General features: G+C 67.4%; 104 protein-coding genes, 1 other RNA gene and 1 pseudogene (1 of these 106 only partly in view). 65 read left to right on the top strand and 41 right to left on the bottom strand.

Translation table 11 applies throughout. The features are described 5' to 3' along the window. Nucleotides 1–952, top strand: the 3' portion of a protein-coding gene (locus H165_RS0106620) for a GGDEF domain-containing protein (RefSeq protein ID WP_017938129.1). The gene continues 20 nt to the left of window position 1, outside the view; the window shows 952 of its 972 coding nt (coding positions 21–972); its start codon lies beyond the left edge, outside the window; the stop codon is at nt 950–952. Between the two features lie 30 nt (nt 953–982). On the opposite strand, the gene aguA is transcribed toward H165_RS0106620, so the two are convergent. From aguA to H165_RS0106595, 5 genes are all read right to left on the bottom strand, one after another. Beyond that, nucleotides 983–2,089, bottom strand: coding sequence for an agmatine deiminase (gene aguA, locus H165_RS0106615; RefSeq protein ID WP_017938128.1), 1,107 nt, complete (start codon nt 2,087–2,089; stop codon nt 983–985). Between the two features lie 53 nt (nt 2,090–2,142). Next, nucleotides 2,143–3,024 (bottom strand): N-carbamoylputrescine amidase, encoded by an 882-nt coding sequence (aguB, locus tag H165_RS0106610; RefSeq protein WP_017938127.1) that lies wholly within the window; start codon nt 3,022–3,024, stop codon nt 2,143–2,145. Nucleotides 3,025–3,198: 174 nt separating this feature from the next. Further along, on the bottom strand, nt 3,199–3,864 hold the full coding sequence (locus H165_RS0106605; protein WP_017938126.1) for a TetR/AcrR family transcriptional regulator: 666 nt from the start codon (nt 3,862–3,864) through the stop codon (nt 3,199–3,201). A gap of 99 nt (nt 3,865–3,963) precedes the next feature. Next, a complete protein-coding gene (locus tag H165_RS0106600) occupies nt 3,964–5,022 on the bottom strand; it encodes an extracellular solute-binding protein (protein ID WP_017938125.1) in 1,059 nt (352 codons plus the stop codon). Nucleotides 5,023–5,307: 285 nt separating this feature from the next. After that, the gene (locus H165_RS0106595) at nt 5,308–6,684 is read right to left on the bottom strand and encodes a glutamine synthetase family protein (RefSeq protein ID WP_026146412.1); all 1,377 of its coding nucleotides are present in this window, start codon (nt 6,682–6,684) and stop codon (nt 5,308–5,310) included. 275 nt (nt 6,685–6,959) lie between these two features. On the opposite strand from H165_RS0106595, the gene H165_RS0106590 reads away from it, so the two are divergent. From H165_RS0106590 to H165_RS0106555, 8 genes are all read left to right on the top strand, one after another. Beyond that, the gene (locus H165_RS0106590) at nt 6,960–7,712 is read left to right on the top strand and encodes a gamma-glutamyl-gamma-aminobutyrate hydrolase family protein (protein WP_026146411.1); all 753 of its coding nucleotides are present in this window, start codon (nt 6,960–6,962) and stop codon (nt 7,710–7,712) included. A 41-nt stretch (nt 7,713–7,753) separates the two neighbouring features. After that, the gene (locus H165_RS0106585) at nt 7,754–9,112 is read left to right on the top strand and encodes a glutamine synthetase family protein (protein WP_017938122.1); all 1,359 of its coding nucleotides are present in this window, start codon (nt 7,754–7,756) and stop codon (nt 9,110–9,112) included. A 50-nt stretch (nt 9,113–9,162) separates the two neighbouring features. Continuing rightward, nucleotides 9,163–10,536, top strand: a complete 1,374-nt coding sequence (locus H165_RS0106580) for an aspartate aminotransferase family protein (RefSeq protein ID WP_017938121.1) — start codon at nt 9,163–9,165, stop codon at nt 10,534–10,536. A 150-nt stretch (nt 10,537–10,686) separates the two neighbouring features. After that, on the top strand, nt 10,687–11,793 hold the full coding sequence (locus H165_RS0106575; protein ID WP_017938120.1) for a polyamine ABC transporter substrate-binding protein: 1,107 nt from the start codon (nt 10,687–10,689) through the stop codon (nt 11,791–11,793). Between the two features lie 161 nt (nt 11,794–11,954). Further along, nucleotides 11,955–13,049, top strand: coding sequence for a polyamine ABC transporter substrate-binding protein (locus tag H165_RS0106570; protein ID WP_017938119.1), 1,095 nt, complete (start codon nt 11,955–11,957; stop codon nt 13,047–13,049). Nucleotides 13,050–13,193: 144 nt separating this feature from the next. Continuing rightward, the gene (locus H165_RS0106565; RefSeq protein ID WP_017938118.1) at nt 13,194–14,336 is read left to right on the top strand and encodes an ABC transporter ATP-binding protein; all 1,143 of its coding nucleotides are present in this window, start codon (nt 13,194–13,196) and stop codon (nt 14,334–14,336) included. Continuing rightward, nucleotides 14,333–15,244, top strand: a complete 912-nt coding sequence (locus tag H165_RS0106560; RefSeq protein ID WP_017938117.1) for an ABC transporter permease subunit — start codon at nt 14,333–14,335, stop codon at nt 15,242–15,244. The genes H165_RS0106565 and H165_RS0106560 overlap by 4 nt, the downstream gene beginning before the upstream one ends. Beyond that, the gene (locus tag H165_RS0106555) at nt 15,241–16,119 is read left to right on the top strand and encodes an ABC transporter permease subunit (protein WP_017938116.1); all 879 of its coding nucleotides are present in this window, start codon (nt 15,241–15,243) and stop codon (nt 16,117–16,119) included. The genes H165_RS0106560 and H165_RS0106555 overlap by 4 nt, the downstream gene beginning before the upstream one ends. Before the next feature lie 60 nt (nt 16,120–16,179). On the opposite strand, the gene H165_RS0106550 is transcribed toward H165_RS0106555, so the two are convergent. Beyond that, entirely contained in the window at nt 16,180–18,579 is a 2,400-nt protein-coding gene (locus tag H165_RS0106550; RefSeq protein WP_017938115.1) for a penicillin acylase family protein, read from the bottom strand. Between the two features lie 117 nt (nt 18,580–18,696). Between H165_RS0106550 and H165_RS0106545 the strand changes: the two genes are divergently transcribed. Beyond that, nucleotides 18,697–19,734, top strand: coding sequence for an AraC family transcriptional regulator (locus H165_RS0106545; RefSeq protein WP_017938114.1), 1,038 nt, complete (start codon nt 18,697–18,699; stop codon nt 19,732–19,734). Here H165_RS0106545 and H165_RS0106540 read toward each other — a convergent pair. Further along, the gene (locus tag H165_RS0106540; protein WP_026146410.1) at nt 19,731–20,294 is read right to left on the bottom strand and encodes a DUF6436 domain-containing protein; all 564 of its coding nucleotides are present in this window, start codon (nt 20,292–20,294) and stop codon (nt 19,731–19,733) included. The two genes, H165_RS0106545 and H165_RS0106540, sit on opposite strands and share 4 nt — an antisense overlap. A 117-nt stretch (nt 20,295–20,411) precedes the next feature. Between H165_RS0106540 and bipL the strand changes: the two genes are divergently transcribed. Then, on the top strand, nt 20,412–21,338 hold the full coding sequence (gene bipL, locus H165_RS0106535; protein WP_017938112.1) for a phospholipase BipL: 927 nt from the start codon (nt 20,412–20,414) through the stop codon (nt 21,336–21,338). A gap of 5 nt (nt 21,339–21,343) precedes the next feature. Here bipL and H165_RS0106530 read toward each other — a convergent pair whose 3' ends face one another. Next, entirely contained in the window at nt 21,344–22,114 is a 771-nt protein-coding gene (locus tag H165_RS0106530; protein ID WP_017938111.1) for a DUF2059 domain-containing protein, read from the bottom strand. An 85-nt stretch (nt 22,115–22,199) separates the two neighbouring features. On the opposite strand from H165_RS0106530, the gene H165_RS0106525 reads away from it, so the two are divergent. Further along, nucleotides 22,200–22,826, top strand: a complete 627-nt coding sequence (locus tag H165_RS0106525; protein WP_017938110.1) for a 2OG-Fe(II) oxygenase — start codon at nt 22,200–22,202, stop codon at nt 22,824–22,826. 16 nt (nt 22,827–22,842) lie between these two features. Here the strand turns inward: H165_RS0106525 and H165_RS0106520 are convergent, their stop codons facing one another. Both H165_RS0106520 and elbB read right to left on the bottom strand, forming a co-directional pair. Further along, entirely contained in the window at nt 22,843–23,313 is a 471-nt protein-coding gene (locus H165_RS0106520) for a thioesterase family protein (protein WP_017938109.1), read from the bottom strand. Nucleotides 23,314–23,441: 128 nt separating this feature from the next. After that, nucleotides 23,442–24,104 carry an isoprenoid biosynthesis glyoxalase ElbB gene (gene elbB, locus H165_RS0106515; RefSeq protein WP_017938108.1) on the bottom strand — a complete coding sequence of 221 codons (663 nt, stop codon included), beginning with the start codon at nt 24,102–24,104 and terminating at the stop codon, nt 23,442–23,444. 248 nt (nt 24,105–24,352) lie between these two features. Between elbB and H165_RS0106510 the strand changes: the two genes are divergently transcribed. After that, nucleotides 24,353–25,603, top strand: coding sequence for a sterol desaturase family protein (locus tag H165_RS0106510; protein WP_017938107.1), 1,251 nt, complete (start codon nt 24,353–24,355; stop codon nt 25,601–25,603). Between the two features lie 6 nt (nt 25,604–25,609). On the opposite strand, the gene H165_RS0106505 is transcribed toward H165_RS0106510, so the two are convergent. Together H165_RS0106505 and H165_RS0106500 are read right to left on the bottom strand one after the other, a co-directional pair. Then, on the bottom strand, nt 25,610–26,176 hold the full coding sequence (locus tag H165_RS0106505; protein ID WP_026146408.1) for a DedA family protein: 567 nt from the start codon (nt 26,174–26,176) through the stop codon (nt 25,610–25,612). A gap of 194 nt (nt 26,177–26,370) precedes the next feature. Beyond that, nucleotides 26,371–27,438, bottom strand: coding sequence for a glycosyltransferase family 4 protein (locus tag H165_RS0106500; RefSeq protein ID WP_026146407.1), 1,068 nt, complete (start codon nt 27,436–27,438; stop codon nt 26,371–26,373). A 197-nt stretch (nt 27,439–27,635) separates the two neighbouring features. On the opposite strand from H165_RS0106500, the gene hemB reads away from it, so the two are divergent. Beyond that, nucleotides 27,636–28,649, top strand: coding sequence for a porphobilinogen synthase (gene hemB / locus H165_RS0106495; RefSeq protein WP_017938104.1), 1,014 nt, complete (start codon nt 27,636–27,638; stop codon nt 28,647–28,649). A 22-nt stretch (nt 28,650–28,671) separates the two neighbouring features. Continuing rightward, nucleotides 28,672–30,903, top strand: a complete 2,232-nt coding sequence (ppk1, locus tag H165_RS0106490; protein ID WP_026146406.1) for a polyphosphate kinase 1 — start codon at nt 28,672–28,674, stop codon at nt 30,901–30,903. A 43-nt stretch (nt 30,904–30,946) separates the two neighbouring features. Here ppk1 and ppx read toward each other — a convergent pair whose 3' ends face one another. Beyond that, nucleotides 30,947–32,443, bottom strand: coding sequence for an exopolyphosphatase (gene ppx / locus H165_RS0106485; RefSeq protein ID WP_017938102.1), 1,497 nt, complete (start codon nt 32,441–32,443; stop codon nt 30,947–30,949). 250 nt (nt 32,444–32,693) lie between these two features. On the opposite strand from ppx, the gene trxA reads away from it, so the two are divergent. From trxA to H165_RS0106465, 4 genes are all read left to right on the top strand, one after another. Further along, a complete protein-coding gene (gene trxA / locus H165_RS0106480) occupies nt 32,694–33,020 on the top strand; it encodes a thioredoxin TrxA (protein ID WP_017938101.1) in 327 nt (108 codons plus the stop codon). A gap of 234 nt (nt 33,021–33,254) precedes the next feature. Beyond that, nucleotides 33,255–34,514, top strand: a complete 1,260-nt coding sequence (gene rho, locus H165_RS0106475; protein WP_017938100.1) for a transcription termination factor Rho — start codon at nt 33,255–33,257, stop codon at nt 34,512–34,514. Nucleotides 34,515–34,565: 51 nt separating this feature from the next. Continuing rightward, nucleotides 34,566–36,032 (top strand): 4-hydroxy-3-polyprenylbenzoate decarboxylase, encoded by a 1,467-nt coding sequence (ubiD, locus tag H165_RS0106470; protein ID WP_026146405.1) that lies wholly within the window; start codon nt 34,566–34,568, stop codon nt 36,030–36,032. Between the two features lie 25 nt (nt 36,033–36,057). Beyond that, a complete protein-coding gene (locus H165_RS0106465) occupies nt 36,058–37,026 on the top strand; it encodes a CDP-6-deoxy-delta-3,4-glucoseen reductase (RefSeq protein ID WP_017938098.1) in 969 nt (322 codons plus the stop codon). 47 nt (nt 37,027–37,073) lie between these two features. On the opposite strand, the gene H165_RS0106460 is transcribed toward H165_RS0106465, so the two are convergent. Further along, nucleotides 37,074–38,051: an NADPH:quinone oxidoreductase family protein gene (locus H165_RS0106460; RefSeq protein WP_017938097.1), complete on the bottom strand. Its 978-nt coding sequence runs from the start codon at nt 38,049–38,051 to the stop codon at nt 37,074–37,076. A gap of 160 nt (nt 38,052–38,211) precedes the next feature. On the opposite strand from H165_RS0106460, the gene H165_RS0106455 reads away from it, so the two are divergent. Further along, nucleotides 38,212–38,616: a flagellar basal body-associated protein FliL gene (locus H165_RS0106455; RefSeq protein ID WP_017938096.1), complete on the top strand. Its 405-nt coding sequence runs from the start codon at nt 38,212–38,214 to the stop codon at nt 38,614–38,616. An 18-nt stretch (nt 38,617–38,634) separates the two neighbouring features. Here H165_RS0106455 and H165_RS0106450 read toward each other — a convergent pair whose 3' ends face one another. Continuing rightward, the gene (locus H165_RS0106450; protein ID WP_026146404.1) at nt 38,635–39,084 is read right to left on the bottom strand and encodes an EVE domain-containing protein; all 450 of its coding nucleotides are present in this window, start codon (nt 39,082–39,084) and stop codon (nt 38,635–38,637) included. A 187-nt stretch (nt 39,085–39,271) separates the two neighbouring features. On the opposite strand from H165_RS0106450, the gene H165_RS20095 reads away from it, so the two are divergent. After that, on the top strand, nt 39,272–39,403 hold the full coding sequence (locus H165_RS20095) for a hypothetical protein (RefSeq protein WP_017938094.1): 132 nt from the start codon (nt 39,272–39,274) through the stop codon (nt 39,401–39,403). A gap of 33 nt (nt 39,404–39,436) precedes the next feature. On the opposite strand, the gene H165_RS0106440 is transcribed toward H165_RS20095, so the two are convergent. The 4 genes from H165_RS0106440 to H165_RS0106430 all read right to left on the bottom strand — a co-directional run bounded on the left by H165_RS0106440 (nt 39,437) and on the right by H165_RS0106430 (nt 40,880). Continuing rightward, a complete protein-coding gene (locus tag H165_RS0106440) occupies nt 39,437–40,042 on the bottom strand; it encodes a 5-formyltetrahydrofolate cyclo-ligase (RefSeq protein ID WP_017938093.1) in 606 nt (201 codons plus the stop codon). 63 nt (nt 40,043–40,105) lie between these two features. Further along, nucleotides 40,106–40,285: non-coding RNA, 6S RNA (ssrS, locus tag H165_RS19100), on the bottom strand. Nucleotides 40,286–40,356: 71 nt separating this feature from the next. Further along, nucleotides 40,357–40,674 (bottom strand): cell division protein ZapA, encoded by a 318-nt coding sequence (locus tag H165_RS0106435; RefSeq protein WP_017938092.1) that lies wholly within the window; start codon nt 40,672–40,674, stop codon nt 40,357–40,359. Next, complete coding sequence (locus tag H165_RS0106430; protein ID WP_017938091.1) at nt 40,671–40,880, bottom strand: TIGR02449 family protein; 210 nt, start codon at nt 40,878–40,880, stop codon at nt 40,671–40,673. Before H165_RS0106430 ends, H165_RS0106435 begins: the two co-directional genes overlap by 4 nt. Nucleotides 40,881–41,058: 178 nt before the next feature. Here H165_RS0106430 and H165_RS0106425 point away from each other — a divergent pair, with 178 nt between their 5' ends. From H165_RS0106425 to gcvP, 10 genes are all read left to right on the top strand, one after another. Beyond that, nucleotides 41,059–41,610: a YecA/YgfB family protein gene (locus H165_RS0106425; protein ID WP_017938090.1), complete on the top strand. Its 552-nt coding sequence runs from the start codon at nt 41,059–41,061 to the stop codon at nt 41,608–41,610. A gap of 7 nt (nt 41,611–41,617) precedes the next feature. Next, entirely contained in the window at nt 41,618–42,952 is a 1,335-nt protein-coding gene (gene pepP, locus H165_RS0106420) for a Xaa-Pro aminopeptidase (RefSeq protein WP_017938089.1), read from the top strand. After that, nucleotides 42,952–44,139, top strand: coding sequence for a 2-octaprenyl-6-methoxyphenyl hydroxylase (ubiH, locus tag H165_RS0106415; protein ID WP_017938088.1), 1,188 nt, complete (start codon nt 42,952–42,954; stop codon nt 44,137–44,139). Before pepP ends, ubiH begins: the two co-directional genes overlap by 1 nt. Before the next feature lie 10 nt (nt 44,140–44,149). Next, entirely contained in the window at nt 44,150–44,632 is a 483-nt protein-coding gene (locus H165_RS0106410; RefSeq protein ID WP_017938087.1) for a DUF4442 domain-containing protein, read from the top strand. A 2-nt stretch (nt 44,633–44,634) separates the two neighbouring features. After that, the gene (locus tag H165_RS0106405; protein WP_017938086.1) at nt 44,635–45,858 is read left to right on the top strand and encodes a 2-octaprenyl-3-methyl-6-methoxy-1,4-benzoquinol hydroxylase; all 1,224 of its coding nucleotides are present in this window, start codon (nt 44,635–44,637) and stop codon (nt 45,856–45,858) included. A 132-nt stretch (nt 45,859–45,990) separates the two neighbouring features. Beyond that, entirely contained in the window at nt 45,991–46,992 is a 1,002-nt protein-coding gene (locus tag H165_RS0106400) for an extracellular solute-binding protein (protein WP_017938085.1), read from the top strand. A 102-nt stretch (nt 46,993–47,094) separates the two neighbouring features. Further along, entirely contained in the window at nt 47,095–48,714 is a 1,620-nt protein-coding gene (locus tag H165_RS0106395) for an ABC transporter permease (protein WP_017938084.1), read from the top strand. 239 nt (nt 48,715–48,953) lie between these two features. After that, nucleotides 48,954–50,036, top strand: coding sequence for a glycine cleavage system aminomethyltransferase GcvT (gcvT, locus tag H165_RS0106390; RefSeq protein WP_017938083.1), 1,083 nt, complete (start codon nt 48,954–48,956; stop codon nt 50,034–50,036). Between the two features lie 106 nt (nt 50,037–50,142). After that, nucleotides 50,143–50,532, top strand: coding sequence for a glycine cleavage system protein GcvH (gene gcvH, locus H165_RS0106385; RefSeq protein WP_017938082.1), 390 nt, complete (start codon nt 50,143–50,145; stop codon nt 50,530–50,532). Nucleotides 50,533–50,601: 69 nt separating this feature from the next. After that, the gene (gene gcvP, locus H165_RS0106380) at nt 50,602–53,478 is read left to right on the top strand and encodes an aminomethyl-transferring glycine dehydrogenase (protein WP_017938081.1); all 2,877 of its coding nucleotides are present in this window, start codon (nt 50,602–50,604) and stop codon (nt 53,476–53,478) included. Between the two features lie 12 nt (nt 53,479–53,490). Here gcvP and H165_RS0106375 read toward each other — a convergent pair whose 3' ends face one another. The 7 genes from H165_RS0106375 to H165_RS0106345 all read right to left on the bottom strand — a co-directional run bounded on the left by H165_RS0106375 (nt 53,491) and on the right by H165_RS0106345 (nt 59,334). After that, entirely contained in the window at nt 53,491–54,264 is a 774-nt protein-coding gene (locus tag H165_RS0106375; RefSeq protein ID WP_017938080.1) for an N-acetylmuramoyl-L-alanine amidase, read from the bottom strand. After that, nucleotides 54,261–54,854, bottom strand: a complete 594-nt coding sequence (locus H165_RS0106370) for a MarC family protein (RefSeq protein ID WP_017938079.1) — start codon at nt 54,852–54,854, stop codon at nt 54,261–54,263. The genes H165_RS0106375 and H165_RS0106370 overlap by 4 nt, the downstream gene beginning before the upstream one ends. Nucleotides 54,855–54,925: 71 nt before the next feature. Beyond that, nucleotides 54,926–56,725 (bottom strand): GGDEF domain-containing protein, encoded by a 1,800-nt coding sequence (locus H165_RS0106365; protein ID WP_017938078.1) that lies wholly within the window; start codon nt 56,723–56,725, stop codon nt 54,926–54,928. Nucleotides 56,726–56,734: 9 nt separating this feature from the next. Then, complete coding sequence (locus tag H165_RS0106360; protein ID WP_017938077.1) at nt 56,735–57,601, bottom strand: endonuclease/exonuclease/phosphatase family protein; 867 nt, start codon at nt 57,599–57,601, stop codon at nt 56,735–56,737. An 11-nt stretch (nt 57,602–57,612) separates the two neighbouring features. Beyond that, entirely contained in the window at nt 57,613–58,245 is a 633-nt protein-coding gene (locus H165_RS0106355) for a thiol:disulfide interchange protein DsbA/DsbL (protein WP_017938076.1), read from the bottom strand. 150 nt (nt 58,246–58,395) lie between these two features. After that, a complete protein-coding gene (locus tag H165_RS0106350) occupies nt 58,396–59,001 on the bottom strand; it encodes a c-type cytochrome (protein ID WP_017938075.1) in 606 nt (201 codons plus the stop codon). A gap of 42 nt (nt 59,002–59,043) precedes the next feature. Then, complete coding sequence (locus tag H165_RS0106345) at nt 59,044–59,334, bottom strand: c-type cytochrome (RefSeq protein ID WP_017938074.1); 291 nt, start codon at nt 59,332–59,334, stop codon at nt 59,044–59,046. Nucleotides 59,335–59,521: 187 nt separating this feature from the next. On the opposite strand from H165_RS0106345, the gene yihA reads away from it, so the two are divergent. Beyond that, complete coding sequence (gene yihA / locus H165_RS0106340) at nt 59,522–60,166, top strand: ribosome biogenesis GTP-binding protein YihA/YsxC (protein WP_017938073.1); 645 nt, start codon at nt 59,522–59,524, stop codon at nt 60,164–60,166. A gap of 390 nt (nt 60,167–60,556) precedes the next feature. Here the strand turns inward: yihA and polA are convergent, their stop codons facing one another. Next, entirely contained in the window at nt 60,557–63,298 is a 2,742-nt protein-coding gene (gene polA, locus H165_RS0106335; protein ID WP_017938072.1) for a DNA polymerase I, read from the bottom strand. Nucleotides 63,299–63,428: 130 nt separating this feature from the next. On the opposite strand from polA, the gene H165_RS0106330 reads away from it, so the two are divergent. Then, nucleotides 63,429–63,716: a DUF2782 domain-containing protein gene (locus tag H165_RS0106330; protein ID WP_017938071.1), complete on the top strand. Its 288-nt coding sequence runs from the start codon at nt 63,429–63,431 to the stop codon at nt 63,714–63,716. Between the two features lie 3 nt (nt 63,717–63,719). Next, nucleotides 63,720–64,670 (top strand): homoserine kinase, encoded by a 951-nt coding sequence (locus tag H165_RS0106325; protein ID WP_017938070.1) that lies wholly within the window; start codon nt 63,720–63,722, stop codon nt 64,668–64,670. Nucleotides 64,671–64,686: 16 nt separating this feature from the next. Here H165_RS0106325 and H165_RS0106320 read toward each other — a convergent pair whose 3' ends face one another. Next, on the bottom strand, nt 64,687–65,592 hold the full coding sequence (locus H165_RS0106320; RefSeq protein WP_017938069.1) for an AEC family transporter: 906 nt from the start codon (nt 65,590–65,592) through the stop codon (nt 64,687–64,689). A 107-nt stretch (nt 65,593–65,699) separates the two neighbouring features. Here H165_RS0106320 and H165_RS0106315 point away from each other — a divergent pair, with 107 nt between their 5' ends. Beyond that, nucleotides 65,700–65,966 carry a dihydrofolate reductase family protein gene (locus H165_RS0106315; protein WP_017938068.1) on the top strand — a complete coding sequence of 89 codons (267 nt, stop codon included), beginning with the start codon at nt 65,700–65,702 and terminating at the stop codon, nt 65,964–65,966. Here H165_RS0106315 and H165_RS0106310 read toward each other — a convergent pair. The 7 genes from H165_RS0106310 to H165_RS0106280 form a co-directional block, all read right to left on the bottom strand. Next, on the bottom strand, nt 65,963–67,912 hold the full coding sequence (locus tag H165_RS0106310) for a DUF7844 domain-containing protein (protein WP_017938067.1): 1,950 nt from the start codon (nt 67,910–67,912) through the stop codon (nt 65,963–65,965). The genes H165_RS0106315 and H165_RS0106310 overlap by 4 nt on opposite strands. Next, the gene (locus H165_RS0106305; RefSeq protein WP_017938066.1) at nt 67,909–68,223 is read right to left on the bottom strand and encodes a DUF2388 domain-containing protein; all 315 of its coding nucleotides are present in this window, start codon (nt 68,221–68,223) and stop codon (nt 67,909–67,911) included. The genes H165_RS0106310 and H165_RS0106305 overlap by 4 nt, the downstream gene beginning before the upstream one ends. 48 nt (nt 68,224–68,271) lie before the next feature. Next, a complete protein-coding gene (locus tag H165_RS0106300; RefSeq protein WP_017938065.1) occupies nt 68,272–68,925 on the bottom strand; it encodes a thiopurine S-methyltransferase in 654 nt (217 codons plus the stop codon). A gap of 184 nt (nt 68,926–69,109) precedes the next feature. After that, nucleotides 69,110–69,925, bottom strand: coding sequence for an alpha/beta fold hydrolase (locus H165_RS0106295; RefSeq protein ID WP_017938064.1), 816 nt, complete (start codon nt 69,923–69,925; stop codon nt 69,110–69,112). A gap of 58 nt (nt 69,926–69,983) precedes the next feature. Beyond that, the gene (locus tag H165_RS18430) at nt 69,984–71,888 is read right to left on the bottom strand and encodes an autotransporter outer membrane beta-barrel domain-containing protein (RefSeq protein WP_017938063.1); all 1,905 of its coding nucleotides are present in this window, start codon (nt 71,886–71,888) and stop codon (nt 69,984–69,986) included. A gap of 341 nt (nt 71,889–72,229) precedes the next feature. Next, nucleotides 72,230–72,544, bottom strand: coding sequence for a DUF2388 domain-containing protein (locus H165_RS0106285; protein ID WP_017938062.1), 315 nt, complete (start codon nt 72,542–72,544; stop codon nt 72,230–72,232). A gap of 203 nt (nt 72,545–72,747) precedes the next feature. Then, nucleotides 72,748–73,065 (bottom strand): DUF2388 domain-containing protein, encoded by a 318-nt coding sequence (locus H165_RS0106280; RefSeq protein ID WP_017938061.1) that lies wholly within the window; start codon nt 73,063–73,065, stop codon nt 72,748–72,750. A 354-nt stretch (nt 73,066–73,419) separates the two neighbouring features. On the opposite strand from H165_RS0106280, the gene H165_RS0106275 reads away from it, so the two are divergent. The 14 genes from H165_RS0106275 (at nt 73,420) to H165_RS0106210 (ending at nt 89,325) form a co-directional block, all read left to right on the top strand. Further along, nucleotides 73,420–74,877 carry a glycosyltransferase family protein gene (locus H165_RS0106275; protein WP_017938060.1) on the top strand — a complete coding sequence of 486 codons (1,458 nt, stop codon included), beginning with the start codon at nt 73,420–73,422 and terminating at the stop codon, nt 74,875–74,877. Next, nucleotides 74,874–76,424, top strand: coding sequence for a glycosyltransferase (locus H165_RS0106270; protein WP_017938059.1), 1,551 nt, complete (start codon nt 74,874–74,876; stop codon nt 76,422–76,424). Before H165_RS0106275 ends, H165_RS0106270 begins: the two co-directional genes overlap by 4 nt. Beyond that, nucleotides 76,421–77,278, top strand: a complete 858-nt coding sequence (locus tag H165_RS0106265; RefSeq protein WP_017938058.1) for a class I SAM-dependent methyltransferase — start codon at nt 76,421–76,423, stop codon at nt 77,276–77,278. The genes H165_RS0106270 and H165_RS0106265 overlap by 4 nt, the downstream gene beginning before the upstream one ends. Nucleotides 77,279–77,316: 38 nt before the next feature. Beyond that, nucleotides 77,317–78,162 carry a class I SAM-dependent methyltransferase gene (locus tag H165_RS0106260; protein WP_017938057.1) on the top strand — a complete coding sequence of 282 codons (846 nt, stop codon included), beginning with the start codon at nt 77,317–77,319 and terminating at the stop codon, nt 78,160–78,162. A gap of 9 nt (nt 78,163–78,171) precedes the next feature. Beyond that, nucleotides 78,172–79,338: an acyltransferase family protein gene (locus H165_RS0106255; RefSeq protein ID WP_017938056.1), complete on the top strand. Its 1,167-nt coding sequence runs from the start codon at nt 78,172–78,174 to the stop codon at nt 79,336–79,338. Nucleotides 79,339–79,380: 42 nt separating this feature from the next. Continuing rightward, nucleotides 79,381–80,238, top strand: a complete 858-nt coding sequence (locus H165_RS0106250; protein ID WP_026146401.1) for an FkbM family methyltransferase — start codon at nt 79,381–79,383, stop codon at nt 80,236–80,238. Nucleotides 80,239–80,303: 65 nt separating this feature from the next. Further along, a complete protein-coding gene (locus tag H165_RS18425; RefSeq protein ID WP_051059489.1) occupies nt 80,304–81,278 on the top strand; it encodes a GDP-mannose 4,6-dehydratase in 975 nt (324 codons plus the stop codon). After that, entirely contained in the window at nt 81,220–82,191 is a 972-nt protein-coding gene (gene gmd, locus H165_RS0106240; protein ID WP_017938053.1) for a GDP-mannose 4,6-dehydratase, read from the top strand. The genes H165_RS18425 and gmd overlap by 59 nt, the downstream gene beginning before the upstream one ends. Nucleotides 82,192–82,197: 6 nt before the next feature. Next, nucleotides 82,198–83,640, top strand: coding sequence for a mannose-1-phosphate guanylyltransferase/mannose-6-phosphate isomerase (locus H165_RS0106235; RefSeq protein ID WP_017938052.1), 1,443 nt, complete (start codon nt 82,198–82,200; stop codon nt 83,638–83,640). After that, nucleotides 83,640–84,437 (top strand): ABC transporter permease, encoded by a 798-nt coding sequence (locus H165_RS0106230; protein WP_026146400.1) that lies wholly within the window; start codon nt 83,640–83,642, stop codon nt 84,435–84,437. The genes H165_RS0106235 and H165_RS0106230 overlap by 1 nt, the downstream gene beginning before the upstream one ends. Beyond that, a complete protein-coding gene (locus H165_RS0106225; RefSeq protein ID WP_017938050.1) occupies nt 84,437–85,687 on the top strand; it encodes an ABC transporter ATP-binding protein in 1,251 nt (416 codons plus the stop codon). Before H165_RS0106230 ends, H165_RS0106225 begins: the two co-directional genes overlap by 1 nt. A gap of 11 nt (nt 85,688–85,698) precedes the next feature. Continuing rightward, nucleotides 85,699–87,084 (top strand): glycosyltransferase family 4 protein, encoded by a 1,386-nt coding sequence (locus tag H165_RS0106220; protein ID WP_017938049.1) that lies wholly within the window; start codon nt 85,699–85,701, stop codon nt 87,082–87,084. Beyond that, on the top strand, nt 87,068–88,201 hold the full coding sequence (locus H165_RS0106215) for a glycosyltransferase family 4 protein (protein WP_017938048.1): 1,134 nt from the start codon (nt 87,068–87,070) through the stop codon (nt 88,199–88,201). Before H165_RS0106220 ends, H165_RS0106215 begins: the two co-directional genes overlap by 17 nt. Beyond that, on the top strand, nt 88,201–89,325 hold the full coding sequence (locus H165_RS0106210; protein ID WP_017938047.1) for a glycosyltransferase family 4 protein: 1,125 nt from the start codon (nt 88,201–88,203) through the stop codon (nt 89,323–89,325). The genes H165_RS0106215 and H165_RS0106210 overlap by 1 nt, the downstream gene beginning before the upstream one ends. A 6-nt stretch (nt 89,326–89,331) precedes the next feature. Here the strand turns inward: H165_RS0106210 and H165_RS0106205 are convergent, their stop codons facing one another. The 4 genes from H165_RS0106205 to H165_RS0106190 form a co-directional block, all read right to left on the bottom strand. Next, nucleotides 89,332–89,547 (bottom strand): DUF1127 domain-containing protein, encoded by a 216-nt coding sequence (locus H165_RS0106205; RefSeq protein ID WP_017938046.1) that lies wholly within the window; start codon nt 89,545–89,547, stop codon nt 89,332–89,334. 253 nt (nt 89,548–89,800) lie between these two features. After that, the gene (locus tag H165_RS0106200; RefSeq protein WP_017938045.1) at nt 89,801–90,013 is read right to left on the bottom strand and encodes a DUF1127 domain-containing protein; all 213 of its coding nucleotides are present in this window, start codon (nt 90,011–90,013) and stop codon (nt 89,801–89,803) included. Nucleotides 90,014–90,352: 339 nt separating this feature from the next. Next, on the bottom strand, nt 90,353–91,846 hold the full coding sequence (locus H165_RS0106195; RefSeq protein WP_017938044.1) for an acetyl-CoA hydrolase/transferase family protein: 1,494 nt from the start codon (nt 91,844–91,846) through the stop codon (nt 90,353–90,355). Nucleotides 91,847–92,015: 169 nt separating this feature from the next. Next, nucleotides 92,016–92,414 carry an acyl-CoA thioesterase gene (locus H165_RS0106190; RefSeq protein WP_017938043.1) on the bottom strand — a complete coding sequence of 133 codons (399 nt, stop codon included), beginning with the start codon at nt 92,412–92,414 and terminating at the stop codon, nt 92,016–92,018. A gap of 264 nt (nt 92,415–92,678) precedes the next feature. On the opposite strand from H165_RS0106190, the gene H165_RS0106185 reads away from it, so the two are divergent. The 15 genes from H165_RS0106185 to H165_RS0106115 all read left to right on the top strand — a co-directional run bounded on the left by H165_RS0106185 (nt 92,679) and on the right by H165_RS0106115 (nt 109,605). Continuing rightward, a complete protein-coding gene (locus tag H165_RS0106185; RefSeq protein WP_017938042.1) occupies nt 92,679–93,968 on the top strand; it encodes an MFS transporter in 1,290 nt (429 codons plus the stop codon). Between the two features lie 127 nt (nt 93,969–94,095). Then, nucleotides 94,096–95,064: a phosphate ABC transporter substrate-binding protein PstS family protein gene (locus H165_RS0106180; protein WP_017938041.1), complete on the top strand. Its 969-nt coding sequence runs from the start codon at nt 94,096–94,098 to the stop codon at nt 95,062–95,064. Between the two features lie 127 nt (nt 95,065–95,191). Further along, nucleotides 95,192–97,474 (top strand): ABC transporter permease subunit, encoded by a 2,283-nt coding sequence (locus H165_RS0106175; RefSeq protein WP_017938040.1) that lies wholly within the window; start codon nt 95,192–95,194, stop codon nt 97,472–97,474. Between the two features lie 69 nt (nt 97,475–97,543). Next, nucleotides 97,544–99,214 (top strand): phosphate ABC transporter permease PstA, encoded by a 1,671-nt coding sequence (gene pstA, locus H165_RS0106170; RefSeq protein WP_017938039.1) that lies wholly within the window; start codon nt 97,544–97,546, stop codon nt 99,212–99,214. 36 nt (nt 99,215–99,250) lie between these two features. Continuing rightward, nucleotides 99,251–100,084 (top strand): phosphate ABC transporter ATP-binding protein PstB, encoded by an 834-nt coding sequence (gene pstB, locus H165_RS0106165; protein ID WP_017938038.1) that lies wholly within the window; start codon nt 99,251–99,253, stop codon nt 100,082–100,084. 135 nt (nt 100,085–100,219) lie between these two features. Further along, nucleotides 100,220–100,960 carry a phosphate signaling complex protein PhoU gene (gene phoU / locus H165_RS0106160; protein WP_017938037.1) on the top strand — a complete coding sequence of 247 codons (741 nt, stop codon included), beginning with the start codon at nt 100,220–100,222 and terminating at the stop codon, nt 100,958–100,960. A 105-nt stretch (nt 100,961–101,065) separates the two neighbouring features. Then, the gene (locus H165_RS0106155; protein WP_017938036.1) at nt 101,066–101,959 is read left to right on the top strand and encodes a response regulator; all 894 of its coding nucleotides are present in this window, start codon (nt 101,066–101,068) and stop codon (nt 101,957–101,959) included. A 163-nt stretch (nt 101,960–102,122) separates the two neighbouring features. Beyond that, on the top strand, nt 102,123–103,019 hold the full coding sequence (locus H165_RS0106150) for a peptidoglycan DD-metalloendopeptidase family protein (RefSeq protein ID WP_017938035.1): 897 nt from the start codon (nt 102,123–102,125) through the stop codon (nt 103,017–103,019). Nucleotides 103,020–103,190: 171 nt separating this feature from the next. Continuing rightward, entirely contained in the window at nt 103,191–103,442 is a 252-nt protein-coding gene (locus tag H165_RS0106145) for a hypothetical protein (protein WP_017938034.1), read from the top strand. A gap of 208 nt (nt 103,443–103,650) precedes the next feature. Continuing rightward, nucleotides 103,651–105,009, top strand: coding sequence for a flavin-containing monooxygenase (locus H165_RS18420; RefSeq protein WP_051059488.1), 1,359 nt, complete (start codon nt 103,651–103,653; stop codon nt 105,007–105,009). Beyond that, a complete protein-coding gene (locus H165_RS0106135) occupies nt 105,009–105,431 on the top strand; it encodes a RidA family protein (RefSeq protein WP_017938032.1) in 423 nt (140 codons plus the stop codon). The genes H165_RS18420 and H165_RS0106135 overlap by 1 nt, the downstream gene beginning before the upstream one ends. A gap of 10 nt (nt 105,432–105,441) precedes the next feature. Continuing rightward, nucleotides 105,442–106,116 (top strand): DUF1028 domain-containing protein, encoded by a 675-nt coding sequence (locus tag H165_RS0106130; RefSeq protein ID WP_017938031.1) that lies wholly within the window; start codon nt 105,442–105,444, stop codon nt 106,114–106,116. 100 nt (nt 106,117–106,216) lie between these two features. Beyond that, nucleotides 106,217–107,368: an acetylornithine deacetylase gene (gene argE, locus H165_RS0106125; RefSeq protein ID WP_017938030.1), complete on the top strand. Its 1,152-nt coding sequence runs from the start codon at nt 106,217–106,219 to the stop codon at nt 107,366–107,368. A gap of 81 nt (nt 107,369–107,449) precedes the next feature. Continuing rightward, nucleotides 107,450–107,947 (top strand): M48 metallopeptidase family protein, encoded by a 498-nt coding sequence (locus H165_RS0106120; protein WP_017938029.1) that lies wholly within the window; start codon nt 107,450–107,452, stop codon nt 107,945–107,947. 269 nt (nt 107,948–108,216) lie between these two features. Continuing rightward, nucleotides 108,217–109,605: an amino acid permease gene (locus tag H165_RS0106115; RefSeq protein ID WP_017938028.1), complete on the top strand. Its 1,389-nt coding sequence runs from the start codon at nt 108,217–108,219 to the stop codon at nt 109,603–109,605. Between the two features lie 58 nt (nt 109,606–109,663). On the opposite strand, the gene yccS is transcribed toward H165_RS0106115, so the two are convergent. Continuing rightward, on the bottom strand, nt 109,664–111,835 hold the full coding sequence (gene yccS, locus H165_RS0106110; protein WP_017938027.1) for a YccS family putative transporter: 2,172 nt from the start codon (nt 111,833–111,835) through the stop codon (nt 109,664–109,666). A 156-nt stretch (nt 111,836–111,991) separates the two neighbouring features. Between yccS and H165_RS0106105 the strand changes: the two are divergent. Further along, nucleotides 111,992–112,537, top strand: a pseudogene (locus H165_RS0106105) (Clp protease/crotonase-like domain-containing protein); the annotation flags it as partial. On the opposite strand, the gene H165_RS0106100 reads toward H165_RS0106105, so the two are convergent. After that, nucleotides 112,532–112,806: integrase core domain-containing protein (locus H165_RS0106100; RefSeq protein WP_017938025.1), on the bottom strand; the 275-nt coding region annotated here is incomplete at its 5' end. The pseudogene H165_RS0106105 and the gene H165_RS0106100 overlap by 6 nt on opposite strands.

The raw sequence follows: 112,806 nt of genomic DNA, 5'->3' as shown, positions 1-112,806 counted from the left end.
ACCCAGTGAGCTGGAAGAACTCACCCTGGCGCTCATACACAGCCGGGCCGAGGTGGAGCGCCTGCGCGAGCGCGAGCAGCTGATCAGCGGCCTGCTGGGCAGCATCAACGCGGTGCTCTGGGTGCTCGACTGGCCGAATCGCAAGATGATCTACGTGAGTCCCGCCTACGAGCGCATCTTCGGGCGTTCCGCCGCGCTGCTGCTGGCGGACTTCAACGAGTGGGTCAACAGCATCTACCCGGACGACCTGGAGTACGCCGTGGGCAGTCTCGCGGAGGCGCTGGAGAAGGGCGCCCTGGAGGAGCGCGAGTACCGCATCCTGCGCGGCGAGGGCGAGCTGCGTTGGATCAGCGACAAGTGTTTCGTCAGCCACCACACCTACAACGGCACCGGCCCCATCCTGGTGGGCATCGCCGAGGACATCACCGACAAGAAGCAGCTGGAGGGCGAGCTGCAGAACCTGGCCATCACCGACGCGCTGACCCAGAGCTACAACCGCCGCTACTTCTTCGAGTGCGCCCGGCGCGAGTTCGATGCCGCGCGCCAGGCCGGCATGCCGCTGGCCTTCCTGCTCTTCGACGTGGACGACTTCAAGCGGATCAACGACAGCCACGGCCATCAGGTCGGCGATCAGGTGCTGCAGGGCATCGCCAGGTGCAGCAGCGCCGCGCTGCGCCGCGGCGACCTGTTCGGACGGATTGGCGGCGAGGAATTCGCCGTGCTGCTGCCGCACTGTGACTCGGCCCTCGCCGGGCAGATCGCCCGGCGCCTGCAGCGGGAGATCCAGCGCCTGGCCCTGCAGGTCGACGGCCAGCGGCTGAGGATCACCGTGAGCATGGGCCTGGCCGACCTGACGCCCCAGGACGAGTCCCTGGACGCCCTCTACAGCCGGGCCGACGCGGCCATGTACCAGGCCAAGCGGCAGGGCAAGAACCGCGTGGTGAGCGGCTGAGGCGGAGCGCCGTCCTGCGGCCGGCCGCTCTCAGCGACGCTGCGGGGCCGGCTGCTGCTGGGTGATGCAGTGGATGTTGCCGCCGCCCAGGAGGATCTCCCGGCCCGGCACCATCACCACCTCATGCTCGGGGAACACTCGGCGGAGGATGGCCTCGGCCTCGGCGTCCTTGGGATCGTCGAAGCGCGGCGCGATGATCCCGCCGTTGACGATCAGGAAGTTCACGTAGGAGCCGGCCAGGCGCACCGAGGGATCGCGCGGCTGGCTGCCGGCCACCCGGTCGACTCCGGCGCACTCCTCCGCGGTGGCGTACAGCGGGCCGGGGATCGGCAGCTTGTGCACCTGCAGCGAGCGGCCGCGGGCGTCGCGCGCCTGCTCCAGCACGCGCAGCGCCGCCTGGCAACGCGGGTAGTTGGGGTCGGCCGGGTCGTCGGTCCAGGCCAGCAAGACCTCGCCGGGGCGCACGAAGCAGCAGAAGTTGTCGACGTGGCCATCGGTCTCGTCGTTGTACAGGCCTTCCGGTAGCCAGATGATGGTGTCCACCGCCAGGTGTTCGCGCAGCACCGTTTCGATCTGCTCACGGGACAGCTGCGGGTTGCGGTTGCGGTTGAGCAGGCATTCCTCGGTGGTGATCAGGGTGCCTTCGCCGTCCACGTGGATGGAGCCGCCCTCCAGAACGAAGCCTTCGGTGCGGTAGCGGTCGCAGCGCTCGACCTCGAGGATCTTGCTGGCCACCTGGTCGTCGCGCACCCAGCTGGCGTAGAGGCCGCCGTCCAGGCCGCCCCAGGCATTGAAGGTCCAGTCCACGCCGCGCACGCTACCTTGGTCGTCAATCACGAAGGTCGGCCCGGTGTCGCGCACCCAGGCGTCGTCGCTGCTGATCTCCACCACGCGGATGCGCGGATCGTCCAGGCGCGCGCGGGCGTTCTCGTATTGGCCGGCGGACACGCACACGGTCACCGGCTCGAAACGGGCGATGGCCTTGGCCACCGCGGTGAAGGCGGCCTGGGCCGGCTTGCCGCCGAGCCGCCAGTTGTCCGGGCGCTCCGGCCAGATCATCCAGGTCTGGCTGTGCGGTTCCCACTCGGCGGGCATGCGGAAGCCGTCGGCGCGCGGGGTAGAGCTTAGGGTGGTCATGGGCACTCCTTGTTCGGCGGCGCCCCGGACGCTCCGGGGCGCGGCTGGGCCGGTTATTCCGAGGGGTTCTCGCCGTCCAGGGTTGCGATCGGCCAGTACAGGTTTGGCCGGCGGTCGCGGAACACGCCCCAGGCGGTGCGGATCTTCTCCAGCTCGTCGAGATCGAAGCTGTGCACCAGCACGCCTTCCTCGCTCTCGTTCAGCTCCTTGACCTTGGCGCCGAACTGGTCGGCGATGAACGAGGAGCCGTAGAAGGTGATGTCGTAGCCGTCCTGTTCTTCCTTGCCGATGCGGTTGCTGGCCACCAGCGGCATCAGGTTGGCGCCGGCGTGGCCTTGCTGGACGCGCTGCCAGTGGTCGCGGGAGTTGATGCTCGGGTCATGCGGCTCGCTGCCGATGGCGGTCGGGTAGAGGAGAATCTCCGCGCCCATCAGCGCCATGCTGCGCGCGCACTCGGGGAACCACTGGTCCCAGCAGATGCCGACGCCGATCTTCGCGTAGCGGGTCTGCCAGACCTGGAACCCGGTGTCACCCGGATTGAAGTAGTACTTCTCGTGGTAGCCGGGGCCGTCCGGGATGTGGCTCTTGCGGTAGATGCCCAGGTTGCTGCCGTCGGCGTCGATGATCGCGATGCTGTTGAAGCGCGCGCGGCCGGCCCGTTCGAAGAAGCTGATCGGCAGTACCACCTGCAGCTCGGCGGCGACCTTCTGGAAGTGCGCGATGGCCGGGTTCTCATCCACCGGGGTGGCCAGCTGGGTGTAGTCGGCGTTGGGCTTCTGGCAGAAGTAGGGGGTTTCGAAGAGCTCCTGGATCAGAATGATCTGCGCGCCCTGGGCGGCCGCCTGGCGCACCAGTTTCTCGGCATTGGCGATGTTAGCGGCGCGATCCCAGGAGCAGGCCATCTGGGTGGCGGCGACGGTGACGATGCGGGACATGGGGCGAACCTCGTGAGTGCGGTTGCGAGAAGGTCTACTGAACCTAGCAGAGACCGGTAACGCCACGGTGAAAGTCGGCGAGTGACGATTTTATAGTCGATAAAAATCGAATTTAGTAGCGAAATTTATCTATCGGATTACGTATCACGATAAGAAAACGGATAAATATCGAACTTATCTCGAGGCTATCTGAAGCTGCTCCAGTGGCCGCTCGCGCTTCGGCAGGTGCGGCGGCAGGTACAGGCCCAGGTAGGCCTCGAACACCCGCATGCCTTCCTCGGCGAGGCGCGGGCTGACCACCCCGTGCAGCTGCACCGAGCGCGCGTAGATCCGGTCGCTGAGCTCCAGGGCCAGGGCGAAGACGTCGACGTCCGCCGGCAGCGGCGGCAGGGCGAAGTGGCGTTCGAACAGCTGCTGCAGCAGCTGGCCGAGCTCGAGGTCGTGCTGCTGGTCGGCGCGGGTGATTTCGGCCAGGCCGTGCTGGGTGAGGATCAGCTGGCGGGCGGCGGCGTCGGCGGCGTAGATCGCCAGCATGCGTTGCTCCACCAGGCGCGCCAGATCGCGCCAGTCGCGCAGCGCGGCGTGCTCCACCGGCTGGTGCAGGGCGGCGCGGAAGGCGGCATGCACGTCGGCGGTGAGCGCCTCGAGCAGGGCCGGTACGCTGGCGAAGAAGTGGTAGACCGAGGAAGGTGGGATCTGCGCGCGTTCCGCCACGCCGTAGATGGACAGCCCGGCCACGCCCTGTTCGGTGAGCAGGGCGCGCGCGGCATCGAGGATCACGGCGATGCGTGCCTGGCTGCTGGCGCGCGGCTTGCGGGTGCTGGCGGGACGTGGCGGCATGGTGGTGGTTCCGGGCCCGGGGGCAGCTATTGGACGTCAGGCGCGGCGCTGCCGGCAAGCCCGTGCGCCCCGCCTGTCGGCTGGGGCGCCGGTCGGCGCTCAGAGGTTGTTGCGGAATTGCGACCAAGTGGCTTCGCGGGTGGCGGCCAGCTTGTCCGGAAGCGGCTCGATGAGGAACAGGCGGCGCTTGGTCTCGCGGTCCGGGTTCAGCTCGGGATGCTTTTCCAGAGTCTCGCTGAGGTACTCGCGGGCGCCGGCGTTGGCGGTGGGGAACAGGGTTTCGGCGCTGATCCGCGCGGCCACCTCGGGGCGCATCAGGTAGTCCATGAAGCGGTGGGCGAGGTCGGGTCGGCGTGCGGTGCTGGGGATCACCAGGTTGTCGATGAACAGGCTGGTGCCTTCCTCGGGGATGACGAAGCGGATCGGCTGGCCGGCATCGGCGGCGACCAGGGCGTCGCCCATCCAGGCCACCGCCAGGCACAGCTGGCCGTTCTTCAGGTCTTCGATGTAGCGCTCGCTATCCACGTAGCGCAGGTGCGGGCGCAGCTTGGCGAGGGTCTGTCCGGCGCGCTGGATCTGTCGCGGTGCGGTGCGCGTCGGGCTGTGCCCCTGGTAGTTGAGCAGGATGGTCATCACTTCGGCTTGGGCGTCGAGGACGCTGATCCCGCAGCCGGCCAGACGGGCGCTCTGCTCGGGGTCGAAGACTAGGCTCCAGCTGTGCGGCAGCGGGCCGCCCCAGGCCTGTTGGGCCTGGGGCTCGTTGATCGCCAGACCCACCGCGCCCCACAGGTAGGGCAGGGCATAGCGGTTGCCGGAGTCGCTGGCGGTCAGCTTGCTGAGCAGTTGGCGGTCGAGGTGACGGCGGTTGGGCAGGCGGTTGAAGTCCAGCGGCTGCAGTTTGCCTGCGGCGATCAGCCCGGGCAGGTAGTCGTTGGAGGGCACCGCCACGTCGATGGCTTCGCCGCGGTCGAGGGTCTCCAGCAGCTCCTGGATGGTGCTGTAGGTGTGGTACTCGACCCGGATGCCGGTTTCCTGCTCGAACTCAGCGAGCACCCCGGGGGCGATGTAGTCGTTCCAGTTGTAGACGCGGATGAGATCCTCGGCGAGGGCAAGGACGGGCGTCAGGGCCAACAGCAATGCAGCCAGCAAGCGCGACATATCGACCTCTATGCAAGCGGTCCGGTCCTCGGGCCGCGACAGTTTGGGATAGACGACGCCTTCGCTGCGCGGAGGGACGAGCCCTGTCCGGCAGCATGGGGCGCTGAACCTCAGGATACTAACTCCGGGGGTGCAATCGATACTGTGCAAATGTCACACCGGCAGGGCGCATCCCTGAGCGCTCACCGGCGAGCTGGAGGGCTTTTTGGGGGGCGCGCCAGCCCGGTACGGTGGGTGCACGCAGAAAAACGCCGGCCAGATGGCCGGCGTTCTGCGGACGTGGCGCTACACCGTGTGCAGGTACCAGTTGTACTCCAGGTCGGAGATCGAGTGCTCGAACTCGGCCAGCTCGCTTTCCTTGCAGGCGACGAAGATGTCGATGTACTTCGGATCGATGTAGCGTGCCAGGATCTCGTTGTCGTCCAGCACGCGCAGGGCGTCGCGCAGGTTGTTGGGCAGACTCTGCTCGAGCTGTTCGTAGGCGTTGCCCTCGATGGGGTCGCCCGGCTCGATCTTGTTGGTCAGGCCGTGGTGAATGCCGGCGAGGATTGCCGCCATCATCAGGTAGGGGTTGGCGTCGGCACCGGCCACGCGGTGCTCGATGCGTACCGCATCGGGGCTGTCGGTCGGCACCCGCAGCGCCACGGTGCGGTTGTCCAGGCCCCAGCTCGGCGCGTTGGGCACGTAAAACTGGCCGCCGAAGCGCCGGTAGGAGTTGACGTTCGGGCAGAGGAAGGCCATCGAGGCCGGCATGGTCTCGAGGACGCCACCCAGGGCGTGGCGCAGTGCCTCGTTCTTCTCCGGATCCTCGCTGGCGAAGATGTTGCGGCCCTCTTTGTCGACCAGCGAGATGTGCACGTGCAGACCGTTGCCGGCCTGGCCTGGGTAGGGCTTGGCCATGAAGGTCGAGTCCATCTCGTGGTCGTAGGCGATGTTCTTCACCAGACGCTTGAGCAGCACCGCGTAGTCGCAGGCTTTAAGGGGATCCGGCACGTAGTGCAGGTTGACCTCGAACTGCGCCGGGGCGCTTTCCTTGACGATGGCGTCGGCCGGAATGCCCTGTTCCTTGGCGCCTTCCAGGATGTCCTGCAGGCAGTCGGCGTATTCGTCCAGGTCGTCGATCAGGTACACCTGGGTGGAGTGCGGGCGCTTGCCGGAGATCGGCGAGCGCGGCGGCTGCGGGCGGCCGTTCACGTTCTCCTGGTCGATCAGGTAGAACTCCAGTTCGAAGGCCGCGCAGATGGTCAGGCCCAGTTCGTCGAACTTCTGCACCACCCGGCGCAGCACTTCGCGGGGGTCGGCGAAGAATGGCTCGCCCTCCCGTTCGTGCATGGTCATCAGCAACTGCGCGGTGGGGCGCTTCTGCCAGGGTTCCCGGCTCAGGGTGCCGGGGATGGGGAAGCAGATGCGGTCGGCGTCGCCGATATCCAGGCCCAGGCCGGTGCTTTCCACGGTGGAACCGTTGATGTCGAGGGCGAAGATGGAAGCGGGCAGGTTGATGCCCTTCTCGTACACCTTGTGGAGGCTGGTGCGTTCGATGCGTTTGCCACGCACGACGCCATTCATATCTGCAATCAGAAGGTCGACGAACAGGACCTCAGGATGTTCCTTAAGGAACGCGTTCGCTTCGTTGAGCTGAACGGCACGCGGGGGTACCGACATGATGAAACACCTTTATTGTTAAAAATATCAATCATTCGACTGACACAGCCTGAGTCAATCGTAAAGCTTGGCGACTGTCAAGCGGGGCATAAATTGCCCTAAATCAGTGCCTTAGCAAGGTTTTTGGGTCATTTTGGGGCGCCGGAGAAGGCTTCCGAGCCATGCGCGGCGCGGGGTTCAACGGGGTGTGTGTGATTTTTTACGGACGTATTGTGTAAAAAAATGAACAAGGCTAAGCTCGAGAAAAACCGATAACAGCAATAAAACGGTGTGCCATGGCTCGTCTGCCATTGATCGGCGTCAGTGCCTGTACCAAGCAGATCGGTCCGCACCCCTATCACATCGTCGGTGACAAGTACGTCCGGGCGGTGGTTGAAGGGGCGGAAGGACTGCCGCTGGTGATTCCGGCGCTGGGCGACCTGCTTGACCAGAAAGTCCTCCTCGATAGCCTGGACGGCTTGCTGTTCACCGGATCTCCGTCCAATATCGAACCCCGTCTGTACGGTGGCGCACCCAGTGCGCCCGGTACCCCTCATGATTCTGCCCGTGACCAGACCACCCTGCCGCTGCTGCGCGCCGCGGTGGAGGCTGGCGTGCCGGTGCTCGGCATCTGCCGTGGTTTCCAGGAGATGAACGTGACCTTCGGCGGCACCCTGCACCAGCGCGTCCACGAGGTCGGTCCCTTCATGGATCACCGCGAACCGGAGAACGAACCGGTCGAGGTGCAATACGCTCCGCGCCATCCGCTGCGCGTGCAGCCGGGTGGCCTGCTGGCCGGGCTCGGCCTGCCCGAGGAAATCCACGTCAACTCCATTCATGGCCAGGGCATCGATCGTCTGGCGCCCGGCCTGCGTGTCGAGGCGGTGGCCCCCGACGGCCTCATCGAGGCGGTTTCCGTCGAGGGCGCCAGCAGCTTCGCGCTCGGGGTGCAGTGGCATCCGGAGTGGCAGGTGCGCACCAACCCTGTCTATCTCGTCATCTTCCGGGCCTTTGGCGAGGCCTGCAGAAGGAGGGCGGGGCAACGCTGAGCTCAGCTATAACAGTTGTGGCTCTTAACCCTGAGGTCTCTATGAGTACCAACCTTGACCAGCTCTCCAGCTGGCTGAAAGAACGCAAGATTACCGAAGTGGAATGCCTGATTAGCGACCTGACCGGCATTGCCCGCGGCAAGATTTCGCCAACCAACAAGTTCATCGCCGAGGGTGGCATGCGCCTGCCCGAGAGCGTGCTCCTGCAGACCGTCACCGGCGACTACGTCGAGGACGACATCTATTACGAGCTGCTCGACGAGGCGGACATCGACATGTTCTGCCGCCCCGACCCGAATGCCGTGTTCATGGTGCCCTGGGCCGTCGAGCCCACCGCCATGGTGATCCATGACACCTTCGACAAGCAGGGCAGTCCCATCGAGCTGTCGCCGCGCAACGTCCTCAAGCGGGTGCTGAAGCTGTACGCCGACCGGGGCTGGCTGCCGATCGTGGCGCCGGAGATGGAGTTCTACCTGACCAAGCGGGTCTCCGACCCGGACTTCCCCCTGGAAGCGCCGATCGGCCGCTCCGGGCGTCCGGAGACCGGCAGGCAGAGCTTCTCCATCGACGCCGCCAACGAGTTCGACCCGCTGTTCGAGGACATGTACGACTGGTGCGAGCTGCAGGGTCTGGACCTGGACACCCTTATCCACGAGGAAGGTCCGGCGCAAATGGAGATCAACTTCCGTCACGGCGAGCCGCTGCACCTGGCCGACCAGATTCTGGTGTTCAAGCGCACCATGCGCGAGGCGGCGCTCAAGCACGACGTGGCGGCCACCTTCATGGCCAAGCCGATCACCGACGAGCCGGGCAGCGCCATGCACATCCACCAGAGCGTGGTGGACATCAAGACCGGCAAGAACATCTTCTCCAACCCCGACGGCACCATGAGCGAGCTGTTCCTGCACCACATCGGCGGGCTGCAGAAGTACATCCCCGAGTTGCTGCCGCTGTTCGCGCCGAACGTCAACTCGTTCCGCCGTTTCCTGCCGGACACCTCGGCGCCGGTTAACGTCGAGTGGGGCGAGGAAAACCGCACCGTCGGCCTGCGCGTGCCGGAAGCCAGCCCGCAGAACCGCCGCGTGGAGAACCGCCTGGCCGGTGCCGACGCCAACCCCTACCTGGCCCTGGCAGCCTCCCTGCTTTGCGGCTACATGGGCATGGTCGAGCAAATCAAGCCCAGCGCGCCGGTCAAGGGGCGCGCCTACGAGCGCCGCAACCTGCGCCTGCCGGTGACCATCGAGAGTGCCCTGGAGCGCATGGAGGCCTGCAAGGACGCCGAAAAGTATCTGGGCGAGAAATTCATGCGCGGCTACGTCGCGGTAAAGCGCGCCGAGCACGAGAACTTCAAGCGCGTGATCAGCTCCTGGGAGCGTGAGTTCCTGCTGCTCTCCGTATGAATGGGGGTCGGGACTGCACCGGTCCCGGCCGACAACTCCGAGGTGAAGTAATGACCAATCAGATCAACAACCCGCAAACCCGCCAGTGGCAGGAAATGAGCCAGCGTCACCACCTGGCGCCATTTTCCGACTACAAGCAGCTGCACGAGAAGGGCCCGAGGATCATCACCAAGGCCAAGGGCGTGCACCTGTGGGACAGCGAGGGCAACAAGATCCTCGATGGCATGGCCGGTTTGTGGTGCATCGCGGTGGGCTACGGCCGCGAGGAGCTGGTCGAGGCGGCCAGCCGGCAGATGCGCGAGCTGCCGTTCTACAACACCTTCTTCCAGACCGCACACCCGCCGGTACTGGAGCTGGCCAAGACCATCGCCGAGATCACCCCGCCGGGCCTGAACCATGTGTTCTTCACCGGCTCTGGTTCGGAAGGCAACGACACTATGCTGCGCCTGGTCCGCCACTACTGGGCATGCAAGGGGCAGCCGGAGAAGAAGGTGGTGATCGCCCGCGTCAACGGCTACCACGGCTCCACCGTGGCCGGTGCCAGCCTGGGCGGCATGAAGTACATGCACGAACAGGGCGACCTGCCGATTCCCGGCATCGTGCACATCCCGCAGCCGTACTGGTTCGGCGAGGGCGGCGACATGAGCCCCGAGGAGTTCGGCATCTGGGCCGCCGACCAGCTGGAGAAGAAGATCCTGGAAGTCGGCGAGGACAAAGTCGCCGCCTTCATCGCCGAGCCGATCCAGGGCGCCGGTGGGGTGATCATTCCGCCGGACAGCTACTGGCCGCGCATCCGCGAGATCCTCGCCAAGTACGACATCCTGTTCGTCGCCGACGAGGTGATCTGCGGTTTCGGGCGTACCGGCGAGTGGTTCGGCAGTGACTACTACGGCAACCGGCCGGACCTGATGACTATCGCCAAGGGCCTGACCAGCGGCTACGTGCCCATGGGCGGCCTGGTGGTCAGCGACAAGGTCTTCGAGGTGATCAACGAGGGCGGCGACTTCAATCACGGCTTCACCTACTCCGGCCATCCGGTGGCCGCTGCAGTGGCCCTAGAGAACATCCGCATCCTCCGCGAGGAGAAGATCGTCGAACGGGTCAGGACGGAAACGGCACCGTATTTGCAAGCTCGTCTGCGTGAGCTGACCGACCACCCGCTGGTGGGAGAGGTCCGCGGCGTCGGCATGCTCGGCGCGATCGAGCTGGTGAAGGACAAGGCCACCCGCAAGCGTTATCCGGAGGAGCTGGCCGTCGGCATGATCTGCCGCGGGCACTGCTTCGACAACGGCCTGGTGATGCGCGCGGTGGGCGACACCATGATCATCGCGCCGCCGCTGGTGATCACCCGCGAGGAGATCGACGAGCTGGTCACCAAGGCACGTCTGTGCCTCGACCTGACGCTGCGGGAGATCCAGGGCTAAAGGGTGCGGGGCGTGAGGGCAACCGGAAAAGTTGTAATCACGCCTCCGACCTTGCCAGACTTCGCCAGTGCGTTGGCCAGGCTCACCGGCAGGTGTCGAGGAACGGGTCCCAACGCCTTCCGGAACTTCAAAACAACAGGAGCTGTGTGCATGAAAAAATTCGGCAAGTCTCTGCTCGCCTTGTCGCTCATGGGGGTGATGGCAGGTGCGGCCCAGGCGCAGGACAAGAAGGAGCTGCACGTCTACAACTGGTCCGACTATATCGCGGCGGACACCATCTCCAAGTTCGAGAAGGAAACCGGCATCAAGGTCGTCTACGACGTCTTCGACGCCAACGAGACCTTGGAAGCCAAGCTGCTGGCCGGCAAGTCCGGCTATGACATCGTGGTGCCGTCCAACAATTTCCTGGCCAAGCAGATCAAGGCCAAGGTCTACCAGCCCCTGGACAAGTCCAAGCTGCCGAACTGGAAGAACCTCGACACCAACCTGCTGAAGACCGTCGAGGTCAGTGACCCGGGCAACCAGTATGCCTTCCCCTACATGTGGGGTTCCATCGGCATCGGCTACAACCCCGACAAGGTCAAGGCGGTGCTCGGCGACGACGCCCCGGTGGATTCCTGGGACCTGCTGTTCAAGCCCGAGAACATCGAGAAGCTGAAGTCCTGCGGCGTCACCGTCCTCGACTCGCCGACCGAGGTCCTGCCGATCGCCATGTACTACCAGGGCCTCAAGCCGGACAATGCCGACCCGAGCGCCTCCGACATCAAGGCTGCGGAAAAGCTGTTCCTGAAGATCCGCCCGTATATCACCTACTTCCACTCCTCCAAGTACATCTCCGACCTGGCCAACGGCAACATCTGCGTGGCGGTGGGCTACTCGGGTGACGTCTACCAGGCCAAGTCGCGCGCCGAGGAGGCCGGCGGCAAGGTGAAGGTCGCCTACAACATTCCGAAGGAAGGCGCCGGTACCTTCTTCGACATGATCGCCGTGCCGGCCGACGCCGAGAACGTCGAGTCCGCCTACGCCTTCATGAACTTCCTGATGAAGCCGGAAATCATGGCCGAGATCACCAACGAGGTGCAGTTCCCGAACGGCAACGCCGCCGCCACTCCTCTGGTGGACGAGTCGCTGCGCAACGACCCGGGCATCTATCCGACCGAGGAGATCATGGCCAAGCTGTACGCCTTCCCGGATCTGACTCCGAAGGCCCAGCGCGCCATGACCCGCAGCTGGACCAAGATCAAGTCCGGCAAGTAAGCGGCAACGGCCTCCGGCGGAAGAAGCTTCCGCCGGAGCACCGCCAGGGTGGAACAGGCCGTCCCGCCCTGGCCCGACGGGCAACCGCGACTGCCGGTTGCGACCAGTTACCACCGACCCACGGGAGCGGGTCACGAACACTAACAAGAACGAGGGCTGACATGCGTATCTCTTTCCGTAGAACCCTGATCGGTGTACTGGCGTCCGTCGGCCTGAGCGCTGGCGCACAGGCTGAGTCGACCGTGCATGTCTACAACTGGACGGACTACATCGGCGAGACCACCCTGGCCGATTTCCAGAAGGCTACCGGCATCAAGCCCATCTACGACGTCTTCGACTCCAACGAGACCCTCGAAGGCAAGCTGTTGGCCGGCCGTTCCGGCTACGACGTGGTGGTGCCGTCCAACCATTTCCTCGGCCGGCAGATCAAGACCGGCGCCTTCCAGAAGCTCGACAAGAGCCTGCTGCCGAACTGGCAGAATCTGGACCCGCGACTGCTCAAGCAGCTCGAAGCCAACGACCCGGGCAACCAGTACGGCGTGCCCTACCTGTGGGGCACCAACGGCATCGGCTACAACGCCGAGAAGGTCAAGGAGGTGCTCGGCACCGACGAGATCGACTCCTGGGCGGTGCTGTTCGAGCCAGAATACATGCAGAAACTCAGCAAGTGCGGCGTCGCCATGCTCGACTCCGGCGACGAGATGATTCCCGCCGTGCTGCAGTACCTGGGCCTGGATCCGAACAGCACCAACCCCGAGGACTACGAGAAGGCGGAGGCGAAGCTGCAGGCGGTCCGCCCCTACGTCACCTACTTCCACTCCTCGAAGTACATCTCCGACCTGGCCAACGGCAACATCTGCGTGGCCGCCGGCTTCTCCGGCGACATCATGCAGGCCGCCGACCGTGCCGAGGAGGCCGGCAAGGGCGTCGAGATCCGCTACGTGATTCCCAAGGAGGGCGGCAACCTGTGGTTCGACGTCCTCGCCATTCCGAAGGACGCGGCCAATCCCAAGGAGGCCCACGCCTTCATCAACTATCTGCTTGAGCCCGAGGTGATCGCCAAGATCAGCGACTACGTCGGTTACGCCAACCCGAACCTCAAGGCTGGCGAGTTCATGGATGAAGAGGTGCTCAACGATCCAGGCGTCTATCCGCCGCAGGAGGTCCTCGACAAGCTGTATGTCTCCAGCGAGCTGCCGCCTAAGGTCCTGCGTCTGATCACCCGGTCCTGGACCAAGATCAAATCCGGCAGGTAACCGCGGTAGCCGCTCCATGCCAGCCGCAGGCGTAGGGAAGGGGAGCCCGGCCGAGCGCCTGTGGCTGCACCCGCGGCAGGCCGGATCTACTAATTAGAAGAATGGCTCCGCTCGGCCGGAGCCCCAAGTTGGGAGTTGTGGTAAATGGCGATAGCCTCTGGTGCGTACAAGAAGGCCCTCGAGGGAAGCCAGCAGCCGAAAGAGGTGCTGGTGAAGATCGACCGGGTCAGCAAACAGTTCGACGAGACCTTGGCCGTCGATAACGTATCGCTGAGCATCAACAAGGGCGAGATCTTCGCCCTGCTTGGCGGCTCGGGGTCGGGTAAGTCGACCCTGCTGCGCATGCTCGCCGGTTTCGAGCGGCCGACCGAGGGTCGCATCTTCCTGGATGGTGTGGACATCACCGACCTGCCGCCCTACGAGCGGCCGATCAACATGATGTTCCAGTCCTACGCGCTGTTCCCGCACATGAGCGTGGCGGACAACATCGCCTTCGGCCTCAAGCAGGATCGCCTGCCCAAGGCGGAGATCGACGAGCGGGTCAACGAGATGCTCAAGCTGGTGCACATGACCCAGTACGCCAAGCGCAAGCCGCACCAGCTCTCCGGCGGTCAGCGTCAGCGCGTCGCCCTGGCCCGCTCGCTGGCCAAGCGGCCCAAGCTGCTGCTCCTCGACGAGCCCATGGGCGCTCTGGACAAGAAGCTGCGCTCGCAGATGCAGCTGGAGCTGGTGGAGATCATCGAGCGGGTCGGGGTGACCTGCGTGATGGTGACCCACGACCAGGAAGAGGCCATGACCATGGCCCAGCGCATCGCCATCATGCACCTCGGCTGTATCGAGCAGATCGGCAGTCCGGTGGACATCTACGAGTCGCCGATCAACCGCCTGGTCTGCGAGTTCATCGGCAGCGTCAACCTGTTCGAAGGGCAGATCATCGAGGACGCCGAGGACCACGCGCTGATCGAGAGTCCGATTCTCGAACGCAAGATCTACGTCGGCCACGGGGTGACCACCTCGGCGGAGGACAAGAGCATCACCTACGCGATCCGTCCGGAGAAGATGCTGATCGCCACCGAGCAGCCGAGCGGCGAGTACAACTGGTCGCGCGGCAAGGTGCATGACATCGCCTACCTGGGCGGCCACTCGGTGTTCTACGTGGAGCTGCCCAGCGGGGCCATCGTCCAGTCCTTCGTCGCCAATGCCGAGCGCCGTGGCGCGCGGCCGAGCTGGAACGACGAGGTCTACGTCTGGTGGGAAGACGATAGCGGGGTCGCGTTGCGCTCATGAAGATCCTCAACCGTCTCAAGTCGCTGCTGCCGCAGGGCCGCCAGCTGGTGATCGGGGTGCCGTTCGCCTGGCTGTTCCTGTTCTTCCTGCTGCCGTTCCTGATCGTGCTGAAGATCAGCCTGGCCGAGGCCGACGTGGCGATTCCACCCTACACGGAGATCTTCGCCTGGGCCGACAACCAGCTGTCGATCATCCTCAACCTCAACAACTACCAGATCCTCACCGAAGACGAGCTGTACCTGGCAGCCTACCTGGGCTCGCTGAAGACCGCGTTCTTCTGCACCCTGCTGTGCCTGCTGATCGGCTACCCGATGGCCTATGCCATCGCCCGCGCCGAGCGGGAGACCCAGACCGTGCTGCTGCTGCTGATCATGATGCCGACCTGGACCGCGATCCTGATCCGCGTCTACGCCTGGATGGGCATCCTCAGCAACAACGGCCTGCTCAACAGCTTCCTGATGGGCATCGGGCTGATCGACAACCCGCTGCAGATCCTCAACACCAACCTGGCTGTGTACATCGGCATCGTCTACTCGTACCTGCCGTTCATGGTGCTGCCGCTCTACGCCAACCTGGTCAAGCACGACCCCAGCCTGCTGGAGGCTGCCGCCGACCTGGGCTCGAGCAACTTCAACAGCTTCTGGAAGATCACCGTGCCGCTGTCGAAGAACGGCATCATCGCCGGCTGCATGCTGGTGTTCATCCCGGTGGTCGGCGAGTTCGTGATCCCCGAGCTGCTCGGCGGCCCGGAGACCCTGATGATCGGCAAGGTGCTCTGGCAGGAGTTCTTCAACAACCGCGACTGGCCGGTGGCCTCCGCCCTGGCGGTGGTGATGCTGGCGATCCTGATCGTGCCCATCATTCTCTTCAACCGTAACCAGGCCAAGGAACTGGAGGGCAAGGTATGAAGCGCTTCGGTTTCTCCAACGTGATGCTCTGGCTCGGCATGCTGTTCATCTACGTGCCGATGGTCATCCTGGTGATCTACTCGTTCAACGCCTCGCGGCTGGTGACCGTGTGGGGCGGCTGGTCGGTGAAGTGGTATGTCGGCCTGCTCGACAACAGCCAGCTGATGGGGGCGGTGATGCGCTCCCTGGAAATCGCCCTGTACACCGCGATCGCCGCGGTGGTGCTGGGCACCCTGGCGGCCTTCGTGCTGACCCGCATCCCGCGTTTCCGCGGCCGCACCCTGTTCGGCGGCATGGTCACCGCGCCGCTGGTGATGCCCGAGGTGATCACCGGTCTGTCGCTGCTGCTGCTGTTCGTGGCCATGGCCCAGCTGATCGGCTGGCCGGCCGAGCGCGGCATGACCACCATCTGGATCGCCCACACCACCTTCTGCACGGCCTACGTGGCTGTGGTGGTGTCCTCGCGCCTGCGCGAGCTGGACCTGTCCATCGAGGAGGCGGCCATGGATCTGGGGGCGCGGCCGTGGAAGGTGTTCTTCCTGATCACCATCCCGATGATCGCGCCCTCCCTGGCGGCCGGTGCGATGATGTCCTTCGCCCTGTCGCTGGACGACCTGGTGCTGGCCAGCTTCGTCTCCGGCCCAGGTGCCACCACCCTGCCGATGGAGGTGTTCTCCGCCGTGCGTCTGGGCGTGAAGCCGGACATCAACGCCATCGCCAGCCTGATCCTGCTGGTGGTGTCGTTCTTCACCTTCCTTGCCTGGTACTTCACCCGCCGCGCCGAGGAGCGCCGCCGCCGGGCGATCCAGCAGGCCATGGAGACCATGGCCGAGGAGGCCGCAGCCAGCCAGACGACCTGGAAGCCGGCCGCCTGAGCCTTCTGCTGGCAGGCAAGCACAACGGGCCCCGCGGGGCCCGTTGTCGTTTCCGGCGGATCAGTCGCGCGCCGGCAGCAGACGCAGCTCGCCGCGGCTGTGCGCAGCGACGTCTGCCTCGGCGTAGTGCTGCGGCTGGTACCGGCCGCGGATGAAGTCCTCCGCCTGGTCGGCATAGTGCCGGTCGAAGGGGACGCCGCTCTGCCCCAGGGGGTTGATGCCCAGGCTGTGCTCGGGATCGGCCAGGTCGATCAGCCGGCGGGTCGAGGGGCCGTGGACCACCGCCCAGGGCGCCGGACCGATGCGGTGGGACAGGTTGTTGGGGATTTCCCGGCCGCCCGGCGCGGCCAGCGGACCGACGTTGAACAGCCAGTCCAGGGGCCGCTGTTGGCCGAGCGGATGACCGTGGGTGAGGGTGTGCACCCGTCCCCAGGTCCATTGCCCGGGATCCTCGCCGAAGCTGCCGCGCAGGTGCGCCAGGGCGTCCTGCCAGGCCTTGGCGACGATCTCGGCGCGCCCTTCCCGGGCCGGGGTGCTGCGGTCGTCCCACCAGGGCGAGTCGGCGTCGGCGGCCAGGCGCGGCAGCGCGCTATCGATGACGCGAGTGCCGAGCAGGCCGTCGAAGAAGGACTCGCCCAGCTCGTCGAGCAGCGCCGCCGCGGCCAACTGGTAGGTCAGCTGGTTGAACAGGGTGGCGTCCACGGAGTCCAGCTCGTGGCGACCGTCCCAGGCCAGCAGGCGCTCCACCAGTTGGCGTTCCTGATCGTCCCGCGCCGCGCCGCGCAGCTCGGCGGCAAGCGGTCGGAGCAGGCGCTGGGGATAGTCGGTGGCGGTCTCCAGCTGCAGCGCCTGGCTGTTCTCCAGGTCCCACTGCACGTCGGCCCTGGCCAGACGGTCATACAGGCGCTGGCCGCGGTCGGGCAGGTTGTAGTAGCCGGGGATGGCAACGCCGCTCGGCGACAACGGCTGGTAGTTGGCGGAGAGGATGAAGCCGCGCGCGGGATTCTCCTCCTGGGGGTTGGCGCTAAACGGCAGGAAGCCGGGCTTGTCCGCCTCGCCGGTGGTGCCGTCGAGGATCAGGCTGGGGTTCACCCCGGCCGGGCGTAGCGGCAGCTTGGCCGCCGCCCACCAGGCGATGTCGCCGTCGGCATTGCCCCATACCACGTTGAGGCCGGGAGCATGGATGCGCTCGGCGGCGCTGCGGGCCTTGTCCAGAGTATCGGCGCGGTTGAGGCGGTAGAAAGCTTCGAGGATCGGGTTCTCGGTGGTCAGGAAGGCCCACCACATGGCGATCGGTCGATCCCCGGCGCCGGCGCCCAGGGCATCGTTGATGATCGGTCCGTGGGGCGAGCGGCGCAGCCGCAGGGTCACCGGCTCGCCGTCCTTGACCTTGATGGTCTCCTCGCGGCTTTCCAGATCCACCCAGCGGCCCTGGTACCAGACCTGCTCGGGGTTCTCCGGGTTGACCTTCTCGGCGATCAGGTCCAGGTCGTCGTTCTGGAACATGGTCAGGCTCCAGGCAAAGCGCCGGCTGTGGCCGAGCAGGGCGAAGGGGCTGAGCGCCTGGTGGTGGCCGTACAGCTCGAAGCCGGGGGCGCTCAGCTGCGCCTCGTACCAGACCGCCGGGGCGGCGTAGCGGATGTGCGGGTCGCCGGCCAAGAGTGGCTTGCCGCTGCGGGTATGCCGGCCGCCCACCACCCAGGCATTGCTGCCCTCGAACTGCGGCAGGCCGGCCGAGGCCAGGGCATTCTGGCTCAGCCGGGCGAGGGCGCCGAGGCCTTGCCAGTCTCGCTCGGTCAGGGCCGCTGCAGCGTCGGCCTGGCGGATCACCCCCTGCGGGTGCCAGTCGAGGTCGAAGATCTTCAGGTAGTCGCTGCCCAGCCGCTCGCGTATGTAGCTCAGCACCGGTTCGGTACGCAGTGCGGCAGCGAAGGTGTAGGCCAGATAGCCGGTGACGCTGACGGTGTCCTCCACGGTGAAGGGCCGCTTGGGGATGCCCAGCAGATCGAACTCCAGAGGAGCCGGGCGGCTGGCCTGGTACTGATTGATGCCGTCCAGGTAGGCGAGCAGGGCGCGCACCTCCGGCGCCTGGCGGTCCAGACGCCCGGCGTAGCGGTCGGCGTGTTCGCGGATGCCCAGGGTGCGGAACAGCTTGTCGGTGTCCACCAAGCGCTCGCCGAGGATTTCGGCCAGTTCACCGCGCGCCAGACGGCGGAGGATCTCCATCTGGAAGAGCCGGTCCTGGGCGTGCACGAAGCCTAGGGCACGGTACAGGTCTTCCTCGTGCTCGGCGCGGAGGTGCGGCACGCCGCGTTCGTCGTAGCGGACGCTGACCGGCGCCTGCAGGCGGGCGAGGGTTAGCTCACCGTCGCGCAGCGGGCGCTTGTGGAGCACATACCAGGTGGCGCCGGCAGCCACTGCAGCGACGGCGACGGTCAGGGCCGTCAGGGTGCGTTTCATCGGCGAAGGACTCCTTGTTCGTTCTTGTCGTGGGCGGGATTCTGCGCAGCCGTTCTGGCGCGGGCATTGACCTGCCACATCAGGGCTGTAAGTCTTTGGTCAACGCCGGAGCCAGCCATGCACGATGCCCACGATTCGCCGCTGACCCACTCGGCCACCTTGCGCCGCCAGCTCTACGAGGCTCTGGCCGAGCAGGGTCTGGACCCCACCGAGGTATACCGCCGCGTCTACCAGCATCGCCGGCTCACCGCGGTGCCGGTGGACGCCCGCCTGGAACACGACAGCGCGCCGTTGTTCTGGCAGGCGCTGCCGGAGATCACCGGCGACCCGGACATCGGCCTGCACCTCGGTGAGGCGATGAAGCCGCGGCTGCTCGACGTGGTCGGCTACCTGATGCTGGCCAGCAGCGACCTGCAGCAGGCGCTGGACAGCCTGGTGCGCTTCCAGGCCATCCTCTCCGGCGGTCTGCTCGCCCGGCTGCAGGTGGAGGACGACGAGGCGCGCCTGGTGATCGACCTCAACTATCTGGGCCATCCGCCGCTGCGTCAGCAGATGGAGTGCCTGGCGCTGCTGCTGATCAAGTTGCTGGGCTTCCTCACCGATGGCGAGTTCCGCCTGAGTGGTCTGCACTTCCGGCATGCCCAGCCGCGGCGGACCGCCGAGCACCGCCGGCTGTTCGGCCTGCTGCCGTGCTTCGGCCAGGCCCATGACTGTCTACTGTTTCCCGCGGCGCTCCTGCGCCGGCCGTCGCGCACCGCCAATCCGGGTCTGCATGCGCTGCTCAGCGCGCATGCCCGGCGCGAGCTGGACGGCCTGCTGGAGAGCCAGCTGCTGAACCGTCTGCGCTACCTGCTCGGTGTGCGCCTGGCCGGCGGCGACTGTTCGCTGGCCGCCTGCGCGGCGGAACTGGGGATGTCGGCGGCTGGCCTGCAGCGCGCCCTGGCCGCCCAGGGCAGCAGCCTGCGCCAGGTGCGCGAGAGCGTGCGCCAGCAGCGTGCCCGGGAGCTGCTGCGCCGCGGCGTGGCGATCCGCGAGGTGGCACGGGCCTGCGGCTTCGCCGAGCTGTCGCCGTTCTACCGGGCCTTCCGCCGCTGGTACGGCGAGACCCCCGAGCGCTTCCGCGCCCGGCAGCGCGATCCGGCGGGCACGGGTTAGCGCCAGGCACAGAAGCAGCCGCTCGCCAAGGTGTTGGCGGCGCTGACCGGGCGGCCCGCGGCCAGGGCTTCCAGCACCGGCTCGATGAAGCTGTTCGCCGAGTTGCACACCGCGCCTTCGCTGTAGGGGCCGAAGTAGGCGAGGCGCCCCTCGCCGTCCCAGATGCCCACCGCCGGGCTGGCCGGCAGACGTTCGGCACCGGGCAGGCCGTCCAGCGCCTGTAGGGTGCTCAGGCCGGCAGGCAGGTGGCCCCGGCTGCCAGGCTTCTGCACCGCGTAGAAGACCACGCCGCGCGGCGCGAAACGCGCCACCAGCTCGGCGAGGTGCTGCTGGTTGCCGACGTTGCAGGGGCAGGCCGGGTCCCAGAAGTGCACCAGGCGGATCGGCCCCGGCCCGGCCAGCTCGGTCGGCAGGCGCAGCTGCTGACCGTCGAACAGGGTGGCGGCGTCGGCGAAGGGGCGCAGGTAGCGCTCCTGGTACCAGTGCCAGGCGGCGAACAGGGCGACGGCCAGCAGCAGGAGCAGGACGGCGATCGGCAGCGGACGGCGGGACTGGGACATGGCGGACCGGTCGGGAGCGAGGCGCATAGCTTGCCATGCCGCGCCGCGCAGCTGAATATCGGCGGCGGCCCCGGCGTGTTTGGCGCCAGGGCCTGGTCGCTGATGATGGAAGGTCCCATGCCCGAGCGTTTCCCGCCCGAATTCTTGCGTCTGCACCTGCGCCCGCTGGCGGAAATGGCTGCCGAGCCGCCCCAGGTGGCTGCCTACCGGGCCTTCTACGGCCTGGAGTTCCCCGGCGCCGAGGCGCGCATGGGGCTGTTCCCGGCCGCTGGCTACCAGATCGTCGCCCAGGCCTGGTGGCCGGCCGAGCCGCGCGGCACCCTGCTGCTGCAGCACGGCTACTACGACCACGTCGGCCTCTATCGGCACCTGATCAGCTGGGCGCTGCAGCTGGGCTTCGCGGTGCTCGCCTGCGACCTGCCCGGGCACGGCCTGTCCAGCGGGCCGCGGGCCAGCATCGGCGACTTCGCCGAGTACCAGCAGGTGCTCGAAGGTCTGCTCGCCCAGGCAGCCACCCTGGGCCTGCCGGCGCCCTGGCATCTGTGCGGGCAGAGTACCGGCGGGGCGATCCTGATCGACTACTTGCTGCACGGCTCGGTGCGCGCCGAGGTGGCCGAGACGGTGCTGCTGGCGCCTTTGGTCCGGCCGCGCGCCTGGGGCTGGTCGAAGCTCAGCTACCAGTTGCTACGGCCCTTCGTCAGCAGCATCCCGCGGCGCTTCAGCGCCAACTCCACCGACCCCGCGTTCCTCGACTTCGTGCAGCGCGATCCGCTGCAGCCGCTGATTCTGCCCACCGCCTGGGTCGGCGCTCTGGCTCGCTGGGTGCCACGCATCGAGGCGGCGCCGGGGCGGCCACGGCGGCCGCTGATCGTCCAGGGCCAGGCGGACATGACGGTGGACTGGCGGCACAACCTGGAGGTGCTCGGCGCCAAGTTCGCCGAGCCCGAGCTGCTGCTGCTGTCCGAGGCGCGCCACCACCTGGCCAACGAGAGCGAGACGCTGCGCCGTCGCTACCTGGACTTCCTGTGCGAGCGCCTGGTTTAGGCGGGTCAGATGCTCGGCGTGGCCGGGGCCAGCTGCTCGCTGCTCTGGCCCACCGCCAGGCCGGCGCGCACCGCGGCCAGGGCGGCCTGGTAGTAGGCCTGGCCGGCCGCGGACTGGGCGAATTCGACGAACTCCTCCAGCTCCGGGTCGGAGAGCTCGCGGTAGACGTACAGCAGGGTGTTGTCGAGGTCCTCGCCGATCTGTTCCATCAGCCGCTGGCGCTGGCTTTCCAGCATGCCGAGGGCCGCCTGGCCGCCGCCGAGCAGGCCGGGGAGCATCTGGCTGAGGCTGTCGGCGGCCACTCCGGCGAGCGCCAGGCTGACCTCGGCCCCGGCCTCGCGGGCCGGCAGGGCCTGGGCCAGGTGGCGGATCAGCAGGCGTCGGGTGGCCTCGGCCTGCATGCGCGGCAGGCCGTTGGCGTTCTTCAGCAGTTCCTCGCGACTGGTGGCCTTGACCTCGGCGGCGACGACCTTGCGGCCTAGGGGCGATCGGAAGAACGCCAGCGCCGGGGCCGGATCGGCGAGCTGCGCGCGCAGCTTGGCCTGGGCGCGCTGGTCCACGGCCTGGGGCGCGAAGCGCTTGTTGCTGTTGTCCACCAGGGCCTGGTAGACCGCCGGTGGCAGGCTGCTGCGGTAGCGCTGCTGGGCGGCTTCCAGGGCGGAAATGAAATGCGCGCGCTGTTCCGGCCAGCCGGCGGCCTGGTAGAGCTGGCTATGGTCGTCGGCCAGACTGGGCAGGCCGAGCAGCAGTAACAGACAAGCGAGAAGGACGCGCATAGGGACTCCTGTCAGGAAGGCGGCTATTCTTGCGGCGGCGCAGCGGCTTGTCGAGGTGTCCGGTCGCGCTGCTAGAATCGCCGCCATGTCCGACATCACCTGCCATCCGCTGTTCGATCGCATCGTCGACGACCTCGCCGTCCGCGGCTGGTCGCGGCAGGATCTGTTCCTGCCAGCGGATCAGACCCGCGAACTGGCCGCTGAGTGCCGTGAACGTTATCGCCGCGGCGAACTGGTCCCTGCCGCCATCGGTCGCGGAGCCGGCCAGCAGGTGCAGGAAGGCATCCGTGGCGACCGCATCCAGTGGCTGGAGCCTGGCCAGTCGGCGGTCGGCGACCGCTATCTGGCGCTGATGGACGGGCTGCGCCAGACCCTCAACCAAAGCCTCTACCTCGGCCTGGCGGATTTCGAGTGCCACTTCGCCTGCTACCCGCAGGGGGCCTTCTACCGCCGTCACCTGGATCGTTTCCGCGACGACGACCGGCGCACCGTGACCGCACTGGTCTACCTCAACGAAGACTGGCAGCCCGAGCACGGCGGCGCCCTGCGCCTGTATCTGGAGGAGGGCGGCGCCGAGTGCAGCAAGGATATCCTGCCCGTCGGCGGCAGCCTGGTGGTGTTCATGTCCGCCGACCTGCCCCACGAGGTGCTGCCGGCCAGTCGCGAGCGCCTGTCGCTGACCGGCTGGTTCCGTCGCCGCGGCGCCTTCTAGACGCCCGCTCTTTCTCTCAGCCGCACAAGTAGGTGCCGGTGCCCACCGCCACCAGGGTGCCATCGTCGCCGTGCAGCTCCATGCGTACCACTGCCACCTTGTTGCCGGCGCGCAGCGGCAGGGCGGTGGCGGTGAAGCGCGCGCCGCGCCCGGGGCGCAAGTAGTCGATGCGCAGGTCGATGGTGCCCAGTCTGGTAAGCCGCGCCATGCGTTCGGCGCTGGGCAGGTGCCGGTGGTTGGCGAAGGCGCCGATCAGCGCCATGGCCCCGCCGCAGGTGTCCAGCAGCGCGGAGATCACCCCGCCGTGGAGGATGCCGTGGACGAAGTTGCCGACCAGCTCGGGCCTCATCGGCAGGTGCATGGTCACCCGCTCCTCGCTCAGCTCGCCGATCTCGATGCCGAGCAGGCGATTGAAGGGAATGCGCTCGAAGAACTGGTAGATCGCCAGGCGCAGCTCGTCGGTCAGTTCGAAGGGCGTGTCGGTCATGGCGCAGGGGCATCCGTGGACGGGAGGCCCTACGGTGCCGAAGCGTGCCGGCGGCGGCCAGAGGGGCGGCGGGAGTGCCGCGCAGATTGGCCGGATCGCCGGCAGGCTGCGCCGGAGCAGGGCGGCGCTCAGGCGTGGCCGGCCAGCTCCAGGACCCGGTCGACCAGCTTGTTGATGCCGGCGGCGGCCTCGCTGATCGATTGCGCCAGCATGTAGGCGGGGGTAGTGACCAGCTTGCGCTGGGCATCCTCGACCACGTCGCCGACCACGCATTCCTCGTGGACCGCGCCCATCTTCTCCAGGGCCGCGGCGGTGTCCGGGTCGTTGCCGATGGTGCAGATCACCCCTTCGCCGTAGAAGCGCGCGGCCAGCGAGGGGGCGATGCAGATCAGACCGATCGGCTTGCCGGCGGCGGCGAAGGCCTGGCCGAGGGCCAGCACGTCCGGCTGCACGGTGCAGTCGGCACCCTTGAGGGCGAAGTCGGAAAGGTTCTTGGCGGCGCCGAAGCCGCCGGGAATGATCAGGGCATCGAAATCCTCGACCTTGGCTTCGCGCACGTCCTTGACGTTACCGCGGGCGATGCGCGCGGACTCGACCAGAACGTTGCGGCTTTCCGGGGCCTCCTCGCCGGTCAGGTGGTTGATCACGTGCAGCTGGGCGACGTTCGGCGCGAAGCACTGCACCTGGACGCCGCGTTGGTCGAGGCGCAGCAGGGTGATCACGCTTTCGTGAATCTCGGCGCCGTCGAAGACGCCGCAGCCGGACAGGATCACTGCGACTTTCTTGGTCATGAATAACTCCTGAACGTGGAAGGGGCCGATCAAGGGGAACATGGCGCGACCGGCCCGTCATGAATCGCTACTGCACCACTAGCGGAGCATTGCGGTCAAGCGCGCGGGCGTCTGCCCGGCCGTCCGCGTGTCGCCAAATGCCGCTGCGTGTGGCACCTGGCGCCGCGGCCCTGACGCCGGGCGAGGCTAGAATCCTCTGCACGAGATCAACAAGACCGGCGCCGGAGCCGGCCGAGGACGCTGTCGCCATGAACTACATCCTCTACGCGGTACCTGTCTTTTTTCTGCTGATCGGCCTCGAGCTGCTCGCCGACCGCTGGCGCGGCGTACGCAGCTATCGCCTGGCCGACGCCATCAGCAGCCTGGGTGCGGGCGTACTGTCCACCACCAGCGGGCTGCTCACCAAGGTGGTCGGGCTGCTCACCTACGACTTCGCCTGGCGCCACTGGGGGTTGTTCGAGCTCCCCGCGGACAGCCCCTGGGTCTGGGGGTTCGCCTTCCTGTTCTACGACTTCTGCTACTACTGGAACCATCGCCTCGGGCACGAGCGCAACGTGCTCTGGGCGGCCCACTCGGTGCACCACCAGAGCGAGGAGTACAACCTCAGCACCGCGTTGCGGCAGACCAGCACCGGTTTTCTCTTCGGCTGGATCTTCTATCTGCCGATGGCCCTCGCCGGGGTGCCGCCGTTGGTGTTCTTCACCGTCGCCGCGTTCAACCTGCTCTACCAGTTCTGGGTGCACACCCGTCACGTGCCCAAGCTCGGCTGGCTGGAGTGGCTGTTCATCACGCCCTCCAACCATCGCGTCCACCATGCCCGCAATCCTCTGTACCTGGACCGCAACTACGGCGGCGTGTTCATCCTCTGGGACCGTCTGTTCGGCACCTTTCAGGAGGAGCTGGCGGAGGAGCCGCCGGTGTACGGGGTGACCACTCCGCTGCGCAGCTGGAACCCGCTGTGGGCCAACCTGCAGTTCTACGCGCTGCTCTGGCAGGACGCCCGGCGCGCCGGCTCCTGGTGGGATCGGCTGCGCATCTGGTTCATGCCCACCGGCTGGCGGCCAGCCGACGTGGCGGCCCGCTACCCGCTGGCCAAGCCGGACCCGGCCAGCTTCGAGAAGTTCGAGGTGCCCCTGGGGCGTGCCGCGCAGCTCTACGCCGCCCTGCAGTTCCTGGTCTATCTGCTCGGCGGCACCTGGCTGATGGCCGCGGCCGAGGACTGGCCGCTGGCCGGGCAACTGCTCGGCTGGGCCTGGATGGCCTTCGGCCTCCATGTGCTCGGTGTCTGGCTGGAGAGCCGCCCCACGGCCCTGGGGCTGGAGTGGGCGCGCCTGCTGCTCAATCTGCCGGTGCTATGGCTGGCCCAGCAGCTGGCGTTGCTGCCGGCAGGGGCGGAGGCCTGGGCGCTGCTGGCCCTGTACGGCCTGCTCAGTCTGCTGGGGATCTATCTGCCGCGCCTGGCGGAGGGCTGGCGCCGCGACCGCCTGGGTAGTCTCTGAGGGGGCTCAGTTCGGCGGGGTCTGGCGCGGGGCCTTCAGCCAGCGGCGCAGCCAGAGCAGGCAGCCGACCACCAGCAGGCCGCCGAGCACCCACAGCTCGTACTTCTTCACGCTGCCGAGGATGCCTTCCATCACGGTGCCGAAGTGGTAGGCGGCCAGGCCCAGGGCCAGGGCCCAGACGATGGCGCCGATGCCGTTGAGGATCAGGTAGCGCAGCGGCGGGTAGCCGGACATGCCGATGGCCACCGGCATCACCGTGCGCAGGCCGTAGACGAAGCGGAAGATCAGCACCCAGAGGTCCGGGTGCCGGCGCACGTGGCGCAGCGCGCGGTCGCCGAGCGCCTGCCAGCGCGGCTTGCGGGCGAGGATCTGGCGGCCCTTGTGGCGGCCCAGGTAGTACCACAGCTGGTCGCCGGCATAGCTGCCGCAGAACGCGGTGGCCACCACCAGGTTGATGTCCATGTAGCCGCGGAACGCCAGAAAGCCGGCCAGCACCAGAATGGTCTCGCCCTCGAAGAAGGTACCGAGAAACAGGGCGAAATAGCCGAAATCCTGCAGGAATTCTTGAAGCATCATCGACGCGGCGCGAAAAGTGAACGCGCAGCCTACCGCGCCAGGCCCATGCTGGCAAAGTGCGGAAGTGTATCGGGGAATGCTCCGGGCGGCCGGCGGAGCCGTCTGGCGTGGGCTTTGCGGCGTCGTTGCGGCCAGCCGTCGCAGCCCCGTGCACGCGCCCGCGGAAGGCCGGGCGCATGCACGGGGGGGCGTCAGGCCGGCTGCGGGGTGCCGGTGTCGCGCGACAGGCGCGCCCGTTCGCGGCACAGCCGGCGGTAGATCGCCAGGTAGCCCTCGGCCATCGCCGGGGCGGTGAAGCGGCGATCGAACAGCGCGCGGATGCGCCGGCGGTCCAGTTCGCCGACCCGCCGGGCGGCGGCGATGGCGGCCTCCAGGCTGTCGACCACGTAGCCGGTGACACCGTCGACCATCACCTCGGGCACCGAGCCGTGGCGGAAGGCGATCACCGGGGTGCCGCAGGCGAACGCCTCGATCATCACCAGGCCGAACGGCTCCGGCCAGTCGATGGGGAACAACAGGGCCCTGGCGCGGCCGACCAGTTCGTTCTTCTGCACGTCGTCGATCTCGCCGAGGAACTCCACCAGCGGATGGTCGAGCAGCGGGCGGATCTGCGTCTCGAAGTAGCGGCGGTCGGCCTCGTCCACCTTGGCGGCGATGCGCAGGCGGGTTCCGCACGCCTTGGCGATGGCGATGGCGCGATCCACGCGCTTCTCCGGGGAGATGCGCCCGACGAAGACGAAGTAGTCCTCGGCCGTCGGGTGGAAGCGGTACAGCCCGCCGGGCAGGCCGTGATGGACGGTGCCCAGCCAGTTGGCGTGGGGCAGCGGGCGGCGCTGGTAGTCGGAAATGGACACCACCGGCATGTCGCTGAAGTGGCGGTGCAGCGGCGCCAGTTCCGGTAGGTCGAGCCGGCCGTGGAAGGTGGTCAGGCAGGGGGTGGGGCAGCGCCGCGCCAGGGGGTAGTGCAGGTAGTCGATATGGAAGTGGATCACGTCGAACTGCCGGGCGCGCTGGAACACCTCGTCGAGCATCAGGGTGTGCCAGGGCAGCCAGTAGGGCTGCGTGGGGTCCAGGCGCAGGCTGCGTTCGACGATGGGCACCAGCTCGGCGGAAGTGATCGAGTCGCCGCTGGCGAATAGGGTCACCTCGTGGCCCAGGGCGATCAGCGCTTCGGTCAGGTAGGACACGACACGTTCGGTGCCGCCGTAGGCTTTGGGCGGCACGCTTTCGAACAAGGGTGCGACTTGCGCGATCCTCATGCAGCAGCCTCCGTCAAACGTCGGTCAAAGCCGCCGGGATCATGGGGACGGATGGGCGAATTTCAAGATCCGGCCCGGGCCGACCGGGCGCCGGATGCGGCCTCCGGTCGCACCGTCGCCCGGGGCGGTCACACTTTGTTCATAATGTTCATTTTTACTGTCGCACTCGCCCGTCCGCGCGGGCTCTGGAGTCTGCCGTGAGTTTCACCCCCGCCAACCGCCTGTTCCCCGCCACCCGTCTGCGCCGCAACCGCCGCGACGAGTTCTCCCGCCGCCTGGTCCGCGAGAACGTGCTGACCGTCGACGACCTGATCCTCCCGGTGTTCGTCCTCGATGGCGAGAACCGCCGCGAGGCGGTCCCCTCCATGCCGGGCGTGGAGCGCCTGTCCATCGACCTGCTGCTCAAGGCGGCCGAGCGCTGGGTGGAACTGGGTATCCCGGCCCTGGCGCTGTTCCCGGTGACTCCGCTGGAGAAGAAGTCCCTGGACGGCGCCGAGGCCTGGAACCCGGAGGGCATCGCCCAGCGGGCGATCCGCGCCCTGCGTGCGCGCTTCCCGGAGCTGGGGGTGATCGGCGACATCGCCCTGGACCCCTTCACCACCCACGGCCAGGACGGCATCCTCGACGAGAACGGCTACGTGCAGAACGACGTCACCGTGGATGCCCTGGTCAAGCAGGCGCTATCCCACGCCGAGGCTGGCGCCCAGGTGGTGGCCCCCTCGGACATGATGGACGGGCGCATCCAGGCGATTCGCGAGGCCCTGGAACTGGCCGACCACAGCAACGTGCGCATCATGGCCTACTCGGCCAAGTACGCCAGCGCCTACTACGGCCCGTTCCGTGACGCCGTGGGCTCCGCCAGCAACCTCGGCAAGGGCAGCAAGGCCAGCTACCAGATGGACCCGGCCAACAGCGACGAGGCGCTCCACGAGGTGGCCACCGACCTGGCCGAAGGCGCCGACATGGTGATGGTCAAGCCCGGCATGCCCTACCTGGACGTGCTGCGCCGAGTGAAGGACGAATTCCGCGTACCCACCTTCGCCTACCAGGTCAGCGGCGAGTACGCCATGCACATGGCGGCGATCCAGAACGGCTGGCTCTCCGAGGCGGTGATCCTGGAATCGCTGACCGCCTTCAAACGCGCCGGCGCAGATGGCATCCTCACCTACTTCGCCGTGCGTGCGGCAGAACTCTTGCAACAGGGGCGCTGATCCGCCCCCCCGGAAGGACGCGATGAACACAGCAGGAATCACCGATAGCGAATTGCTCAAGGCCGAGGCCCTCGACCAGCTCCCGGCGGAGGCGCCCACTGCCGAACCTGTCGAAGCCGAGTCGCTGGCGCCCGAGCCCGTGGCCGAGGAATCGGCCCCCGCCCCGCTGGTGATTCCCGGCCTGGACGACACCAGCCTGTACATCCACCGCGAGCTGTCCCAGCTGAAGTTCAACATCCGTGTGCTGGAACAGGCACTGGACGAGTCCTATCCGCTGCTCGAGCGGCTGAAGTTCCTGCTGATCTTCTCCAGCAACCTCGACGAGTTCTTCGAGATCCGCGTCGCCGGGCTGAAGAAGCAGATCACCTATGCCCGCGAGCAGGCCGGCGCCGACGGCCTGCAGCCGCACCAGGCGCTGGCGCGGATCAGCGAGCTGGTGCACGAGCAGGTGGCCCGTCAGTACGCCATCCTCAACGACGTGCTATTCCCCGAGCTGGCCAAGCACCACATCAACTTCATCCGCCGCCGCCACTGGACCACCAAGCTCAAGGCCTGGGTGCGCCGCTACTTCCGCGACGAGATCGCGCCGATCATCACCCCAATCGGCCTCGACCCGACGCACCCCTTCCCGCTGCTGGTCAACAAGAGCCTGAACTTCATCGTCGAGCTGGAGGGCGTCGACGCCTTCGGCCGCGACTCCGGCCTGGCGATCATCCCGGCCCCGCGCCTGCTGCCGCGCATCATCCGCGTGCCCGAGGAGATCGGTGGCGCCGGCGACAACTACGTGTTCCTCTCCTCGATGATCCATGCCCATGCCGACGACCTGTTCCCCGGCATGAAGGTCAAGGGCTGCTACCAGTTCCGCCTGACTCGCAACGCCGACCTCTCGGTGGACACCGAGGACGTCGAGGACCTGGCCCGCGCCCTGCGCGGCGAGCTGTTCAGCCGCCGCTACGGCGACGCGGTGCGCCTTGAGGTGGTGGACACCTGTCCGGCGCACCTCACCGACTACCTGCTGCGCCAGTTCAACCTCAATGAGAGCGAGCTGTACAAGGTCAACGGCCCGGTCAACCTGACCCGCCTATTCAGCATCACCACCCTGGACAGCCACCCGGAACTGCAGTTCAAGCCCTTCACCCCGGCGATTCCTAAACCGCTGCAGAACGCTGAGAACATCTTCAACGTGATCGGCAAGCAGGACATCTTGCTGCTGCACCCCTTCGAGTCCTTCACCCCGGTGGTGGACCTGCTGCGCCAGGCGGCCAAGGACCCCAACGTGCTGGCCATCAAGCAGACCCTGTACCGTGCCGGGGCCAACTCGGAGATCGTCGACGCCCTGGTGGAGGCGGCGCGCAACGGCAAGGAGGTCACCGCGGTGATCGAGCTGCGCGCGCGCTTCGACGAGGAGTCCAACCTGCAGCTGGCCAGCCGCCTGCAGGCCGCCGGCGCGGTGGTGATCTACGGGGTGGTGGGCTTCAAGACCCACGCCAAGATGATTCTCATCCTGCGCCGCGAGAACGGCGAGCTGCGCCGCTATGCGCACCTCGGCACCGGCAACTACCACGCCGGCAACGCCCGCCTGTACACCGACTACAGCCTGCTGACCGCCGATGCGGCGCTCGGCGAGGACGTCTCCAAGCTGTTCAGCCAACTGATCGGCATGGGCAAGACCCTGCGCATGAAGAAGCTCCTGCACGCGCCCTTCACCCTGAAGAAGGCTCTGCTCGACATGATCGCCCGCGAGACCCAGCACGCCAGCGAGGGCAGGCCGGCGCATATCATGGCCAAGGTCAACGCGCTGACCGATCCCAAAGTCATCCGTGCCCTGTACAAGGCCAGTCAGGCCGGGGTGAAGGTTGATCTGGTAGTGCGTGGCATGTGCTGCCTGCGCCCCGGGGTGCCGGGGGTGTCGCACAACATCCAGGTGCGCTCCATCGTCGGGCGCTTCCTCGAGCACACCCGCATCTACTACTTTTACAACGATGGCGACGAGCAGCTGTACCTGTCCAGCGCCGACTGGATGGAGCGCAATCTCGACAAGCGCGTCGAGACCTGCTTCCCGGTGGAGGGCCGCAAGCTGATCCAGCGGGTCAAGAAGGAGCTGGAGGCCTACCTCAGCGACAACACCCAGAGCTGGCAGCTGCAGCCGGACGGTCGCTACCTGCGCAACAGCCCGACCGGCAACCAGAACCCGCGCAACGCCCAGCAGTTCCTCCTCGAGAAGCTCTCCGCACCGGTGGTCTCGGTGCGCTGAGGCCGCCGCCCGGCCTCCCCGGGCGGGTGCGAGCGGCCGGGGCTCAACTGACCCGCAGGTTGAAGTCGATGCGCTTCAGCCACTCGGCTTCCTGCTCGAAGTCCGCCTGGGTCAGCGGGTTGGCCTGCAGCCAGCCCTCCGGGAACAGTACGTCGAGGCTCTTCGCCCCGGCCTTCAGGCGCACCCGGGGCATTTCCTGATTGCCGCGGATGTGGTGGAAGAGGATCGCGAAGCGCAGCAGTACGCATAGGCGGATCAGTTGCACGCCCTGCTCGCCGAACTCCTCGAAGCGCTCCCTGGGGATGTTGCGGCGGTGGCCGCGCACCAGGAGGGCGAGCATCAACTGGTCCTGGCGCGAGAAACCGGCCAGGTCGGAGTGCTCGATCAGGTAGGCGCCGTGCTTGTGGTAGTGATAATGGGCGATGTCGCGGCCGATCTCGTGGACCCGCGCCGCCCAGCTGAGCAGCTCGCGGTGCCACTCCTCGGTGAGCCCCCAGTCCTCGGCCACCTGGTCCAGGGCGGAGAGGGCCTTGGCCTCGACCCGCGCGGCCTGCTCGGGGTCGGCGTGGTAGCGTTCCATCAGCGCGCTCAGGGTGCGCTCGCGGACGTCCTCCTGCTGGTGGCGGCCGAGCAGGTCGTAGAGCACGCCCTCGCGCAGGGCACCCTCGCAGTGCTCCATGCGCTGCAGCTCGAGGGCGTCGAAGATCGCTTCGACGATCGCCAGGCCGGCCGGGAAGATCGGCCGGCGGTCCGGCTTGACACCGTTCAGGTCGATCCGCTCCACGTCGCCCAGCTTGAGGAGCTTGCGCTTCAGCCAGGCGATGCCCTCCGGGGTGATCTCGCCGTTGCCGCCGTTCCTGCCGGCCTGGCCCACCGCGCGGATGGTCCCCGAGGCGCCCACCGCCTCCTGCCAGCCGAGACGCCGCAGGCTCTGCTCGATGCCCATCAGCTCCAGGCGCGCCGCGGTATAGGCCTGGGCGTAGCGCGCCGGGGTGATCTTGCCGTCCTTGAAGTAGCGCTGGGTGTAGCTGACGCAGCCCATCTGCAGGCTCTCGCGCAGCAGCGGCTCGAAGCACTGGCCGATGATGAACTCGGTGCTGCCGCCGCCGATGTCCACCACCAGGCGCTTGTCCGGCGAGGCCGGCATGGTGTGGGACACGCCGAGGTGGATCAGGCGCGCCTCCTCGCGGCCGGAGATCACCTCCACCGGGTGGCCGAGGATCGCCTCGGCGCGGCGGATGAACTCGCTGCGGTTGCGCGCCTCGCGCAGGGCGTTGGTGCCCACCACGCGCACCGCGCCCTGGGGCAGACCGGCGGTCAGCTGGGCGAAGCGGCGCAGGCAGTCGAGGCCGCGCTGCATGGCGTCCTCGGTGAGCAAGCGGTCGTCGTCGATGCCGGCGGCCAGTTGGACCTTCTCGCCGAGCCGCTCGAGGATGCGGATCTCCCCATGATCCGTCTTGGCCAGCACCATGTGGAAGCTGTTGGAGCCGAGATCGATGGCGGCGATGACGGGAAAGTTCTTGATGGCGCTTTGCGGCATGATGGGGATCTCGATGCGAAACCGCGACATCCTGCCATGATAGGCCAGTCGCGCCAACGCGAAACGCCGGACGGGCGTGCCAGATTGAGCGGCCCGGCGCCGCCGCGGAAAGCCGTCTGCCCGGCGCGGCCGGGGCTGCCGTGCATGGCCTCCATAGCCAGACTCAATCACCGGCGCCTTTCGGCCACCGCCAAGCCGGGCTATGATGGCGGCCACTTTTTCTTTGCATCCGGATCGACGGAGAGATTTCATGAGCGAACTCATCATCAACGTCAGCGACGCCAGCTTCGAGCAGGAGGTCCTGCAGGCCAGCGGCCCGGTGCTGGTCGACTACTGGGCCGAGTGGTGCGGCCCGTGCAAGATGATCGCCCCGGTGCTGGACGAGATCGCCCAGGCCTATCAGGGCAAGCTGAAGGTCTGCAAGCTGAACATCGACGAGAACCAGGAGACTCCGCCGAAGTACGGCGTGCGCGGCATCCCGACCCTGATGCTGTTCAAGGGCGGCAACGTCGAGGCCACCAAGGTCGGCGCCCTGTCCAAGTCCCAGCTGGCCGCTTTCCTCGACGCCAACATCTGAGGTTTGGTGAAAAGGCCCTGCGCAACGTAGGGCCTTTTTCGTGGCTGAGGCTAGACGCGCTCCAATCGGCAGTGCTAAATTCGGCCACGCAACGGTTTCTCCGCTGCCCTCCATAAGCCGTCGTCGACGCACTCCCAATTAGAACTCGTTCGCGATCCTGTCGCTTTCTTCCCGCGACGCGGCCTGCCGAGCCCAGGGCTCATCCCTCCTTCTCTTCACACTTACGTCATTCCTATGAATCTGACCGAACTCAAGCAAAAGCCGATTACCGAACTGCTCGACATGGCCGAGCAGATGGGCATCGAGAACATGGCCCGTTCGCGCAAGCAGGACGTGATCTTCGCCCTCCTCAAGAAGCACGCCAAGAGCGGCGAGGAAATCTCCGGTGACGGCGTGCTGGAGATCCTCCAGGACGGCTTCGGCTTCCTGCGCTCCGCCGACTCCTCCTATCTGGCCGGCCCGGACGACATCTACGTCTCGCCCAGCCAGATCCGCCGCTTCAACCTGCGCACCGGCGACACCATCGTCGGCAAGATCCGCCCGCCGAAGGAGGGTGAGCGCTACTTTGCGCTGCTCAAGGTCGACTCGATCAACTTCGACCGTCCGGAAAACGCCAAGAACAAGGTGCTGTTCGAGAACCTCACGCCTCTGTTCCCCAACGAGCGCCTGAAGATGGAGGCCGGCAACGGCTCCACCGAGGACATCACCGGCCGCGTCATCGACCTCTGCGCGCCGATCGGCAAGGGCCAGCGCGGCCTGATCGTCGCCCCGCCAAAGGCCGGCAAGACCATCATGCTGCAGAACATCGCGGCGAACATCACCCGCAACAACCCCGAGTGCTACCTGATCGTCCTGCTGATCGACGAGCGCCCGGAGGAAGTGACCGAAATGCAGCGCACCGTGCGCGGCGAAGTGGTCGCCTCCACCTTCGACGAGCCGCCGACCCGCCACGTGCAGGTGGCCGAGATGGTGATCGAGAAGGCCAAGCGCCTGGTCGAGCACAAGAAGGACGTGGTCATCCTGCTCGACTCCATCACTCGTCTGGCGCGCGCCTACAACACCGTGATCCCCAGCTCCGGCAAGGTGCTCACCGGTGGTGTCGACGCCCACGCCCTGGAGAAGCCCAAGCGCTTCTTCGGTGCCGCCCGTAACATTGAGGAAGGCGGCAGCCTGACCATCCTCGCCACCGCGCTGATCGAGACCGGCTCGAAGATGGACGAGGTGATCTACGAGGAATTCAAGGGCACCGGCAACATGGAGCTGATCCTCGACCGCCGCATCGCCGAGAAGCGCGTGTTCCCAGCCATCAACATCAACCGTTCCGGTACCCGCCGCGAGGAGCTGCTGACCGCCGAGGACGAGCTGCAGCGCATGTGGATCCTGCGCAAGCTGCTGCACCCGATGGACGAGATCGCCGCCATCGAATTCCTCATCGACAAGCTGAAGGACACCAAGACCAACGACGAATTCTTCATGTCGATGAAAAGGAAATAATGCCCGGGCCCCGGCGCATTGCCGCTCCGGGGCCTGACGCTCGACGCTTCGATGAACTACTCCGACCTGCGCGACTTCATCCGCGCCCTGGAACAGCGGGGCGAACTGAAACGCATCCAGACGCCGGTCTCGCCGGTGCTGGAGATGACCGAAATCTGCGACCGCACCCTGCGCAAGGCCGGGCCGGCGCTGCTCTTCGAGAAGCCCAGAGGCTTCGACATTCCGGTGCTCGGCAACCTGTTCGGCACGCCCAGGCGGGTGGCCTTGGGCATGGGTGCCGAGGATGTGTCCGAGCTGCGCGAGATCGGCAAGCTGCTGGCCTTCCTCAAGGAGCCTGAGCCGCCGAAGGGCCTCAAGGACGCCTGGAGCAAGCTGCCGATCTTCAAGAAGGTCATCAGTATGGCGCCCAAGGTGCTCAAGGATGCGCCGTGCCACGAAGTGATCGAGGAAGGCGACGACGTCGACCTCGGCAGGCTGCCGGTACAGCACTGCTGGCCGGGCGACGTGGCGCCGCTGATCACCTGGGGCCTGACCATCACTCGCGGGCCTAACAAGGAGCGCCAGAACCTGGGCATCTACCGCCAGCAGGTGATCGGCCGCAACAAGCTGATCATGCGCTGGCTGAGCCACCGCGGCGGCGCTCTGGACTACCGCGAGTGGTGCCAGAAGTACCCGGACCGCCCCTATCCGGTGTGCGTGGCCCTGGGCGCCGATCCGGCGACCATCCTCGGTGCGGTCACCCCGGTGCCGGATACCCTCTCCGAATACGCCTTCGCCGGCCTGCTGCGCGGCAGCCGCAGCGAGCTGGTCAAGGCCATCGGCAGCGACCTGCAGGTGCCGGCCGGCGCGGAGATCGTCCTCGAAGGGGTGATCCACCCCGGCGAGATGGCCGATGAAGGCCCCTACGGCGACCACACCGGCTACTACAACGAGGTGGACCGCTTCCCGGTGTTCACCGTCGAGCGCATCACCCGGCGCCGCGACCCCATCTACCACTCCACCTACACCGGGCGGCCGCCGGACGAGCCGGCGATCCTCGGCGTGGCGCTCAACGAAGTCTTCGTGCCCATCCTGCAGAAGCAGTTCCCGGAGATCGTCGACTTCTACCTGCCGCCGGAAGGCTGTTCCTACCGCCTGGCGGTGGTGACCATCAGGAAGCAGTACCCAGGGCACGCCAAGCGCGTCATGCTGGGCGTCTGGTCGTTCCTGCGACAGTTCATGTACACCAAGTTCGTCATAGTCACCGACGACGACATCAACGCACGGGACTGGAACGACGTGATCTGGGCCATCACCACGCGCATGGACCCCAAGCGCGATACCGTGATGATCGACAATACGCCGATCGACTACCTGGACTTTGCTTCGCCGGTCTCCGGCCTGGGCTCCAAGATGGGTCTGGACGCTACCCACAAGTGGCCGGGCGAGACTAGCCGCGAATGGGGCCGGGCGATCGTCCAGGACGAGGCGGTCAAGCGCCGCGTCGACGAGCTCTGGGCGCATCTGGGCATCGACTGATGGGCGCGAGTTTCCGGGGGTGGCCATGAGAGTCACCCTGCAACCCTCCGGCGCGGTCCTCGACCTGCTGCCCGGCGAACGCATCCTCGACGGCGCCCGGCGGCTCGGCTACGAGTGCCCGCAGAGCTGCCGCAACGGCAACTGCCATGTCTGCGCCGCGCTACTGGTGGAAGGCCGGGTGTGCCAGGCCGGCGTCGAGCTGGACCACGGCGAGCTGTTCACCTGCCTGGCCGAGCCGCTGCAGGACTGCGTGCTGCACTGGGACGGCGTGCTGGCCCCCGGCGAGCTGCCGGTGCGCAAGCTGGCCTGCCAGGTCGTCGAATGCAGCGAGCTGGGCGGCGACGTGTGGCGGGTGCGCCTGCGCGCGCCGGCCGGCAGGCCGCCGCGCTACCACGCCGGCCAGTACCTGCTGATCGAACGGGACGACGGCCAGAGCTCGGCCTTCTCCCTGGCCTCGGCGCCGCATCAGGGCCGCGAGCTGGAGCTGCACATCCTCGGCCGCGAGCCCAGCGCCCGGGCCCTGCTGGCCCAGCTACGGCGCAGTGGCCTGGCCCGCGTGCAGCTGCCGTTCGGCGACACCCACCTGGCCGAGCTGCCGGACGGTCCGCTGGTGCTGATCGCCGCCGGCACCGGCATGGCGCAGATGCACAGCCTGATCGAGCACTGCCGGGCGGCCGGCTTCCCCCATCCGGTGCACCTCTACTGGGGCGTGCGGCGTCCTGAGGATTTCTACGCTCTGGACAACTGGGCGGCTTGGGAAAGCATCGCCAACCTCCACCTGCACCGGGTGGTCAGCGATCCCTGCGCCTGGGCTGGCCGCCGCGGCCTGCTCCACGAGGCGGTCTGCGCCGACTTCGTCGACCTACGCCCGCTGCACGTCTACGCCAGCGGCTCGCCGGCGATGGTCTACGCCACCCTGGATGCTCTGGTGGCCGCCGGCATGGACGCCCACCAGATGCGCGCCGACGTGTTCGCCTACGCCCCCAGGCTCTAGTCAATCCCTTCCCTGCCGGGCTTCTCTCGCGAAGGTAGGGGGCGAGCCTAGCGCACCTGCACCACCAGCTTGCCCAGCGCCTGGCGGGCGGCCAGGCGAGCGATGGCCTCGCTGGCGTGTTCCAGCGGGTAGGTCTGGGAGACTAGCGGCTTGAGTCGGCCTTCGGCGTGCCAGCGGAACAGCTGCTGGAAGTTGGCCAGGTTGTCCTGGGGCTGGCGGGCCACGAAGGCGCCCCAGAACACCCCGACCATGGCCGCGCCTTTGAGTAGCGGCAGGTTGGCCGGCAGGGCGGGAATGCTGCCGCTGGCGAAGCCGATCACCAGGTGCCGGCCGTTCCAGCCCAGGCTGCGGAAGGCCGGCTCGCTGAGCTGGCCACCCACCGGGTCGTAGACCACATCGACGCCCTGGCCGCCGGTGAGCGCCTTGAGTCGCTCGCGCAGGTCCTCCTCGGCGTAGTTGAGCAGCTCGTCGGCGCCCGCCGCCCTGGCCACGGCAAGCTTCTCGGCGCTGCTCGCCGCGGCGATCACCCGGGCGCCCAGAGCCTTGCCGATCTCCACCGCGGCCAGGCCGACGCCGCCGGAGGCGCCGAGCACCAGCAGGGTCTCGCCGGCCTGCAGGGCTGCGCGCTGGCGCAGGGCGTGCATCGAGGTGCCGTAGGTCATGCCGAAGGCGGCGGCGGTGGTGAAGTCCAGGCTGGCGGGGATCGGCAGGACCCGCTCGGCGCTCACTGCGATCTGCTCGGCAAAGCTGCCCCAGCCGGTCAGGGCGATCACGCGGTCGCCGGGTTTCAGGTGGCGGACCTTGTCGCCCACCGCGGCCACCACCCCGGCCGCCTCGCCGCCCGGCGAGAAGGGGAAGGGCGGCTTGAACTGGTACTTGCCCTCGATGATCAGGGTGTCGGGGAAGTTCACCCCGGCAGCGTGGATGTCGATCAGCACCTCGGAGGGCTTGGGGACGGGGCTCGCCACCTCCTCCAGGACCAGGCTGTCGGCGGGTCCGAAGGCTTTGCACAGCACGGCTTTCATGGAGTTCCCCTCTGCTTGTGATGCTCCCGAGTGTAGGAGGCGGGAGGGGCGGGTCAACGGGCATGACTGGCCCTGATGGCCAGGCATAAGCCCGGACTTGGGGGCGCTGCCGTCACTGGGTATGCTAGGCGCCTTCCCAATCTTTCGAGGAATCGCTGCCGTGAAAGCCCGGATCGCCCTGCTGCTGGCCCTGTGTCTGCCGTTCACCGCACCGGTCGCCGAGGACGGCAAGGCGGATCCGGCCAACCAGGTGGCCTACGTCACCCTGGCCCCGGCGCTGGTCGGCAACTTCGGCGCGGGACCGCGGCTGAAGTACTTCAAGGCCGACATCGCCCTGCGCGTCACCGGTCTGGAGACCAAGAGCAAGGTGGAGCACCACGAGCCGCTGATCCGCAACCAGCTGGTGATGCTGTTCACCCAGCAGACCGACGAGACCCTGGCTACCCCCGAGGCCAAGGAGCAGCTGCGCCAGGAGGCTTTGCGTCAGGTCCAGCAGGTGCTGCTCCAGGAGGAGGGGCGGCCGCTGGTGGACGACCTGCTGTTCAACAACCTGATCGTCCAGTAGACCAGTGGCGGCGCGGATCTAGCGCAGCCGGAGGATCGCGGTCCACTGTTCCGGGCTGACCGGCATCACCGACAGCCGGCTGCCGCGCTGCACCAGGGCCAGCTCGGCCAGCGCTGGTTCGCCGCGCAGGCGGGCGAGGGGAATCAGTTCCGGAAACACCTCGACGAACTCCACGTCCAGGGCGCTCCACGGATTGTGCGCGGCGCTGGCCTTGGCGTCGAAGTAGGGGCTCTCGGCATCCAGCGCGGTGGGGTCGGGATAGACCGCTGAGGCGATCCGCCCGATGCCGGCGATGCCCGGCTGCGGACAGCTGGAGTGATAGAAGAAGAACAGGTCGCCGATCTGCATGCTGCGCAGGAAGTTGCGCGCCTGGTAGTTGCGCACCCCGTCCCAGCGCGCCCGGCCGAGACGCTGCAGGTCGAGGATGGAGAGTTCGTCCGGTTCGGACTTCATCAGCCAATAAGGCATGAACTTTGCTTCCTATAGCCGGTCGTAGCGCCCGGCAATAAGTTTGCGACAGCCGGTCGGTGAGGGAAATTGCGGGAAGCATCACCTTGCCGGAAAATGCGGCCGTTTTAAGCTTGGCGCTGCCAACAGGTCCACCAAGAGACGACTCAGCGCAGCGGTATTGCCTTGACAAGGAGGAGGCAATCGAATGAAACGCAAGCCAGATATGTTGTGGGTTTTGGTCATCGTTTTCGGTCTGGGCGTGGTCACCACCGGTTACACCCAGAGCTTGTGGGAACGTAACAGCGATCGGGCGACAGCCCTGACCCAGCAGCCCTGACCCGAACCCGGCACCGCAGGGACGCGGTGCGTCTCACTTCCCGCCGTACCAGCCCCGATCCGTCACCGTGGCCCGCAAGGGCACATCCCAGCTTTCCAGCGGCAGTCGATCCACCTTCTGACATTCGTGCGCCAGGCCGAGCAGTGTCGGCTTCTGACCATTCCTGCGGCGTGCTCGGTAGGCCAGGCTGCGGTCGTAGAAGCCGCCGCCCATGCCCAGCCGGCCGCCATGCTCGTCGAAGCCCACCAGCGGCATCAGCACCAGGTCGAGGGTCCAGATCCGCCGCTGGCGCGCCGGGCACGGGCGCGGCTCGAGGATGCGGAAGCGGTTGCGCACCAGGGGTTCGCCGGGGCGTACGCGTTGGAACGCCATGCGGGTGCGTGGCCAGGGGTTGAGCACCGGCAGGTAGGTGCGTTTGCCCCGTTTCTGGGCGGCGCGCAGCAGCGGGCGGGGATCGATTTCCCCATCGTTGGGCAGGTACAGGGCGAGCTGCCGGGCACGGCGGAACAGCGGGTGCTGGGCCAGCTGGCGGTACAGGTCGCGGGCGGCGCGGCGCTGCTGATGGGGCGTCAGCGCCCGGCGGGCCTGGCGCAGCAGGCGACGCAGGGCAGCGCGGGAGAGGTTGTCGGCGATGATCATGGCGACATGATGCAGGGCCGCAAACAAAGACGCCAGCGTCGGAAGACGCTGGCGTCGCAATCAGAACCCCCCGAACGTGCCGCTGTCGGTTCTGCCCTTGAACCCGAGAGTTCAAGGTGGAGGTTGCCGGAGGCATTAAGGCTTTCCGTCAGGCGGACATGCACACCTGCCTCAGCTGACAACCCCCGTGGTTGTGCGTATCGGCTCAGGGACGTTCCCGACTGGCGCACACTCCAGGGAGTTGGGGCCAGTATACCCGATTGACCGGGCAGCGACAGCGGAACCTGCGGGTTCCTGACCGGCGCGACCAAAGGTCACGGGCCGGCCGGGGTATCCGGGTCGGCGGCCAGGGCTTGGTCGACGCGGTCCAGTAGCTCGCGGACCTGCTCGCGGGTCGAGCCGGCCTGCTGGTCGAGGTGCTGCTGCTTGTGCAACAGCTCGTGGGTGATGTTCAGTGCGGCCATCACGGCGATGCGGTCGGCGCCGATCACCTTGCCGCTCATGCGGATCTCGCGCATCTTGCCGTCCAGGTAGCGGGCGGCGCTTTCCAGGTTGGCGCGTTCCTCGGGGGGGCAGGCGATGCAGTAGTCTTTGTCGAGGATATGGACGGTTACGGTGTTCGGCTGGGTCATGAGTCCTGCTCCAAGGCTTTCAGGCGCGAAATCATGGATTCGACCTTGTGCCGTGCCAATTCGTTCTTTTCGATCAGATGGGCGCGCTCTTCGCGCCAGGCCCGTTCGCTGGCCCGCAGCAGCCGGTTCTCCACCTTCAGTTGCTCGAAACGGCGGAGTAGCAAGTCCAGCTTGGCGGTCAGCGCTTGCAGGTCGGCGTCTTCCATAGGTTCTCGCTCGGGCCGGGAATGATGGCAACTATATAGGAGCGGGGCGCCGCGTGGGCAAACCATCCAAGGGGCGGGTGCTGGGGTGTCTGGCGATTGGTCTAGGCGCGCCCGCCGGTGCTAGGATACGAGACCTTCATTCTAGTCATCGCGCCATGCCGCGCCTAGTTGGACGCCCATGCAGAATTCCCCCTACAGCGCTTTCGCCACCCTGCTCGCCAGCAGTGGTCACCCCGTTTCCCCGGCCGAGGTGCACGGCCTGCTGCTCGGCCGCAGCTGCGCCGGCGCCGGCTTCGACGCGGAGGCCTGGCTCGCCGACGCCCGCGACCTGCTCGGCGGCGGCGAGCTGCCGGACAACGTGCGCCAGGCCCTGATCGGCCTGCAGGAAATGGTCAAGGCCGAGTTGACCGGCGAGGAGATGGCGGTGGTCCTGCTCCTGCCGCCGGACGAGGCGCCGCTCGCCGAGCGTGCCGCGGCCCTCGGCCAGTGGTGCCAGGGCTTCCTTGGCGGCTTCGGCCTGGCCGCCGGCAGCACCGCGCTGAGCGCCGAGGCCATGGAGGTGCTGCAGGACCTGGCGGCCATCGCCCAGGTGCAGAGCGCCCTGGACGAGTCCGAGGACGGCGAGAGCGATTACATGGAAGTCATGGAATACCTGCGCGTCGCGCCCTTGCTGCTGTACGTCGAATGCGCCCGGCCGCAGGCTCCGGCGCCGAAACCTTCCCTGCACTGAGGTGCCCATGATCCGCATTCCCAAGTCGGAGTACGCCCGTCGGCGCAAGGCGCTGATGGCGCAGATGGAGCCCAACAGCATCGCCATCCTGCCGGCGGCTCCGGTGTACATTCGCAACCGCGACGTCGAGCACGTCTACCGGCAGGACAGCGACTTCCAGTACCTGAGCGGCTTCCCCGAACCGGAGGCGGTGCTGGTGCTGATTCCCGGCCGCGAACACGGCGAGTACATCCTGTTCTGTCGCGAGCGCGACCCCGAGCGCGAGCTGTGGGACGGTCTGCGCGCTGGCCAGGAGGGGGCGATCCGCGACTATGGCGCCGACGACGCTTTCCCGATCGGCGACATCGACGACATCCTCCCCGGGCTGATCGAGGGCCGCGAGCGGGTCTACTACTCCATCGGCAGCAACCAGGAGTTCGACCAGCGGCTGATGGAGTGGATCAACGTGATCCGCTCCAAGGCTCGCCAGGGCGCCCAGCCGCCCAAGGAATACGTGGCCCTCGACCCGCTGCTCCACGACATGCGTCTGTACAAGAGCGCCGCCGAGGTCAAGGTGATGCGCGAGGCGGCGGCGATCTCCGCGCGCGCCCACATCCGCGCCATGCAGGCCAGCCGGCCCGGGCTCTACGAGTACCATCTGGAAGCCGAGCTGGACTACGAGTTCCGCAAGGGCGGCGCCAAGATGCCGGCCTATGGCTCGATCGTCGCGGCGGGACGGAACGCCTGCATCCTGCACTACCGGGAGAACGACGCGCCGCTCAGGGACGGCGACCTGGTGCTGATCGACGCCGGCTGCGAGATCGACTGCTACGCCAGCGACATCACCCGCACCTTTCCAGTCAACGGCAGGTTCTCCCCGGAACAGAAGGCCATCTACGAGCTGGTCCTCGAGGCGAACCTGGAGGCCATGAAGTACATCGCCCCCGGTCGTCACTGGAACGAGGCCCACGAGGCCACGGTACGGGTGATCACCGCCGGGCTGGTGCGCCTCGGCCTGCTCCAGGGCGAGGTCGACGAACTGATCGCCAGCGAGGCCTACCGTACCTTCTACATGCACCGCGCCGGCCACTGGCTGGGCATGGACGTGCACGACGTCGGCGACTACAAGGTCGGCGGCGAATGGCGGGTACTCGAGCCGGGCATGACCATGACCGTGGAGCCGGGCATCTACATCGCCCCGGACAACGACAAGGTGGCCAGGAAGTGGCGCGGCATCGGCGTGCGCATCGAGGATGACGTGCTGGTCACCCGCAGCGGCTGCGAGGTGCTGACCAGCGGCGTGCCGAAGAGCGTCGAGGAGATCGAGGCGCTGATGGCTGAAGCGAGGAGTAGGGCGGCCTGATGACCCGTTGCGACCTGGCGATCATCGGCGGCGGTCTGGTCGGCGCCAGCCTGGCCCTGGCTCTGCAGGACGCGGCCCGGGCACGCGGCTGGTCGATCGCGCTGATCGAGCCTTTCGTCCCCGGTCAGGGCTTCCAGCCCAGCTACGACGCGCGCTCCACCGCGCTGTCCTACGGCACCCGGCAGATCTACGAGCGCCTCGGCGTGTGGTCGCGGATCGCCGAGCGCGCCGAGCCGATCCGCCAGATCCACGTCTCCGACCGTGGCCGCTTCGGCGCCACCCGCCTGCGTGCCGAGGACGAGGGCGTCCCGGCGCTCGGCTACGTGGCGGAGAACGCCTGGCTCGGCCACTGCCTGTGGCAGGCCATGGACCACCAGGTGATCCACTGGCGCTGCCCGGCCGAGGTGCAGCGCATGCAGGTGCTGGGCGACGGCTACCGCCTGCAGCTCAGCGACGACAGCAGCCTCGACTGCAGCCTGGCGGTGCTTGCCGACGGCGGCCGCTCCGCGCTGCGCGAGCAGCTGGGCATCCACGTCCGCCACGTCTCCTACCGGCAGAGCGCGCTGATCGCCAACCTGACCCCCAGCGAGCCGCACCGCGGCCAGGCCTTCGAGCGCTTCACCGCCGACGGTCCGCTGGCCCTGCTGCCGCTCGCCGACGACCGCTGCGCACTGGTCTGGAGCCGTACCAGCGCGGATGCCGAGCGCCTCGCCGCGCTGGACGAGCGCGCCTTCCTCGCCGAGCTGCAGGAGGCCTTCGGCTACCGCCTGGGCGCGCTGCGCCAGGTCGGCGTGCGCCACCTCTATCCGCTGGCGCTCAGCGAGGCCGAGGAGCAGGTGCGCCCGCACCTGGTGGTGCTCGGCAACGCCGCGCATACCCTGCACCCCATCGCCGGGCAGGGCTACAACCTGTCGCTGCGCGACACCTGGGTGCTCGCCGAGGTGCTCCTGGAAAGCGAGGCGCCGCTCGGCGACTTCGCCACCCTGCAGCGTTTCCTGCACCTGCAGCGCCTCGACCAGCAGCTCACCGTGGGCTTCTCCGACCGGGTCACCCGGCTGTTCTCCAACGACACGCCGCTTCTGGCCGCCGGGCGCAACCTCGGCCTGCTCGCGCTGGACCTGTTGCCGCCGGCCAAGCGCTGGTTCGCCCGCCAGGCCATGGGGCTCGGTGCCCGTCTGCATCGCTGAGGTTCGTGACATGGATGCCCGTCGACTCGCCCGCAAGGCTCGCCTGTTGCGCTGGGCCATCAACCTCTACCCGCCCTACCTGGGTGCCGGGGTGCGGGTACGGCGGATCAGCCCGGACTTTCGCCACGTGCGGGTGCGCATGGGGCTGTCCTGGTACAACCGCAACTACGTCGGCACCCAGTTCGGCGGCTCGCTGTACAGCATGACCGATCCCTTCTTCATGCTCATGCTGATGCACCTGCTCGGCCGCGACTACATCGTCTGGGACAAGGCCGCCAGCATCGATTTCATCGCCCCCGGCAGGGGGCCGGTGTACGCCGACTTCCGCATCGACGACGAACTGCTCGCGGAGATCCGCGCGCGCACTGCGAATGGCGACAAGTACCTGCCGGAGCTGCATGCCGAGGTGCGCGACGGCGAGGGCACCCTGGTGGCCCGGGTGCACAAGACTCTCTACGTGCGGCTCAAGCCGCGACTGCGACAGGCGGGGTGAACATGGAGTTGAAGGCGGACCTGGTCATCGTCGGTGCCGGCATGGTCGGCAGCGCCCTGGCACTGGCTCTGGAGCACAGCGGCCTGGACATCCTGGTAGTGGACGGCGGGCCGCTGACGGTCGCGCCCTTCGAGCCGCAGGCGCCCTTCGAGCCGCGAGTCAGCGCGCTGTCCGCGGCCACCCAGCGGATCCTCGAGCGCCTCGGCGCCTGGGACGGGATTTGCGCACGGCGCGCCAGCCCCTACGTGGAGATGCGCGTCTGGGACGGCTCCGGCACCGGCAGCATCCACTTCTCCGCAGCCAGCGTGCACGCCACGACGCTCGGCCACATCGTCGAGAACCGGGTGGTCCAGGACGCCCTGCTGGAGCGCCTGCACGCCAGCGATCTGCAGCTGGTCGGCGGCGCGCGCCTGGAACAGTTGCGACATTCTGGTGACGACTGGCTGCTCGGCCTCTCCGACGGCCGTCAGCTGCGCACCCCGTTGCTGGTCGCCGCCGATGGCGCCAATTCGGCGGTGCGCCGCCTGGCCGGCTGCGCGACCCGCGAGTGGGATTACCTGCACCACGCCATCGTCACCAGTGTGCGCTGCGCCGAGCCGCACCGGCGCACCGCCTGGCAGCGTTTCACCGACGATGGTCCGCTGGCCTTCCTGCCGCTGTGCCGCGGCGACGACCTGCACTGGTGCTCGATCGTCTGGTCGGTCACCCCCGACGAGGCCGCGCGCCTGATGGCCCTCGACGACGAAGCCTTCCGCGACGCCCTGGGGCGGGCCTTCGAATACCGCCTGGGGGTGGTCGAGGCGGTCGACCCTCGGCTGTGCATCCCGCTGCGCCAGCGCCACGCCAAGCGCTACGTGGAACCGGGCCTGGCGCTGATCGGCGACGCCGCGCACACCATCCATCCGCTGGCCGGGCAGGGGGTCAACCTCGGCTTCCTCGACGCCGCGGTGCTTGCCGAGGTGCTGCTACACGCCCTGGAGCGCGGCGAGCGGCTCGCCGAGCTGCGCGTGCTGAGCCGCTTCGAGCGCCGGCGGATGCCCCACAACCTGGCCATGATGGCCGCCATGGAGGGCTTCGAGCGGCTGTTCCAGGCCGACCCGCTGCCCCTTCGCTGGCTGCGCAACAGCGGCCTCAACTGTATCGATGCGCTGCCCGAGGCCAAGGCGCTGTTCGTCCGCCAGGCCCTCGGCCTGAGCGGCGATTTGCCGCAGCTGGCGCGGGTCTGAGGCCGCGTGCCGAGGCGCCCGGGCGTCGCCGGGAGTGCGACGCAGAAATACTTCGACATAAAGCCTCTAGCGAGTCGCAACTGCGGTTTACTATCATTTGCGCTTCTGCGACTGCTTGGTAGGAACTCCACGATGCGTACCGCTAAACCGCTTCTGGCCGCGCTGGCACTGGGCCTCGCCGTCACATCCGTTCAGGCCGCCGAGGAGGTGGTGGTGTACTCCTCGCGGATTGACGAGCTGATCAAGCCGGTGTTCGACGCCTACACCGCGAAGACCGGGGTCAAGGTCAAGTTCATCACCGACAAGGAGGCGCCGCTGATGCAGCGCATCAAGGCCGAGGGCGAGAACACCCCGGCCGATCTGCTGCTCACCGTGGACGCCGGCAACCTCTGGCAGGCCGAGCAGATGGGCATCCTGCAGCCCTTCGACTCGCCGGTGCTGGACCGGAACATCCCGCCGCAGTATCGCTCCAGCACCGACAGCTGGACCGGCCTGTCGCTGCGCGCGCGGACCATTTTCTACTCCACCGAGCGGGTCAAGCCGGAGGAGCTGTCCACCTACGAGGACCTGGCCGATCCGAAGTGGGAAGGCCGCCTCTGCCTGCGCACCAGCAAGAAGGTCTATAACCAGTCTCTGACCGCCACCCTGATCGAGACTCATGGCGCGAAGAAGGCCGAGGAGATCGTCAAGGGTTGGGTGGACAACCTGGCCACCGACGTGTTCGCCGACGATACCGCGCTGCTGCAGGCCATCGACGCCGGCCAATGCGACGTGGGCGTGGCCAACACCTACTACTATGGCCGCCTGCACAAGGAGAACCCTGAGCTACGGGTCAAGCCGTTCTGGCCGAACCAGAACGACCGCGGCGTGCACGTCAACCTCTCCGGCATCGGCCTGACCAGACATGCGCCCCACCCCGAGGCGGCCAAGCAACTGGTGGAGTGGATGACCACCGAGGAAGCCCAGCGCATCTTCGCCGACCTCAACCAGGAGTACCCGGCCAATCCCGGCGTCAAGCCGTCGGACGAGGTGGCCGCCTGGGGCAGCTTCAAGGCCGACAGCATCCCGGTGGAAGTGGCCGGCAAGCGCCAGGCCGAGGCGATCCGGCTGATGGACCGCGTCGGCTGGAACTGATCCGCATTACCTGCGGCGCTGCGGGCCGCACGGGGAGGCGCTTGCCGTTCGGCGCTTTTTCGTTCAGCCTTCAGCGCTTTTGAGGTCGCTCCCGAGGCTTTCGTGTCCCATCACCTGCAGCGTCGCTGGTATCCGCTTCCCTTTCTGGTCGCCGCCCTGGTCCTGCTGCCCCTGTCGGTTCTGCTGCTCAGTTGGGGCTCGGTGGACACGGAGATCTGGGCGCACCTGTGGGACACCCAGCTACCGCGCCTGCTCGGCAACACCCTGGTCCTGGTAGCCGGGGTGGGCGTCGGCGTGGTGCTGCTCGGCGTCAGCCTGGCCTGGCTGACCAGCCTCTGCGAGTTTCCCGGCCGGCGCTGGCTGGACTGGGCGCTGATGCTGCCCTTCGCGATTCCCGCCTACGTGCTGGCCTTCGTGTTCGTCGGCCTGCTGGACTTCGCCGGGCCGGTGCAGAGCCTGGCCCGCGAGTGGTTCGGCAGCGGCCTGCGCTTTCCACGCGTGCGCTCCACCGGCGGAGTGATCGTGGTGCTAGTGCTGGTCTTCTACCCCTACGTCTACCTGCTGGCACGCAGCGCCTTCCTGGCCCAGGGCAAGGGCCTGATGGAGGCTGCCCGGGTGCTCGGCCAGACCCCCTGGCAGGCATTCTGGCGGGTCGCCCTGCCGATGGCACGCCCGGCCATCGGCGCCGGCCTGGCCCTGGCGCTGATGGAGACCCTGGCGGACTTCGGCGCGGTGGCGGTGTTCAACTTCGATACCTTCACCACCGCCATCTACAAGACCTGGTACGGCTTCTACAGCCTGTCCAGCGCCACCCAGCTGGCCAGCCTGCTGCTCCTCGCGGTGATGCTGGTGCTCTATGGCGAGCGCCGCGCGCGGGGCATCAGCCGGCCCTCCAGCGAGCGCCCGCGCGGCCGGGTGCTGTACCAACTGCACGGCTGGAAGGCCGCGGCGGCCAGCGCCTGGTGCGGCTTGGTGTTCCTCTGTGCCTTCGTCATCCCGGTGCTGCAGCTGCTGGTGTGGTTCTGGCAGCGTGGCCGTTTCGACCTCGACGAGCGTTACCTGTCGCTGATCCTCCATACCCTGTCCCTGGGCGGCCTGGCCGCGCTGATCACCGTGGCGGTGGCCATGCTCCTGGCCTTCGCCCGGCGCCTGGCGCCGACCCGGCCGATCCGCTCGGCGGTGGGGCTGGCCAACCTCGGCTACGCGCTGCCCGGCTCGGTGCTGGCGGTGTCCATCATGCTGGCCTTCAGCTTCCTCGACCGTCATCTGGTGATCCCTCTGTCCGCCTGGTTGGGCGGCGCCGGCAAGCCGCTGTTGCTGGGCAGCCTGTTCGCCCTGCTGCTGGCCTACCTGGTGCGCTTCCTGGCGGTGGCCTACGGACCGCTGGAAAGCAGCCTGGCGCGCATCCGCCCGTCGCTGCCGGAAGCCTCGCGCAGCCTCGGTGTGGGCGGTCCGCGGCTGTTCTTCAGCGTGTACCTGCCGCTGCTCCTGCCGGGCACCCTGAGCGCCGCGCTGCTGGTGTTCGTCGACGTGCTCAAGGAGATGCCGGCCACCCTGCTGATGCGCCCCTTCGGCTGGGACACCCTGGCGGTACGGGTCTTCGAGATGACCAGCGAGGGCGAGTGGGCGCGCGCCGCACTGCCGGCGCTGACCCTGGTGCTGGTCGGCCTGCTGCCGGTGATCGGGCTGATCCGCCGCTCCGCGCGGCAGATCGGCCACTAGGCCGCCCGGGCTCTGGCGCGGGCCTCGCGGACCGGCCGGGAAGCGCCTCTTGCAGGGCCTGGCCGGGCGCCCGTCCCTCGGGTGTCCAGTCCTCCGGCGAGCGGCTACAATGCGCGCCATTCGATGCGGCCCCTCATCCTGACGCCGGTCCGCGCTGCCCGTGCCGTACCCTGCCGCAACAGGGCCGGTCTGCGCCGCCGGCCCCGCCGCATCCTCGCCAAGCCCGGAAGGAGAAACCCATGGGACAGCGTACGCCCCTCTATGAACTGCACTTGGCTCTGGGGGCCAAGATGGTCGACTTCGGCGGCTGGGACATGCCGCTGCACTATGGTTCGCAGGTCGAGGAGCATCACCAGGTGCGCCGCGAATGCGGAGTCTTCGACGTTTCGCACATGACCGTGGTGGACGTCTCCGGCAGCCAGGCGCGGGACTACCTGCGTCAGCTGCTGGCCAACGACGTCGCGCGCCTGCAGGCGCCCGGCAAGGCGCTGTACAGCGCCATGCTCAACGAGCGTGGCGGGGTGGTGGACGACCTCATCGTCTATCGCACCGAGACCGGCTACCGCCTGGTGGTCAATGCCGCCACCCGTGCCAAGGACCTGGCCTGGATGCGTGCCCGCGCCGAGGGCTTCGCCGTCGAGCTGCAGGAGCGCGCCGAGCTGGCCATGCTGGCCATCCAGGGCCCGCAGGCACGGGCCAGGGTCGCCGAACTGATGAGCGCTGCCCGCGCCGCGCTGATCCACGAGCTGAAGCCCTTCGAGGGTGCCTTCGAGGGCGACTGGTTCATCGCCCGCACCGGCTACACCGGCGAGGACGGTCTGGAGATCATGCTGCCGGCCGCCCAGGCCGCGGAGTTCTTCAACGACCTGGTCGGCGCCGGCATCGCACCGATCGGCCTGGGCGCCCGCGACACCCTGCGCCTGGAGGCGGGCATGAACCTCTACGGCCAGGACATGGACGAGGACGTCTCGCCGTTGTCCGCCAACATGGCCTGGACCATCGCTTGGGAGCCGGTCGAGCGCGACTTCGTCGGCCGCCAGGCCCTGGAGGCGCTGCGTGCCGTCGGTGATCAGCCCAAGCTGGTCGGCCTGGTGCTGGAGGAGCGCGGGGTGCTGCGTGCCCATCAGGTGGTGCGCGTCGAGGGCATAGGCGAGGGCGAGATCACCAGCGGCAGCTTCTCGCCGACCCTGGGCAAATCCATCGCCCTGGCCCGGGTGCCGGCCGCCACCGGTGACCGTGCGCAGGTGGAGATCCGCGGCAAGTGGTACCCGGTGCGGGTGGTCAAGCCGTCCTTCGTGCGTCACGGCAAGGCCCTGATCTGAGCAATCCTGCAAGTCCGCCGGCGGCGCGCCGGACAGAGCGTCCGGTGCGCAGCCTGCTAAATTTTCCCGGCGGGTATTCCGCCATCCAGTCTCCGAGGACATCGACATGAGCAACATCCCCGCCGATCTGCGTTATGCCGCCAGCCACGAATGGGCCCGTCTCGAATCCGACGGCAGCGTCACCGTGGGCATTACCGACCACGCCCAGGAAGCCCTGGGTGACGTGGTGTTCGTCGAGCTGCCGGAGATCGGCAAGCAGCTGAGCGCAGGCCAGGAGGCCGGCGTGGTGGAATCCGTGAAGGCCGCTTCGGACATCTACGCGCCGATCGGCGGCGAGGTGATCGCCATCAACGAGGCGCTCGCCGACAGCCCCGAACTGATCAACAGCGACCCCTACGGCAGCTGGTTCTTCAAGCTCAAACCGAGCGACGTCGCGGAGCTGGACAAGCTGCTCGACGCAGCCGGCTACCAGGCCGCCGTCGAAGCCGACGCCTGATCCCGCGCTATCCTTGCTGAAAGCCCTGACTCGTCAGGGCTTTTCATTTTTTGCCGCGAGAGGCCGACCATGTCCCAGAGTCCCAGCCTGTCCCAACTGCAGCAGCCTGACGCCTTCCTGCGCCGCCACATCGGTCCCGACGCCGCCGAGCAGCAAGCCATGCTCGAGGTGCTCGGCCTGGCCAGCCGCGACGAACTGGTGGAGCAGACGGTGCCTCCGGCGATCCGTTTCTTCGGCGACCTGCCGCTGCCGCCGGCGCTCGACGAGCAGGCGGCGCTGGCCAGGCTGCGCGGCTATGCCGAGCAGAACCAGCTGTGGACCAGTCTGATCGGCATGGGCTACTACGGCACCGTGACCCCGCCGGTGATCCTCCGCAACGTGCTGGAGAACCCCGGCTGGTACACCGCCTACACCCCCTACCAGCCGGAGATCGCCCAGGGCCGCCTGGAGGCGCTGCTCAACTTCCAGCAGCTGACCATCGACCTGACCGGCCTGGAGCTGGCCAGCGCCTCGCTGCTCGACGAGGCCACCGCCGCCGCCGAGGCCATGGCTCTGGCCCGGCGGGTCGCCAAGGCGAAGAGCAACCGCTTCTTCGCCGACCAGCACTGCCACCCGCAGACCCTCTCGGTGCTGCACACCCGAGCCGAGGCCTTCGGCATCGAGCTGGTGGTGGACAGCCTGGACAGGCTGGACCAGTACGAGGTGTTCGGCGCCCTGCTGCAGTACCCCGATACCCACGGCGAGATCCGCGACCTGCGGCCGCTGATCGAGCGCCTGCATGCCCGCCAGGCGCTGGCCTGCGTGGCCTGCGACCTGCTCAGCCTGCTGCTGCTCACCCCGCCCGGCGAGCTGGGCGCCGACGTGGCGCTCGGCTCGGCGCAGCGCTTCGGCGTTCCCATGGGCTACGGCGGCCCGCACGCGGCCTTCTTCGCCACCCGCGACGAGTTCAAGCGCGCCATGCCGGGGCGGATCATCGGCGTCTCCAAGGACGCCCGCGGCAACACCGCGCTGCGCATGGCCCTGCAGACCCGCGAGCAGCACATCCGCCGCGAGAAGGCCAACTCCAACATCTGCACCGCGCAGGTACTGCTGGCCAACCTGGCCGCCTTCTATGCCGTCTACCACGGCCCGCAGGGCCTCAAGCGCATCGCCCAGCGGGTGCACCGGCTGACCGCGATCCTCGCCGCCGGCTTGGAACGCAAGGGCATCCGCCGCCTCAACCGGCACTTCTTCGACACCCTGACCCTGGAGGTGGGCGGCGCGCAGAGCGCCATCCTCGACTCGGCCCGGGCGGCACGGGTCAACCTGCGCATCCTCGGACGCGGCCAGCTCGGCGTCAGTCTCGACGAGACCTGCAGCGCGGACACCGTGGAACTGCTGCTGCGCATCTTCCTCGGCGCCGACCATGGCCTGTCGGTCGCCGGACTGGACGCCGAGGCCATCCCCGACGGCATCCCTGCCGCCCTGCAGCGCCGCTCGCCGTACCTCACCCATCCGGTGTTCAACAGTCACCACAGCGAGACCGAGATGCTGCGCTACCTCAAGCAGCTGGAGAACAAAGACCTGGCACTCAACCAGGCGATGATCCCGCTCGGCTCCTGCACCATGAAGCTCAACGCCACCAGCGAGATGATCCCCATCACCTGGCCGGAGTTCGCCAACCTGCACCCCTTCGTGCCGCGCGAGCAGGCCCAGGGCTACGCCCTGCTGATCGAGGAGCTGGAGGACTGGCTGAAGGCGATCACTGGCTTCGACGCTATCTGCATGCAGCCGAACTCCGGAGCTCAGGGCGAGTACGCGGGCCTGCTGGCGATCCGCCGCTACCACCAGAGCCGCGGCGAGGGGCACCGCAGCATCTGCCTGATCCCCGCTTCGGCGCACGGCACCAACCCGGCCTCGGCGCAGATGGCCGGCATGCGCGTGGTGATCGTCGACTGCGACGCCGCTGGCAACGTCGACCTCGACGACCTCAGGGCCAAGGCCGCCGAAGCCGGCGAACGGCTGGCCTGCCTGATGATCACCTATCCCTCGACCCACGGCGTCTACGAGGAGGGCATCCGAGAGATCTGCGAGGTGATCCACGCTCACGGCGGCCAGGTGTACATGGACGGCGCCAATCTCAACGCCCAGGTGGGCCTGGCGCGGCCTGCGGACATCGGCGCCGACGTCTCGCACATGAACCTGCACAAGACCTTCTGCATCCCCCATGGCGGCGGCGGCCCGGGCATGGGGCCGATCGGCGTCAAGGCGCACCTGGCGCCCTTCGTCGCCAACCATCCGGTGATCGAGCTGAAGGGCCCGAAGCCGGAGAACGGCGCGGTCAGCGCGGCGCCCTGGGGCAGCGCGAGCATCCTGCCGATCAGCTGGATGTACATCGCCATGAGCGGCCCGCGGCTGGTGGAGGCCACCGAGGTGGCGATCCTCAATGCCAACTACCTGGCCAGGCAGCTCGGCGGCGCCTTTCCGGTGCTCTACAGCGGGCGCAACGGGCGCGTCGCCCACGAGTGCATCCTCGACCTGCGGCCGCTCAAGGCGGAGACCGGGATCACCGAGGAGGACGTCGCCAAGCGCCTGATGGACTATGGCTTCCACGCCCCGACCATGAGCTTCCCGGTGCCTGGCACCCTGATGGTCGAGCCCACCGAGAGCGAGTCCAAGGCCGAGCTGGACCGCTTCATCGAGGCCATGCTGTGCATCCGCGCGGAGATCGCCAAGGTGCAGAAGGGCGACTGGCCGGCCGACGACAACCCGCTCAAGCGCGCCCCGCACACCCTGGCCGACGTCACCGGGGTGTGGGAGCGGCCGTACTCCATCGCCGAGGCGGTGACCCCCACCGCGCACACCCGCGCGCACAAGTACTGGCCGACGGTGAACCGAGTGGACAACGTCTACGGCGACCGCAACCTGTTCTGCGCCTGCGTGCCGGTGGACGACTACCGGGGCTAGGGGCGGCGGCCCTCAGCGCTGGTTGAGGGCCTGCAGCAGCGCAGCGGTCTCGGCGTCCGGCTGGCCATCGTAGCGCTGCGGCCGGTAGTGCAGCTGGAAGGCCGCCAGGGCTCGGCGGGTGGCCACGTCCAGCTCGCCGTTGCGCGGCACCGCGTAGCCCACCTCGGCGAGCTGCTGCTGGAACCAGCCGATGCTCGGCAGTGCCCGCTCGAAGTGCGGCCGCAGGCGCGCCACTCGCTGCTCGTCCGGCCAGCGGCCGAAGCCGGCCTCGGCTAGACGCTTCCAGGGGAACAGCGGGCCGGGGTCGAGCTTGCGCAGTGGCGCCACGTCGCTGTGGCCGATGACGTTCTGCGGCGGAATCTGGTTGCGCTTGACCACGTCCCTGAGCAGGGCGATCAGTGCCTCGATCTGCTCCTCGGGGTAGGGATACCAGAGGCGTCCCTGCGGCGTGTCCCGATAGCCGGGATTGACCAGCTCGATGCCGATGGAGGTGGCGTTTAGCCAGGTGCGCCCCTGCCACTGGCTGTCGCCGGCGTGCCAGGCGCGGCGGCTGTCGTCCACCAGGCGATAGACGGTCGGCGGTTCGGCGCCGATCAGGTAGTGGCTGCTCACCTCGCCGGTGGTCAGCAGTTGCAGCGAGCGCTCGAGGTCGGCCGAGGTGTAGTGGAGGATCACGTACTGGATGCGGCTGTCGTGGTTGCGCGAGGGGTGCGACTCGTCGATGCGCAGGCCGTTGGCGCAGCCGCCGAGGCAGAGCAGGGTGAGGAGCAGGGCAAGTCTCTTCATGGGGTCAGGTGCAGGATGCTTTGCAGGTTGTCGAGCAGCATGTCGACGCTGAGCATGATCAGCAGCATGCCGGTGAGGCGCTCGACGGCGGTGAGCCCACGCGGGCCGAGGAAGCGTTGCAGGAAGGAGGCCTGCAGAAGCAGCACGGCGACCGCCAGCCAGGCCAGGAACACCCCCAGGTAGAGCTCCCAGAGCGGGCCCGTCCAGGTGCTGTGCAGAGTCAGCAGCACCGCCAGCGCCGAGGGCCCGGCCACCGCCGGGGTGGCCAGCGGGACCAGCAGTGGCTCGCCGTCCGGCAGCTCGCCGAGCACCCCTTGCGGCGGCGGGAAGATCAGCCGCATGGCGATCACGAAAAGGATGATGCCGCCGGCGATGGCGGTGGCCTCGCGGGACAGACCGAGGCCGCTCAGGATGCTGTCGCCGCAGCTGAGGAACAGCATCAGCAGGCCGAGGGCGAACAGCAGCTCGCGCAGGGCGACCAGCACCCGGCGTTTGGGGGCGACGTTCTTCAGCGCGGCGAGGTAGATGGCGATGTTGCCGAACGGATCCATCACGAAGAACAGCAGGACGGCAATGCCGAAGATGTCCATGGCGGGCGCTCCAGTCAGGACGGCATAGTGTAAGGCCGCGGGCCGGCGGCGGGGCGGCCGTTGGGCGGCGTTCAGGCCAGTTCGATGCGGTTGCGGCCGCCGTCCTTGGCCCGGTACAGGGCCTGGTCGGCCCGCTCGAAGACCTCTTCCGCCGTGGCCTCGCCGACGAAGGCGGCCAGCCCGCCGGAGAAGGTGATGGTGACCCGCTCGCCCTTGAAGTGGAAGGGGCAGGCTTCCACCGCCTGGCGCAGCGCCTCCAGCAGCTGCCGGCCGCCCTCCGGCGGGGTGCCGGGCAGCAGCAGGACGAACTCCTCGCCGCCGTAGCGGGCGATGAAGTCGGTCTTGCGCAGGCGCCGGGCCAGTTCCGCGGCGACCAGCTTGAGCACCTTGTCGCCGGCCTGGTGGCCGAAGCTGTCGTTGACCCGCTTGAAGTGGTCGACGTCGAGCACCGCCAGCAGCAGCTCGCCGCCGTAGCGTCGGCGGCGCGCCACCTCCAGCTCCAGGCGCTCGTTCCAGGCGGCGCGGTTGGGCAGTCCGGTGAGCGGATCGATCAGGGACTTCTGGCGCTGCTGCTCAAGGCGCTCGCGGAACACCGCGGCCTCCTGCTCCATGCAGGCGACCCGCTCGACCAGGCCGTTCAGGCGCTGCTGCAGCGCCTGGTCATGGCGGTCGCGTTGCTGGCGGTACTCGGCCATGCGCCCGAGGAGCTTCTCCAGGCGGCTCTCCAGGCTGCGCTTGAGGCCGTCCAGGTCGGTTGCCTCCTGCACGCTCTGCTGCAGTTCGCCGACCTGCGCGCGGATCTCCTGGTCGAGCTGGCGGACGTTCTCCTGCGAGTCGGCATAGCCTTCCTGGGCGCTGTTCAGGCTGCCGAGAAAGTCGGCTAGGCGCTCGTTGAGCTGTTGGAGGTAGTCGGCGAACTCGCGCTGCCCGCCGTCGGCCACCGCCAGCACCAGCACTGCCAGGTCGTCCAGCGCGGGAACCAGCTCGTACCAGTTCAGGCCGCCTTCCAGGCGCTGGCGCAGGGCCTCGGCCTGGGGACGGTGAAAGGCCGGCAGGTCCAGTTCGTCGAGCAGGCGGCGCAGGCTGGCGGCGACGTGCGGGGCGATGGCGCTGTAGCCGGGCTCGGCGGCCGGCAGGGCATAGGCCGGGTCGCCGGCGCTCTCGCCGAGCAGCAGGCCGGGGTCCAGCGGCAGGCTGTCCAGGGTGATGGTCGCGGCGCCTGCCGGCGACCGCTCTGCCGTCGCTTCGGGGGCAGCCTCGGGCGGGACGATGGCGGTTTCGCCGGCGGGCGGCGCCGACGGGCCGGGCGCTGCCGCTTCCGCCACGCCCGCGGTGGCCAGATCCGCCCCCTCACGGCTGCCGAACAGGCGTTGCAGCAGGCCGGGGCGAGCCTCGCGCGAGCCTTCGAACCGTTGCAGGGCCTGGTATTGCAGGCCGCTCAGCTCGGCGAGCACTGCCGGTAGCTCGCGGTGCTCGGTGATGCGCGCCTCGACGCGGCGGAGGAACTGCTTGAGGCCTTTGCGTACCTCGCGCGGCAGCTCCAGCTGGAGCAGTTGTTCGGCCAGGGCGCTGAGCGCGGCGACGTTCTGTTGGGTGTGCTGCTGGCGGCGCCGTTCGGAATCCAGCACGGCCTTCTCCAGGCGCGGCAGCAGGGCGGCGAGGCCCTGTTCCGGCTGTTCGCCGCGGACGACCTCGCGCAGCGCGCGCATGCATTCATCGACCGCCCGGTCGTTGCCCTCGGCGGCCAGCGAGCTGCGCACCAGGCCGCGGCGCAGCAGGTCGAGGCGTTCTGCCCAGTGGCGCTCGAGCTGTTCCTGGTGTTCCAGACAGGCGAAGTACTTGTCTTTCCAGCGCTGGCTTTCGTCGCTCATGCGGAGGGCTCAGTGGGCTTCTTCGCACAGCATAGGTGGCATAGTGCCAGTGCGGAAGTTCGGCAGGCGGATCTCCACCGCCACCGGCAGGTGGTCGGAGATCGACAGCGGCAGCACGCTGACCCGCTCCAGGCTCAGCTGCGGGCTGAGCAGGATGTGGTCCAGGCAGCGCTGCGGCCGCCAGCTGGGGAAAGTGGCCTTGGTCTGCGGGGCGATCAGCCCGAGGTCGCGCAGCGGCGAGTTTTCCAGCAGCTCGTTGGCGTGGGTGTTCATGTCGCCCATCAGCACGTGATGGCGGTAGCCGCCGATCAGCTCGCGGATGTAAGCCAGCTGGCGGGTGCGGGTCCGGGCGCCGAGGGCCAGGTGCATCATCACTACCGCCAGGGCGTCCTCGCCCTCGCCGAAACGCAGCAGGATGGCGCCGCGGCCGGGCGGACCGGGCAGCGGGTGGTCCTCCAGCAGGTTCGGCTGCAGGCGGCTGAGCACCCCGTTGCCGTGCTGGGCGAGGCGGCCGAGATTGCGGTTGAGCTGTTGGTACCAGTAGGGGAAGCTGCCCAGCTGGGCCAGGTATTCCACTTGGTTGAGGTAGCCGGTGCGCAGGCTGCCGCTGTCGGTTTCCTGCAGGGCGACCAGATCGTAGTCGCCGAGCAGCTCGCCGATGCGCTGGAGGTTGCTGACCCGCTCGTGGTGCGGCAGCAGGTGCTGCCAGCCGCGGGTCAGGTAGTGGTGGAAACGTTCGGTGCTGTTGCCGACCTGGATGTTGAAGCTGAGCAGGCGCAGCCGACCGTCGGCCGGCAGGCCGACCGGCTCGCAGGCGGGGTTGACCCGCGGCTCGCGCAGGCCGGCGACGCGCTCGTTACCCCAGCGGCGCAGCACGGCGAGTCTCCTCAGTCGGCCGCGCGCTCTTTGGCGATCAGCTGGTCGGCGACTTCCAGAGCCTGCGTCGGGCCGCCGGCCGAGCCGATGTCGAAGCGGTACTTGCCGTTGACCACCAGCACCGGCACGCCGGTGATCTGGTAGGCCATGGCCAGCTTCTTGGCCTTCTCCATCTGGCTCTTCACGCCGAAGGAGTTGAAGGTCTTCAGGAAGGCGTCCTTGTCCACGCCCTGGCTGGCCAGGAACTCGGCCATTTCCTCGGGGCTGGCGAGCTTGCGGCCTTCCTTGTGGATGGCCTCGAACACCGCGTTGTGCACCCTGTGCTCGACGCCCATGGTCTCCAGGGTGATGAACATCTGCCCGTGGGTATTCCAGACACCGCCGAACAGCGCCGGGATGCGGACGAAGTTGACGTCCTCCGGCAGCTGCTCGGCCCAGGGGTTGATGTAGGGCTCGAACTGGTAGCAGTGCGGGCAGCCGTACCAGAACAGTTCCACCACCTCGATCTTGCCCGGCTTGGACACCGGCACCGGGCTGCTCAGCTCGACGTACTGCTTGCCGGCCTGGATTGGTTCGGCAGCCTGGGCGCCCAGGCCGAACAGGCTCAGGGCGGCGAGAGCGGTGGACACAATCAGGTTACGCATGATCACTCCTTGGCAGATGGGCAGCGCTCTACCGGCGGTCACGGCTTCGACCCGTGCACGCGAGGCAGGTTCCGAGCATTGTAACGAGGGCGCCAAAGAAAAAGGGTGGCCATGGCCACCCTTTTTTGCGCGTTCGTCCGGGACGGCTCCTCAGTGGAGGCCCTGGATGAAGCTGGACAGCGCGGCGATGTCCTTGTTGCTCAGCTTGGCGGCGATGGCGCGCATGATCATGGCGTCGCCGTCGTTGGTGCGGTCGCCTTCGCGGAAGTCGGTCAGCTGCTTGGCCACGTACTGGGCGTGCTGGCCGGCCAGGCGTGGGAAGGCGGCAGCGGCCAGGCCGGCACCGTTCGGCGAGTGGCAGCCGGTGCAGGCCGGCATGCCTTCGGCCAGCTTGCCGCCGCGCCACAGGGCTTCGCCACGCTCGACCAGGGCCGGATCGGCGGCGCCAATGCTCATCTTCTGGCTGGAGAAGTAGGCGGCGATGTCGGCCATGTCCTGTTCGCTGAGGTTGTCCAGCATGCCGGTCATTTCCAGCACGGTACGGTTGCCGGACTTGATGTCGTGCATCTGTTTGAGCAGGTAGCGCTCGCCCTGGCCGGCCAGTTTCGGGAAGTTCGGGGCTGGGCTGTTGCCGTCGGGGCCGTGGCAGGCACCGCACACGGCGGCCTTGGCTTGGCCAGCGGTTGCATCGCCCGCGGCATGAGCCATACCGGTGATGCCCAGGGTCAACAGCAGACTCACGAGTACTTTGTTCATCAGCTAATCCAATTACGGCTAAGGGAGAAGTCCAACCTGGGGTTAACGGCTCATCCATTCGATGGTGGCACGATAATCCTCAGCGCTACAGTCGGTGCACAGGCCGCGTGGCGGCATGGCGTTCAAACCGTTGGTGACGCTCTGCACCAGCGTCTCCATGCCCTTGTCCAGGCGAGGTTTCCAGGCCGTTGCATCGCCTTTCCGGGGGGCCGTCGGCAGCTGCCCATTATGGCAGGCGCCACAGCTGCGGTTGAACACCGCTTCCGGCTCCTGAGCGGCCTGCGCGCTGCAGGCCAGCAAGGCAATGCTGGTGGCGAGCAACAGCAACTTCATCGGATGACCTCATCGGCAAGGAACGTCCTGCGTTCTGGTGCGCAGAATCTCTGTATCGTTCCCGTGAGCGCCAGTCCTGCTGCGGACTAAAGCGCACACAAAATCCGCGGCATTATATACTTGTGCCGCTCAAACGGAAACGAAACCGCCTCCTGCGACACCGCGTCGCACCTGTGGAAATCCCCCCATGTCCGCCAAGAATCCGATCCTGGGTCTGTGCCAGCAGGCCGCCTTTCTGACCAGTGCCGCCAAGGTCGACCAGTGCCCCGCCGACAGCGGCTACGAAGTGGCCTTCGCCGGGCGCTCCAACGCCGGCAAGTCCAGCGCGCTGAACACCCTGACCCATGCCAGCCTGGCGCGCACCTCGAAGACTCCGGGGCGCACCCAGCTGATCAACTTCTTCCGTCTGGACGACCAGCGCCGCCTGGTGGACCTGCCCGGCTACGGCTACGCCAAGGTGCCGATCCCCCTCAAGCAGCACTGGCAGTACCACCTGGAGGCCTACCTGGGCAGCCGCGAGAGCCTCGTCGGGGTGATCCTGCTGATGGACGTGCGCCATCCGCTCACCGAGTTCGACCGCATGATGCTGGACTGGGCGGCAGCCGCGAGCATGCCGCTGCACATCCTGCTCACCAAGGCCGACAAGCTGGCCTACGGGGCGGCCAAGAACACCCTGCTCAAGGTCCGTCAGGAGCTGCGCAAGGGCTGGGGCGAGACGGCCAGCGTGCAGCTGTTCTCGGCGCCCAAGCGGATGGGCATCGAGGAGGCGCACGGAGTGCTGGCGCGCTGGCTGGGGCTGGACGTGCCCGCCGAGGCGTCGGTCGAGGGCTGATCCTCCGCCCCGGCGGTGCCGGCCGGGGCCAAATCGCAGGCAAAAAAAACCCCGAGCTTCGTATGGGGAGGGGGAAGGCTCGGGGTTTAAGGGTCTGAACCGCTAGGGCGGGGTTCAGAGATCTGCCAACACTTAACACAACATAGGAGCACCGAAGGGCTTTATCAGCCATTCGCAGGTTCTGACCCCGCGGTCGTGTGGAAAGTTCAGGGCTTTTAAAGCCAATTTGCTATAAGCAAAGTGTTCTTCGATGCTGAAAATTCTAAACCAAAGCCCTCGGGCATTCCATGCCGCCTGCCAGGCGGCTTTCGCCACCGCCCGGCGGCCGGGACAGGAAAAAGCATAGGTCAGTCTTTGCCGTTTCGCCTCCCGGAAATTGGTATTAGCTAATCAGTGTGCCTCGTCCCAGTTGTCGCCGACGCCGACCTCTACGATCAGCGGCACGTCCAGCGCTGCGGCGCCGCCCATGAGTTCGCGTAGCCGTGCGCCGACCTCCTCGATCAGGTCCTCGCGTACTTCCACCACCAGTTCGTCGTGCACCTGGAGGATTACCCGGGCGTCCAGCCGGGACTCCTGCAGCCAGCGGTCCACGGCGACCATGGCGATCTTCATGATGTCCGCCGCGCTGCCTTGCATGGGCGCGTTGATCGCGGTGCGCTCGGCGGCCTTGCGCATGGCCTGGTTCTTCGAGCGGATCTCCGGCAGGTACAGGCGACGGCCGAACAGGGTCTCGACGAAGCCCTGCTCGGCGGCCTGGGTGCGGGTGCGCTCCATGTAGGCCAGTACCCCGGGATAGCGGGCGAAGTAGCGGTCGATGTAGGCCTGCGCCTGCTTGCGGTCGACGCCGATCTGCTTGGCCAGGCCGAAGGCGCTCATGCCGTAGATCAGGCCGAAGTTGATGGCCTTGGCGCTGCGCCGCTGGTCGGCGGTCACCGCATCGAGGGGCACGTCGAACACCTCGGCGGCGGTGGCGCGGTGCACGTCGCGGTCGTGGCGGAAGGCGTCCAGCAGGCCTTCGTCCTTGGCCAGGTGGGCCATGATGCGCAGCTCGATCTGCGAGTAGTCGGCGGACAGCAGCTTGTAGCCCGGCGGGGCGATGAACGCCTGGCGGATGCGTCGGCCCTCGGCGGTGCGCACCGGGATGTTCTGCAGGTTGGGATCGGTGGAGGACAGCCGTCCGGTGGCCGCCACCGCCTGGTGGTAGCTGGTGTGGATGCGTCCGGTGCGCGGGTTGATCTGCTCCGGCAGCTTGTCGGTGTAGGTGCTCTTCAGCTTGCTCAGGCTGCGGTACTGCATCAGCACCTTGGGCAGTTCGTAGTCCTGCTCGGCGAGGTCGGCGAGCACCGATTCGGCGGTGGACGGCTGGCCGGTGGCGGTCTTGGCCAGCACCGGCAGGCCGAGCTTCTCGTAGAGGATCACGCCGAGCTGCTTGGGCGAACCGAGGTTGAACTCCTCGCCGGCGATGGCGTAGGCCTGGCGCTCCAGTTCCACCAGTTTCTCCCCCAGCTCGCGGCTCTGCTCGCCGAGGCGTCTGGCGTCGACCAGCGCGCCGTTGCGCTCGATGCGCGCCAGCACCGGCACCAGGGGCATTTCGATCTCGCTGAACACCTTGGCCAGGCTGGGGATGGCCTGCAGCCTGGCCCATAGGGTCTGGTGCAGGCGCAGGGTGACGTCGGCGTCCTCGGCGGCGTAGGGGCCGGCCTGCTCCAGGGGGATCTGGTCGAAGGTCAGCTGCTTGGCGCCCTTGCCGGCGATATCCTCGAAGTGGATGGTGCTGTGCCCCAGGTACTTGAGGGCCAGGCTGTCCATGTCGTGGCGGGTCGCGGTGGAGTCCAGCACATAGGACTCGAGCATGCTGTCGAAGGCCAGGCCGCGTACCTCGATGGGCGTCGAGGCGTTGGCCAGCACGTTGATGTCGTACTTGGCGTGCTGGCCGAGCTTGGCCTTGGCCGGATCCTCGAGCAGCGGCTTGAGGGCGGCGAGCACGGCATCGCGGTCGAGCTGCCGGGGCACTCCTACGTAGGAGTGGGCGAGGGGCACGTAGGCGGCCTCACCGGGCTCCACCGCGAAGGACACGCCAACCAGCTGGGCCTGCTGGGCATCGAGGGAGGTGGTCTCGGTGTCGAAGGCGATCAGCTCAGCCTGGCGTAGTTTCTCCAGCCAGGCGTCGAAGCGCTCCTGGTCGAGGAGGGTCTCGTAGCGGGTCTCCTGGGCCTGCGGGGTACTGGCGAACAGGTCGCCGGCGGCCGCCGGCTCCTGGCGCAGCACCTCGTCGAGCCAGCTCTTGAACTCCAGCTCGCGGTACAGCTCGGCCAGGGCGGCGTTGTCCGGCTCGCCGGGGTAGAGCTGCTCGGCGCTGAGGTTGAGCGGCACGTCGGTCTTGATGGTTGCCAGTTGGTAGGACAGATAGGCCATCTCGCGGTGTTCCTCGAGCTTGGCCGGCAGACTCTTGGCGCCGCGAATCGGCAGGCTGGGGATCTTGTCGAGGTTGGCGTAGAGCACGTCGAGGCCGCCGCCGATGCCGGTGAGCAGGCCCAGCGCGGTCTTTTCGCCTACACCCGGCACGCCGGGGATGTTGTCCACCTTGTCGCCCATCAGCGCCAGGTAGTCGATGATCAGTTCGGGACCGACGCCGAACTTGGCCTTCACTCCCTCGATGTCGTAGACGCTGCCGGTCATGGTGTTGACCAGGGTGACCCGCGGGCAGACCAACTGGGCCATGTCCTTGTCGCCAGTGGAGATCACCACCTCGCGCCCGGTGTCGGCGGTCTGCCGGGCCAGGGTGCCGATCACGTCGTCGGCCTCCACGCCCTCCACGCACAGCAGCGGCAACCCGAGGGCGCGCACGCAGGCGTGCAGCGGCTCGATCTGCACGCGCAGCTCGTCGGGCATCGGCGGGCGGTGCGACTTGTACTCGGCGAACAGCTCGTCGCGGAAGGTCGGCCCCTTAGCGTCGAAGACCACTGCGAAGGGGCTGTCCGGGTACTGCCGGCGAAGGCTCTTGAGCATGTTCAGTACGCCCTTCACCGCGCCGGTGGGCATGCCCTTGGAGGTGGTCAGCGGGGGCAGGGCATGGAAGGCGCGGTACAGGTAGGAGGAGCCGTCCACCAGGACCAGAGGGGCATTCGACATGAGCGGGATCAACCTTTTCGATGGGGGCAGTGTCGGGAATGGTCGCGCCTGCGTCGTTACGCGCGCTGTGCCGGAAGCGCAACAGACCCTAAACTAGCTGCATCATTGACGACAAAGGGACAAGGTTATCATGCGCACAGCCAAGTGCCTGCTGCTCTCCAGCCTGCTCCTGCTCGGCCCGCTGACCATCCAGGCCCAGGACGAGGCACCCAGCGCCGATCCGGACGTGACCATTCGCCAGGAGGGGGACCGCACCATCGAGGAATACCGGGTCAACGGTTTCCTCTACGCCATCAAGGTCACCCCGAAGAACGGCAAGCCTTACTTCCTGGTGCGTGCCGACGGCAGCGACGGCAACTTCATCCGCGCCGACCAGCCGGACATGCTGATCCCGGCCTGGGAAATCTTCCGCTGGTAAGTCATGTCAGTCTTCACTCCCCTCGAGCGGCACGAGCTGGAGGCCTTCCTCGCCCCCTACGGACTGGGCCGGCTGAAGGACTTCCAGGGCATCGCCGCCGGCACCGAGAACAGCAACTTCTTCGTCAGCCTGGACGGCGGCGAATTCGTCCTCACCCTGATCGAGCGCGGTCCGCTGCAGGACCTGCCGTTCTTCATCGAACTGCTCGACGTGCTGCACGCCGCCCGCCTGGCGGTGCCCTACGCCCTGCGCACCGCCGCCGGCGAGGCGCTGCGTGAGCTGGCCGGCAAGCCGGCGCTGTTGCAGCCGCGCCTGCTGGGCAAGCACGTCAGTCTGCCCAATGCCCATCACTGCAGCGAGGTGGGACGCTGGCTGGCCCGCCTGCACCTGGCGACCCGCGAGCGGATCCTCGAGCGGCGCAGCGACCGCGGCCTCGATTGGATGCTCGAGGAGGGTCCGAGCCTCGCGCTCGGCCTGGACGACGCCGGGGTGGCGCTGCTGCGCGAGGCCCTGGCGGAGATCGCCGAACGCCGCGCGGCGCTCCTCGCACTACCGCGGGCCAACCTGCACGCCGACCTGTTCCGCGACAACGTGCTGTTCGACGGCAACCAGCTGTCCGGAGTGATCGACTTCTACAACGCCTGCGCCGGGCCCATGCTCTACGACCTGGCCATCGCGGTGAACGACTGGTGCGTGGAGGCCGACGGCAGCCTGGACGCCCAGCGCGCCCGCGCCCTGCTCGCCGCCTACGCGGCGCTGCGCCCGTTCACCCCGGCCGAGGCTGAGCTGTGGCCGACCATGCTGCGGGTAGCCTGCGTGCGCTTCTGGCTGTCGCGACTGATCGCCGCCGCGGCCTTCGCCGGCCAGGACGTGCTGATCAAGGATCCGGACGAGTACCGTCGCAAGCTGGAACTGCGCCGCCAGGTGGAGCTGGCCCTGCCATTCGCCCTCTAGTCCCGCGCCGGCGCCGCTAGCCCAGCCAGGCCAGCAGCAGTGGCAGGCTGAGGGCCGCCAGCAGGGTCTGCAGGGTGATCAGCGCCGCCATCAGCTGGCTGTCGCCGCCCAGTTGGCGGGTCAGCACGTAGGCGGTGGGCGCCGTGGGCAGGGCGAAGAACAGCACCAGCACCGCAGTCTCCAGTTTCGGCAGGGCCAGCAGGCGGGCCACCCCGTAGGCCAGCAGTGGCATGCCGAGCAGCCGCAGGCTGCAGTTCCAGCCCAGGGCTGCCAGCTCGCCGGCCAGCTCCCGGGGGCGCAGCGCGGCGCCAACGCAGAGCAGGCCGAGGGGCAGGCTGGTGGCGGCGAGCAGGCCGAACAGGCGATCCACCCCGCCGCCCAGGCGGAAGCCGGCCAGGTTCACCAGAGCGCCCGCTAGGCAGGCGAGGATCAGCGGGTTGCGGAGGATCGGCAGGATCAGGGCGCGGCCGCTCAGCCCGTGCTCGGCGGTCAGCGCCCACACCGACATCAGATTCACCGTCGGCACCATCAGCGCCAGCATCAGTGCTGCCAGGGCCAGTCCCGGCTGGCCGAACAGACTGCCCACCGCCGCCAGGCCCAGGTAGGTGTTGAAGCGCAGCAGGCCCTGGGTGAAGGCGCCGAAGCGTCCCGCTGGCCAGCCGCGCAGGCGGCGCACCAGCAGTAGGGCCAGCCAGCCGGTGCCGAGGCCGAGCAGCACGGCCAGGGCCAGGCGCGGCAGTTCGGGATCGTCGAGCGGCGCGCCGGCCAGGCTGCTGAACAGCAGGGCGGGAAACAGCAGGAAGTAGTTGAGGCGCTCGGCCGCCGGCCAGAAGGCCTCGCCGGGAAAGTCCAGGCGGCGCAGCAGCAGGCCGCCGACGATCAGCGCGAACAGGGGCCAGAGGGCGGTCAGCAATGGCGTCATGGGCAGGCTCTTGCGATGGGCAGGCCCGTCATCTTGGCGGGCACCTCGGTGCTCGGCAAGTCGTCGAAATCCCGGGCATGGCGTCTCCGGCCGAGGAGGTGGCAGCCATGAAGACCCGGTACTGCCTGGCCTCAGGCCTGGATGGCCTCATCGCCACGGAAAACGGTTCCCCGGATGAGTCCAGCTACCCGGAGTTCATCGCCGAGGTGGACGCCCTGGCCCTACGCGCAGCCGGCCCGGGTATTCACCCATCGCCGCCTGGCGCCGGCAGGCCGCTGTTTCCGTGCCATCCGCTGAGCCCCGGCCTGCGCCTGGTGGCGGTGCGGCGGCCGGGCGAGGGGCTGGTCGAGCTGCGCTATGCGATTGCGCACTAGGGCAGCTGCAGGCCGCCGCTTCGCTCGTGGAGGCGGCGCAGGTGCGCGCCGAGGGCGGCGAGGTTGGCCTCGCTGGCCTCGATCTCGGCGATCCGCGCCGGGTCGAGAAGGCCACGCACCTCGGCTTCCAGGGCGTCGCTGAGGCTGCGCAGGTGGCGCTGCCGCTCGCTGCTGCGCTCCTCCAGGCTTCGCCATTCGCCGGGCTGTGGAAGGCCGTAGCCGCTGTCCAGCAGCTCTGCCGGTCGGCTCAGGTAGCCGCTGTTGGCGAGGATTGCCTGCAGGGTGTCGCCGGCCTTGGCAAAGCGGCTCTGGGCGATGTGGTCGCGCACCTGCAGGTAGTGGCGCTTCAGCTCGTCCTGGGCGAGCAGCAGCTGGCGGCGCAGCGCCGCCTGTTCGAGCAGCAGCAGGGCGGCGGCGGCGCGCAGGTCGGCGCGGGCGATCCAGGCGCGGCGCCCGGCGGCGTCCAGCTCCAGCCAGTCCTCGACCCGGTGCTGCGGCACCTGCAGGCGCTCGCGCAGAACCTCGAACATCGCCTGGTAGCGGTCGCGGTAGGAGTCGAAGCGATAGCCCAGGCGCAGCGCTTCCCTTTCGTCGGCGAGCACGCTGCGGTCGGCTAGGCCGCGGGCGTCCAGCAGTTCCAGCAGGCCGTTGGGCAGGATGCTGTCGAGGCTCTCCAGCTCCGGGCGGTGGGTGCCGCTGCGCAGCAGCTTGAGGGTCTCCACCGCGCAGTTGTTGGAGATGAACCAGTAGTGGCCGTCGTAGCTCCAGTGCAGCTCGGCGGCACGTTCCACCAGGCTGGCGATCTCCATGCGGGACAGGTTGAGCGGCACCGAGGCGAGGCTGCGCAGTTCCACCTTGGTGTATTCGTCGATCACCTGGTCCAGCGGCAGCACGAACAGCCGCGACGGGTAGGCGCCGGTCAGGCCGCCCCAGCTGGACAGCTGCACGTCGTTGACGAAGGCGCGGTAGGAGAGCACCAGGTGCTGGTCGAGGTCGAGCCGGCAGTCCGGGCCGCGCGGCCGGCCGGGGGCGCAGATCACCAGGCGCAGCATGCTGTGGCCCCAGCGGCTTACCCAGTTGTCGTTGGCCTCGGCCAGCAGGTAGTCCACCGCGTAGACCCGCTCCGGATCGAGCTGGCCGAGGGGCTGGCGGGCGAAGTCGCGGCCGGCGTTGAGGAAGGGGTAGCTGCCCGGGCAGGCGGGGCTGGCCGGTGCCCAGCCGAAGTGGGCGCGGAAGTGGCGGTACAGCGCCGGGCGGCGGCAGGCGTAGGCCGGGTCGAGAAGGAAGTATTCCAGGTTGACCGCGACGAACTCACGCGGGTTGCTCAGCTCGTAAGTGTCCGGGCTGCGTGCTTCCTGATCGTTGTCGCGCTCCCGGGCGCCGCGTCGGCCGACCCGCTGCGGCCAGCCGGCCAGGTCGAGCAGGCGCGGCTGGTCGCTCAGGGTGAAGCGCCGTGCGGTCTGCCCGCGGCAGGCGTCCGGCAGGCCGACCAGGCCCTGGCTGCGGGCGCGTTGGCGGCACTGCCGGATCAGGCGGCGTTCGTCCTCCGGCCAGAGGCGGGCGCGGTCGTAGAGGTGGGTCAGCTCGTGCAGCACGGTGGCCAGCAGCTCGCGGCGCTGGCTGCCGTGGGGGCGTGCCGTCTGTCTCTGCGCAGCCGAGCCGTCGACCAGCGCCGGCAGCAGGCGGGCGTTGAGCAGCAGGCGGTCGATTCGGCTGGCGCGGCCGTAGGCCTCGTCCGGCAGCGCGTTGCTCCAGCGCACCTCCACTTCGCGGTCGAGGCGGCTGCGGAAGCTCGGCGGCAGGGCTGCCAGGGCCTCGTCGAGAAGTGCCTGGCTGGCCTGGCGCTGGGCCGCATCCAGTCCGTCCGTGGCCAGCTGCAGGCGCAGCTCGGCCTGGGCGGCGCCGGCGCTCAGCAGTGCGACGAACAGCAGCCAGACGGCTTTCACAGGGCGAGAATGGCTTCGGCGAGGGCCAGATCGGAGGCCTCGCGGGCTTCCGGGACCCGGGTGCGGATGGCGTGCAGCGCGGCTTCCAGCTGGGCGCCGCGGATCTCGCCGTGGCTGGCGACGAAGCTGGCGGCGTCCTCGCGGGCGGCGCGCACCAGCTTCATGTCGCGGATCGAGGTGGTGGTGTCCGAGGTGAAGTCCAGGCTGCGGTCCAGGGAGCGGATCAGGATGTGGGTGGTGGCGACCAGGCTGCGCGCCTCGGCCCCGGCGCAGAACAGGGCCAGAGCGAGGGCGAGAGGCAGGCTACGCATGGTGAATCTCCAGCAACGACGAATGGTGGTACGGTGGCCGCGGCACGCTCAGCCGCGGCGCAGGTGATAGGTGACCTCGTCCAGGGCGGTGAGGCTGTGGCGGACGAACTTCCAGTTGCCCTCCAGCACGTCCTCGCGCTGCAGCTCTTCCAGTTGCCAGCTGGAAAAGCCCTGCTCCATTTCGGCGCGGGACACCGAGAAGGGTGGGCCGTCCATCTGCGTCTGGTCGTATTCCAGGGTGATCACCAGGCCCTGGCAGGTGACCGGGAGGATGGCCTGCAGGTGCTCGCGATAGCGCCGGCGCAGCGCCTCCGGCAGGGCGATCAGCGCGGCGCGGTCGTAGAAGGCCACACAGCGGGCCACGTCCGCGGCGCCGAGGGCGAAGAAGTCGCCGCAGTACAGCTCGATGTTGTCGGCGCGGTAGCAGGTGAAGGCACCGTGCTGGCTGATCTGCGGCTCCAGGCCGTTCTCGGCGAAGAACGCCTGCACCGCCTTCTCCACCAGTTCCACGCCGAGCACCGCATGGCCCCGTTCGGCCAGCCAGCGCATGTCCAGCGTCTTGCCGCACAGCGGCACCAGCACCTGGCTGCCGGCCGGCAGCTGCAGTGTCGGCCAGTGACGCCGCAGATAGGGCGTCACCTGCGCCTGATGGAATCCGATCTGGTCGCGCGCCCAGCGTTCCTGCCAAAACGACTCCTGCACCTTGCACCTCGTCCTGTTCGATAAGCCCGTGCGGCATGGCTGCCGCCAGCCGTGGATTGTCGGAGTTTCACGGCGCGGGGAAAACCGCACCGGTCCGCCGGGCGGTTGGTGGCCGGCGGATGACGCGGCGGCATTCTACGCCCGGAAGCGGGCGGTGCAGGGACAGTCCGTCCGAAGGCAGGCGTCAGTGCCGGGACCGTAGGGTGCAGGGCAGGGGCTGCCTGCTCAGCTGTTGCCAGGCGGCGGCATAGCCATGCTGGTGATCGGCGCCCGCCACCACCAGGCGTTCGGCGCAGCGCGGCGCGACCCGCTGCAGGTAGACGTCGGCCACCGCCGCGGGGATCACCCGGTCGGCGGCGCCAAGCAGGTGGCGCTGCGGCAGCTCGACCAGGCGCCCGGGCTCGGTGCTCGGGTCCAGGGAGCCGCGCAGGGGGCTGAGGGCCTTCAGGCGCGTCCATTCGCTGGGGGCCAGGTTGCCGGCGAGGGTCTGCACCGCCACCACGTCGGCGCGGCGCTGGGCGAGCAGCAGGGCGATGGTCGCCCCGCCGGAGTGCCCCACCAGCTCGAAGTGCTCGATGCCCAGGCGCGCCTTGAGGGCATCCAGTGCCCGGTTGGTCGCCTCCACCACGGGTTCGGAATAGCGTCCGTCGGTCCACAGCCAGGTGCGGCAGCCGCTGCCCCGGACGAACTGGCAGGGCCGCGCTAGGTAGGCGGCCGGGGTGGCGTCGGTGGCCAGCAGGTCGAGGACCAGGCTCTGCGTCGGGGTCGGGTCGTCGCTCGGTGCCCGCGGGGTGATCCAGGCCCGGCCGTCGCCTTCCAGGTAGACCCGCAGCAGGGAGCCGTCCACCTGCGGCGGTTGCAGGGTCTGCACCGGCAGGGCGCCGGTGTTTTCCACCCGGGCTTCGAGCCCGAGACGCGCGGCCTGCTCGCGGATGTCCAGCGGCGCACTGGCGCAGCCGGCGATGCTCAGGACCAGCAGGGCCGCGGTTATCAGGCGCATGCATTCCTCCTGCATATGAAAAAGCCCGCCGGACGGCGGGCTTGTCGGCGCGGCACGTTCAGAAATCGTAACGTGCCTTGAGGCTCCAAGTGTCGGCCTTGAAGTCCGCCTTGCGGGTGTAGTCGTAGGACACGCCCAGGGTGTACTGGCCGCGGCTCCAGTCCAGGCCGAGGTCGGCCTCGTAGGTCCAGGGGGTGGCATCGGCGCCGGTGGCGATGAAACTCTCGCCGCCGAGGATGAAGGCCGAGGTGGTCTGGATCCTGTCCTGGGCGAAGTCGTGGTAGGCCATCAGGCGGGCCCGCGGGGTGAGCTCGCCGAGTCTGGCGCTGACGGCCAGACCGGCACCCAGGTCGAAGACCTCCAGGTCCTGCGAGCCGTTGTCCAGGGCTGCGGCGGAGCCTTTCTCGCGGAAGCCGTCGATGCTCACCCGCGAGTAGCGGGAGCCCAGCAGCGGCTCCAGCTCCACGTTGCCCAGGTCGTAGCGGTAGCCGGCCTCGATTTCGGCGGCCAGGGTGCGCGAGTCGTAAGAGGACTTGAGGGCCTCGCCGGCCACGTAGCGCTTGCCGTCGTTGTCCGCCAGGCCGTAGCTCAGGCTGCCGGTGATGCCGAAACGGCCCTGCTCCCAGCGGCCGTAGGCGCTGAGCAGGTTGCTGGTCACTTCGGTTTCCTGGCCGAGCTGGGAGTCCACGTCGGTACGCACGTGGCTGAAGGCCAGGCCCAGAGTGGTGGATTCGTTGAGCTTGCCGTCGGCACCCACGACGATGCCGCGGGAGTCGGCGTCGAAGCCGGCGATGCCGGAGCGGCGGCCCTGCTTGGCGTCACCGTCGAGCACCCGTACCCAGGCGCCGGTCTCGGTTAGCAGGTCGCCGGCGTTGGCGCCCAACGCGGCGGCACGGTTGTTGAGCGCCGCAGTGGTCAGTCCGGAGGCGGAAAGCGCAGCCTGGAAGGCGGCGCCGCTGACCTCCGGCACTAGTTCTTCCAGCAGCTGCGCGACTTCCTCGGGATCGTCGCTGAGGAAGCGCTGGTACAACGGGTCCTGCTCGTCGAGCCGGGACAGCACGCTGGCGACGAAGCTGCGTGCTGCGCGCCGGCCGTTGTCGCTCACGCCCTGGTCGATCAGGCGCCCATCCAGGTCCTCCAGCTCGCCCTCGCCATCGTCGCCGTTGCCGGCGAGGGCGATGTGCGCCACCAGACGTTCGTCGTCCTCGACCTCGGCCGAGACACTCAGCAGCGGGTTCAGGGAGTTGATGCTCGTCCCCTGGTCAACCAGTGCGTCGGCGCGGATCAGGGTGTATTCGCTGGCCTGCAGGCTCTCCAGGGCGGACAGGGCCAGGTTGATGTTGGAGCCTCTTTCCAGGGTGGCGGTGCCGCTCACATTGACCAACGCATGCTCGGGATTGGTCCGCTCGTTGATCTGCAGCTGCAGCGCGCCGCTGGGGCCCACGCGCAGGTCGCCGGTGACCTCGGTGCCCTGGCGCTGCAGCAGCAGTTCGCCGTTAAGCACGTTCAGGCGCTGCACGTGGATCCGGCTGGACGTGATGGTGGCCGGGGCCTCGGCGTCGGCATCGATGGTCAGCTCGCGTACCCCGCCCACCTCGCCGACGATGCGGGAGTCGCTGTGCATGATCACGTCGATGGTGCTTGCCACGCTGCTCTTCAGCGCATAGCCCTGATCATCACCCTGCAGGTCGGCCCCGCCGTTGAGGCGCACGGTACCGCTGCCGGCCACCTGCAGACCGACGTGGCTGGAGATCCTGCTATTGGTGAGCGCTACTTCGCCGCTCATCTCGACGATCTTCAGGGCGAATTCCTGTCCCAGGACGGACAGGTCGGCCCGCACGTCCAGTCCCTCAGTCCGGCCAATGGTGACGGAGTAGGCCGAAAAGCCGGTTAGCTGGTTGAAGGTGCCGTGGAGGTACTCGCGCGCCTCCGTTTCATCCTCAAGGTGGATGCGAGGGCCCATGTCTGCCAGAGCATGACCGGAAACCGCGGAAGAAATGGCAAGGGCCAGCAGAGCCCGATGACGCGGAAACAACACGAAAACCCCCTTCTAGGCGCAAGGGCAGGAGCGGAGCCTGCGGAAAAGGCCGAGAAGGTAGGTGGCAAATAGCCAGCATGTCGAGTGGATTTACAAATGTAAGCAGCGTGCTAGAGCGGTTTCAGCAGGCTAGGGGATACTCGTCCGGAAGTCGAGGAGAGCGTAACCGTTTCCGGGAATTGCTTCGGCAGCGTATCGACTCCGGTGGTCGTGCCGGGCCGACTGGCCAGCCCGGCAGGCTGAAGGAAGCTGATTTCAGTGGGGGCTCACAGGGCGAGAATGGCCTCGGCCAGCTCCAGATCGGAGGCTTCGCGGGCTTCCGGGATCTGCGTGCGGATGGCGTGCAGCGCAGCTTCCAGCTGGGCGCCGCGAATCGCGCCGCGGCTGGCGACGAAGCTGGCGGCATCGTCCTGAGCGGCGCGTACCACCTTCATGTCGCGGATCGAGGTGGTGGTGTCGGAGGTGAAGTCCAGGCTGCGGTCCAGGGCGCGGACCAGGATGTTGCTAGTGGCGACCAGGGTTTGGGCCTGCGCGCCGGCACAAAACAGAACCAGGGCGGCCGCGATCAGCTTGCTACGCATGAAGAAACTCCAGAAAAAACGGACGGCGCGGACCCCGCGAACGGCGGCGATCCATCGATGCCGTACTCCCGTGGCGATACTTGGGGTGATCTCGTCTTGGCGGCATTGGACGGTGCCGGAGGGCGCCGCTTCCCGCTCCGTGCAGCGGGGCTCGGGGCGGGAAGGCTAGCGGATTGCGCCGGCGAGAGCCAGCGCCGAGGGACTCAGAGGGCCAGGATCGCCTGCGCCAGCTGCATGTCGCTGGCCGCCAATTCCGGCAGCCTGCTGCGGATATGGCGCAGCGCGGCCTCCAGTTGGGCGCCGCGGATCTCACCGTGGCTGGCGACGAAGCTGGCGGCGTCCTCGCGGGCGGCGCGCACCACCTTGTCGTCCTTCAGCGAGGAGGAAATGTCCGAACTGACTTCCGAAGTGGCGTGCAGGGCGCCGACGGTGGCGTCGGTGGTGTAGACGAAGCTGGTGGCCGAAACGCCGGTGGCGGTGGCCAGCAGGATGGCGGCGCTGAGCAGGCGCAGAGGTTTCATGCATGTATCTCCCATGGCAGGCGAGGCTGCTGCCGCGCTCAGTGGCAAGCCTAGCGGAGCATGTGACCACGGACTAGCGAGCAAAATGCCATCCCGTCGAGTGGAAGCGCTCAACATGGGATGTCGGATTGTCAGACAAAATTTCCTGCAACTTTCGACATCCTGGCAAGTTCGCCTTTATTGCTGCCAAGATCTTGCAAGATGAATGTTTATCTGTTGCTATTCATCGGCCTTCCTTGATGGCGAAAGTGCCGGTCTTGAGTGCGCGAGACCATTGAGGAGCTGCGTCCTGTCATACCTGCTGCACACGAATAACAAGAAAGCCGCATAGGGGTGAAGCCTGTGCAAAATAATATGGACAAGCTCATTCTCATCGGCTCGAAGATCAGTGGAGAAACTATCCACGGATCGTTGGGAAAGCCCGAGTACAGCTATTACTTCCTGATGCGGGAGTTCGTCCCGGCGCTGGAGCGACTGGGGACCGTCGTCGAAGTTGCGACCCTGGAGGAAGTGGACGAGCTGTTCGAGCGTTACGGCGCGCTCGGCCGCGAAGTGGTCTTTCTGAGTTTCAGCCCCCCGCAGCAGACTCCTCTGGGGCTTCGCTGCCCTACCGTTTCCGTGTTCGCCTGGGAGTTCGACAGCCTGCCGTCGATCGCTTGGGGCGCCAATCCTCAGGACGATTGGCGATATGCCTTTGCCCGGATGCAGGGTGCCATCAGCACCAGTCGTGAAGCCGCCGCTCTGGTCGAAGATGCCATGGGAAAGCGTTTCCCCGTGGTGGCGTTACCTGCTCCTGTCTGGGATCGTTATGCAGAACTGGGGGACCCAGCGGGCATGTCCTTGTCGCTGGGCGAGAGGCAGCTTTCCTTTCGGGGCGTGGTCATCGACAGTCCACTCCTCGGCTTGTCGGCGGATGGTCTGGTCCGCAAGCCGGAGCCGGTCGTCGAGGCGCCACCTGCCGAGCCCGTCGCCCAAAGCCGCCTGGCGGAGGCGTGGCAGCTCAGCAAGGCGCTGCTGCGGGGCTGGTGGGATGAAATCCGGCTTCCTTATCGGTCCGGCGATGAGGGGCACGCTGTCGCCGAGTCCGTCGCCGCGGCTCCGGAGGAGGCCGAAGAGCCCGAGCGGCAGGTCGTCCTGGATGGCGTGGTCTATACCACCGTTCTCAATCCGGCCGACAGCCGCAAGAACTGGGTCGAACTGATCACCGCTTTCTGCTGGGCCTTCAGGGAAACCGAGGACGCCACGCTGGTCGTGAAGATGACCCATCACGATCTGGAGCACTACCGCATCGTTCTGATGACGCTGCTCTCGCGGCTGGCGCCGTTCCGCTGCCGGGTGCTGGTGCTGCATGGGTTTCTCGAGGATCACCAGTACCGCGAGTTGATAGGCGCCACGACCTATTACGTGAATGCCTCCTCTGGCGAGGGACTGTGTCTACCGCTGATGGAGTTCCTTTCCGCCGGCCGGCCGGGCATCGCTCCGGTCCACACCGCCATGGCCGACTACGTGGACGAGCGGCTGGCATTCTTGATCAAGTGCTCGCCCGAGCCGTTCTGCTGGCCGCACGATCCTACCGGCATCTTCATGACCCACCGGCACCGGCTGAACTGGCAGTCGCTTCTCGAGGCCTATCAGGCCAGCTACCAGGTGGCCAAGGAAGATCCTGCGCGCTACCAGCGGATGTCCGCACAGGCGTTTGCGAGGATGCGCGGATTCGCTTCCGTGGAAGCAGTGGCCGCACCGCTCGGGGCGTTCCTCGACACCATCAGCCAAACGCTTGCACCACGACTCGACAGGAGCCTGGCGCCATGAAGTTCCTGGTGTACTCGGAGGTCACTGCCGAGCGAATAGCGATCAGCATGGGGTTGCCGGAATACAGCTACTACTTCGTGCTGCGCGACTATCTGCCGGTGCTCAGGCAGCTGGGTGAGGTCATTGTGGTCGAACGGCCGGAGCTGGAGGTCGACCCCTTGTACGACGAGGCCCGGGGCAGGGGAGAAGAGTGCCTGTTCCTGTCCTTCTCGCCGCCGCACAAGACCCAGCTGGGACTGCGCTGCCCGACCATCCCGGTGTTTGCCTGGGAGTTTTCCAGCATCCCCAACGAGCCCTGGCTGGACGATCCCCGTCAGGACTGGCGTCACGCGTTGCGCGCCTGTGGCCGGGGCATCACCCATTCGCAGATGATCGTCGATGCGGTACGTCGGGAGATGGGAGCCGGGTTCCCGATCATTTCCGTGCCTTCGCCGGTATGGGACAGGTTCGCCAGGCTGAGGGACGTGCCCGGCGAGCTGCCGCTGGAGCGGAGCGTACGCATCCGGGCCCGTTCGGCGGTGGTGGTCGATTCCCGCGACCCGGGGCTGGCACCGCACATCTGGGGGCCGAACGCCACGGCCCGGGTCGTGCAGGCGATCCGCGAACACGAAAGCGCCCTGGCCCGCCAGCGCTCCACTGCCGCGGCTTCCGGTGAGCAACCTTCGGGTCGGCAGCAGTCGCGCTACCAAGTCACCCGCCGCTACCTGGGCGAGTGGTATCTGAAGGTGCTGTGCGAACTGTTGCCGTTCCTGCCAGGCAGAACCAGGCAGGCGCCGGTCAGCGAGGAGCCGGTCAGGCGGCTGGAGCCGCGCAATATGGTAGAGCCGCCGCGTCCTGCGGAAGCCGGCGTAACGCCGCAGATGCCGGAACTGTTGCCGGCCGACTCCGAGCTGGAGCTGTCCGGGGTGGTCTTCACCGCGCTGTTCAATCCCTACGACGGGCGCAAGAACTGGGCGGACATGCTGACGGCCTTCTGTGCCGCCTTCCGGCATACCCCGGACGCCACCCTGGTCTTCAAGCTGGGACACAACGAATACCTGTCCGCCATGCACGACATGCTCATCTGGATGGCGCGCATGCCCCGCTTCGAATGTCGCGTCGTGCTGCTTCATGGCTATCTCGACGGTAGCGATTTCGATGCGCTGATCCGGGCGAGCGCCTTCGCCGTCAATGCCTCCCATGGCGAAGGCCAGTGCCTGCCGCTGATGGAGTTCCTCTCCTGCGGCAAGCCGGCGATCGCGCCGCGGCACTCGGCCATGTGCGATTACATCGACGAGCAGGTGGGGTTCGTGGTCGACAGCTGGCTGGACGCCACGGCCTGGTCCCATGATCCGCGCTTGGCCTACCGGACTCTGCGGCACCAGATCGACTGGGCGTCACTCAAGGCAGCCTACCGGGCGGCCTATCGATGCGTGAAGGAAGAGCCCGAGCGCTACGCACGGATGTCGGCGGCGGCCATCGAGCGGATGCGCGCGCACTGTTCCCAGGCCACCGCGAAGCAGCGCCTGATCGACTTCCTCCTGGCGGACAGGAGGCACTGCGCATGAGCATTCTGGGCTGGTGGAGGCGCAGGCGAGCCCCGAGGAATGAAACGCCCGCGCACGGCAATGAGTACGTGGACTCCCGGGATTGCGGCCTAGTCGATGCCGTACAGAGCGGCTGGTTCGTCAATGACAGCAATGAGCTGTTTTCCGGTTTTCCGATTGACGCGCAGGATGTGGTGCTGGACGTCGGCTGTGGCGCCGGAGGGGCGACCCTGTTCTGTGCCAGGCGCGGAGCCCATGTGGTGTTCACCGACGTAGTGGAGGAGAAGATCGAATCCTTGAGACAGCGACTGGGGCAAACGCCGGCGCGAAAAGTCGAGGGTTTCGTTTCTGACAGTCTGCCGTTGCCCCTGCCGGATGCCTATGCGACCCGTGTGGTCTGTCTGGAAGTGCTGGAGCACGTGGAGGACCCGGAAAAGGTCCTGCAGGAACTCTGGCGAGTGGGGCGCCCCGGAGCCCTGTATCTGCTGGCCGTGCCCGATCCGTTGGGCGAGGCCATCCAGCGTGACTGCGCTCCGGCGCACTATTTCGAACGGCCGAACCACATACATGTCTTCGGGCGCGAGGAGTTCTCCGCCCTGGTTGAACAGGCCGGGTTCAAGGTGGAGCGACGCTCCTCCTATGGCTTCTACTGGAGCCTGTGGATGCTGATCTACTGGACGCAGCTCAAGGCCTCGGGGCGGCAGATAGCTGGTGAAACCCATGATGTGGTGCATCCGCCCTATTCCCCGTTGCTCAATGACTGGTCGAGCCTCTGGCATCGACTGATCCAGATGCCCGACTTCGCTCCGATCAAGCGGCATCTGGATCAGTTGCTGCCGAAGAGCCAGGTAATCGTTGCCCGGAAACCTTTCTGATCTGTCCCCAGGACGCAAGGTCCCTATCAGGAATCACTATGCTGAATCGGCTCAAGCACCTGTTTTCTTCTGCCTCGGAATCACCTTCTGCGTCTGAGGCGATGCCCGTCGCTCGGGGACAACGGGATGAGGACGAGGCCATTGATATTGGCTTGGTTGACATCCACCTCAGCGGTTGGCTGCAAAACGACACTGGTGAGCTCATCAAGGGGTTTGCGATAGGCCCTCAGGACACGGTGCTGGATATCGGTTGTGGCGAGGGCGGCTACGCGCTGTTCAGCGCCAGGCAGGGGGCGGAGATCATCCTGGCGGATGTCGATGCAGAGAGGCTCGAGATCGCCCGCCGACGCCTGCTGGCCGAGTCGGCGCGCAACGTGGAGATACTGGTGACGGACGCCAACCCTATCCCCTTGCCCGATGCCCGGGTCAACCGGGTCGTCGCCATGGAGGTGCTGGAGCATGTCGATGATCCTGCCCAGTTCATGACGGAGCTAGTCCGGGTGGCAAGACCGGGAGCCCTGTTTCTGCTGACGGTTCCGGACGAGGTGATCGAAGGGGTGCAGAAGCACATTGCGCCCTCGGTCTATTTCCAGAAACCCAATCACATCCGCATTTTCAAGCGAGGGGAGCTGGAGAGGCTGGCGACGGAGGCGGGGCTCATCGTCGAGAGCAGTACGCAGTACGGTTTCTATCATGCCGTGTGGTGGTCGCTGTACTGGGCCTGCGAGAACCAGCCGCTTTCGCCGCCTTGGCATCCGCTGCTGGAGCAATGGGCCGGGACATGGACCACCCTGCTTTCCCTGCCAGCCGGGCCACGGATCAAGGCGGCCCTGGATCAGGTAATGCCCAAGAGTCAGGTCGTGGTTGCCAGGAAGCCGTGCTAAGGACCATCGATGAATAAGAAAATCGAAGACATCGAACTACTGCGCGGCATCGCAGTGCTTTTGGTCGTCATTCAGCATGCCAACATCAACTTGATTACTTGGTCGTCGCCCGAGCTGGCACGCTTCTACACCTACTTCGGTGGAGGTGTTGGCGTGGACTTGTTCTTCGCCATATCCGGCTTCGTTATTGCGCGCGATCTCCTGCCGCGCTTTCAGGGAACGACTGATCGCACGGAGGCGCTCAAGGTGGCCCTGGGATTCTGGGTTCGCCGAGCCTGGCGGCTCCTCCCCTCGGCCTGGTTATGGCTGGGGATCATTCTTCTGGCAGTGACCTTCTTCAACGAATCCGGAGCATTCGGCAGCCTGCGCGCCAACATCGAGGCGACCATTGCCGGCCTGCTGCAAGTGGCGAACTTCAGGCTCGCAGAGGCTTTCGGGAGGTTCGAGTACGGCGCGAGCTCCGTGTACTGGAGCCTGTCATTGGAGGAGCAGTTCTATCTGCTGTTCCCCCTGATCGTCATTGCTTTCAGGAAACATTTCGTCTACGTGGTTGCAGCCGTGGCGCTGTACCAGTTGTTCTCCGTTCGGTCCGGCCAGAACATGTTCGCTATGTGCATGAGGACTGATGCGCTCTGTCTGGGGATTCTGCTTGCCGCGTGGTCGCGCCATCCCTCATACGCCTTGTTCAACCCTGCTTTCCTGCGCTCTGGCTGGGCAGTGACTGCGCTGATTGTCACGCTTCTGGTCTGTGTGCTGGCCCTGGGTTCGAACACGCTCAACATCGTAAGCATCAGAGTGAGCCTGGTGTCGATCATTATGGCTGTACTGGTCTGGATCGCCTCCTATAACGAAAACTATGTATTCGGTCGCTTCAAGCTCGTCCGACGTTTGCTGTTGTGGGTAGGGGCGCGCTCCTATGCCATCTACCTCATTCACATGCCTGCCTTTTTCCTGACCCGCGAGATATGGCACAGGCTCTATCCGGAGCAGCCTGGGTTCGGGGAGGACTTCCTTGTTCCCTTCGTGGTGACGGCTGCAGGACTCATCATCGTGCTCAGTGAGCTCAACTACCGATTGGTTGAGTGCCCGCTGCGCGAGCGTGGAAGGCGGATCGCACAGAAGATGTTCGAGAAAGATAGGCGCTCCGATGCTGTGGGGATGCCCATTCAGGGCTGACACATGGCACTCATGTCAACCTTGCAGCAGGGACAGGCCGTCATGCGATTTATTTCCTACGCCCAGAACTTCGAAGATGTGATGTTGTGGCGCACTCTGAAGCTGTTCGGGCCCGGTTTCTACATCGATGTCGGTGCCAATCACCCGACCCATGACTCGGTTACCCGTTCGCTCTATGAGCGGGGGTGGCGGGGGATCAATATTGAGCCGGTCCATCACTATCACGAGGCTCTGTGTCGGGAGCGTCCGGAAGACATCAACCTGTGCGTGGCTGTTGCGGACATCGAAGGCGAATTGGTGTTCTTCGAATCGCCCGAGACAGGCCTATCGACGCTGAGTCCGGAAATGGCGGAGCTTCAAGGTGCTTCCGGCATTCCTTTTTTGCGGCGTACTGTGTCGACGCGCCGCTTGGCCGACATCTGCGAAGAGCACGTGCCGGCAGATGTTCCTTTCCATTTCCTGAAAATAGATGTGGAAGGATTCGAGCGAAATGTCCTGCTGAGCATGGATTTCCGGAAATGGCGTCCATGGCTCATCCTGATCGAGTCTGCGTTCAACAAGCGTCCGGAATGGGAAGAACTGGTTCTTGGTGCCGGTTACAGATACGCCCGTAGTGATGGCATCAATCGGTATTACGTCGCCGAAGAAAGACCCGAACTTCTGGTGCCCCTGGAACTGCCGCCCAACATCCTTGACGAGTTCCAGCTCTGTCCCGGTCATCGACTGAGCTATCCCACGGCGAATGACATGGTTCTTCGTGCCGAATTGCAGGAGGCCTTGAACCGGGCTCAGAAAGCCGAAGCGCAACTACAGGCCATCTACGGGAGCCGGCTGTGGCGTTTCGTGAGGCTGGTAGAAACGCTGAGAAATGGCGTGAAACGCCTCATTCCGTCGACCTGACACAGACAAACATATTGTGCATACCTGCAGTAGTTGGCCCCCACTAAGAAGAATTTGAGGAGATAGTGGTGAAGAAGTTGCTCGTTACCGGCGTGGGGGGCTTCGTAGGGGGACATTTGCAGCAGTGGCTGGCCAACTGGAGCGACAGTCCATGGCAGCTTGTTCCACCCCGGCGGCATGACCTCACCAACCCGGCAACCCTGGATGCCTGGCTGGCCGATGCATGTCCGGACGCGGTGATCCATCTGGCTGGGCAGACCTTCGTGCCGGAGGCCTTCCGCGATCCTGCCCGCACCCTGCAGGTCAATGTGCTGGGAACGCTCAACCTGCTGGAGGCCCTCAAGCGCAGGGGCTTCGACGGCACCTTCCTCTACGTCAGTTCGGGGGACGTCTATGGCCAGGTGGCGGAGGCCGATCTGCCGATCACGGAGAGACAGCCGCCGCAGCCGCGCAATCCCTACGCCGTCAGCAAGCTCTCCGCGGAACTGCTGTGCCTGCAGTGGAGCTACGTGGAGCCCTGGCGAATCATCGTGGCGCGTCCGTTCAATCACATTGGCGTAGGCCAGAACGCTTCCTTCGTCGTGTCCAGCATTGCCAGGCAACTGGCGCGCATGAAGCTGGGCCTGCAGGAGCCCGTCCTGCAGGTCGGGGACGTCGACGTGACCCGGGACTTCCTCGATGTCCGGGACGTCCTGAATGCCTACTTCCTGCTGCTGGAGAAGGGGCGCAACGGGGAAATCTACAACGTGTGCTCGGGACAGGAGCGCAGGATTCGCGACCTGATCACGGAAATGTCCCGACTGGCCGAAATGGAGTTGGAGATCGCGCAGGATCCGGCACGTCTGCGGCGTGCCGATCAGCGTCGTGTTGTCGGAAGTTCCGACAAGCTACAAAACGAGACCGGGTGGAAACCCGGCATAACAATCACGGAGACCCTTCGGAGCCTGCTCTCCGACTGGGAAAACAGAGAGCGCAAGAAAAATGAACAAGACAGCTCTTATCACTGGTGTAACGGGCCAGGACGGGGCTTACCTCGCTAAATTGCTACTGGAAAAGGGCTACCGGGTCTACGGCCTGGTGCCCCGGCGCAGCACCGATGTCCGCTGGCGCCTGCGGGAACTCGGAATCGAGTCGGAGCTGAGCTACCTCGATGGAGACATGGCTGATGCCTGTTCGCTCCAGCGGGCGGTCATCAAGTCCAGGCCCGACGAGGTCTACAACCTGGCGGCACAGAGCTTCGTGGGGGCTTCCTGGGATCAGCCGGTGACCACCGGCATCGTGGATGGGCTGGGGGTCACCCATCTGCTCGAGGCGATCCGCCAGTTCAGTCCCGAGACCCGTTTCTACCAGGCATCCACCAGCGAGATGTTTGGTCTGATCCAGGCCGAACGTCAGGACGAGAACACGCCCTTCTATCCGCGCAGCCCCTATGGCGTGGCCAAGCTCTACGGACACTGGATTACCGTGAACTACCGCGAGAGCTTCGGCATGCATGCCTCCTGCGGAATCCTCTTCAACCACGAATCGCCGCTGCGTGGCATCGAGTTCGTGACCCGCAAGGTCACCGACGCCGTGGCGCGCATCAAGCTGGGCAAGCAGCGCGAGCTGCGGCTGGGCAACATCGATGCCAAGCGTGACTGGGGATTCGCCGGCGATTACGTCGAGGCCATGTGGCTGATGCTGCAGCAGGACAAGCCGGACGATTACGTGGTGGCGACCGGGGTGACCACCACGGTGCGGGACATGTGTCGGATTGCCTTCAACTACGTGGAGCTGGATTACCGCGACCACGTGGTGATCGATCCCGCCTACTTCCGGCCGGCCGAGGTCGACGTTCTGCTGGGCAATCCCGCGAAGGCCGAACGGGTACTCGGCTGGAAGCCCAGGACCAGCCTGGAAAACCTGATTCACATGATGGTGGATGCCGATCTGGCTCGCGTGGCCAAGGAGTAGGTGAGCATGCTGGTACCCGTGATTCTTTCCGGCGGTGCCGGAACCCGCTTGTGGCCGGTGTCCCGGGAGGGGCATCCGAAACCCTTCATGACCCTTCCGGACGGCGAGTCGCTGCTGTCCAAGACCTACAGGCGTGCGGAAGCCGTACTGGGGCGAGTAGGGGAGATCGTCACGGTCACCAACCGTGACTACTACTTCCAGACCCGGGACGAGTTCTTCGCCACCGGTCTGGCTGCCGGGGTGCGCGCGCACTTCATCCTCGAACCGCTGGGGCGCAATACGGCTCCGGCGATAGCTTCCGCCGCGCTGTCGCTACGCGAACGGCACGGGGACCAGGCGATCATGCTGGTGATGCCGGCAGATCACCTGATTCGCGATGTCGAGGCCTTCGCCGCGGCGGTTCGGGAGGCCTCGGCCCGTGCCGCCGAAGGCCATCTGGTCACCTTCGGCATCCAGGCGACCCGGCCGGAGACCGGTTTCGGCTACATCGAAGCCGGTGCCCCGCTCAACGAGCAGGGCACCGCCCGGGTCGAGCGCTTCGTCGAGAAACCGGACCTGCCCACCGCCGAGCGCTATCTGGCGTCCGGAAAGTTCTTCTGGAATTCCGGTATGTTCTGCTTCGCCGTCGGGACGCTGCTCGAGGAGCTGGCGCGGCATGCGCCGCAGCTGTTGGCGCAGGCCGAGGCCTGCCTGGGGCGCAGTCCGCTTCAGGAAGCCGGCTCCGTGCTGTTGCAGGAACTGGTGGCGGAGGCTTTCGCGGAGCTGCCGGACATTTCCATCGACTACGCCCTGATGGAGCGTTCGGACAAGGTCGTGATGGTTTCGGCCGGCTTCGACTGGAGCGATATCGGCTCCTGGAATGCGCTGGGCGATCTGCTCGAGCCCGACGCGTCCAACAACCGGGCTGCGGGCGACGCGTTGTTCGTCGACAGCCGCAACACCTTCGTCAAGAGCGAGGGGCGACTGGTGGCGACGGTCGGGGTCGAGAACCTGATCGTGGTGGATACCGCCGACGCGATCCTCGTGGCGCATATGGATAGGGCCCAGGACGTGCGACGGGTGGTCAAGAGCCTCAAGGACAGTAACCACGAGGCCTATCGCCTGCACCGTACCGTCTGCCGTCCTTGGGGTAGCTATACGGTCCTGGAGGAGGGGCCGCGCTTCAAGATCAAACGCATCGTGGTCAAGCCGGGCGCCTCGCTGTCCCTGCAGATGCACCATCATCGCAGCGAGCACTGGGTGGTGGTGCAGGGCATGGCGAAGGTCGTCAACGGCGGAGAGCCGCGACTGGTGGGGGCCAACGAGTCGACCTTCATCCCCGCCGGGCACAAGCACCGCCTCGAGAATCCGGGTGTGATCGATCTGGTGATGATCGAGGTGCAGAGCGGAGAATACCTGGGCGAGGACGACATCGTGCGCTTCGAAGACCAGTACGGCAGGGCCAAATGATGGTACTGGACATGGCCCGTTCGGTCTGGAACTACCGGGGTTTCGTGATCGGCAGCGTCAAGCGCGAGTTCCAGACCCGCTATCGCAACTCGCTACTGGGCGCCGCCTGGACCGTGCTGAATCCGCTGTCGATGATCATCGTCTACACGGTGATCTTCTCCCAGGTGATGCAGGCCCGCCTGCCCGGCGTCGAGCACGGACTCGCCTACGGCATCTACCTGTGCGCGGGGATACTCACCTGGGGGTTCTTCGCCGAGGTGATCGGCCGCAGCCAGTCGGTGTTCCTCGAACACGCCAACCTGATCAAGAAGCTGAGTTTCCCGCGCATCTGCCTACCGCTGATCGTGGTGCTCAACGCCGGGGTGAACTTCGCCATCATCTTCGGCCTGTTCCTCGGCTTCCTGCTGGTCACCCGGAACCTCCCCGGCCTGGTCCTGCTCGGCCTGCTGCCGGTGCTGCTCATCCAGTTGGCCTTCTCCGTCGGGCTGGGCATCATCCTCGGGGTGCTCAACGTGTTCTTCCGGGACGTCGGCCAGCTCACCGGGATCGTCCTGCAGTTCTGGTTCTGGTTCACTCCCATCGTCTATCCGGCATCCATCCTCCCCGAGGCGGTCCGCCCGGTGATCGAGGCCAATCCCATGACCGCGCTGATGGCGGCCTACCAGGGCATCCTGGTCTACGGGCACTGGCCGGACTGGCAGTCTCTGTGGCCCCTCGCGCTGACCTCGCTGGTGCTCTGCGTGCTGGCCTTGCGACTGTTCCGCAAACGTTCGGGTGAAATGGTGGACGAACTCTGATGGGTAGCATTCAGGTCACGGGCCTCGGCAAGGCCTACAGGCAGTACCCCAGCCGCTGGGCGCGGCTGGCCGAATGGCTGATTCCCTGGTCGCAGACGCTCCACCAGCTGAAGTGGGTGTTGCAGGACATCTCTTTCGAGGTGATGCCCGGCGAGGCACTGGGCATCATCGGCATCAACGGCGCCGGCAAGAGTACCCTGCTGAAGATGATTACCGGCACCACCCGGCCGAGCTGCGGGACCATCCGGGTCGACGGGCGGGTGGCGGCGCTGCTCGAACTGGGCATGGGCTTCCATCCGGACTTCACCGGGCGGCAGAACGTCTTCATGGCCGGCCAACTGCTGGGCCTGAGCATGGAGGAGCTGCACCGGCTGATGCCGGAAATCGAGGCCTTCGCGGAGATCGGCGAATACATCGACCATCCGGTGCGCACCTACTCCAGCGGGATGCAGATGCGCCTGGCGTTCAGCGTGGCGACCGCGCAGCGCCCGGACGTGCTCATCGTCGACGAGGCGCTGTCGGTGGGCGACGCCTATTTCCAGCACAAGAGCTTCGAGCGCATCCGCGAATTCCGCAGGGCCGGCACCACGCTGCTGATCGTCTCCCACGACCGGCAGGCCATCCAGTCCCTCTGCGATCGGGCCATCCTGCTGGCCAACGGGCGCCTCGCGCTGTCGGGGACGCCCGAGGAGGTGATGGACTTCTACAGCGCCATGCTGGCCGAGCGGGAACAGCAAACGGTGCGCCAGGAGCGTCTGGCGGGCGGGCAGGTCCGCACCATCTCTGGCACCGGCGAGGCGGGCTTCGCTGACATCGCCCTGCTGAACGAACAGGGACAGCGCGTCGAGGTGCTGTCCGTGGGTGGCACCGCCACCCTGCGGGTGGTGGTCGACGTGAAGACCGACATTCCCCGGCTGGTGCTCGGCTTCATGATCAAGGACCGCATGGGCCAGCCCATCTACGGCATCAATACGCACCGTACCCAGCAGGCGCTGGAGAACCTCAGGGCCGGGGAGCGGATCACCTACGACTTCCGTTTCCCGGTCCGGCTGGGCAAGGGCAACTATTCCATCGCCCTGTCCCTGTCGCGGTTCGACTCGCATCTGGACAAGAACTACGAGTGGCGCGACTACGCCTTGGTGTTCCACGTGATCAACGTGCAGCGGCCCGACTTCGTCGGCTGCGCCTGGCTGGACGCGCAGATCGCCATCGAACGCAGTGGCGTGGCCATTGCGGAAAGCTGTGAGTGAATGAGGGGGACATGCGCATACTCGTCGAATGCACCTACGTTTACGAACATCCGCGCGACAACTCGGGCATCCAGCGTGTGGTGCGCAACATCGTCAATCGCTTGGGTGAGGTCGGCGGTTCGGTCGAATGCATCCCGGTGATGATGAACGGCGGGCGGCTGTACCGCGTCCTCAGCCTGGCTCCGCTGCGGCTGTCGCGTGGAGCCGGCTGGCGCCAGGCCTGGATCGTTCGCCTGGATCACTGGCGCAACCGCTACTGGTGGTGGCATTCGCGGATCGAGCGTCTGCCGCCCTTCCGCAACTCGCAGCTGGCCAGGCGCCTGCTCTACTGGCCCTGCAAGCTGGCGAGCCTGGCGATCACCCTGCCGCTGCGTGGCCTGCTCCACCTTAACCGCAACGCCCAGCCGGCGCCGCAGCGTGCGGTGGAGCTGCAGGTGCGCAGCGGCGATCAGCTGTTGCTGCTGGATTCCTCCTGGCATGCGGACTTCTTCCCGCTGGCCGAACGGCTCAAGCGCCAGGGCGTCGGCATCATCTCGGTGATCTACGACCTGATTCCCTTGACCCATCCGCAATTCTGCGATGCCGGTCTGGTCCAGGTGTTCGATCGCTGGTTCGACTGGGTCTCCAGGACGGCGGATGGCTTCATGGCCATCTCGCGGACGGTGAGCGAACAGGTGCAGGACGAGCTTCGCCAGCGGCTGGGGCGTGCCGACGCTGAGAAGCGCTGGCATGGGCATTTCTACCTCGGCTCCGAGCTGGACCTGAAGCGGCCGACGGCAGCCCTGCACCCCGGCGTCCAGCGCATGTTCCGCGCGGACGGGCCGGTCTATCTGATGGTAAGCACGGTGGAGCCGCGCAAGAACCACGCCTACCTGCTGGATGCCTTCGAGCGGCTCTGGGCGGCGGGCTCGCCGGTCCGGCTGTGCTTCATCGGCAAGATCGGCTGGAAGTGCGAGGCCCTGGTGGAGCGCATCAAGCGCCACCCACAACACAACAAGCGCCTTTTCATGTTCAACAACGTCAACGACACCAGCCTGGAATTCGCCTATTCCCATGCCCGTGCCCTGGTGTTCCCCTCCCATGCCGAGGGCTTCGGCCTGCCTCTGGTGGAGGCCATGCAGCGGGGGCTGCCGGTGATGGCCAGCGACATTCCGGTGTTCCGGGAGGTTGGCCAGGACTTCGTTGCCTACTTCGATCTCGCTGACCCGCAGAGCCTGGCCGGGATGATCCTCGAGTTCGAGCGATCGCAGCGTTTCCCGGCCCGTTCCCTCGAAGACTGGCAGTGGATCGACTGGACCCAGGCGGCCCGCCAGCTCATCCAGGGGACCCTGCAGGGCATCGCCGGCCAGGCGAAGAATCTCAGGGCCGAGGCCGTGCTCGATGCGGATCGCACTTAACGCCCGGATCCTCCAGGCGCCTCGTACCGGGATCGGCCAGTACCTGGTCGAGCTCGTCGCGGCCCTGCGCGCCCAGCCAGAGCTGGACCTGGAACTGTTCCACGGCTGGAGCTGGAGCCGCCAGCTGCCGGAGGCCGCTCTGCCTGGCTACGGCCGCTGGACGGCGCTGGCCAGGCGCCTGCCGGGGGCGTACGGGATTCGCCGCCGTCTCGAGCAGCGCCATTTCTCTCGCGGCATCGAGAAGGCGCCGGTTGACCTCTATCACGAGCCCAGCCTGTGGCCGCTGGACTTCGACGGCCCCACGGTGATGACCGTGCACGACCTGACCCACCTCCACTATCCCGAGACCCAGCCGCGCGAACGGCTGGCCGAGATCGAACGGCGTATCGGTCCGGCCATGGAGCGGGCCCGTCTGATCCTGACCGATTCGCAGTTCGTTGCCGATGAAATCACCGCGCACTACGGGGTGGCGCCCGAGCGTCTGGTGGTGGCGCCCCTGGGCCATGCCCCGCGCTTCCATCCGCGCCCCCCGGAGGCCCTGGCTCCGCGGCTGAGCGCCTTCGGTCTGCGGCCCGGGCGCTATCTGCTCTGCGTCGGCACCCTGGAGCCGCGCAAGAACCTGACGCTGGCCCTGCGTGCCTACCGTCGGCTGCCGGCAGGGTTGCGCCGGCGGTTTCCCCTGCTGATCGTCGGCATGCCTGGCTGGAAGCAGCGCACCCTGGCCGGCGAGCTGCGCGCCGCCCTGGCGGACGGCAGCGTGCGATTGCTCGGCTACCAGCCGGACGATGTCCTGGCCGAGCTGCTCGCGGGAGCACGCCTGCTACTGTTCCCCTCCCTTTACGAGGGCTTCGGCCTGCCGGTGCTGGAGGCCCTGGCCAGCGGTGTGCCGGTGCTGCTGTCGCCGCGCTCGGCGCTGCCGGAGGTAGCCGGGGAGGCCGGCATCTACCTGGAGGCGGATGACGAGCCGGGCTGGAGCGAGGCCATCGTCCGCCTCATCGAGGACGACCAGGCCTGGCTGCGGCAGCGGACCCTGGGGCTCGAACAGGCCGGCCGGTTCTCTTGGCAGCGCTGTGCGCGCATCACCGCGGCGGCCTATCGACGCGCGCTGGAGGGCTGATGCGGGTACTGCACTTTTTCAAGACTTACCTGCCGGAAACCGTCGGGGGAATCGAGCAGGTCATCTACCAGATCTGCGAGAGCGGTCGGGCCCACGGCATCGAGAGTCAGGTACTGACCCTCAGCCGGGAGCCCGAGCCGGCCGATCTGACGGTGGGCTCTCATCGGGTCCGCCGCGTCCGGTTGGACCTGCAAGTGGCCTCGACGGGAATTTCCTGGCGGGTGCTGAGTCAGCTCAAGCGGCTGGCGGCCGAGGCGGACGTAGTCAACTACCACTTCCCCTGGCCGTTCATGGACGTCCTGCACTTCGCGGCGCGGATCGACAAGCCCGCGGTGGTGACCTACCACTCGGACATCGTGCGCCAGCGGCATCTGCTGAAGCTCTACCGCCCGTTGATGCACCGCTTCCTGAGCAGCGTGGAGCGGATCGTCACGGCCTCGCCCAACTACCTGGCAACCAGCGAGGTGCTTGGCCGCTACCGGGACAAGACGGTGGTCATTCCCTACGGGCTGGACCGGAGCAGCTATCCGCCGGCGGACCCCGCCCGACTCGAGTACTGGCGGCGGCGCTTTGGCGACCGCTTCTTCCTGTTCGTCGGGGTGATGCGCTACTACAAGGGCCTGCACATCCTGCTGGAAGCGGCGCGCGGCACGGACTACCCCATCGTCATCGTCGGCTCCGGGCCCCTGGAAGGAAAGTTGAAATCCCAGGCCAGGAACTTAGGACTGAGCAACGTCCACTTCGCCGGGAGGCTGGAGGACGCCGACAAGGCGGCGCTCCTGGAGCTGTGCAGTGCCATGGTCTTCCCCTCGCATCTGCGCTCGGAGGCCTTCGGTATCTCGCTGCTGGAAGGTGCCATGTACGGCAAGCCGCTGATCTCGGCGGAGATCGGCACCGGCACCAGCTACATCAACGTGCATGGCGAAACCGGCCTGGTGGTGCCTCCCGCTGACCCCGTGTCCCTGCGCGAGGCCATGCGAGCCCTCTGGAACGATCCCCGGATGGCCGCCGAGATGGGCCGTCAGGCCGAGCAGCGCTATCGAAGAGTGTTCACTGCCGAGCGCATGGGGCAGCAGCTGGCCGATCTCTACCGGGACGTGCTGGCCGGCCGGCGACGGGGCTGAAACCGTTCACTCCCGCCAGAACGGCTTGGCGACTTCCTCGGTGCGTGCTGCGGGGCTGATGCCGGCGTCGGCGAGCAGACGGGCGTCGAGCTGGGCGAGCTGACGACGGGTGCGGGCGCGCTGCTGCCAGAGGGCGAGGCGGGCGAGCAGGCGCTGCCCGAGGTGGGCGAGGGGTTGGTTGCTGAGCCGCGGGGCGGCAGGCAGGTACTGGGTGCGGTCCATGGTGCTGTCCTTCCCGGAAGGCCGGGGGTGGGTGACGGTACCGAGAATGCCCCGAGGGACGCAGTCATTACAGTTACAGCGGCGTTAAATTGTATTGGTTCAGTTTTGAAAATCTGTTGACTGTTATGGTTGCGGGGAGCGCCGGCTGTTCCGTCCCGCTGTTCCGGGCCATGCCCGCATCGGAAAGCATCCCCCGGAAACGACGAACCCCGCCGGAGGGCGGGGTTCGGGAGAGCGGAACCGCAGGCTGCTTTTAGCGCCAGAACGGCTTGCTCAGTTCCTCGTAGCGCTGCGCTTCGCTGATGCCGGCGTCGGCCAGCAGGCGGGCATCCAGGCGTGCCAGTTCGCGACGGGTACTGGCCCGGCGCTGCCATTGCAGGAGATTGGCGAACAGGCGAACTGGAAGAGGGGCAAACTGAGTCGAGGGTTGCTCGACATAGGGGTTGGAACTCAGGGTACGTTCCATGGCGATCGTCCTTCCGCTTGTGGCGGGATGAGTGGTTTTCGATGAGTGCAATGATCCGCCTCGCCAGGCCAGTTCGCCAGGTACAGTTGAGGAAAATTGTGCTGGTTTACAAGGCTGTTCTGGCGAACTGTTATGCCCATAATGGGGCAATCTGTTCCGGTGCGCCCCGTTTTGGGTCATTTTTGTGGGGGTGAACGGCGAGAAAGACCAGAGTTGGCACGGTGGGGAGCAGTACAGTTTTATTGCCTTGCGAAATAAATTCGGAACTGTTTTGCGGGGACTGCGCAGGAGGGGAGAGGAGGGAAGGCGAGCCGGGCGTGCCGGCTCGCCGGTTCAGGCTCAGGAAGCCAGCATCCGCCCGGTTTCTTCCAGGTTGATGTGCCACTGCAGCGCTTCGCGCAGCAGGTGCGGGGTGTGGCCGCCCTTGGCGCAGGCGCGCGCGAAGTAGTCGTTCAGCGCCTCGCGGTAGTCGGGGTGCACGCAGTTGTCGATGATCGCCCGGGCGCGTTCGCGGGGCGCCAGGCCGCGCAGGTCGGCGAGGCCTTGCTCGGTGACCAGGATGTCGACGTCGTGCTCGTTGTGGTCGACGTGGCTGGCCATCGGCACCACGCTGGAGATGGCGCCGCCCTTGGCGATGGACTTGGTGACGAAGATCGCCAGATGGGCGTTGCGGGCGAAGTCGCCGCTGCCGCCGATGCCGTTCATCATCTTGGTGCCGCCGACGTGGGTGGAGTTGACGTTGCCGTAGATGTCGAACTCCAGGGCGGTGTTGATGCCGATGATGCCCAGGCGGCGGACCACCTCGGGGTGGTTGGAGATTTCCTGCGGACGCAGCACCAGGCGGTCCTTGTAGCGCTCCAGGTTGCCGAACACGTCGGCGTTGCGGCGCGTCGACAGGGTGATCGAGCTGCCCGAGGCGAAGCGCAGCTTGCCGGCGTCGAACAGGTCGAAGGTGGAGTCCTGCAGCACCTCGGAGTACATGGTCAGGTCCTCGAAGGGCGATTCCAGCAGGCCGCACATCACCGCGTTGGCAATGCTGCCGATGCCGGCCTGCAGCGGGGCCAGGTTGTTGCTCATGCGACCGGCGGCCACTTCGCGCTTGAAGAAGTCTATCAGGTGGTCGGCGATGGCCTGGGTTTCGGCGTCCGGCGGCAGCACGGTGGACGGCGAGTCCGGCTGGTTGGAGATCACCACGGCGACGATCTTCGCCGGGTCGATCGGGATGGCCGGGGTGCCGATGCGGTCGTCCACGCGGGTCAGCGGGATGGGCGTGCGAGTCGGCCGGTAGGTGGGGATGTAGATGTCGTGCAGACCTTCCAGGTTGGTGTGGTGGGCCAGGTTGATCTCGACGATCACCTTCTCGGCGAAGATCGCGAAGCTGGCCGAGTTGCCCACTGAGGTGGTCGGCACGATGTGGCCCTGCTCGGTGATGGCCACCGCCTCGATCACCGCGATGTCGGGTTTCTTCAGCTGGTGGTTGCGCAGCTGCTCGACGGTTTCCGAGAGGTGCTGGTCGATGAACATCACCGAGCCCTCGTTGATCGCCTTGCGCAGGGTGGCGTCGACCTGGAAGGGCATGCGTCGGGCCAGCACGCCGGCTTCGGTGAGCTGCTTGTCGAGGTCGTTGCCGAGACTGGCGCCGGTCATCAGGCTGATGCGCAGCGGCGTCTGGCGGGCGCGTTCGGCCAGCGCCAGCGGCACTGCCTTGGCTTCGCCGGCACGGGTGAACCCGCTCATGCCGACGGTCATGCCATCCTGGATCAGGGCTGCGGCCTCGGCCGCACTCATCAGCTTGCTATGCAGGACGGGCAAGCGTATGCGATCAGCGTACATGGGGGGAGCCTCGAACAACGGAAAAAGCAAGGGCCGGAGTCTAGGCGCTGGGGGGCGCTGTGACTCCTATACTAAGGTCGTAGTTGGCCCGGCTCCGGGCCTTTCGACGGGCGGTGCGGGGTGAACGGGACGCGGCCTGCCGGAACGGGGGGGCAGGCCGGGGGTGATTCTAGCGGCGCGGCACCGGGCGGGTGCGGCCGCTGCCGTCGATGGCGACGAACACGAACACCGCTTCGGTGACCTTGCGCCATTCGCTGGACAGCGGGTCCTCGCTCCAGGCCTCGACCAGCATCTGGATGGAGCTGCGCCCCACCTGCAGGGTCTGGGTGTAGAAGGACAGCTGGGCGCCTACCGCCACCGGGACCAGGAAGGCCATGCGGTCGATGGCCACGGTGGCGACCCGGCCGCCGGCCACCTTGCTGGCCATGGCGGCGCCGGCCAGGTCCATCTGGGCCACCAGCCAGCCGCCATAGATGTCGCCGAAGCCGTTGGTGTCACGGGGCAGCGCGATGATCTGCAGGGCCAGATCGCCCTGCGGGGTCAGGTTCTCTTCTTCGTTGTCGATCATGCCGGAGCCTCAAATCCATCTGTCATCTGCTTGGCCATGCCGCCGGGCTGTGCGTGCGCAGGCAGGGGGCTGCGGCGATGCACAGACTGGGCCAGTCCAGCCCGGAGCTTGTGCCAGGCTCGATGGCGAATAGCGCGCAGTATATAGAGGCTTGGCCCCGCGTACGACAGGCGATCGGTGGATTTTTGGCTGCCGGGCCGGCCGGCGATTTGCTATCGTGCAGCCCCCTGCATGCCCTTCAGCCGAAGAATCAGTATCACCATAATGGCTTCCCTGTCCCTCGATGCTGCCACCAGCGCCCGGCCGCTGACCCGTGGCGACTACAAGACCCTCTCGCTGTCCGCCCTGGGCGGCGCCCTGGAGTTCTACGACTTCATCATCTTCGTGTTCTTCGCCACCGTGGTCGGCAAGCTGTTCTTCCCCGCCGACATCCCCGAGTGGCTGCGCCAGCTGCAGACCTTCGGGATCTTCGCCGCCGGCTACCTGGCGCGGCCCCTGGGCGGCATCGTCATGGCGCACTTCGGCGACCTGCTCGGGCGCAAGCGGATGTTCACCCTGAGCATCTTCCTGATGGCCGTGCCGACCCTGAGCATGGGACTGCTGCCCACCTATGCGCAGATCGGTATCTGGGCGCCCATCGTCTTGCTCCTGCTGCGGGTCATCCAGGGCGCGGCGATCGGCGGCGAGGTGCCCGGCGCCTGGGTGTTCGTCGCCGAGCACGTGCCCGCCCGTCACGTCGGCTACGCCTGCGGCACCCTGACCGCCGGGCTGACCGCCGGGATCCTGCTCGGCTCGCTGATGGCCGCCCTGATCAACAGCCTGTACAGCGCCGAGGAAGTGCTGGACTGGGCCTGGCGCGTGCCCTTCCTGGCCGGCGGGGTGTTCGGCCTGCTGGCGGTGTATCTGCGCCGCTGGCTGCACGAGACCCCGGTGTTCGCCGAGTTGCAGCAGCGCAAGGCGCTGGCCGAGGAGCTGCCGTTGAAGACCGTGGTGCGCGAGCACCGGGCCGCGGTGCTGATCTCCATGCTGCTCACCTGGGTGCTCACCGCTGGCATCGTGGTGGTCATCCTGATGACCCCCAACCTGCTGCAGACCCTCTATCACTTCGACGCGGCCACTGCGCTGCAGGCCAACAGCCTGGCTATCGTCTGCCTCACCGTCGGCTGCGTGCTGGCCGGGGCGCTGGCCGACCGCCTGGGCGCCGGACGGGTGCTGATCGGCGGCTGCCTGGCCCTGGGCGGGCTGGTCTGGACCTTCTATTCCAGCCTGCAGACTCATCCGGACTGGCTGTTTCCCCTCTACGCCGTCACCGGCCTGGCGGTGGGGGTGATCGGCACCGTGCCCTATGTGATGGTCAACGCCTTCCCGGCGGCGGTGCGCTTCTCCGGGCTGTCGTTCTCCTACAACCTGGCCTACGCGGTGTTCGGCGGCCTCACCCCGATGCTGGTGACCCTGCTGCTGCAGGCCGACCCCCTGGGCGCCGCCTACTACGTGCTCGCCCTCAGTGCCCTGGGCCTGGCCTGCGGGCTCTATCTGCTGGTCCGCAAGGCCTGAGGTCGGGTACGAAGCCGGTGCCCGCGCCGGCCTTCATCCAACCGTCACATTCCGCTCATAGAGTGCTCATGCGCCCCGAAGATACTGGGCCTCGTTGCAACCCCCCCTGATCTGCTAGGAGCAAGGCATGAAACTCAAGCGTTTGATGGCGGCCCTGACCTTCGCCGCTACCGGCCTGGGCGGCACAGTCACGTTCGCCGCCGTGGACCCGGCGCTGTCGGACTATGTCAAGACCTCGGGCGTCTCCGGCAACCTGTCCAGCGTCGGTTCCGACTCCCTGGCCAACCTGATGACCCTGTGGGCCGAGGAATTCAAGAAGCTGTACCCGAACGTGAACATCCAGATCCAGGCTGCCGGCTCCTCCACCGCGCCGCCCGCCATGACCGAAGGCACCGCCAACGTGGGCCCGATGAGCCGTCCGATGAAGGACAGCGAAATCCAGGCCTTCGAAGAGAAGTACGGCTACAAGCCGACCGCGGTGCCGGTTGCCATCGACGCCCTGGCGGTGTTCGTGCACAAGGACAACCCGATCAAGTCGCTGTCGATCGAGCAGGTCGACGCCATCTTCTCCAGCACCCGCCTGTGCGGCGGTGCCAAGGACATCACCACCTGGGGCGACCTGGGCCTGAGCGGCGAGTGGGCGACCCGGCCGATCCAGCTGTTCGGCCGCAACTCGGTGTCCGGCACCTATGGCTACTTCAAGGAAGAGGCCCTGTGCAAGGGCGACTTCAAGGCCAGCGTCAACGAGCAGCCGGGCTCTGCCTCGGTGGTGCAGTCGATCTCCAGCACCATCAACGCCATCGGCTACTCGGGCATCGGCTACCGCACCGCCAGCGTGCGCGCCGTGCCGCTGGTCAACAAGCGGGGCGAGGAAGAGGAAGCCAACGAGCGCAACGCGCTGTCCGGCAAGTACCCGCTGGCGCGGTTCTTCTACGTCTACGTGAACAAGGCGCCGAACCAGCCGCTCAACCCGCTGGAGGCCGAGTTCATCAAGCTGGTGCTGTCCCGCCAGGGCCAGGAGGTGGTGGTCAAGGACGGCTACATCCCGTTGCCCAAGAAGGTGGTCGACAGGACCCTCCGGGAGCTGGACCTCTAGGCGGCGCCGCCGGCCCGGCCGGGCCGGCGGACTGTAACCTTTCTGTCACACAAGGGCGCTAGAGTGGCGGCGCTGGGCAAACCGCCCGGCGCCATGAACCCGCTCGCGTAGAGACTGAAGAACCCGCATGAACGACTTGGCTAAGCAGTCCCAGGGCTCCGTCGGCAACCCGCTGGGCATCGACTTCGATACCCCGGCCCTGAAGCGCAAGCGGCGCGTGCGGGCGCTGAAGGATCGGCTGGCGCGCTGGTACGTGTCCATCGGCGGCCTGGCGGTGCTGGGCGCCATCACCCTGATCTTCTTCTACCTGGCCCATGTGGTGCTGCCGATGTTCCAGGGCGCCGAGCTGCAGCCCCAGGACGCCGCGCAGCCGGCCTGGCTGGCCGAGGCTGGCGAACCGCTGCTGCTGGCTATCGAGGAACAGAACCAGGTGGCCATGCGCCTGGCCGCCAACGGCCGCATCCAGTTCTTCGCCCTGCATGACGGCTCGCCCCTGAGTTCCGTCGAACTGCCGCTGCCGGCCGGCGCCGGGGTGGTCGCGGTGGGCCGTGACCAGCCGGGCAGCCGGCGCATCGCCCTGGGCCTGTCCAACGGCACGGTGCTGGTGCTGGAGCACAACTACCGGGTCAGCTACCCGGACAACGTCAAGACCATCACCCCGCAGGTCGACTTTCCCTTCGGCGCGGAGCCCATTCCGTTGGATGAGCGCGGCCGCGCCCTCGAGCATGTGGCGCTCAGCCTCGACGGCGACAGCCTGCTGCTGGCCGGCGCGGTGGGCCCCGAACTGCGCCTGGTGCGCCTGACGCGCGAGGAGAACCTGCTCACCGGCGAGGTCACCGTGGAGCGCCAGGGCATCGAGCTGCCGCAGATCGCCGATCCCATCAGGGAATTGCTCCTCGACCCGCGCCAGCGCTGGCTGTACGTGCTCAACGGCCGCGCCACCGCGGATGTCTTCGACTTGCGTCAGCGCCGCCTCAACGGCCGCTACCCGCTGCTCAGCGGCCAGCGCGAGGTGACCGCCGCGGCCAGCCTGCTGGGCGGCATCTCGCTGCTGGTCGGCGACTCAGGCGGCGGCATCCGGCAGTGGTTCATGGTCCGCGATGCCGAGGGCAACGCCCGGCTGCAGGCGATCCGCGACTTCCGGCTGGGCGATGCAGCGATCCGCCAGATCCTTCCGGAGGAACGCCGCAAGGGTTTCCTGGCACTGGATGATGCCGGCCGCCTGGGAATCTTCCACAGCACCGCCGAGCGCACCCTGCTGGTCGAGCCGGTGGCCGAGGGCCCCGTCCTGGCCGCTCTGTCGCCGCGCGCCAGCCGTCTGCTGGTGGAGGACGGCGGCCAGCTGCGCCGCTTCGTGGTGGACAACCCGCACCCGGAGATTTCCTGGCGCGCGCTGTGGGGCAAGGTCTGGTACGAGAACTACGACAAGCCCGGTTACGTCTGGCAGTCGACCTCGGCGAACACCGACTTCGAGCCTAAGCTGAGCCTCTCGCCGCTGGCCTTCGGCACCCTCAAGGCGGCCTTCTACGCCATGCTCCTGGCCGCCCCGCTGGCCATCGCCGCGGCCATCTACACCGCCTACTTCATGGCGCCGCGCCTGCGCACCAAGGTCAAGCCGGCCATCGAGCTGATGGAGGCGCTGCCCACGGTGATCCTCGGCTTCTTCGCCGGGCTGTTCCTGGCGCCTTTCCTGGAGAACCACCTGCCGGGGATCTTCAGCCTGCTGCTGCTCGTGCCGCTGGGCATCCTGCTCGCCGGCTACCTGTGGAGCCGGCTGCCCGACGCCCTGCGCCTGCGCGTGGCGGACGGCTGGGAGGCGGCCCTGCTGATCCCGGTGGTGCTCGGTGTCGGCTGGTTCGCCCTGGCGATCAGCGGGCATCTGGAGAACTGGTTGTTCGGCGGCAACATGCGCCTGTGGCTGTCCAACGAACTGGGCATCCCCTTCGATCAGCGCAACGCCCTGGTGGTCGGCCTGGCCATGGGCTTCGCGGTGATCCCGAATATCTACTCGATCGCCGAGGACGCGGTGTTCAGCGTGCCGAAGAGTCTGACCTTCGGCTCCCTGGCCCTCGGCGCCACACCCTGGCAGACCCTGACCCGGGTGGTGATCCTCACCGCCAGCCCGGGGATCTTCTCGGCGCTGATGATCGGCATGGGCCGCGCGGTGGGCGAGACCATGATCGTGCTGATGGCCACCGGCAACACGCCGATCATGGACGCCAACATCTTCGAGGGCATGCGCACCCTGGCCGCCAACGTCGCGGTGGAGATGCCCGAGTCCGAGGTGGGCAGCAGCCACTACCGGGTGCTGTTCCTCGCCGCCCTGGTGCTGCTGCTGTTCACCTTCGTGATGAACACCTTGGCCGAGCTGATCCGCCAGCGGCTGCGGAGCCGTTATGCGTCGCTGTAGTGGGAGTGCGACTCCTCTCTCCCGGAGGGGGAGGGGAGGTCCCGGCGCTGCCCGTGAAGGAATGAGAGCGTGAAACGAAACGACCTGAAGAGTTGGATCAAGAGCGGCGCCCCCGGGGTGTGGATGAGCGGCGGGGCGGTGGCCATCGCCATCATCATGACCCTCGGCCTGCTGGCGGTGATCGCCGTGCGCGGCCTCGGCCACTTCTGGCCAGCCGATGTGCTGGAGAGCGACTATCGCATCCCCGGCCAGGAACCCCGGGTGCTGCTCGGCGAGGTGGTCGAGGTCGAGGAGGTGCCGCGCGCCCGGCTGCTGGCCTCCGGCCTGCCGGTGGCCGCGGCTGGCGGCGAGTTCATGACCCGCGAGCTGCTCAAGGTGGGCAACCGCGACCTGTTCGGCAGCGACTTCGCCTGGGTGGTCGGCGAGTGGCTGGCCAACCCGCGCACACCGGACGAGGTGCTGGTGGTCGAGCGTCGCGAGTGGGGCAACTTCTACGGCTACCTGGTCAACGTCAAGCAGGACGGTCAGGTAGTGGCCAGCGGCGCCGCGGCCTGGGCCGAGCTGCAGGAGCGGCTCGAACGGGCCAACCGGCTGCAGGCGCGGCTCGAACGTCTGCAGCGGCGCGACATCGGCGCCATCAACCACGGCCTCGAGCGCCTGCGCCTGAAGGCCCGCAAGCTGGAGCTGGACGGCCGGCTGGATGCCGCCGCCCAGGCCGATCTGGAAGCCGAGCGCGCTGAGCTGGGCGCCCGCTACCAGGCGCTGGAGCGGCAGCTCGGCGAGCTGCGCCGCCAAGTCGACCGCGACAGCATCACCCTGCGCGCCAGCGACGGCCGCGAGCGCGAGATCGGCCTCGGCAAGGTGGTGCGCGCCTACCGCCCCAACGCCATGTCGACCCTCGACAAGCTGGGCTTCTATGCCGGCAAGCTGTGGGAGTTCGTCAGCGACGAGCCGCGCGAGGCGAACACCGAGGGCGGCATCTTCCCGGCCATCTTCGGCACCGTGATCATGGTGATCATCATGGCGGTGATCGTCACCCCGTTCGGCGTGGTGGCCGCGGTCTACCTGCGCGAGTACGCCAGGCAGGGGCCGCTGACCCGGGTGATCCGCATCGCGGTGAACAACCTCGCCGGGGTGCCTTCCATCGTCTACGGGGTGTTCGGCCTGGGCTTCTTCGTCTACGTGCTGGGCGGCTCTCTCGACCGGCTTTTCTTTCCCGAGGCGGCGCCGGCGCCGACCTTCGGCACCCCGGGGCTGCTGTGGGCCTCGCTGACCCTGGCGATCCTCACCCTGCCGGTGGTCATCGTCGCCACCGAGGAGGGCCTGGCGCGGATCCCCCGGGCGGTGCGCGAAGGTTCCCTGGCTCTCGGCGCGACCAAGATCGAGACCCTCTGGAGGGTGGTCATCCCCATGGCCAGCCCGGCAATGATGACCGGCCTGATCCTCGCCGTGGCGCGAGCCGCCGGGGAGGTGGCACCGCTGATGCTGGTCGGCGTGGTGAAGCTGGCGCCGAGCCTGCCGCTGGACGCCAACTACCCCTACCTGCACCTGGACCAGAAGATCATGCACCTGGGCTTCCACATCTACGACGTCGGCTTCCAGAGCCCCAACGTCGAGGCCGCGCGGCCGCTGGTGTACGCCACCGCGCTGCTGCTGGTGGTGGTGATCGCCCTGCTCAACCTGAGCGCCGTGTACATCCGCAACCACCTGCGCGAGAAGTACAAGGCCCTGGAACACTGACGGCGGGCCGTGGTCCGCCGGCGACGGAGAGAGTCTATGCAACAACCCCAAACCACCCACGGCTTGGACATGGCGGTCCTCGGCCGCAGCAAGCAGGGCCTGAGCCTGGCCGAGGAGCGTGTGGCCCTCGAGGTGCCCGGTCTGAACCTCTACTACGGCGACAAGCAGGCGCTCTTCGACGTGCGCATGAACATTCCCAAGCAGCGGGTAACCGCCTTCATCGGCCCCTCCGGCTGCGGCAAGTCGACCCTGCTGCGCTGCTTCAACCGCATGAACGACCTGGTGGACGGCTGCCGGGTAGACGGCGAGATCCGCCTCGACGGCCGCAACATCTACGCCAAGGGCGAGGACGTCGCCGAGCTGCGCCGCCGCGTCGGCATGGTGTTCCAGAAGCCCAACCCGTTCCCCAAGAGCATCTACGAGAACGTGGTCTACGGCCTGCGCATCCAGGGCATCAACCAGAAGCGCCTGCTCGACGAGGCGGTGGAATGGGCGCTGAAGAGCGCGGCCCTGTGGGACGAGGTCAAGGACCGCCTGCACGAATCGGCCCTCGGCCTCTCCGGCGGCCAGCAGCAGCGCCTGGTGATCGCCCGCACCGTGGCCGTGCAGCCGGAGGTGCTGCTGCTCGACGAGCCCTGCTCGGCGCTGGACCCGATCTCCACCCTCAAGGTGGAGGAGCTGATCTACGAGCTGAAGAGCAAGTACACCATCGTCATCGTCACCCACAACATGCAGCAGGCCGCACGGGTCTCCGACTACACGGCGTTCATGTACATGGGCAAGCTGGTGGAGTTCGGCGACACCGACACCCTGTTCACCAACCCGGCGAAGAAGCAGACCGAGGACTACATCACCGGCCGCTACGGCTGATGCCTGGCCATGTGAAACCGCGCCGGGCCGTCGGCGTCGCGCCGTACCAGTCGTACCGTCTGCGTGGCGCCTCCTGGCCCGAGGCGATTTCCCAAGGGCTAGGCCGGGCATACATTCGAATCGCAAGGGCTCAACATGATCAGCAAAGACAATCTCACCCAGCACATCTCCCAGCAGTTCAACGCCGAGCTGGAGGAGCTGCGCAGCCATCTCCTGGCGATGGGCGGCCTGGTCGAGAAACAGGTCAACGACGCGGTCAGCGCGCTGATCGAGGCCGACTCCGGGCTGGCCCAGCAGGTCCGCGAGCTCGACGCCCAGATCAACCAGATGGAGCTGACCATCGACGAGGCCTGCTTGCGCATCCTCGCCCGCCGCCAGCCGGCCGCCTCCGATCTGCGGCTGATCATCAGCATCTCCAAGTCGGTGATCGACCTCGAACGGATCGGCGACGAGGCCACCAAGATCGCCAAGCGTGCCATCCTGCTCAGCGAGGAAGGCGAGTCGCCGCGCGGCTACGTGGAGGTACGCCACATCGGTCAGCAGGTGCGCAAGATGGTCCGCGAGTCGCTGGACGCCTTTGCCCGCTTCGACGCCGACCTGGCCCTCGCGGTGGCCCAGTACGACAGGACCATCGACCGCGAGTACAAGACGGCCCTGCGCGAGCTGGTCACCTACATGATGGAGGACCCGCGCTCCATCTCCCGGGTGCTCAACGTGATCTGGGCGCTGCGCTCTCTGGAGCGCATCGGCGATCACGTGCGCAACATCGCCGATCTGGTCGTCTATCTGGTGCGTGGCACCGACGTGCGGCACCGCAAGCTGGCCCGTGCGGCAGGCGCGTCGCATGGCGAGGCGGACGGCAAGCAGTCCGGCTGATCGACACGCGCAGGCTCTGCGACCGGTCATCCGGCCATTCCGGTGGATGCTGGCTGGGTGCCAGCAAATGGCGATATGCTTGGCGCCACTCGCGAGGAGTGGTTCATGAGCAAAGTGTCAGTTCTGGTAGTCGACGATGCGCCCTTCATCCGTGACCTGGTCAAGAAGGCCCTGCGCGAGCAGTTCCCGGGCATCCGCATCGAAGAGGCGGTGAACGGCCGCAAGGCGCAGCAGCTGCTGGAGCGCGACGCTTTCGACCTGATCCTCTGCGACTGGGAAATGCCGGAAATGAGCGGTCTCGAGTTGCTCACCTGGTGCCGCGCCCAGGAGTCCCTGAAGGCCGTGCCCTTCGTCATGGTCACCAGTCGCGGCGACAAGGCCAATGTGCTGCAGGCCATCCAGGCCGGGGTCTCCGACTACATCGGCAAGCCCTTCTCCAGCGAACAGCTGATCACCAAGGTGAAGAAGGCCATGAGCCGCACCGGCAGGCTCGAGGCGCTCCTCCAGCAGGCGCCCAGGCCGCAAAGCAGCGGTTTGGCCAACGACTCGCTGAACGCCCTCACCGGCGGCAAGGCCGAGGTGATCAAGTCGGCCGCGCCCAGCCCCGCAGCCGCGCCCGCCGCGCCAGCGGCCCCGGCAGCCAGGGCGCCGGCGAGCGGCAAGCGCAGCCAGGGCCAGCTGCGTCTGCCCGGCGGCAACCTGCCGTGCATCGTCAAGGGCCTCAGTCTCAAGGAAGGCCAACTGCTGGTGAAGCGCGGCGAACTGCTGCCCCAGGTGCTGGAAAGCGCGGTGCTCGACCTCCAGCAGGGCGAGGGCGCCGGCGAGGTGGCGCGACTGAACGGCTACCTGCACGCGGTGGCCGCCTACGAGCCGAAGCCGGACAGCGAATGGCTGCAACTGACCTTCCGCTTCGTCGACCGCGACCCGCAGAAGCTCGATTACCTGTCCCGGCTGATCGCCCGCGGCACCGCTCAGCGGCACTTCGTTCCCGGCGCCTGAACCGCTCCCGGCGGCCATTGCGCGACCTGGCGCACAGCCCGACGACCGGCGACTCCCCCTCGCCGACCGGCGCTGCTAGGCTTGCCCGCACGACCGAATAACGAAGGTGCCGCCCGAGCCGGGCAGGCCCTCGCCTCAAGCCAAGAACTTCCTCGGGGGAATCATGCTAGGGCGCATATTCCTGCTGCTGGGCGGCCTCGTCCTGGCCGTGCCGTGCATGGCAGTGACCATCTACAAGTACACCGACGCCAACGGCGTGGTCACCTACACCGACAAGGCGGTGGCCGGTGCCCAGGTGTTCGTGTTCCGCGACCGCATGGTGGAGCGCCTCGACAACGAGGTGAAGCTGGAGACCCGCAGGCACGACGCCGGCGAGACCCTGCTGGTGCGCAACGACCTGTTCGCCCCGGTGGAGGTCGAGGTGCGTCTGGAGCAGCTGGACAACGTGGTGGGCGCGCCGGAGCGGCCGATCCGCTGGGTGCTGGCGCCGCGTAGCTCGATGCGCCTGGCGACCTTGGCACCCCGCGACCCGACGAAGCCGCTGCGCTACACCCCCAAGCTGCGCTACGCCCTCGGCGATCCGCGTCTGGCGCCGCAGCCCTACGCCTACCCGCTGCCCTGGCGCGGCGGGCCGTTCCGCCTGACCCAGGGGGCCAACGGCCGCTACAGCCACTTCACCCCCAAGGGCCGCTACGCCGTGGACATCGCCATGCCCGAGGGCACGCCGATCGTCGCGGCGCGGAGCGGGGTGGTGGTCAAGGTGGAGAACGACCAGGTCGGGCGCGGCACTAACCCTTCCGGCAACTTCGTGCGCATCCTCCACGACGACGGCACCATGGGCGTCTATCTGCACCTGCAGCGCGGCTCGGTGCTGGTCAGCGAGGGCCAGCGGGTGACGGTCGGCCAGCCCCTGGCGCGCTCCGGCAACACCGGCAACAGCACCGGTCCGCACCTGCACTTCGTGGTCCAGCGCAACGTCGGCCTGGCTCTGGAGTCCATCCCCTTCGAGTTCAACCAGCCGGTGGACAGCCTGCCCAACTTCGCCATCGGCGGCGAATGACGGGTCGGGCGCACTTCGTCGGGTGATCCCGCTGGGGTGGCGCGACTGCTCTATGGTGGGCAGTGCAGAGGAAGCAACGCGACTTCACCTGGAACACACCCAGCCGACCCCAGCGGGTCGTGCCCGCCGGACCAGGACGCCCGGCGGGACAGCCAAACGCGAGGTGCAACCATGAGCATCAATCTGCATTGCGTCCACCGCGACTACCGGATCCGCGCCGACGTCATCGAGCATCCGGGCATCCCCACGCCCTGGGCCGGCGGCTGCCTGATCACCACGCCCGAGGGGCGTACCACCAAGCGCATCCCCCTGCCGCTGCAATGCGCTTTCCTCGCCGACCTGGAGAACGCCCAGCGCGCCTCCATCGCCCACGGCAAGTGGCTGGTGGATCAGCACCTGGATCACGGTCGCGAACTGCACTGATCCGCCGCCTATCGCGGGCCGCCGCGGGTGGCCCGCCACCTCCTTTTCCCCTCGCCAGGCGCCGCCGGGCCAGGCGTTGCGCCGCCCTCCAGTTTTTGCCTAGCCAGCAACTACAAAAAACATAATTTCGCGAATTCCTCGCTCTGAACAGAATGCGGACACCCCCCACCGAAAGCCGCAACTGGTCAGAATTCAGAGGAAGCAAGCGATGACCGACCTGACTCGAACCGCTTTTCCGACGCCATCGGACAGGACGGTTGAACCTACCCATATCGATACGCTTGTCGTTGGCGCCGGCCAGGCCGGCGTGGCCATGAGCGAGCACCTGACCGCCCAGGGCGTTCCGCATCTGGTCCTGGAGAAGAGCCGCATCGCCGAGGCCTGGCGTACCGGCCGCTGGGATTCCTTGGTCGCTAACGGCCCGGCCTGGCACGACCGTTTCCCGGGCCTGGAATTCAACATCGACCCCGACGCCTTCGCGCCGAAGGACATGGTTGCCGAGTACTTCGAGGCCTATGCCCGCAAGATCAACGCGCCGATCCGCACCGGCGTGGAGGTCAAGAAGGTGGTGCGCAACAGCGGCCGTCCGGGCTTCACCGTGGAGACCTCCGCGGGAGTGTTCGAGGCCAACCGCGTGGTGGCCGCCACCGGCCCCTTCCAGCGTCCGGTGATCCCGGCTATCGCCCCGCATGACGAGCGCCTCACCCAGCTGCACTCCGCCGACTACCGCAACCCGCAGCAGCTGCCGGAAGGCGCCGTGCTGGTAGTCGGAGCCGGTTCCTCGGGCGTGCAGATCGCCGACGAACTGAACCGCGCCGGTCGCCAGGTCTATCTGTCGGTCGGTGCCCATGACCGTCCACCGCGCTCCTACCGTGGCCGCGACTTCTGTTGGTGGCTCGGCGTGCTCGGCGAGTGGGATGCGGAGATCCCCCGTCCCGGCCGCGAGCACGTGACCATCGCGGTGAGCGGCGCCCACGGCGGCCGCACCATCGACTTCCGCGAGCTGGCCCACCAGGGCATTACCCTGGTCGGCCTGACCAAGGGCTTCGCCGACGGCGTGGCGACCTTCCAGGCCGACCTGGCCGACAACCTGGCCCGCGGCGACGAGAACTACCTGGCCCTGCTGGATGCGGCCGACGCCTACATCGCCCGCAACGGCCTGGACCTGCCGGAAGAGCCGGAAGCCCGCAAGCGTCTGCCGGAGCCGGAGTGCGTGAGCAACCCGATCCTCGAGCTGAACCTGGCCGAGGCCGGCGTCACCACCATCATCTGGGCCACCGGCTACGCCGTGGACTTCAGCTGGCTGCAGGTCAATGCCTTCGACGCCAACGGCAAGCCCAAGCACCAGCGCGGTGTTTCCAGCGAGCCGGGCATCTATTTCCTCGGCCTGCCCTGGCTGTCGCGCCGCGGCTCCTCGTTCATCTGGGGGGTCTGGCACGACGCCAAGCACATCGCCGACCACATCGCCACGCAGCGCAAGTACCAAGCCTATCGCGACGCCGCGCAGCGCCAGGCGGAAACCGCCATCGAACCGAACGCCAAAGTCAGTACCCTGGGAGCCCGCTGATGCCTACCCATACCCGTATCCGCATGTTCAACACCAAGGACACCTACCCGAACCAGTCCTTGAACAACGACCTCTGCCAGGCCGTGCGCGCCGGCAACACCGTCTATGTGCGCGGCCAGGTCGGCACCGACTTCGAAGGCCGGCTGGTCGGCCTGGGCGACCCCCGCGCCCAGGCCGAGCAGGCGATGAAGAACGTCAAGCAGCTACTGGAAGAGGCCGGCAGCGACCTGTCGCACATCGTCAAGACCACCACCTACATCGTCGACCCGCGCTACCGCGAGCCGGTCTACCAGGAAGTCGGCAAGTGGCTGAAGGGCGTCTTCCCGATCTCCACCGGCCTGGTGGTGTCCGCCCTCGGCCAGCCGGAGTGGCTGATGGAAATCGACGTGATCGCGGTGATCCCGGACGACTGGCAGAAGTAAGGAGCGGCCCATGACCTTCTCCATCGTTGGCCGCTGTGCCGAAACCGGCCAGCTCGGCATCGCCATCAGCTCGTCGAGCATCGCCGTCGGCGCCCGCTGCCCCTGGCTGCGGGCCGGGGTCGGCGCGGTGGCCACCCAGAACGTCACCCTGCCGGCCCTCGGCCCGCAGATCCTCGACCTGCTGGAGGCCGGCCAGAGCCCGGTGGAGGCGCTGGACAAGGCGCTGGCCAGCAACGGCTACAGCCAGTACCGGCAGGTCACGGTGATCGACCAGCACGGCGCCACTGCGCTGTTCAGCGGCGCCCAGGCACTCGGCGTGCACCACGCGGTGGCCGGCGAGCAGTGCGTGGCGGCCGGCAACCTGTTGGCCTCCACCCAGGTGATCGAGGCCATGGTGCAGGCCTTCGAGCAGACCGACGGCGACCTGCCCGACCGCCTGCTGGCAGCCATGCATGCCGCAATGGCCGCCGGTGGCGAGGCCGGTCCGGTGCACTCGGCGGCGCTCTCGGTGGTCAGCGAGCTGGTCTGGCCGATCGTCGATCTGCGCGTCGACTGGGCCGACGAGGACCCGATCGGCGAGCTGGACCGCCTCTGGCAGGCCTACCGGCCGCAGATGCAGGACTACATCACCCGTGCCCTCGACCCCACCAAGGCGCCGAGCTACGGCGTACCGGGAGACGAGTAACCCCTTGCCGGCGTCCATGCCCCCGCGGTACGCCGGTCTACCCTTGCGGGAGGTACCGCCCCGGCGGTCCCTCCCGCCTTTTCTTGTGTGGAGATGCCCGATGCGCAGCAGCCGCGAGATCCTCGCCGACCTGATCGCCTTCGACACCACCAGCCGCGAGTCCAACCTGGCGCTGATAGAGTACGTGCGCGCCTACCTGGACGGGCTCGGCATCGCCAGCGAGCTGCTGTTCAACGAGGACCGCAGCAAGGCCAACCTCTACGCGCGCCTCGGTCCGGACGGTCCCGGCGGGGTGATGCTCTCCGGACACAGCGACGTGGTACCGGTGGACGGCCAGCCGTGGACGGTGCCGCCGTTCACGCTCACCGAGCGCGACGGCCGCCTGTACGGGCGCGGTACCGCCGACATGAAGGGCTACATCGCCTGCGTGCTGGCCAGCCTGCCGCGCTTCCTGAAGCAGCCGCTGTGCCTGCCGCTGCATCTGGCCATCTCCTACGACGAGGAGGTCGGCTGCCTGGGCGTGCGCAGCCTGGTGGCGGCCCTCGAACAGCGTCCGGACCGCCCGGACATCTGCCTGATCGGCGAGCCCACCGAGATGCGCCCGGTGCTCGGCCACAAGGGCAAGCTGGCGATGCGCTGCGAGGTGCACGGCGCCGCCTGCCACTCGGCCTACGCGCCCCAGGGGGTCAACGCCATCGAGTACGCCGCGCGGCTGATCGGCCGCCTTGGCGAGATCGGCGCGCGGCTGGCCGCCCCGGAGCGTCACGATGCGCGCTTCGATCCGCCCTATTCCACGGTGCAGACCGGGATGATCAGCGGCGGCCGGGCGCTGAACATCGTTCCTGCCGAATGCCGCTTCGACTTCGAGGTGCGCGCGCTGCCCTCCGACGACCCGCAGCAGGTGGCGGCGGAGCTGCGCGATTACGCCGAGCGCGAGCTGCTGCCGCAGATGCGCGCGGTGCGCGCGGACACCGGCATCCGCTTCACCCCGCTGTCCGCCTACCCCGGCCTGCTCACCCCGGCGGACAGCCCGGCAGCCGAGCTGCTGGCGTTGCTCTGCGCTTCCCGGGACTTCTCCACCGTGGCCTTCGGCACCGAGGGTGGGCTGTTCGACCAGGCCGGCATCGCCACCGTGGTCTGCGGCCCGGGCAGCATGGACCAGGGCCACAAGCCCGACGAGTTCGTCACCCTGGAACAGCTGGAGCGCTGCGACGCCCTGCTGCAGCGCCTGGCGGAGTGGCTGCGCGCCTGAGGCGTGCCCGGCCGGCCGCGACTCGGGTAGGCTAGGGGGCGCTGCCGCCGGGGCAGCGCCCCGCTGTCCGCGAGCCTGCCCATGACCCAGTCCCTCAAGTATCTCCAGGCCTATCCGTCCCATCTGCAGGAGCAGGTGCGCCGGCTGATCGACGCCGGGCGCCTGGGCGAGTACCTCGAGCAGCGCTACCCCGACCGCCACCAGGTGCAGAGCGACAAGGCCCTGTACGCCTACGTCATGGCCCTCAAGCAGGAACACCTGCGCAGCGCGCCGGGCATCGACAAGGTGCTCTACGACAACCGCCTGGACCTCACCCACCGCGCCCTGGGCCTGAACAGCTCGGTCAGCCGGGTGCAGGGCGGGCGGCTCAAGGCCAAGAAGGAGATCCGCGTCGCCGCGCTGTTCAAGGACACGGCCCCGGAGTTCCTGCGCATGATCGTGGTCCACGAGCTGGCCCACCTGCGAGAGGCCGAGCACAACAAGGCCTTCTACCAGCTCTGCCAGCACATGCTGCCGGACTACCACCAGCTGGAATTCGACCTGCGCCTGTACCTGACCTGGCGCGAGCTGGACGCCTGAGGCCCGGCCAGCGAGCTTTCCGTTCCTCAGCATCGGATGCAGGGAGTTTTCCTGAGTAGGACGCTCGTTACAGGATATTTCACCGTTTTGAACGGCGATGTCGCGTCATTGGTTGCCCCCGGCGCGCACCCTCATTAAAACGCCCGATCACTCAGGACTCCCCTGAAGCCTCCGGATCCCGAGGCCGCCCACCGGTGGCCGAGGGCGTGGTGCCGCCCGGGTTACCCTCCCGGGCCGGCTTGGACCTTTACAACAATAAAAGGTTAACGATGTCCCAGAAAGACGAACTCCAGCGCGGGCTGGGCGAACGGCACATTCGGCTCATGGCCCTCGGCGCCTGCATCGGCGTCGGTCTCTTCCTCGGTTCCGCCAAGGCCATTCAGATGGCCGGCCCGGCGATCATGCTCTCCTACATCCTCGGCGGCCTGGCGATCCTGGTGATCATGCGCGCCCTCGGCGAGATGGCCGTGCACGAGCCGGTGGCCGGCTCCTTCAGCCACTACGCCAAGGAATACCTGGGGCCCCTGGCGGGCTTCCTCACCGGCTGGAACTATTGGTTCCTCTGGCTGGTGACCTGCGTGGCGGAAATCACCGCGGTGGCCATCTACATGCAGGTCTGGTTCCCCGAGGTGCCGCGCTGGATCTGGGCGCTGGCCGCGTTGGCCAGCATGGGCGCGGTCAACCTGGCGACCGTCAAGGCCTTCGGCGAGTTCGAGTTCTGGTTCGCGCTGATCAAGATCGTCACCATCATCGCCATGATTCTCGCCGGCGCCGGGATGATCTGCTTCGGCCTGGGCAACGACGGGGTCGCCACCGGCATCGCCAACCTCTGGAGCCACGGTGGCTTCATGCCCAACGGCATCACCGGGGTGCTGATGTCGCTCTCCATGGTGATGTTCGCCTACCTCGGTGTGGAGATGATCGGGCTGACTGCCGGCGAGGCGAAGAACCCGCAGAAGAGCATTCCTGGTGCCATCAATTCGGTGTTCTGGCGCATTCTGCTGTTCTACGTCGGCGCCCTGTTCGTGATCATGTCCATCTACCCGTGGAACGAGATTGGCACCCAGGGCAGCCCCTTCGTGATGACCTTCGAGCGCCTCGGCATCAAGACCGCCGCCGGGATCATCAACTTCGTGGTGATCACCGCCGCGCTGTCCTCCTGCAACGGCGGCATCTTCAGCACCGGGCGCATGCTCTATAGCCTGGCGAAGGACGGCCAGGCACCGCAGACCTTCGCCCGTACCTCGAAGAACGGCGTGCCGCGCAACGCCCTGCTGCTGTGCATCGGCGCCCTGCTGGTGGGCGTGGTGCTGAACTACCTGGCGCCGGAGAAGGTGTTCGTCTGGGTGACCTCGATCGCTACCTTCGGCGCCATCTGGACCTGGGGCATGATCCTCGTCGCGCAGATGCGCTTCCGCCGCCGGCTGACCGCCGAGCAGGTGGCCGGCCTGCAGTTCCGCATGTGGCTGTACCCGCTGAGCAACTACCTGGCGCTGGCCTTCCTGGCTCTGGTGGTGGTGCTGATGGCGTTCTTCGAGGACACCCGCATCGCCCTGTTCGTCGGCCCGGCCTTCCTGGTCTTCCTGGTGGTGCTCTACCACACCCGCCGGCTGGGCGAGAAGGGCGGTGCCGTGCAGCCGACCGGCGACGCCGCCTGAGGCCATCCCGCAAGCCAGCAAGAAGCCCCGCCTCGAGCGGGGCTTTTTCGTTGCCGGATCAGCTGCGCTTCTGCACGTGGGCGACCAGGCTGCGCAGCGGCGCCAGCTGCCGGCAGATCAGCGCCAGCTCGGTCTGCACCAGACGGTGGCCATCGTCCAGATCCTCGGGCAACTGCTCCAGCTGGCGGGCCAGCGCCTCCTCGGCGTCGGAGTGCACCGCCACCGGGGTGCCGCTCTGCAGGCTGCGGGCCAGCTCCTCGAGGGTCGCCGCCAGGCGCTCGGCGGCGCTGTCCAGGAGGGCGTCGCTGGCGTCCTCGGGCAGCGTCTCGCGGTGCGCGCCGAGGGCCGAGAGGTAGCCGAGCAGGGTGTGAGAGAGCAGCAGGAAGCGGAAGCCGGTCTCCGCATCCTTGCGGAAGTGTCCGGGCTCGAGAAGCATGTTGCCGAGGGTGGTGGACAGCGCCGCGTCGGCGTTGTGGGCGTTGCGCCGGGCCAGCCGGTAGGCCAGGTCGTCGCGCTTGCCGGTCTCGTACTGGCGCATGATCTCGCGCAGGTAGCGGGCGTTGCAGTTCAGGGTGTTGGCCAGTACCGCGTCGAGGCGCCGGCCCTGCCAGTCGGGGAGGATGAGGAACACCGCCAGGGCGGCGATCAGGCTGCCGACCAGGGTGTCGAACAGCCGCGGCAGGAGCAGCCCGTAGCCGTCCCCCACCTGGTTGAAGCAGAACAGCACCATCAGGGTGATGGCCGCGGTGGCCAGGGTGTAGCGGCTGGCGCGGGTGGCGAAGAACACCACCCCGGCGCACACCGCGAACAGCGACTGCAGCAGCGGTTCGGGGAACAGGTCGAACAGCGCCCAACCGGCGCCGAGGCCAAGCAGAGTGCCGCCGATCCGCTGCACCAGCTTGATCCGCGTGGCACCGTAGTTGGGCTGGCAGACGAACACCGTGGTGAGCAGGATCCAGTAGCCCTGCTCGGGGTGGATGGCGTGCAGCACGCCGTAGCCGGCGACCAGCGCCACGGCCATGCGCAGGGCGTGGCGGAACAGCAGCGAGGTGGGCGTCAGCTGCAGGCGGATGCGCTCGAAGGCGTCGCGCAGGTTGCGCGGCGAGCGGTCGAACAGGGTGGTGTCCTGCTCCTCGGCCAGGGCATCCGGGTTGACCGCCCCGGCCAGCTGGTGCTCCAAGGTCGCGAGGTTGCCGGCTAGCGCACGCAGGGCGCGCAGCAGGTCACGCCATTCCGGGCGGTTCTGGGCGTACAGGTGGTCCAGCGAGGCCTGCAGGTCGGCGCTGGCCTGGGCGCTGTCGGCGCCGTAGTCGAACGGCTGACGGTACTGGATGGCCTCGCCCAGCTCGTGGCAGGCGTTGGCCTGCAGGGTCAGCAGGCGCTGGCAGCGGAACAGCACGTCGCTGTGGAAGAAGGTCTCGACCAGGGCGTTGTAGGGGTAGTGCGAGGCGCTGGTGCGCTCGTGGATGTCCTGGGCCATGAAGTACAGCTTCAGGTAGCGGTTCACCTGAGCGCCGGGCCGCGACTTGCCGATGCGGTTGAGCAGGGTCTCCTTGGCGGCGTTCAGCGCCGACACCAGGCGGCCGTTCTGACGCGCCACCTCCAGGCGCCGCGCCTCGACGTCCAGGCCGCGCACCGGCTCCAGCAACTGCGCCTTGAGCTTCAGGTACAGGCCCAGTTCGCGGTACACCCGGGCCAGGCTGTGCTGCACCGGCTGGTGGGCGAATAGCGCGTGCCAGAGCACCGACAGCAGGCCGTACCAGGCGGCCCCGGCGACCAGCAGCAGCGGCTCGCGCCAGAGGTTCTCCACCGCGCCGTCGCGCTGGTCGACGCCGATCATGCTGTAGATCGACAGGATCAGGGTCGCCGAGGCGATGGTCGCGTAGCGCTCGCCGAGGGCGCCGAGCATCACCAGGGCGAAGGCGGAGAAGGCCAGGCCGGCGGCGAACAGCCAAGGGTAGCTGAACAGCAGCTCCACCGAGAAGGCCGCCACCGCGAAGCACGCCAGGGTGACCAGCAGGGCACTGAGGCGCCCGTGCCAGCTGTCGTCGGTCTCCGCCAGGGCGCTGGCGATGATGCCGAGGAACAGCGGGATCATCAGCGCCGGTTCGCCACGCCACCAGCCCAGCACGGTGGCGCCGGCCAGGGCGACGAACACCCGCAGGCTGTAGCTGAACTTGTCCTGGAACCAGAGACGACGCAGGGACTGGAGGAGGTCGCGGCTGAGCATGGGCCTGCCTGGGCGGGAAGCTGAGGGGCAATTATCGCCTGTGGGCGAAGCAAAAAACATGCGCGGAGTCCGTGGCCGGGTTCACCGGTGCCGCTCGACTATCCTTGTGGGGGCCGGCCTTCGCACGACGAGGCGGGAAGTGTCCCGGGAGGAGAGATGAAGGCAAGAGCCCTGTGCTGCGCATTGCTCCTGCTGCTTGGCAGCCTGGCGAGTGGCGTGCGGGCGGACGGTCCTGTGGTGGTGCTGGCGGTGGAGGGGGCCATAGGGCCGGCCAGCGCCGACTACCTGGTCCGCGGCCTGGCCCATGCCGCGGAGGACGGCGCCCAACTGGTGGTGATCCGCCTGGACACCCCGGGCGGCCTCGATACCTCGATGCGCGAGATCATCAAGGCGATCCTCGCCAGCCAGGTGCCGGTGGCCACCTACGTTTCCCCCGGTGGTGCGCGGGCCGCCAGCGCCGGCACCTACATCCTCTACGCCAGCCACGTGGCGGCCATGGCCCCGGGCACCAACCTGGGCGCCGCCACCCCGGTGCAGATCGGTGGCCTGCCTGGTTCGCCGCCGGAGCGTCCGGACAGGCCCACCAAGCCGGGCACCGGCAAGGAGGCCGGGAAGGCCGACAAGGTCGCGGCGCCGGCGGATGCCGATGCCCTGAGCCGCAAGCAGATCAACGACGCCGCCGCCTACATCCGCGGTCTAGCTGTGTAAACCCAGTACGTTGTTCAGTGGAAGTGGTACGCGGCTGATGGGTGGGTTGTAGCCAAGGCTGGCGTGTGGTCTGTGCCAGTTGTAGTGGTGCAGCCACGGCAGCAGGTGAGCGGCGCGTTGCTCGGAACTCTCATAGCTGCGGGCGTATGCCCACTCGCGCAGGCTGGTCTGGATGAAGCGTTCGGCTTTGCCGTTGGTACGTGGGGTATAGGGCCTGGTCCAGAGATGGCGCAAGCCCAGCCGGCGAACCAGGCGACGGAAGC

Source organism: Pseudomonas thermotolerans DSM 14292 (assembly GCF_000364625.1).
GTDB classification, from domain to species: Bacteria; Pseudomonadota; Gammaproteobacteria; order Pseudomonadales; family Pseudomonadaceae; genus Aquipseudomonas; species Aquipseudomonas thermotolerans.
This window is presented reverse-complemented; position numbering and strand designations above follow the sequence as displayed.

Coding starts and splice junctions, on each gene's coding strand:
- aguA (WP_017938128.1), bottom strand. CDS start 2,089: ATGACCACCCTAAGCTCTACCCCGCGCGCCGACGGCTTCCGCATGCCC.
- aguB (WP_017938127.1), bottom strand. CDS start 3,024: ATGTCCCGCATCGTCACCGTCGCCGCCACCCAGATGGCCTGCTCCTGG.
- H165_RS0106605 (WP_017938126.1), bottom strand. CDS start 3,864: ATGCCGCCACGTCCCGCCAGCACCCGCAAGCCGCGCGCCAGCAGCCAG.
- H165_RS0106600 (WP_017938125.1), bottom strand. CDS start 5,022: ATGTCGCGCTTGCTGGCTGCATTGCTGTTGGCCCTGACGCCCGTCCTT.
- H165_RS0106595 (WP_026146412.1), bottom strand. CDS start 6,684: ATGTCGGTACCCCCGCGTGCCGTTCAGCTCAACGAAGCGAACGCGTTC.
- H165_RS0106590 (WP_026146411.1), top strand. CDS start 6,960: ATGGCTCGTCTGCCATTGATCGGCGTCAGTGCCTGTACCAAGCAGATC.
- H165_RS0106585 (WP_017938122.1), top strand. CDS start 7,754: ATGAGTACCAACCTTGACCAGCTCTCCAGCTGGCTGAAAGAACGCAAG.
- H165_RS0106580 (WP_017938121.1), top strand. CDS start 9,163: ATGACCAATCAGATCAACAACCCGCAAACCCGCCAGTGGCAGGAAATG.
- H165_RS0106575 (WP_017938120.1), top strand. CDS start 10,687: ATGAAAAAATTCGGCAAGTCTCTGCTCGCCTTGTCGCTCATGGGGGTG.
- H165_RS0106570 (WP_017938119.1), top strand. CDS start 11,955: ATGCGTATCTCTTTCCGTAGAACCCTGATCGGTGTACTGGCGTCCGTC.
- H165_RS0106565 (WP_017938118.1), top strand. CDS start 13,194: ATGGCGATAGCCTCTGGTGCGTACAAGAAGGCCCTCGAGGGAAGCCAG.
- H165_RS0106560 (WP_017938117.1), top strand. CDS start 14,333: ATGAAGATCCTCAACCGTCTCAAGTCGCTGCTGCCGCAGGGCCGCCAG.
- H165_RS0106555 (WP_017938116.1), top strand. CDS start 15,241: ATGAAGCGCTTCGGTTTCTCCAACGTGATGCTCTGGCTCGGCATGCTG.
- H165_RS0106550 (WP_017938115.1), bottom strand. CDS start 18,579: ATGAAACGCACCCTGACGGCCCTGACCGTCGCCGTCGCTGCAGTGGCT.
- H165_RS0106545 (WP_017938114.1), top strand. CDS start 18,697: ATGCACGATGCCCACGATTCGCCGCTGACCCACTCGGCCACCTTGCGC.
- H165_RS0106540 (WP_026146410.1), bottom strand. CDS start 20,294: ATGTCCCAGTCCCGCCGTCCGCTGCCGATCGCCGTCCTGCTCCTGCTG.
- bipL (WP_017938112.1), top strand. CDS start 20,412: ATGCCCGAGCGTTTCCCGCCCGAATTCTTGCGTCTGCACCTGCGCCCG.
- H165_RS0106530 (WP_017938111.1), bottom strand. CDS start 22,114: ATGCGCGTCCTTCTCGCTTGTCTGTTACTGCTGCTCGGCCTGCCCAGT.
- H165_RS0106525 (WP_017938110.1), top strand. CDS start 22,200: ATGTCCGACATCACCTGCCATCCGCTGTTCGATCGCATCGTCGACGAC.
- H165_RS0106520 (WP_017938109.1), bottom strand. CDS start 23,313: ATGACCGACACGCCCTTCGAACTGACCGACGAGCTGCGCCTGGCGATC.
- elbB (WP_017938108.1), bottom strand. CDS start 24,104: ATGACCAAGAAAGTCGCAGTGATCCTGTCCGGCTGCGGCGTCTTCGAC.
- H165_RS0106510 (WP_017938107.1), top strand. CDS start 24,353: ATGAACTACATCCTCTACGCGGTACCTGTCTTTTTTCTGCTGATCGGC.
- H165_RS0106505 (WP_026146408.1), bottom strand. CDS start 26,176: ATGCTTCAAGAATTCCTGCAGGATTTCGGCTATTTCGCCCTGTTTCTC.
- H165_RS0106500 (WP_026146407.1), bottom strand. CDS start 27,438: ATGAGGATCGCGCAAGTCGCACCCTTGTTCGAAAGCGTGCCGCCCAAA.
- ppk1 (WP_026146406.1), top strand. CDS start 28,672: ATGAACACAGCAGGAATCACCGATAGCGAATTGCTCAAGGCCGAGGCC.
- ppx (WP_017938102.1), bottom strand. CDS start 32,443: ATGCCGCAAAGCGCCATCAAGAACTTTCCCGTCATCGCCGCCATCGAT.
- trxA (WP_017938101.1), top strand. CDS start 32,694: ATGAGCGAACTCATCATCAACGTCAGCGACGCCAGCTTCGAGCAGGAG.
- rho (WP_017938100.1), top strand. CDS start 33,255: ATGAATCTGACCGAACTCAAGCAAAAGCCGATTACCGAACTGCTCGAC.
- ubiD (WP_026146405.1), top strand. CDS start 34,566: ATGAACTACTCCGACCTGCGCGACTTCATCCGCGCCCTGGAACAGCGG.
- H165_RS0106465 (WP_017938098.1), top strand. CDS start 36,058: ATGAGAGTCACCCTGCAACCCTCCGGCGCGGTCCTCGACCTGCTGCCC.
- H165_RS0106460 (WP_017938097.1), bottom strand. CDS start 38,051: ATGAAAGCCGTGCTGTGCAAAGCCTTCGGACCCGCCGACAGCCTGGTC.
- H165_RS0106450 (WP_026146404.1), bottom strand. CDS start 39,084: ATGCCTTATTGGCTGATGAAGTCCGAACCGGACGAACTCTCCATCCTC.
- H165_RS20095 (WP_017938094.1), top strand. CDS start 39,272: ATGAAACGCAAGCCAGATATGTTGTGGGTTTTGGTCATCGTTTTCGGT.
- H165_RS0106440 (WP_017938093.1), bottom strand. CDS start 40,042: ATGATCATCGCCGACAACCTCTCCCGCGCTGCCCTGCGTCGCCTGCTG.
- H165_RS0106435 (WP_017938092.1), bottom strand. CDS start 40,674: ATGACCCAGCCGAACACCGTAACCGTCCATATCCTCGACAAAGACTAC.
- H165_RS0106430 (WP_017938091.1), bottom strand. CDS start 40,880: ATGGAAGACGCCGACCTGCAAGCGCTGACCGCCAAGCTGGACTTGCTA.
- H165_RS0106425 (WP_017938090.1), top strand. CDS start 41,059: ATGCAGAATTCCCCCTACAGCGCTTTCGCCACCCTGCTCGCCAGCAGT.
- pepP (WP_017938089.1), top strand. CDS start 41,618: ATGATCCGCATTCCCAAGTCGGAGTACGCCCGTCGGCGCAAGGCGCTG.
- ubiH (WP_017938088.1), top strand. CDS start 42,952: ATGACCCGTTGCGACCTGGCGATCATCGGCGGCGGTCTGGTCGGCGCC.
- H165_RS0106410 (WP_017938087.1), top strand. CDS start 44,150: ATGGATGCCCGTCGACTCGCCCGCAAGGCTCGCCTGTTGCGCTGGGCC.
- H165_RS0106405 (WP_017938086.1), top strand. CDS start 44,635: ATGGAGTTGAAGGCGGACCTGGTCATCGTCGGTGCCGGCATGGTCGGC.
- H165_RS0106400 (WP_017938085.1), top strand. CDS start 45,991: ATGCGTACCGCTAAACCGCTTCTGGCCGCGCTGGCACTGGGCCTCGCC.
- gcvT (WP_017938083.1), top strand. CDS start 48,954: ATGGGACAGCGTACGCCCCTCTATGAACTGCACTTGGCTCTGGGGGCC.
- gcvH (WP_017938082.1), top strand. CDS start 50,143: ATGAGCAACATCCCCGCCGATCTGCGTTATGCCGCCAGCCACGAATGG.
- gcvP (WP_017938081.1), top strand. CDS start 50,602: ATGTCCCAGAGTCCCAGCCTGTCCCAACTGCAGCAGCCTGACGCCTTC.
- H165_RS0106375 (WP_017938080.1), bottom strand. CDS start 54,264: ATGAAGAGACTTGCCCTGCTCCTCACCCTGCTCTGCCTCGGCGGCTGC.
- H165_RS0106370 (WP_017938079.1), bottom strand. CDS start 54,854: ATGGACATCTTCGGCATTGCCGTCCTGCTGTTCTTCGTGATGGATCCG.
- H165_RS0106365 (WP_017938078.1), bottom strand. CDS start 56,725: ATGAGCGACGAAAGCCAGCGCTGGAAAGACAAGTACTTCGCCTGTCTG.
- H165_RS0106355 (WP_017938076.1), bottom strand. CDS start 58,245: ATGCGTAACCTGATTGTGTCCACCGCTCTCGCCGCCCTGAGCCTGTTC.
- H165_RS0106350 (WP_017938075.1), bottom strand. CDS start 59,001: ATGAACAAAGTACTCGTGAGTCTGCTGTTGACCCTGGGCATCACCGGT.
- H165_RS0106345 (WP_017938074.1), bottom strand. CDS start 59,334: ATGAAGTTGCTGTTGCTCGCCACCAGCATTGCCTTGCTGGCCTGCAGC.
- yihA (WP_017938073.1), top strand. CDS start 59,522: ATGTCCGCCAAGAATCCGATCCTGGGTCTGTGCCAGCAGGCCGCCTTT.
- polA (WP_017938072.1), bottom strand. CDS start 63,298: ATGTCGAATGCCCCTCTGGTCCTGGTGGACGGCTCCTCCTACCTGTAC.
- H165_RS0106330 (WP_017938071.1), top strand. CDS start 63,429: ATGCGCACAGCCAAGTGCCTGCTGCTCTCCAGCCTGCTCCTGCTCGGC.
- H165_RS0106325 (WP_017938070.1), top strand. CDS start 63,720: ATGTCAGTCTTCACTCCCCTCGAGCGGCACGAGCTGGAGGCCTTCCTC.
- H165_RS0106320 (WP_017938069.1), bottom strand. CDS start 65,592: ATGACGCCATTGCTGACCGCCCTCTGGCCCCTGTTCGCGCTGATCGTC.
- H165_RS0106315 (WP_017938068.1), top strand. CDS start 65,700: ATGAAGACCCGGTACTGCCTGGCCTCAGGCCTGGATGGCCTCATCGCC.
- H165_RS0106305 (WP_017938066.1), bottom strand. CDS start 68,223: ATGCGTAGCCTGCCTCTCGCCCTCGCTCTGGCCCTGTTCTGCGCCGGG.
- H165_RS0106295 (WP_017938064.1), bottom strand. CDS start 69,925: ATGCGCCTGATAACCGCGGCCCTGCTGGTCCTGAGCATCGCCGGCTGC.
- H165_RS18430 (WP_017938063.1), bottom strand. CDS start 71,888: ATGGGCCCTCGCATCCACCTTGAGGATGAAACGGAGGCGCGCGAGTAC.
- H165_RS0106285 (WP_017938062.1), bottom strand. CDS start 72,544: ATGCGTAGCAAGCTGATCGCGGCCGCCCTGGTTCTGTTTTGTGCCGGC.
- H165_RS0106280 (WP_017938061.1), bottom strand. CDS start 73,065: ATGAAACCTCTGCGCCTGCTCAGCGCCGCCATCCTGCTGGCCACCGCC.
- H165_RS0106275 (WP_017938060.1), top strand. CDS start 73,420: ATGGACAAGCTCATTCTCATCGGCTCGAAGATCAGTGGAGAAACTATC.
- H165_RS0106270 (WP_017938059.1), top strand. CDS start 74,874: ATGAAGTTCCTGGTGTACTCGGAGGTCACTGCCGAGCGAATAGCGATC.
- H165_RS0106265 (WP_017938058.1), top strand. CDS start 76,421: ATGAGCATTCTGGGCTGGTGGAGGCGCAGGCGAGCCCCGAGGAATGAA.
- H165_RS0106260 (WP_017938057.1), top strand. CDS start 77,317: ATGCTGAATCGGCTCAAGCACCTGTTTTCTTCTGCCTCGGAATCACCT.
- H165_RS0106255 (WP_017938056.1), top strand. CDS start 78,172: ATGAATAAGAAAATCGAAGACATCGAACTACTGCGCGGCATCGCAGTG.
- H165_RS0106250 (WP_026146401.1), top strand. CDS start 79,381: ATGCGATTTATTTCCTACGCCCAGAACTTCGAAGATGTGATGTTGTGG.
- gmd (WP_017938053.1), top strand. CDS start 81,220: ATGAACAAGACAGCTCTTATCACTGGTGTAACGGGCCAGGACGGGGCT.
- H165_RS0106235 (WP_017938052.1), top strand. CDS start 82,198: ATGCTGGTACCCGTGATTCTTTCCGGCGGTGCCGGAACCCGCTTGTGG.
- H165_RS0106230 (WP_026146400.1), top strand. CDS start 83,640: ATGGTACTGGACATGGCCCGTTCGGTCTGGAACTACCGGGGTTTCGTG.
- H165_RS0106225 (WP_017938050.1), top strand. CDS start 84,437: ATGGGTAGCATTCAGGTCACGGGCCTCGGCAAGGCCTACAGGCAGTAC.
- H165_RS0106220 (WP_017938049.1), top strand. CDS start 85,699: ATGCGCATACTCGTCGAATGCACCTACGTTTACGAACATCCGCGCGAC.
- H165_RS0106215 (WP_017938048.1), top strand. CDS start 87,068: ATGCGGATCGCACTTAACGCCCGGATCCTCCAGGCGCCTCGTACCGGG.
- H165_RS0106210 (WP_017938047.1), top strand. CDS start 88,201: ATGCGGGTACTGCACTTTTTCAAGACTTACCTGCCGGAAACCGTCGGG.
- H165_RS0106205 (WP_017938046.1), bottom strand. CDS start 89,547: ATGGACCGCACCCAGTACCTGCCTGCCGCCCCGCGGCTCAGCAACCAA.
- H165_RS0106200 (WP_017938045.1), bottom strand. CDS start 90,013: ATGGAACGTACCCTGAGTTCCAACCCCTATGTCGAGCAACCCTCGACT.
- H165_RS0106195 (WP_017938044.1), bottom strand. CDS start 91,846: ATGTACGCTGATCGCATACGCTTGCCCGTCCTGCATAGCAAGCTGATG.
- H165_RS0106190 (WP_017938043.1), bottom strand. CDS start 92,414: ATGATCGACAACGAAGAAGAGAACCTGACCCCGCAGGGCGATCTGGCC.
- H165_RS0106185 (WP_017938042.1), top strand. CDS start 92,679: ATGGCTTCCCTGTCCCTCGATGCTGCCACCAGCGCCCGGCCGCTGACC.
- H165_RS0106180 (WP_017938041.1), top strand. CDS start 94,096: ATGAAACTCAAGCGTTTGATGGCGGCCCTGACCTTCGCCGCTACCGGC.
- H165_RS0106175 (WP_017938040.1), top strand. CDS start 95,192: ATGAACGACTTGGCTAAGCAGTCCCAGGGCTCCGTCGGCAACCCGCTG.
- pstB (WP_017938038.1), top strand. CDS start 99,251: ATGCAACAACCCCAAACCACCCACGGCTTGGACATGGCGGTCCTCGGC.
- phoU (WP_017938037.1), top strand. CDS start 100,220: ATGATCAGCAAAGACAATCTCACCCAGCACATCTCCCAGCAGTTCAAC.
- H165_RS0106155 (WP_017938036.1), top strand. CDS start 101,066: ATGAGCAAAGTGTCAGTTCTGGTAGTCGACGATGCGCCCTTCATCCGT.
- H165_RS0106150 (WP_017938035.1), top strand. CDS start 102,123: ATGCTAGGGCGCATATTCCTGCTGCTGGGCGGCCTCGTCCTGGCCGTG.
- H165_RS0106145 (WP_017938034.1), top strand. CDS start 103,191: ATGAGCATCAATCTGCATTGCGTCCACCGCGACTACCGGATCCGCGCC.
- H165_RS18420 (WP_051059488.1), top strand. CDS start 103,651: ATGACCGACCTGACTCGAACCGCTTTTCCGACGCCATCGGACAGGACG.
- H165_RS0106135 (WP_017938032.1), top strand. CDS start 105,009: ATGCCTACCCATACCCGTATCCGCATGTTCAACACCAAGGACACCTAC.
- H165_RS0106130 (WP_017938031.1), top strand. CDS start 105,442: ATGACCTTCTCCATCGTTGGCCGCTGTGCCGAAACCGGCCAGCTCGGC.
- argE (WP_017938030.1), top strand. CDS start 106,217: ATGCGCAGCAGCCGCGAGATCCTCGCCGACCTGATCGCCTTCGACACC.
- H165_RS0106120 (WP_017938029.1), top strand. CDS start 107,450: ATGACCCAGTCCCTCAAGTATCTCCAGGCCTATCCGTCCCATCTGCAG.
- H165_RS0106115 (WP_017938028.1), top strand. CDS start 108,217: ATGTCCCAGAAAGACGAACTCCAGCGCGGGCTGGGCGAACGGCACATT.
- yccS (WP_017938027.1), bottom strand. CDS start 111,835: ATGCTCAGCCGCGACCTCCTCCAGTCCCTGCGTCGTCTCTGGTTCCAG.